Source organism: Streptomyces clavifer (assembly GCF_036345975.1).
Taxonomy (GTDB): domain Bacteria; phylum Actinomycetota; class Actinomycetes; order Streptomycetales; family Streptomycetaceae; genus Streptomyces; species Streptomyces clavifer.
The window spans coordinates 4748081-4862309 of sequence record NZ_CP107793.1; the positions used below are offsets into that span (position 1 = coordinate 4748081).

The 114229-nt window shown below is 71.2% G+C and carries 101 protein-coding genes and 3 pseudogenes (2 of these 104 cut by a window edge); 56 read left to right on the forward strand and 48 right to left on the reverse strand.

Annotation, left to right across the window (positions count from 1 at the left end; all coding sequences use genetic code 11):
- Nucleotides 1-1986: the 5' portion of a tetratricopeptide repeat protein gene (locus OG927_RS20895; RefSeq protein WP_330320610.1), read on the reverse strand. The gene continues 1281 nt to the left of window position 1, outside the view; only the first 1986 of its 3267 coding nucleotides appear in the window; it begins with the start codon at nucleotides 1984-1986; the stop codon falls past the left edge of the window.
- A 417-nt stretch (nucleotides 1987-2403) separates the two neighbouring features.
- Between OG927_RS20895 and OG927_RS20900 the strand changes: the two genes are divergently transcribed.
- Complete coding sequence (locus OG927_RS20900) at nucleotides 2404-4422, forward strand: thioredoxin domain-containing protein (RefSeq protein WP_330320611.1); 2019 nt, start codon at nucleotides 2404-2406, stop codon at nucleotides 4420-4422.
- A 72-nt stretch (nucleotides 4423-4494) separates the two neighbouring features.
- Here OG927_RS20900 and trhA read toward each other — a convergent pair whose 3' ends face one another.
- Complete coding sequence (gene trhA / locus OG927_RS20905) at nucleotides 4495-5178, reverse strand: PAQR family membrane homeostasis protein TrhA (protein WP_056794706.1); 684 nt, start codon at nucleotides 5176-5178, stop codon at nucleotides 4495-4497.
- A 209-nt stretch (nucleotides 5179-5387) separates the two neighbouring features.
- On the opposite strand from trhA, the gene OG927_RS20910 reads away from it, so the two are divergent.
- On the forward strand, nucleotides 5388-7214 hold the full coding sequence (locus OG927_RS20910) for a phosphoenolpyruvate carboxykinase (GTP) (RefSeq protein ID WP_330320612.1): 1827 nt from the start codon (nucleotides 5388-5390) through the stop codon (nucleotides 7212-7214).
- 439 nt (nucleotides 7215-7653) lie between these two features.
- Here OG927_RS20910 and OG927_RS20915 read toward each other — a convergent pair whose 3' ends face one another.
- The 3 genes from OG927_RS20915 to OG927_RS20925 all read right to left on the reverse strand — a co-directional run bounded on the left by OG927_RS20915 (nucleotide 7654) and on the right by OG927_RS20925 (nucleotide 10413).
- Nucleotides 7654-8052: an SCO4983 family protein gene (locus tag OG927_RS20915; protein ID WP_124281307.1), complete on the reverse strand. Its 399-nt coding sequence runs from the start codon at nucleotides 8050-8052 to the stop codon at nucleotides 7654-7656.
- A 92-nt stretch (nucleotides 8053-8144) separates the two neighbouring features.
- Nucleotides 8145-9356, reverse strand: a complete 1212-nt coding sequence (locus OG927_RS20920) for a pyridoxal phosphate-dependent aminotransferase (protein WP_124281306.1) — start codon at nucleotides 9354-9356, stop codon at nucleotides 8145-8147.
- Nucleotides 9357-9600: 244 nt separating this feature from the next.
- Nucleotides 9601-10413 carry an arylamine N-acetyltransferase family protein gene (locus tag OG927_RS20925; RefSeq protein WP_056793716.1) on the reverse strand — a complete coding sequence of 271 codons (813 nt, stop codon included), beginning with the start codon at nucleotides 10411-10413 and terminating at the stop codon, nucleotides 9601-9603.
- Between the two features lie 77 nt (nucleotides 10414-10490).
- On the opposite strand from OG927_RS20925, the gene OG927_RS20930 reads away from it, so the two are divergent.
- The gene (locus OG927_RS20930) at nucleotides 10491-10820 is read left to right on the forward strand and encodes a hypothetical protein (RefSeq protein WP_209469833.1); all 330 of its coding nucleotides are present in this window, start codon (nucleotides 10491-10493) and stop codon (nucleotides 10818-10820) included.
- Nucleotides 10821-11191: 371 nt separating this feature from the next.
- Nucleotides 11192-12031: a S1 family peptidase gene (locus OG927_RS20935; protein ID WP_124281304.1), complete on the forward strand. Its 840-nt coding sequence runs from the start codon at nucleotides 11192-11194 to the stop codon at nucleotides 12029-12031.
- A 46-nt stretch (nucleotides 12032-12077) separates the two neighbouring features.
- On the opposite strand, the gene OG927_RS20940 is transcribed toward OG927_RS20935, so the two are convergent.
- Both OG927_RS20940 and OG927_RS20945 read right to left on the reverse strand, forming a co-directional pair.
- Complete coding sequence (locus tag OG927_RS20940; RefSeq protein ID WP_330321337.1) at nucleotides 12078-13730, reverse strand: N-acyl-D-amino-acid deacylase family protein; 1653 nt, start codon at nucleotides 13728-13730, stop codon at nucleotides 12078-12080.
- Between the two features lie 64 nt (nucleotides 13731-13794).
- Nucleotides 13795-15177, reverse strand: a complete 1383-nt coding sequence (locus tag OG927_RS20945) for a type III PLP-dependent enzyme domain-containing protein (protein ID WP_206431749.1) — start codon at nucleotides 15175-15177, stop codon at nucleotides 13795-13797.
- Between the two features lie 91 nt (nucleotides 15178-15268).
- Between OG927_RS20945 and OG927_RS20950 the strand changes: the two genes are divergently transcribed.
- The 5 genes from OG927_RS20950 to OG927_RS20970 all read left to right on the forward strand — a co-directional run bounded on the left by OG927_RS20950 (nucleotide 15269) and on the right by OG927_RS20970 (nucleotide 20546).
- Nucleotides 15269-16333, forward strand: a complete 1065-nt coding sequence (locus tag OG927_RS20950) for a sugar kinase (protein WP_330320613.1) — start codon at nucleotides 15269-15271, stop codon at nucleotides 16331-16333.
- On the forward strand, nucleotides 16330-17088 hold the full coding sequence (locus OG927_RS20955; RefSeq protein ID WP_056793729.1) for an IclR family transcriptional regulator: 759 nt from the start codon (nucleotides 16330-16332) through the stop codon (nucleotides 17086-17088). The genes OG927_RS20950 and OG927_RS20955 overlap by 4 nt, the downstream gene beginning before the upstream one ends.
- Nucleotides 17089-17094: 6 nt before the next feature.
- Nucleotides 17095-17505, forward strand: coding sequence for a RidA family protein (locus OG927_RS20960; protein WP_056793731.1), 411 nt, complete (start codon nucleotides 17095-17097; stop codon nucleotides 17503-17505).
- 134 nt (nucleotides 17506-17639) lie between these two features.
- Complete coding sequence (locus tag OG927_RS20965) at nucleotides 17640-19115, forward strand: GntP family permease (RefSeq protein WP_056793733.1); 1476 nt, start codon at nucleotides 17640-17642, stop codon at nucleotides 19113-19115.
- 93 nt (nucleotides 19116-19208) lie between these two features.
- The gene (locus OG927_RS20970; RefSeq protein ID WP_056793734.1) at nucleotides 19209-20546 is read left to right on the forward strand and encodes an Nramp family divalent metal transporter; all 1338 of its coding nucleotides are present in this window, start codon (nucleotides 19209-19211) and stop codon (nucleotides 20544-20546) included.
- Between the two features lie 101 nt (nucleotides 20547-20647).
- On the opposite strand, the gene OG927_RS20975 is transcribed toward OG927_RS20970, so the two are convergent.
- A complete protein-coding gene (locus OG927_RS20975; RefSeq protein WP_330320614.1) occupies nucleotides 20648-22369 on the reverse strand; it encodes a chitinase in 1722 nt (573 codons plus the stop codon).
- A gap of 545 nt (nucleotides 22370-22914) precedes the next feature.
- Between OG927_RS20975 and OG927_RS20980 the strand changes: the two genes are divergently transcribed.
- The 14 genes from OG927_RS20980 (at nucleotide 22915) to OG927_RS21045 (ending at nucleotide 35261) form a co-directional block, all read left to right on the forward strand.
- Nucleotides 22915-23784 (forward strand): hypothetical protein, encoded by an 870-nt coding sequence (locus tag OG927_RS20980; protein ID WP_199862815.1) that lies wholly within the window; start codon nucleotides 22915-22917, stop codon nucleotides 23782-23784.
- Between the two features lie 79 nt (nucleotides 23785-23863).
- Nucleotides 23864-24571 carry a Flp pilus assembly protein CpaB gene (cpaB, locus tag OG927_RS20985; RefSeq protein WP_056793738.1) on the forward strand — a complete coding sequence of 236 codons (708 nt, stop codon included), beginning with the start codon at nucleotides 23864-23866 and terminating at the stop codon, nucleotides 24569-24571.
- A gap of 7 nt (nucleotides 24572-24578) precedes the next feature.
- Nucleotides 24579-25865, forward strand: coding sequence for an AAA family ATPase (locus tag OG927_RS20990; protein ID WP_056793740.1), 1287 nt, complete (start codon nucleotides 24579-24581; stop codon nucleotides 25863-25865).
- A gap of 3 nt (nucleotides 25866-25868) precedes the next feature.
- A complete protein-coding gene (locus tag OG927_RS20995; protein ID WP_330320615.1) occupies nucleotides 25869-26522 on the forward strand; it encodes a TadE family protein in 654 nt (217 codons plus the stop codon).
- 3 nt (nucleotides 26523-26525) lie between these two features.
- Nucleotides 26526-26897 carry a TadE/TadG family type IV pilus assembly protein gene (locus tag OG927_RS21000; RefSeq protein ID WP_330320616.1) on the forward strand — a complete coding sequence of 124 codons (372 nt, stop codon included), beginning with the start codon at nucleotides 26526-26528 and terminating at the stop codon, nucleotides 26895-26897.
- Between the two features lie 121 nt (nucleotides 26898-27018).
- Nucleotides 27019-28356 (forward strand): CpaF family protein, encoded by a 1338-nt coding sequence (locus OG927_RS21005; protein WP_056793744.1) that lies wholly within the window; start codon nucleotides 27019-27021, stop codon nucleotides 28354-28356.
- 10 nt (nucleotides 28357-28366) lie between these two features.
- Nucleotides 28367-29305 (forward strand): type II secretion system F family protein, encoded by a 939-nt coding sequence (locus tag OG927_RS21010; protein WP_124281299.1) that lies wholly within the window; start codon nucleotides 28367-28369, stop codon nucleotides 29303-29305.
- A gap of 16 nt (nucleotides 29306-29321) precedes the next feature.
- Complete coding sequence (locus tag OG927_RS21015) at nucleotides 29322-30206, forward strand: DUF5936 domain-containing protein (protein ID WP_056793747.1); 885 nt, start codon at nucleotides 29322-29324, stop codon at nucleotides 30204-30206.
- Nucleotides 30207-30272: 66 nt separating this feature from the next.
- Nucleotides 30273-31628 (forward strand): sensor histidine kinase, encoded by a 1356-nt coding sequence (locus tag OG927_RS21020; protein ID WP_124281298.1) that lies wholly within the window; start codon nucleotides 30273-30275, stop codon nucleotides 31626-31628.
- 134 nt (nucleotides 31629-31762) lie between these two features.
- Entirely contained in the window at nucleotides 31763-32836 is a 1074-nt protein-coding gene (locus OG927_RS21025; protein ID WP_330320617.1) for a response regulator transcription factor, read from the forward strand.
- A 255-nt stretch (nucleotides 32837-33091) separates the two neighbouring features.
- Nucleotides 33092-33325, forward strand: a complete 234-nt coding sequence (locus tag OG927_RS21030; RefSeq protein ID WP_330320618.1) for a hypothetical protein — start codon at nucleotides 33092-33094, stop codon at nucleotides 33323-33325.
- Entirely contained in the window at nucleotides 33322-33972 is a 651-nt protein-coding gene (locus OG927_RS21035; protein ID WP_330320619.1) for a pilus assembly protein TadG-related protein, read from the forward strand. The genes OG927_RS21030 and OG927_RS21035 overlap by 4 nt, the downstream gene beginning before the upstream one ends.
- Before the next feature lie 30 nt (nucleotides 33973-34002).
- Nucleotides 34003-34605, forward strand: a complete 603-nt coding sequence (locus OG927_RS21040) for a hypothetical protein (RefSeq protein WP_330320620.1) — start codon at nucleotides 34003-34005, stop codon at nucleotides 34603-34605.
- Between the two features lie 8 nt (nucleotides 34606-34613).
- A complete protein-coding gene (locus tag OG927_RS21045; protein ID WP_371613387.1) occupies nucleotides 34614-35261 on the forward strand; it encodes an OmpA family protein in 648 nt (215 codons plus the stop codon).
- 331 nt (nucleotides 35262-35592) lie between these two features.
- Here the strand turns inward: OG927_RS21045 and OG927_RS21050 are convergent, their stop codons facing one another.
- A complete protein-coding gene (locus OG927_RS21050) occupies nucleotides 35593-35784 on the reverse strand; it encodes a hypothetical protein (RefSeq protein WP_056793761.1) in 192 nt (63 codons plus the stop codon).
- Nucleotides 35785-35793: 9 nt separating this feature from the next.
- Nucleotides 35794-36378 (reverse strand): annotated as a pseudogene (locus tag OG927_RS21055) (DUF5753 domain-containing protein); the annotation flags it as partial.
- A gap of 28 nt (nucleotides 36379-36406) precedes the next feature.
- Here OG927_RS21055 and OG927_RS21060 point away from each other — a divergent pair.
- From OG927_RS21060 to OG927_RS21075, 4 genes are all read left to right on the forward strand, one after another.
- Entirely contained in the window at nucleotides 36407-36541 is a 135-nt protein-coding gene (locus tag OG927_RS21060) for a hypothetical protein (protein WP_330320622.1), read from the forward strand.
- A 48-nt stretch (nucleotides 36542-36589) separates the two neighbouring features.
- Nucleotides 36590-37072 carry an NlpC/P60 family protein gene (locus OG927_RS21065; protein WP_330320623.1) on the forward strand — a complete coding sequence of 161 codons (483 nt, stop codon included), beginning with the start codon at nucleotides 36590-36592 and terminating at the stop codon, nucleotides 37070-37072.
- A 120-nt stretch (nucleotides 37073-37192) separates the two neighbouring features.
- Nucleotides 37193-39718, forward strand: a complete 2526-nt coding sequence (locus tag OG927_RS21070; protein ID WP_330320624.1) for a Tox-REase-5 domain-containing protein — start codon at nucleotides 37193-37195, stop codon at nucleotides 39716-39718.
- Between the two features lie 32 nt (nucleotides 39719-39750).
- Entirely contained in the window at nucleotides 39751-40464 is a 714-nt protein-coding gene (locus OG927_RS21075) for a hypothetical protein (protein ID WP_330320625.1), read from the forward strand.
- On the opposite strand, the gene OG927_RS21080 is transcribed toward OG927_RS21075, so the two are convergent.
- The 3 genes from OG927_RS21080 to OG927_RS21090 all read right to left on the reverse strand — a co-directional run bounded on the left by OG927_RS21080 (nucleotide 40405) and on the right by OG927_RS21090 (nucleotide 44304).
- On the reverse strand, nucleotides 40405-41451 hold the full coding sequence (locus OG927_RS21080) for an endonuclease domain-containing protein (protein WP_330320626.1): 1047 nt from the start codon (nucleotides 41449-41451) through the stop codon (nucleotides 40405-40407). The genes OG927_RS21075 and OG927_RS21080 overlap by 60 nt on opposite strands.
- Nucleotides 41452-41671: 220 nt before the next feature.
- Nucleotides 41672-42253 carry a hypothetical protein gene (locus tag OG927_RS21085; RefSeq protein WP_124281289.1) on the reverse strand — a complete coding sequence of 194 codons (582 nt, stop codon included), beginning with the start codon at nucleotides 42251-42253 and terminating at the stop codon, nucleotides 41672-41674.
- Nucleotides 42254-42297: 44 nt separating this feature from the next.
- Complete coding sequence (locus OG927_RS21090) at nucleotides 42298-44304, reverse strand: hypothetical protein (protein ID WP_330320627.1); 2007 nt, start codon at nucleotides 44302-44304, stop codon at nucleotides 42298-42300.
- Between the two features lie 253 nt (nucleotides 44305-44557).
- Between OG927_RS21090 and OG927_RS21095 the strand changes: the two genes are divergently transcribed.
- Nucleotides 44558-45160, forward strand: coding sequence for a hypothetical protein (locus OG927_RS21095; RefSeq protein ID WP_124281287.1), 603 nt, complete (start codon nucleotides 44558-44560; stop codon nucleotides 45158-45160).
- 67 nt (nucleotides 45161-45227) lie between these two features.
- On the opposite strand, the gene OG927_RS21100 is transcribed toward OG927_RS21095, so the two are convergent.
- A complete protein-coding gene (locus OG927_RS21100) occupies nucleotides 45228-46517 on the reverse strand; it encodes a benzoate/H(+) symporter BenE family transporter (RefSeq protein WP_330320628.1) in 1290 nt (429 codons plus the stop codon).
- A gap of 317 nt (nucleotides 46518-46834) precedes the next feature.
- On the opposite strand from OG927_RS21100, the gene OG927_RS21105 reads away from it, so the two are divergent.
- Complete coding sequence (locus tag OG927_RS21105) at nucleotides 46835-48016, forward strand: glycosyltransferase family protein (RefSeq protein WP_056793782.1); 1182 nt, start codon at nucleotides 46835-46837, stop codon at nucleotides 48014-48016.
- A gap of 86 nt (nucleotides 48017-48102) precedes the next feature.
- Nucleotides 48103-48249, forward strand: coding sequence for a hypothetical protein (locus tag OG927_RS21110; RefSeq protein WP_330320629.1), 147 nt, complete (start codon nucleotides 48103-48105; stop codon nucleotides 48247-48249).
- Nucleotides 48250-48256: 7 nt separating this feature from the next.
- Here the strand turns inward: OG927_RS21110 and OG927_RS21115 are convergent, their stop codons facing one another.
- On the reverse strand, nucleotides 48257-48622 hold the full coding sequence (locus tag OG927_RS21115; protein WP_056793785.1) for a DUF192 domain-containing protein: 366 nt from the start codon (nucleotides 48620-48622) through the stop codon (nucleotides 48257-48259).
- Nucleotides 48623-48726: 104 nt separating this feature from the next.
- Here OG927_RS21115 and OG927_RS21120 point away from each other — a divergent pair, with 104 nt between their 5' ends.
- The 3 genes from OG927_RS21120 (at nucleotide 48727) to OG927_RS21130 (ending at nucleotide 50992) form a co-directional block, all read left to right on the forward strand.
- Complete coding sequence (locus OG927_RS21120) at nucleotides 48727-49530, forward strand: A24 family peptidase (RefSeq protein ID WP_330320630.1); 804 nt, start codon at nucleotides 48727-48729, stop codon at nucleotides 49528-49530.
- 69 nt (nucleotides 49531-49599) lie between these two features.
- Nucleotides 49600-50397 carry a class I SAM-dependent methyltransferase gene (locus OG927_RS21125; RefSeq protein WP_209469815.1) on the forward strand — a complete coding sequence of 266 codons (798 nt, stop codon included), beginning with the start codon at nucleotides 49600-49602 and terminating at the stop codon, nucleotides 50395-50397.
- A 151-nt stretch (nucleotides 50398-50548) separates the two neighbouring features.
- Nucleotides 50549-50992, forward strand: a complete 444-nt coding sequence (locus tag OG927_RS21130) for a hypothetical protein (RefSeq protein WP_056793790.1) — start codon at nucleotides 50549-50551, stop codon at nucleotides 50990-50992.
- A gap of 287 nt (nucleotides 50993-51279) precedes the next feature.
- Here OG927_RS21130 and mgrA read toward each other — a convergent pair whose 3' ends face one another.
- On the reverse strand, nucleotides 51280-52317 hold the full coding sequence (mgrA, locus tag OG927_RS21135; protein WP_056793792.1) for an L-glyceraldehyde 3-phosphate reductase: 1038 nt from the start codon (nucleotides 52315-52317) through the stop codon (nucleotides 51280-51282).
- A 209-nt stretch (nucleotides 52318-52526) separates the two neighbouring features.
- On the opposite strand from mgrA, the gene OG927_RS21140 reads away from it, so the two are divergent.
- From OG927_RS21140 to OG927_RS21155, 4 genes are all read left to right on the forward strand, one after another.
- Nucleotides 52527-53288 (forward strand): isoprenyl transferase, encoded by a 762-nt coding sequence (locus OG927_RS21140; RefSeq protein WP_056793794.1) that lies wholly within the window; start codon nucleotides 52527-52529, stop codon nucleotides 53286-53288.
- A 345-nt stretch (nucleotides 53289-53633) separates the two neighbouring features.
- Nucleotides 53634-54956, forward strand: coding sequence for a PhoH family protein (locus OG927_RS21145; RefSeq protein WP_056793796.1), 1323 nt, complete (start codon nucleotides 53634-53636; stop codon nucleotides 54954-54956).
- Between the two features lie 390 nt (nucleotides 54957-55346).
- Nucleotides 55347-56060: an aggregation-promoting factor C-terminal-like domain-containing protein gene (locus OG927_RS21150; protein WP_056793798.1), complete on the forward strand. Its 714-nt coding sequence runs from the start codon at nucleotides 55347-55349 to the stop codon at nucleotides 56058-56060.
- A gap of 133 nt (nucleotides 56061-56193) precedes the next feature.
- The gene (locus tag OG927_RS21155) at nucleotides 56194-57591 is read left to right on the forward strand and encodes an AI-2E family transporter (protein ID WP_330320631.1); all 1398 of its coding nucleotides are present in this window, start codon (nucleotides 56194-56196) and stop codon (nucleotides 57589-57591) included.
- 103 nt (nucleotides 57592-57694) lie between these two features.
- Here the strand turns inward: OG927_RS21155 and OG927_RS21160 are convergent, their stop codons facing one another.
- Together OG927_RS21160 and OG927_RS21165 are read right to left on the reverse strand one after the other, a co-directional pair.
- Nucleotides 57695-58228, reverse strand: a complete 534-nt coding sequence (locus tag OG927_RS21160; protein WP_056793801.1) for an alkyl hydroperoxide reductase — start codon at nucleotides 58226-58228, stop codon at nucleotides 57695-57697.
- Between the two features lie 12 nt (nucleotides 58229-58240).
- Entirely contained in the window at nucleotides 58241-58795 is a 555-nt protein-coding gene (locus OG927_RS21165) for a peroxiredoxin (protein WP_056793803.1), read from the reverse strand.
- Nucleotides 58796-58927: 132 nt separating this feature from the next.
- On the opposite strand from OG927_RS21165, the gene OG927_RS21170 reads away from it, so the two are divergent.
- Complete coding sequence (locus OG927_RS21170; protein WP_079099463.1) at nucleotides 58928-59887, forward strand: hydrogen peroxide-inducible genes activator; 960 nt, start codon at nucleotides 58928-58930, stop codon at nucleotides 59885-59887.
- Nucleotides 59888-59922: 35 nt separating this feature from the next.
- On the opposite strand, the gene OG927_RS21175 is transcribed toward OG927_RS21170, so the two are convergent.
- The 5 genes from OG927_RS21175 to OG927_RS21195 form a co-directional block, all read right to left on the reverse strand.
- Entirely contained in the window at nucleotides 59923-62262 is a 2340-nt protein-coding gene (locus tag OG927_RS21175) for an ABC transporter permease (RefSeq protein ID WP_330320632.1), read from the reverse strand.
- Entirely contained in the window at nucleotides 62259-62945 is a 687-nt protein-coding gene (locus OG927_RS21180; protein ID WP_056793809.1) for an ABC transporter ATP-binding protein, read from the reverse strand. The genes OG927_RS21175 and OG927_RS21180 overlap by 4 nt, the downstream gene beginning before the upstream one ends.
- Nucleotides 62942-63466, reverse strand: coding sequence for a PadR family transcriptional regulator (locus OG927_RS21185; protein WP_056793811.1), 525 nt, complete (start codon nucleotides 63464-63466; stop codon nucleotides 62942-62944). The genes OG927_RS21180 and OG927_RS21185 overlap by 4 nt, the downstream gene beginning before the upstream one ends.
- Nucleotides 63467-63605: 139 nt before the next feature.
- Entirely contained in the window at nucleotides 63606-63842 is a 237-nt protein-coding gene (locus tag OG927_RS21190) for a hypothetical protein (RefSeq protein WP_245377181.1), read from the reverse strand.
- Nucleotides 63843-63886: 44 nt separating this feature from the next.
- Nucleotides 63887-64858 (reverse strand): SPFH domain-containing protein, encoded by a 972-nt coding sequence (locus tag OG927_RS21195; protein WP_056793815.1) that lies wholly within the window; start codon nucleotides 64856-64858, stop codon nucleotides 63887-63889.
- Between the two features lie 223 nt (nucleotides 64859-65081).
- Between OG927_RS21195 and OG927_RS21200 the strand changes: the two genes are divergently transcribed.
- Nucleotides 65082-67307, forward strand: coding sequence for a transglycosylase domain-containing protein (locus OG927_RS21200; RefSeq protein WP_056793817.1), 2226 nt, complete (start codon nucleotides 65082-65084; stop codon nucleotides 67305-67307).
- A 119-nt stretch (nucleotides 67308-67426) separates the two neighbouring features.
- Here OG927_RS21200 and OG927_RS21205 read toward each other — a convergent pair whose 3' ends face one another.
- From OG927_RS21205 to OG927_RS21220, 4 genes are all read right to left on the reverse strand, one after another.
- Nucleotides 67427-69340: an ATP-binding SpoIIE family protein phosphatase gene (locus OG927_RS21205; protein ID WP_124281276.1), complete on the reverse strand. Its 1914-nt coding sequence runs from the start codon at nucleotides 69338-69340 to the stop codon at nucleotides 67427-67429.
- Nucleotides 69341-69721: 381 nt separating this feature from the next.
- Nucleotides 69722-70426: a cytidylyl-2-hydroxypropylphosphonate hydrolase gene (fomD, locus tag OG927_RS21210; protein WP_056793821.1), complete on the reverse strand. Its 705-nt coding sequence runs from the start codon at nucleotides 70424-70426 to the stop codon at nucleotides 69722-69724.
- A gap of 44 nt (nucleotides 70427-70470) precedes the next feature.
- Complete coding sequence (locus tag OG927_RS21215) at nucleotides 70471-71874, reverse strand: class II fumarate hydratase (RefSeq protein ID WP_330320633.1); 1404 nt, start codon at nucleotides 71872-71874, stop codon at nucleotides 70471-70473.
- A gap of 267 nt (nucleotides 71875-72141) precedes the next feature.
- Nucleotides 72142-73818: a fumarate hydratase gene (locus OG927_RS21220; protein ID WP_056793824.1), complete on the reverse strand. Its 1677-nt coding sequence runs from the start codon at nucleotides 73816-73818 to the stop codon at nucleotides 72142-72144.
- Nucleotides 73819-73998: 180 nt separating this feature from the next.
- Between OG927_RS21220 and OG927_RS21225 the strand changes: the two genes are divergently transcribed.
- Together OG927_RS21225 and OG927_RS21230 are read left to right on the forward strand one after the other, a co-directional pair.
- Nucleotides 73999-74670: a DUF1707 SHOCT-like domain-containing protein gene (locus OG927_RS21225; RefSeq protein WP_056793826.1), complete on the forward strand. Its 672-nt coding sequence runs from the start codon at nucleotides 73999-74001 to the stop codon at nucleotides 74668-74670.
- Between the two features lie 163 nt (nucleotides 74671-74833).
- Complete coding sequence (locus tag OG927_RS21230; protein ID WP_056793828.1) at nucleotides 74834-75202, forward strand: WhiB family transcriptional regulator; 369 nt, start codon at nucleotides 74834-74836, stop codon at nucleotides 75200-75202.
- A gap of 54 nt (nucleotides 75203-75256) precedes the next feature.
- On the opposite strand, the gene glpX is transcribed toward OG927_RS21230, so the two are convergent.
- A complete protein-coding gene (glpX, locus tag OG927_RS21235; RefSeq protein ID WP_056793830.1) occupies nucleotides 75257-76288 on the reverse strand; it encodes a class II fructose-bisphosphatase in 1032 nt (343 codons plus the stop codon).
- Nucleotides 76289-76432: 144 nt separating this feature from the next.
- Between glpX and OG927_RS21240 the strand changes: the two genes are divergently transcribed.
- Nucleotides 76433-76954 (forward strand): DUF4245 domain-containing protein, encoded by a 522-nt coding sequence (locus OG927_RS21240; RefSeq protein ID WP_056793832.1) that lies wholly within the window; start codon nucleotides 76433-76435, stop codon nucleotides 76952-76954.
- 88 nt (nucleotides 76955-77042) lie between these two features.
- Here the strand turns inward: OG927_RS21240 and OG927_RS21245 are convergent, their stop codons facing one another.
- The 4 genes from OG927_RS21245 to OG927_RS21260 form a co-directional block, all read right to left on the reverse strand.
- Nucleotides 77043-77633, reverse strand: a complete 591-nt coding sequence (locus tag OG927_RS21245; RefSeq protein WP_056793835.1) for a malonic semialdehyde reductase — start codon at nucleotides 77631-77633, stop codon at nucleotides 77043-77045.
- A 152-nt stretch (nucleotides 77634-77785) separates the two neighbouring features.
- Nucleotides 77786-78037 carry an exodeoxyribonuclease VII small subunit gene (locus tag OG927_RS21250; protein WP_056793837.1) on the reverse strand — a complete coding sequence of 84 codons (252 nt, stop codon included), beginning with the start codon at nucleotides 78035-78037 and terminating at the stop codon, nucleotides 77786-77788.
- Nucleotides 78038-78088: 51 nt separating this feature from the next.
- Nucleotides 78089-79300: an exodeoxyribonuclease VII large subunit gene (xseA, locus tag OG927_RS21255; RefSeq protein WP_056793839.1), complete on the reverse strand. Its 1212-nt coding sequence runs from the start codon at nucleotides 79298-79300 to the stop codon at nucleotides 78089-78091.
- 218 nt (nucleotides 79301-79518) lie between these two features.
- Nucleotides 79519-80862 carry an APC family permease gene (locus OG927_RS21260; RefSeq protein ID WP_124281272.1) on the reverse strand — a complete coding sequence of 448 codons (1344 nt, stop codon included), beginning with the start codon at nucleotides 80860-80862 and terminating at the stop codon, nucleotides 79519-79521.
- Between the two features lie 86 nt (nucleotides 80863-80948).
- Between OG927_RS21260 and OG927_RS21265 the strand changes: the two genes are divergently transcribed.
- Complete coding sequence (locus OG927_RS21265) at nucleotides 80949-81947, forward strand: 4-hydroxy-3-methylbut-2-enyl diphosphate reductase (RefSeq protein WP_124281271.1); 999 nt, start codon at nucleotides 80949-80951, stop codon at nucleotides 81945-81947.
- A 29-nt stretch (nucleotides 81948-81976) separates the two neighbouring features.
- Nucleotides 81977-82714: a polyphosphate--glucose phosphotransferase gene (ppgK, locus tag OG927_RS21270; RefSeq protein WP_330320634.1), complete on the forward strand. Its 738-nt coding sequence runs from the start codon at nucleotides 81977-81979 to the stop codon at nucleotides 82712-82714.
- A 59-nt stretch (nucleotides 82715-82773) separates the two neighbouring features.
- Here the strand turns inward: ppgK and OG927_RS21275 are convergent, their stop codons facing one another.
- Nucleotides 82774-83400, reverse strand: a complete 627-nt coding sequence (locus tag OG927_RS21275; RefSeq protein ID WP_124281270.1) for a DUF6542 domain-containing protein — start codon at nucleotides 83398-83400, stop codon at nucleotides 82774-82776.
- A gap of 230 nt (nucleotides 83401-83630) precedes the next feature.
- Here OG927_RS21275 and ychF point away from each other — a divergent pair, with 230 nt between their 5' ends.
- Entirely contained in the window at nucleotides 83631-84719 is a 1089-nt protein-coding gene (gene ychF, locus OG927_RS21280; protein WP_056793849.1) for a redox-regulated ATPase YchF, read from the forward strand.
- 74 nt (nucleotides 84720-84793) lie between these two features.
- Here the strand turns inward: ychF and OG927_RS21285 are convergent, their stop codons facing one another.
- The 4 genes and pseudogenes from OG927_RS21285 to OG927_RS21300 form a co-directional block, all read right to left on the reverse strand.
- A complete protein-coding gene (locus tag OG927_RS21285; RefSeq protein ID WP_124281269.1) occupies nucleotides 84794-85186 on the reverse strand; it encodes a cupin domain-containing protein in 393 nt (130 codons plus the stop codon).
- Nucleotides 85186-85437 carry a hypothetical protein gene (locus OG927_RS21290; RefSeq protein WP_056793853.1) on the reverse strand — a complete coding sequence of 84 codons (252 nt, stop codon included), beginning with the start codon at nucleotides 85435-85437 and terminating at the stop codon, nucleotides 85186-85188. Before OG927_RS21290 ends, OG927_RS21285 begins: the two co-directional genes overlap by 1 nt.
- A gap of 328 nt (nucleotides 85438-85765) precedes the next feature.
- Entirely contained in the window at nucleotides 85766-86347 is a 582-nt protein-coding gene (locus OG927_RS21295) for a Uma2 family endonuclease (protein ID WP_124281268.1), read from the reverse strand.
- A 106-nt stretch (nucleotides 86348-86453) separates the two neighbouring features.
- Nucleotides 86454-86552 (reverse strand): annotated as a pseudogene (locus OG927_RS21300) (Uma2 family endonuclease); the annotation flags it as partial.
- A 38-nt stretch (nucleotides 86553-86590) separates the two neighbouring features.
- On the opposite strand from OG927_RS21300, the gene OG927_RS21305 reads away from it, so the two are divergent.
- From OG927_RS21305 to OG927_RS21315, 3 genes are read left to right on the forward strand one after another with little or no spacing between them, the layout of a single operon-like run.
- Nucleotides 86591-87394, forward strand: a complete 804-nt coding sequence (locus OG927_RS21305; protein WP_124281267.1) for an alpha/beta fold hydrolase — start codon at nucleotides 86591-86593, stop codon at nucleotides 87392-87394.
- A complete protein-coding gene (locus tag OG927_RS21310) occupies nucleotides 87394-88677 on the forward strand; it encodes a PP2C family protein-serine/threonine phosphatase (RefSeq protein WP_319103674.1) in 1284 nt (427 codons plus the stop codon). Before OG927_RS21305 ends, OG927_RS21310 begins: the two co-directional genes overlap by 1 nt.
- Entirely contained in the window at nucleotides 88674-89021 is a 348-nt protein-coding gene (locus tag OG927_RS21315) for an STAS domain-containing protein (RefSeq protein WP_124281266.1), read from the forward strand. The genes OG927_RS21310 and OG927_RS21315 overlap by 4 nt, the downstream gene beginning before the upstream one ends.
- Before the next feature lie 141 nt (nucleotides 89022-89162).
- On the opposite strand, the gene OG927_RS21320 is transcribed toward OG927_RS21315, so the two are convergent.
- The 6 genes from OG927_RS21320 to OG927_RS21345 form a co-directional block, all read right to left on the reverse strand.
- On the reverse strand, nucleotides 89163-89753 hold the full coding sequence (locus OG927_RS21320; protein ID WP_056793864.1) for a hypothetical protein: 591 nt from the start codon (nucleotides 89751-89753) through the stop codon (nucleotides 89163-89165).
- 343 nt (nucleotides 89754-90096) lie between these two features.
- The gene (locus OG927_RS21325; protein WP_056793866.1) at nucleotides 90097-90750 is read right to left on the reverse strand and encodes a hypothetical protein; all 654 of its coding nucleotides are present in this window, start codon (nucleotides 90748-90750) and stop codon (nucleotides 90097-90099) included.
- Between the two features lie 16 nt (nucleotides 90751-90766).
- Nucleotides 90767-91204 (reverse strand): hypothetical protein, encoded by a 438-nt coding sequence (locus tag OG927_RS21330; RefSeq protein ID WP_319103671.1) that lies wholly within the window; start codon nucleotides 91202-91204, stop codon nucleotides 90767-90769.
- 19 nt (nucleotides 91205-91223) lie between these two features.
- Entirely contained in the window at nucleotides 91224-93641 is a 2418-nt protein-coding gene (locus OG927_RS21335; RefSeq protein WP_206431746.1) for a glycoside hydrolase domain-containing protein, read from the reverse strand.
- Nucleotides 93642-93795: 154 nt separating this feature from the next.
- Nucleotides 93796-95214, reverse strand: a complete 1419-nt coding sequence (locus OG927_RS21340) for a PepSY-associated TM helix domain-containing protein (protein WP_330320635.1) — start codon at nucleotides 95212-95214, stop codon at nucleotides 93796-93798.
- A 91-nt stretch (nucleotides 95215-95305) separates the two neighbouring features.
- Nucleotides 95306-97861 carry a discoidin domain-containing protein gene (locus OG927_RS21345; protein ID WP_330321338.1) on the reverse strand — a complete coding sequence of 852 codons (2556 nt, stop codon included), beginning with the start codon at nucleotides 97859-97861 and terminating at the stop codon, nucleotides 95306-95308.
- 129 nt (nucleotides 97862-97990) lie between these two features.
- Here OG927_RS21345 and OG927_RS21350 point away from each other — a divergent pair, with 129 nt between their 5' ends.
- Nucleotides 97991-98473 (forward strand): cupin domain-containing protein, encoded by a 483-nt coding sequence (locus OG927_RS21350; RefSeq protein WP_056793874.1) that lies wholly within the window; start codon nucleotides 97991-97993, stop codon nucleotides 98471-98473.
- 10 nt (nucleotides 98474-98483) lie between these two features.
- Here the strand turns inward: OG927_RS21350 and OG927_RS21355 are convergent, their stop codons facing one another.
- Nucleotides 98484-99602 carry a threonine synthase gene (locus OG927_RS21355; RefSeq protein WP_408058079.1) on the reverse strand — a complete coding sequence of 373 codons (1119 nt, stop codon included), beginning with the start codon at nucleotides 99600-99602 and terminating at the stop codon, nucleotides 98484-98486.
- Nucleotides 99603-99837: 235 nt separating this feature from the next.
- On the opposite strand from OG927_RS21355, the gene OG927_RS21360 reads away from it, so the two are divergent.
- Nucleotides 99838-101424 carry a S8 family peptidase gene (locus OG927_RS21360; protein ID WP_124281262.1) on the forward strand — a complete coding sequence of 529 codons (1587 nt, stop codon included), beginning with the start codon at nucleotides 99838-99840 and terminating at the stop codon, nucleotides 101422-101424.
- Nucleotides 101425-101560: 136 nt separating this feature from the next.
- Here OG927_RS21360 and OG927_RS21365 read toward each other — a convergent pair whose 3' ends face one another.
- Complete coding sequence (locus OG927_RS21365; RefSeq protein WP_330320636.1) at nucleotides 101561-102943, reverse strand: glycoside hydrolase family 18 protein; 1383 nt, start codon at nucleotides 102941-102943, stop codon at nucleotides 101561-101563.
- Nucleotides 102944-103178: 235 nt separating this feature from the next.
- On the opposite strand from OG927_RS21365, the gene OG927_RS21370 reads away from it, so the two are divergent.
- The 5 genes from OG927_RS21370 to OG927_RS21390 all read left to right on the forward strand — a co-directional run bounded on the left by OG927_RS21370 (nucleotide 103179) and on the right by OG927_RS21390 (nucleotide 108921).
- The gene (locus tag OG927_RS21370) at nucleotides 103179-103931 is read left to right on the forward strand and encodes a GntR family transcriptional regulator (protein ID WP_056793880.1); all 753 of its coding nucleotides are present in this window, start codon (nucleotides 103179-103181) and stop codon (nucleotides 103929-103931) included.
- Between the two features lie 406 nt (nucleotides 103932-104337).
- Complete coding sequence (locus tag OG927_RS21375) at nucleotides 104338-104520, forward strand: SPOR domain-containing protein (protein WP_056793882.1); 183 nt, start codon at nucleotides 104338-104340, stop codon at nucleotides 104518-104520.
- Between the two features lie 666 nt (nucleotides 104521-105186).
- A complete protein-coding gene (locus OG927_RS21380) occupies nucleotides 105187-105588 on the forward strand; it encodes an NUDIX hydrolase (RefSeq protein WP_330320637.1) in 402 nt (133 codons plus the stop codon).
- Nucleotides 105589-105709: 121 nt separating this feature from the next.
- The gene (locus tag OG927_RS21385) at nucleotides 105710-106147 is read left to right on the forward strand and encodes an ATP-binding protein (RefSeq protein WP_056793888.1); all 438 of its coding nucleotides are present in this window, start codon (nucleotides 105710-105712) and stop codon (nucleotides 106145-106147) included.
- A gap of 191 nt (nucleotides 106148-106338) precedes the next feature.
- Entirely contained in the window at nucleotides 106339-108921 is a 2583-nt protein-coding gene (locus OG927_RS21390; protein ID WP_330321340.1) for a SpoIIE family protein phosphatase, read from the forward strand.
- Between the two features lie 200 nt (nucleotides 108922-109121).
- Here the strand turns inward: OG927_RS21390 and OG927_RS21395 are convergent, their stop codons facing one another.
- From OG927_RS21395 to OG927_RS21405, 3 genes and pseudogenes are all read right to left on the reverse strand, one after another.
- Nucleotides 109122-109835 carry a PspA/IM30 family protein gene (locus OG927_RS21395; RefSeq protein ID WP_056793891.1) on the reverse strand — a complete coding sequence of 238 codons (714 nt, stop codon included), beginning with the start codon at nucleotides 109833-109835 and terminating at the stop codon, nucleotides 109122-109124.
- A gap of 164 nt (nucleotides 109836-109999) precedes the next feature.
- Entirely contained in the window at nucleotides 110000-112123 is a 2124-nt protein-coding gene (locus tag OG927_RS21400; protein ID WP_330321341.1) for a TPM domain-containing protein, read from the reverse strand.
- A gap of 84 nt (nucleotides 112124-112207) precedes the next feature.
- A pseudogene (locus tag OG927_RS21405) lies at nucleotides 112208-112413 on the reverse strand (glucoamylase family protein); the annotation flags it as partial.
- Nucleotides 112414-112756: 343 nt separating this feature from the next.
- On the opposite strand from OG927_RS21405, the gene OG927_RS21410 reads away from it, so the two are divergent.
- Nucleotides 112757-114229: the 5' portion of an ABC transporter family substrate-binding protein gene (locus tag OG927_RS21410; protein ID WP_330320638.1), read on the forward strand. The gene runs 912 nt beyond the window's last position; only the first 1473 of its 2385 coding nucleotides appear in the window; its start codon is at nucleotides 112757-112759; its stop codon lies beyond the right edge, outside the window.

Here is a 114229-nt window from a genome sequence, read left to right on the forward strand (position 1 = left end):
CTGGTCGACGGCCTGCGTCAGCTCGCTGATCTCGCCGAGCCGGTAGAGGTCACCGCGCAGCAGGCAGTAGTCGCACAGGGCACCCAGCAGATGCAGCACGGCCCGCTGGTCGACGCCCTCCGAGTGCCGCAGCGCCGACGTGATGAAGCTCGACTCGTCGTCCAGCCAGCGAAGCGCCGCGTCCAGCGAGCTGAAGCCGTGCGAGCCGAAGTGCCCGGCGCGGGTGGACATCTTCCCGTCCACCATCCGGATCACCGCGTCGGCGAGCTCCGCGTAGTTCCGGACGAGGCGTTCCTGCGCGGCGGTGCGGTCCGCCGCGTCCTCCTCGTCCAGCAGCCTGGCCAGGGCGAAGGCCCGTACGAGGTCGTGCAGCCGGTAGCGCGAGCCCCGCACATGGGTGAGCAGCCCGGCCCGGCACAGGGCGTCCAGCAGCTGTCCGGCCTCCTGCTCGTCGGCGGCCAGCAGGGACGCGGCCGCCGCGGCACCGAGGCTCGCGCGCCCCGCCAGGGCGAGCCGGCGCAGCAGCCGCCGGGCCTGCTCGGACTGGTCGGTGTAGCGCAGCCACAGGGCCCGCTCGACGGGCGGGACCGGGCCGTAGGCGCCGAGGTCCGCCGCGAGCTCACCGCGGGTGCGCGTGCCGAGCGAGGAGCCCGCGACGCGCAGGGCGAGCGGAAGCCCGCCGCACAGCTCGACGACGGCGTCGGTGGACGCGTGGTCGTACGGTCCGCCCTCCGCCGGGGCCTCCCCGGCCTGCGCGGTGCCGAGAGCCCGGAGGGCTTCGGCCGACTCGCGCAGCAGCTCCTCGGCGCCCGCCGCGTCCAGTCCGGCGACCGGCAGCAGGTGCACCCGGGCCGGGATGTCCGCGGGCAGCTCGAGCGGCTCGCGGGCCGTGACGAGGACCAGGCTGTCGGAGCGCTCGGGGAGGAGGGTGCGGACCTGGGCGGCGTCGGTGGCGTCGTCCAGGATGATCGTGACGGGGGTGCCCGTGAGGTGCTGGTGGTAGAGCTCGCTCAGGCGCCGCACCTGCTGGCCCGCGGACGACCTGTCCCGGAAGAGCAGCTGTTCGCGCGGTGCGCCCAGCCGGTTCAGGAGGTGCAGCAGGGCGTCCCGGGTCGGCAGGGGCGCCTCCCCCGCCACATCGCCGCGCAGATCGACCACGCACGCCCCCCGGAACTGGTCCTTGAGCGCGTGGGCGGCCCGCACGGCGAGGGCGGTGCGCCCGGAGCCCGGCGTGCCGTGCAGCACGACGACGGTGGGCCTGGTCTCCGTGGAGGCGCGAGCGGCGTGCACCCACTGGGCGATCTGCGTCAGTTCGCTCCGGCGCCCCGCGAACGGGCCGTCGGCGGCGGGTAGATGACCGAAGGACTGTTCGAGGACCGACCGGGTGCGGGCGGCCGCGCTGCGGTCCCCGCCGCGCAGCTGCGGCACCACGGAGGCGGTCTTCTTGTTCGGCGTCCGCGAGGAGGCGGTCAACACGCGCTGCTGGTCGAGGTACGGGCGGATGCCCCGTACCTCCAGCGCCGTCAGCCACTCCAGCCGTAGCTGTTCGGGGCCGCCGGGCTGATTCCGCTCGCCCGCGCTGCGATGTGCGGCGGGCCAGTGCGAGGCGGTCGCCCGGGCCACCGTCGCGGTCGTCCCCGCCACGGCGACGACCGCACCCGCCCCGAGGGCGAGACCGGTCGCGGTGCCGAGGACCAGATCCGCGCCGAAGGCCGCAGCGGCCGCAACCCCGGTCACCAGCAGCGGTGTTCCCAGGGCCGCCCTGCTGAACCGTGCCGACAGCGGCTGCGACCCCGCCCCGGCGGCGTCCAACGCCCGGGTGTAGGCGGCGTATTCGTCGGCCGCACCCGCCGCCATGGTGTCGAGTGCGCCCCGCGCACGCGCCATCAGCGCTCCGGAGTCGGTGCGTCCGCCGGTGCGCCGTGCTTCCTCCTCCACGGCGCGTACCACCAGCCGTTCGGCTTCCACCCGATGGCTGTCCCGCATGCGTCCCCCTCGCTTCCGGCTCCAGGCCGGGCCCGCTGTATGGAGCACCCAGTCTGCTGCGCCGAGCGCGTGAGCGACAGGGAGTCCGCGAGACTGCGCGCCGTCCGCCGTACGCGCGGGACGGCCCGCGGCGACCCGGATCCCGGCGGCGACGGGCGTCCGCCGGGCGGGAAGGCGGACGCCGTGCCGCCGGTGCCGGTGCGCGGGGGCGGTGACGGCCGAGGCCGCCGCCCTCGCGCCTGCTGACGGGCGGCGCGGGCACCCCGCCGCCGGCCGCACGGGTCACCGCTTCGCGCTGGCTCCCTCGTGCCGACGCGAGGCCCGGGCGCGCCTGATCCCGTGAGCCCGTCCCGTCCGTCCGGCTGTTCTCCTCGTGGCAGACGGACGGGGCTCGGCGGGATGCGCAAGGATTGGGCAATGGCCAACCGACTTGCGCAGACCACGTCCCCGTACCTCCTCCAGCACGCCGACAACCCCGTCGACTGGTGGCCGTGGTCGCCCGAGGCGTTCGAGGAGGCCCGTCGGCGCGGTGTCCCGGTGCTGCTCAGCGTCGGGTACGCGAGCTGTCACTGGTGCCACGTGATGGCCCACGAGTCGTTCGAGGACGCGGAGGTGGCCGCCTACCTCAACGCCCACTTCGTGCCGGTGAAGGTCGACCGCGAGGAGCGGCCCGACGTCGACGCCGTCTACATGGAGGCCGTCCAGGCCGCGACCGGCCAGGGCGGCTGGCCGATGACCGTCTTCCTCACCGCCGACGCCGAGCCCTTCTACTTCGGCACGTACTTCCCGCCGGAGTCCCGCCACGGCCTGCCCTCCTTCCAGCAGGTGCTCGAAGGCGTCGTGGCCGCCTGGACCGACCGGCGCGAGGAGGTCGCCGAGGTGGCCGGGCGCATCGTCCGGGACCTCGCCGGCCGCTCCCTGTCCCACGGCGGCGAAGGCGTACCCGGGGGTGAGGAGCTGGCCCAGGCGCTGCTGCGGCTGACCCGGGAGTACGACGAGAAGCACGGCGGGTTCGGCGGCGCCCCCAAGTTCCCGCCGTCCATGGTCATCGAGTTCCTGCTGCGCCACCACGCCCGTACGGGGGCCGAGGGCGCCCTGCAGATGGCCGCAGACACCTGCGCGGCGATGGCCCGCGGCGGTATCTACGACCAGTTGGGCGGCGGGTTCGCCCGCTACTCGGTGGACCGGGAGTGGGTCGTCCCGCACTTCGAGAAGATGCTCTACGACAACGCGCTGCTGTGCCGCGTCTACGCCCATCTGTGGCGGACCACGGGCTCGGACCTGGCCCGGCGGGTGGCCCTGGAGACGGCGGACTTCATGGTGCGCGAGCTGCGGACCGCGGAGGGCGGCTTCGCCTCCGCGCTGGACGCCGACAGCGAGGACGCGGAGGGCCGGCACGTCGAGGGCGCGTACTACGTCTGGACGCCCGCGCAGCTGCGCGAGGTGCTGGGCGAGGAGGACGCCGCCTTCGCCGCCGAGCACTTCGGCGTGACCGGTGAGGGCACCTTCGAGGAGGGCTCCTCCGTCCTCAGACTGCCGGGGTCGGGGCCGGTGGACGAGGCGAGGGTCGCCGACGTGCGGGCCCGGCTGCTGGCGGCGCGCGAGCTGCGGGTCGGGCCGGAGCGCGACGAAAAGATCGTCGCCGCCTGGAACGGACTCGCCGTGGCCGCGCTCGCCGAGACCGGTGCCTACTTCGACAGGCCGGACCTGGTCGAGCGGGCCACCGAGGCCGCCGACCTGCTCGTCCGGGTCCACATGGGCGATGCGGCCCGCCTCTGCCGCACCTCGAAGGACGGCCGCGCGGGCGACAACGCCGGGGTCCTGGAGGACTACGCCGACGTCGCGGAGGGCTTCCTCGCGCTGGCCTCCGTCACGGGGGAGGGCGCCTGGCTGGAGTTCGCGGGCTTCCTGCTGGACATCGTGCTGGAACGGTTCACCGGCGAGAACGGGCAGATGTACGACACCGCCGACGACGCCGAGCAGCTGATCCGCCGCCCGCAGGACCCCACGGACAGCGCCACCCCGGCCGGCTGGACCGCCGCAGCCGGAGCACTGCTCTCGTACGCCGCGCACACCGGCTCGGAAGCGCACCGGACGGCGGCCGAGGGGGCGCTCGGGGTGGTGCGGGCGCTCGGCCCGAAGGCTCCCCGGTTCATCGGCTGGGGTCTCGCGGTCGCGGAGGCCCTGCTGGACGGCCCGCGCGAGGTCGCCGTGGCCGGACCGGTCGGCGGGGAGCTGCACCGGACCGCCCTGCTGGGACGGGCGCCCGGCGCCGTGGTCGCCGCAGGTGAAGGGCCGGACGCAGGGTCCGAGTTCCCGCTGCTGGTGGACCGGCCGGAGGTGGGCGGGGCGCCGGCCGCGTACGTCTGCCGGCACTTCGTGTGCGACGCGCCGACCACGGACGCCGGGGAGCTGGCGGAGAAGCTGGGCGGCTGAAGGGCCGGCGGAACGGACGACGGGCACGACCGGGCCCCCGCACAGCTGTGCGGGGGCCCGGTCGTGCTGCGCTCAGCCGCGCCCGTAGGCCACCAGCGAGATGCCGACGTAGTGCACGATGAACGCCGCGAGGGTCAGCGAGTGGAACACCTCGTGGAATCCGAACCAGCGCGGTGAGGGGTTCGGCCGCTTGATGCCGTAGATGATGCCGCCCGCGCTGTAGAGCAGGCCGCCGACGACGACCAGGACCAGCACGGCGATGCCGCCGGTGCGCATGAAGTCCGGCAGGAAGAACACCGCGGCCCAGCCCATGGCGATGTAGCACGGGGTGTAGAGCCAGCGCGGCGCGCCGACCCAGAACACCCGGAAGGCGATGCCGGCCGCCGCCGCGCCCCAGACCGCCCACAGGAGCGGGCGCCCGGTCGACTCGGGCAGCAGGAGCAGCGTCAGCGGCGTGTACGTCCCCGCGATGATCAGGAAGATGTTGGCGTGGTCGAGCCGACGCAGGATCGCTTCGCCGACCGGTCCCCAGGTCCCGCGGTGGTAGACCGCGCTCACACCGAAGAGCAGGCAGGCGCTGAGGACGTAGACGGCGCAGGCGACCCGCGCACGGGTGCTGTCCGCCTGGGCGATGAGGACGATCCCGGCGATCAGCACGGCGGGGAACATTCCGGCGTGCAGCCAGCCGCGCATCCGTGGTTTCACGGGGACGGGGTCGTCGAGCTCGACAGGTCCGGACGCGGCGGCAGAAGTCATGGGCGCCATGCTACCTACGGTTCCGTAGGTAGCCGATCCGAGTGGCGATGCTCACGTGTGCGGCCCTCTGGACATATGGGCGCGATCGTCGGATGATCAAATGAGTGCGGTCGGCACCGGATGAGCGCCAGGGGAATCGAAGGGGTCAGCATCCGGGTCGCAGCCCCCACGGGGCACCAGTAAGCAGACACCCTCGACAAGGAGCGATCGTGGCGCGCGACATCGCGGCTCCCCTCACTGTTCCCACCGACCACCAGGAGCTCGTCTCCTGGGTGGACGAGATCGCAGACCTCACCCAGCCGGACCGTGTGGTCTGGTGCGACGGCTCGGAGGCCGAGTACGAGCGCCTGTGCGAGGAGCTCGTATCCAAGGGCACCTTCACCAGGCTCGACCCGGTCAAGCGTCCGAACTCGTACTACGCCGCGTCCGACCCGAGCGATGTCGCCCGCGTCGAGGACCGCACCTTCATCTGCTCCGAGAAGGAGGAGGACGCGGGCCCGACGAACCACTGGAAGGCGCCCGCCGAGATGCGGGAGGTCTTCACCGGTGCGAAGGGCGTCTTCCGCGGCTCCATGCGCGGCCGCACGATGTACGTCGTCCCGTTCTGCATGGGCCCCGTCGGATCGCCGCTCTCCGCGATCGGCGTCGAGATCACCGACTCCGCGTACGTCGCCGTCTCGATGCGCACCATGACGCGCATGGGCCGGGCGGTCCTGGACGAGCTCGGCACCGACGGGTTCTTCGTCAAGGCGGTCCACACGCTGGGCGCCCCCCTCGCCGAGGGCGAGGCGGACGTCCCGTGGCCGTGCAACTCCACCAAGTACATCTCGCACTTCCCCGAGGACCGCGAGATCTGGTCCTACGGCTCCGGCTACGGCGGCAACGCCCTGCTCGGCAAGAAGTGCTACGCCCTGCGCATCGCCTCCGTCATGGCGCGCGACGAGGGCTGGCTCGCCGAGCACATGCTCATCCTCAAGCTCACGCCGCCGCGCGGTGAGTCGAAGTACGTGGCGGCGGCCTTCCCGAGCGCCTGCGGCAAGACGAACCTCGCCATGCTGGAGCCCACGATCCCCGGCTGGACCGTCGAGACCATCGGCGACGACATCGCCTGGATGCGGTTCGGCGAGGACGGCCAGCTGTACGCGATCAACCCCGAGGCCGGATTCTTCGGCGTCGCGCCCGGCACCGGCGAGCACACCAACGCCAACGCCATGAAGACCATGTGGGGCAACTCCGTCTTCACCAACGTCGCGCTCACCGACGACGGCGACGTGTGGTGGGAGGGCATGACGGAAGAGCCCCCCGCCCACCTCACGGACTGGAAGGGCAACGACTGGACCCCCGAGTCCGGTACGCCGGCGGCCCACCCGAACGCCCGCTTCACCGTCCCGGCCGGGCAGTGCCCGATCATCGCGCCGGAGTGGGAGGACCCGAAGGGCGTGCCGATCTCGGCGATCCTCTTCGGCGGCCGTCGCGCCTCCGCCGTGCCGCTGGTCACCGAGTCCTTCACCTGGCAGCACGGGGTATTCCTCGGCGCCAACGTGGCCTCCGAGAAGACCGCCGCCGCCGAGGGCAAGGTCGGCGAGCTGCGCCGCGACCCGTTCGCCATGCTGCCGTTCTGCGGCTACAACATGGGCGACTACATGAACCACTGGGTCAAGGTCGGTGCCGACAGGGCGGACCAGTCGAAGCTCCCGAAGATCTACTACGTCAACTGGTTCCGCAAGAACGAGGCGGGCACGTTCGTCTGGCCCGGATTCGGTGAGAACAGCCGCGTCCTCAAGTGGATCGTCGAGCGCCTGGAGGGCAGGGCCGAGGGCGTCGAGACCCCCATCGGCATCCTGCCGGCCAAGGGCGCCCTGGACACCGACGGCCTGGACCTCTCCGAGTCCGACCTGGACTTCCTGCTCACGGTCGACAACGAGATCTGGCGCGAGGAGGCCGCCCTGATCCCCGAGCACCTCAACACCTTCGGCGACCACACGCCGAAGGAGCTGTGGGACGAGTACCGCGCGCTGGTGCAGCGCCTGGGCTGACCCCACTCCTGATCCCCGCGGCCGGGCTTCCCGACATCCGCCCTGACCTGTGGGGTCAGCGGCCCGCCGCGGTGGGGTCGTGCACGAACACGCCCCGGGCACCCGGAGTCCCCTCGGACTCCGGGTGCCGCTCCTTGTCCGACGGGGGTCCGCTTCGGAGCCGGCCGGGTGCGGCCGGCGGCGGTTCCCCGTCGGTGAGCTCGCGCAGCGGTTCCGGCAGGGGCCGAGGCCTCGGGGGCGGGCGCGCGCCGGAAGGCGATCGACGCTCCCGCGCCGGACGATCAGCGGCGCAGCGGCCGGACCGCTCTCGGAGCCTCCGCGTTTCGGGCGCGGCCGGACGGGCGGCGGGTGACGCACCGCTCCCGTGCCAACAGGGCCTTGGCCCCCGAGTGTCGTGGCACCCGGTCCGCGCGCCTTCTCGGCCCGCGGACCGGGGCCGTCAGTGGGCGCCGACCAGCGTGGTCGCGCTCTGCGGTGCGGCGAGCGCCGCGGTGTGCGCATCCATGGCCTCGGCCGCGAGGATCGCGACGGCCGTGTCCGCGCGGGACGCGGCCACCACGAGGACCCGGCCCGCGAGGTCGTGGGCGCGGCGGTGCAGCGCGGCCACGGGTGCGTCGGTCCGTCCGGCGTGCCGGGCGGGCGGCGTGCCGCGGAGGCGGGCGACCTGTGCGGCGATGCGGTCGCCGGTGGCGCCGAGCCCCAGCTCGTCGGTGACGGCGAGGAGCGCGGAGAGGTGGCCGGCGAGCTGGATGTCCAGCTCCTCCTCACGGGTGCGGTGCGGGAAGCCGGCGTCGGCGGCCGGTGTGTGGACCGACTTGGTGCGGATCGGCTCGTACATGGATGGCCTCCTGGCGTTGCAGTGTCACCATCCTATCCTGGAATCAGTCTAAAGTTGTGAAGAGTCCGGGAGAACGGTCCGCGCGGCCGGTGTCACGGCTGGCTGTAGCCGTCCAGGAACTTCCCGATGCGCGTCACGGCGTCGATCAGGTCCTTGGCCGGCGGCAGGGTGACCACCCGGAAGTGATCGGGTTCCGGCCAGTTGAAGCCCGTGCCCTGCACGACCATGATCTTCTCGGCGCGCAGCAGGTCGAGCACCATCTGCCGGTCGTCCTTGATCTTGAAGACCTTGGGGTCGAGCCTCGGGAAGAGGTACAGCGCCCCCTTGGGCTTCACGCACGTCACTCCGGGGATCTGGGTCAGCAGGTCGTACGCGATGTCCCGCTGTTCCAGGATCCGCCCGCCCGGAAGAACCAGGTCGTTGATCGACTGCCGCCCGCCTAGCGCGGTGGCCACCGCGTGCTGCGCGGGCATGTTCGCGCACAGCCGCATGTTCGCCAGGATGGTCAGACCCTCGATGTACGAGGTGGCGTGCGCCTTCGGGCCGCAGACCGCCATCCAGCCGGAGCGGTAGCCCGCGATCCGGTAGTTCTTCGAGAGCCCGTTGAAGGTGAGCACCATCAGGTCGGGGGCGATCGCCGCGGTGGGCGTGTGGGTCGCGCCGTCGTAGAGGATCCGGTCGTAGATCTCGTCGGAGCAGACGACCAGGTTGTGGCGCCGGGCGATCTCCGTCAGCCCGCGCAGCATCTCGTCGTCGTAGACCGCGCCCGTCGGGTTGTTCGGGTTGATGATCACCAACGCCTTGGTGCGGTCGGTGATCTTCCGTTCGATGTCGGCGAGGTCGGGCATCCAGTCGGCCTGCTCGTCGCACCGGTAGTGCACGGCCGTACCGCCGGCCAGCGAGACCGACGCCGTCCACAGCGGGTAGTCCGGAGCGGGTACGAGCACCTCGTCGCCGTCGTCGAGCAGTGCCTGCATCGACATCTGGATCAGCTCGGAGACGCCGTTGCCCAGGTAGACGTCCTCGACGTCGAGGTCGATGCCCTTGGTCTGGTAGTGCTGCATCACCGCCCGGCGCGCGGACAGCAGGCCCTTCGCGTCGCCGTAGCCGTGCGCCCCCGAGAGGTTGCGCAGGATGTCCTCGAGGATCTCGGGCGGGCACTCGAAGCCGAAGGCGGCCGGGTTGCCCGTGTTGAGCTTGAGGATGCGATGACCTGCGGCTTCCAGCCGCATGGCCTCCTCCAGCACGGGGCCGCGGATTTCGTAACAGACGCCGGAGAGCTTGGTGGACTGGATGACCTGCATGTCTGCGAGCTTACGGCCGTGTTTCGCGCGGTGCGCCCGGTTCACGCACCGGTTGCTCCCTACGGGGGCGCCCGGAAACCCGTCCGGTCTTCCATCGCCATGCGGCCCCGGCCGCCCACCGTGGGAACGGGCGGTCGGGGCGGCGCCGCGGCTTGGAATCCGGGCGTGACGCACGGGGGTGGGTGAGATGCGCCACGCGGCGCGGGTCCGGCGGGCCGCTCCGGCACCGGGGCCGGACCGCAACTCACCCGGGCAGTACGGTCCCCTCCGGGAGCCGTACGCCGAAGTCCTCGGCCAGCACGCGCAGCACCTCGGCGGTGCCGCCCAGCTCCCGCTCCGTGACGGTGCCGTCGTCGGCCGTCTCCACGAGGGTGCGGCCCGACAGGGCCCGGTGCAGGCCCGGCAGGGTGCGCTGGGCGTACACGGCCTGCTGGAAGGGCGAACGGGGGTTCGTCGCGACGTGCCAGTTGATGACGTCGTAGTCCGGGGTCTCGAACGGCTCCAGCGTGAACTCGTACTGCGGCTCCCAGACGCCGCCCTTCTCCGTCTGGAGCTCCCACAGCTCCAGCGGTCCGTCGTGCGGGGCGTGCACCAGCCGGTGGTGGCGGGGGGTGTCGAGCAGCTCGGCGTCGACGACCAGCGGGATCGGTTCCAGCAGCGCGCCGCTCGCGCCGAAGCCGACGTCGGCCACGTACGCCGTGGGGTCGTCCTCCGTCTCCACCTTCAGCAGCATGTGCGTCCGTGGCCTGATGTCACCGGGCGCGGCGCCCAGCACCACCCGCGCGGTCAGCAGCGTGACCCGGAAGCCGAGCCGGGTCAGGACGGCCGCGAGGAGGGTGTTGTGCTCGTAGCAGTAGCCGCCGCGCCCGCCGCGGACGAGCTTCGCCTCCAGGTCGGGGAGTGCGAGGGAGGGGGCGCTGCCGAGGACGGGGTCCAGATTCTCGAACGGGATGCCCAGCATGTGGGCGCGGTGCACGGACCGCAGCACCTCCACGGTGGGGCGGCGCTCCCCGGACCAGCCGATGCGGGCGAAGTAGGCGTCGAGGTCGAGTGTCATGCCCCGACACTACGCAGACCGCTCAGATGTTCCTCAATTCCTGTGCGGGCCAAGGGGGTCCGGGGCAGGCTGCCCGCATGATCGGATTCGAGAAGCGGATGAAGCAGGACATGGCCGTGCTCGTGCTGCGTGACGCGCAGGGGATCACCGAACTGCTCCGCGAGGCGCTCGACGCGGCGCCGGCCGCCGAGCGCCCCGGCCTGGAACGCGCCCTCGCGCTCGTCGCCGAGGCCGGCGCGGTATCGGACGCGGAGCTGCGCGCCCGCTGGGTGCGGCAGCGGCTCGCGGCGGCCGGGCACGAGGGGCCGGTCGACTCCGTCGCCGCGATCAAGGCGCTCCGCCGGGCTGAGCCTGGCCTGTCCCTCCTCCAGGCCACGACGTACGCGCGCGAGGCCGCTGCGGCGTAGCGCGTCGCCCCCGGCGCGCCGCCGGCCCGCGCGGGCGTCCCGGGCGGGGGAGTCGTGCTCCCGGCCCGCGCGGGCACGGACCCGGTGGCGCCGGGCGGTGTGCCCGCCTCCGCCACCGCCGTGTCCCTGCCCTCCCCGGGGTGCGTCCTGGCCGAGCGGTGGGGCGTCGAGGTGGACGTAGTCGCTCCCACGTCACGGGGGGTTGGCCGCCGACGGCCTCCCGCTCCTGCCGTTCGCGGGCGCGTCGAAGGCGGCGATCCGCCGGGCGGCTTGTTTTCACCCCTTGTTGCAGATCCCTTCCGTGCGCCAACATGCGCATGTCAAAAACCGGAAGAACTCCGGTGACAGACGCATCTGGAGGGGACCCCCACATGAAGAAGCCTCTCGTCGGCGCCTTTCTTTCCGCCCTGCTCCTGGGCGCGGGCGTCGCACCCGCGGCCGCGGCCACGAGCCCGGACGCACCCGAAGTCCGTGCCAAGGCGGTCACCTTCGCCGGCACGGTCGCACTCAGCAACTGTTCCGGCTCGGTCGTCCGGGCGCCCTCGTCGCTGCCCGGCGACCCTGCTCTGGTCCTGTCGAACGGCCACTGCCTGGAGACCGGCTTCCCGGCCCCGGGCCAGGTCCTGCTCAACCGGGCGTCGACCCGCAGCTTCACCCTGCTGAACGCCGCGGGCAGCGGCGTCGGCACCCTGCGGGCCAGCAAGATCGCGTACGGGACGATGACGGACACCGACGTCTCGCTGTACCAGCTCACCCGTACCTACGCCCAGATCGAGAGCTCGTACGGCATCAAGGCCCTGGAGCTCGACTCCGCGCGCCCGGTGCAGGGCACCGCCGTCACGGTCGCGTCCGGCTACTGGAAGCGCACGTACAGCTGCGCGGTCGACGGATTCGCCTACCGCCTCAAGGAGGGCGCCTGGACCTGGAAGGACTCGGTCCGCTACACCTCCGCCTGCCAGACCATCGGCGGCACGTCCGGGTCCCCGGTGATCAACGACGCGACGGGCAAGGTCGTCGCCGTCAACAACACCGGGAACGAGGACGGGCAGCGGTGCACGGACAACAACCCGTGCGAGGTGGACCAGAACGGCACCGTGACGGTCCGCAAGGGCATCAACTACGCCCAGCAGACCTACGGCATCGTGCCGTGCATCGGCACCGGCAACCAGATCGACCTGAACCGGACGGGCTGCGCGCTGCCCAAGCCGTAGCGCGTGGGCGGGGCGCCGGGCCCGCACCCGGTGCCCCGCCGGCCGGTCAGGCCGGTGCGCGCCGCCCCGCGCCCCGTACCGCCCGGCCCGCCAGGTGCGTCGTCCGCCTGCCGTCCTCGATGACGAACCGGCCGTCGATCAGGACGTGCGGGATGCCCACCGGCAGGGTGCGCGGCTCGTCGAACGTCGAGCCGGCCGCCACCGTGGCCGGGTCGAAGAGGACCAGGTCCGCGCGGTAGCCCTCGTGGACCCTGCCCCGGTCCGGCAGCCGCAGACGGGCCGCCGGGCGCGAGGTGAGGTGGGCGACGCACTCCTCGAGGCTGAGGATGCCCAGCTCCCGTACGTACCGGCCGAGGTACTGCGGGAACGTGCCGTAGGCGCGCGGGTGCGGCTTCTCGCCCTGGAGGATGCCGTCGCTGCCGCCGGTGTGCACCCGGTGGCGCATGATCTGCCGGACGTTCTCCTCGTGGCCGACGTGCTGGAGGATCGTCGTGCCGAGCCGGTCCTCCACGAGCAGCCGGCGGGCGGTCACCCAGGGGGCCTCGCCGCGCAGTCGGGCCGACTCGGCCACCGTACGGCCGACGTGGCCGGCCAGGCCCGGTGCGCCGACCCCCGAGATCTCGATCGTGTCCCACTCGATCGGGACGCCGTGGCAGCCGTCCGAGCCGACGACCTCCAGGTGGTGGCGGATCCGTTCCGCCGTGGCGTCGTCCGCGAGCCGGGTCAGGACCGATTCCGGGCCGCCCTCGCCCGCCCAGCTCGGCAGCATCGCGACGAGGGTCGTGCAGCCAGGGGTGTACGGGTAGGTGTCGAGGGAGATGTCCGCGCCCGAGGCGAGTGCGTCGTCCAGCAGGGCGAGGAGGTCGGGGGCCCTGCCCTTGTTCACGCCGAAGTTCATCGTGGCGTGGGCGAGATGGAGGGCGCAGCCCGCGTTCCGGGTGAGCTGCACCATCTCCTCGTAGGCGGCGAGTGCCCCCGCGCCGTACGAGCGGTGGTGCGGGCAGTAGTAGCCGCCGTGTCCGGCCACCACCCGGCACAGCTCGGTGAGTTCGGCGTCGTTCGCGTACATCCCGGGGGTGTAGGTGAGGCCGGAGGACATGCCGACGGCGCCCTCGGCCATGCCCTGGTCGACGAGCTCCTTCATCCGGGTCAGCTCGGCGGCGGTGGCGGGCCGGTCGTCCCAGCCGACCGCGAGCATCCGGACGGTGCCCTGCGGGATGAGGTAGGCGGCGTTGACGGCGATGCCCCGGCCGTCGAAGTTGCGGTCGAGACGGTCCAGGTACTCGCCGACGGTGCGCCAGTCGAAGTCGATGTCCGACCCGTCGCCGTTCCAGCCGGAGATGGAGCGGCGGACCTCGGCGAGGGTGCGGTCGTCGGCGGGGGCGTAGGACAGGCCGTCCTGGCCGAGGACCTCCAGGGTGATGCCCTGGGCGGCCTTCGCACTGTGGTCGGGGTCGCGCAGCAGGGCCAGATCGCTGTGGGCGTGCATGTCGACGAAACCGGGGGAGAGGGCCAGGCCGTCGGCGTCCACGGTGCGGGCGCCGGTCGGGCGCGGGCCGTCGCCCTCCCTGCGGATCTCGGCGATGCGGCCGTCCGTGATGCCCACGTCGGCGCGGTAGGAGGGGGCGCCGGTGCCGTCGACGACTCGCGCGTCGCGTATGACCAGGTCCATGGCGTGCTGCCTTTCAGCGGTTGCTATGGCTCCGCGCCGCCCGGAGCCCCGGGCGGCCGGGGGGACGGGGGCGCGGCGGCCCCCGCGGGGATCAGAAGAAGGTGCGGATGTAGTCGGTGACCGTGCCGTCCGCCTCGGTCAGCGGGATCAGCTGCCACTTGTCGAAGGACGTGCAGGGGTGCGACAGGCCCATGCCGATCCAGTCGCCCACCTCCAGCCCGGTGTCCGGTTCCGTGCGGACCCAGCCGTGCTGGTCGGAGAGACCGGTCACGGTGATCCCGGTGGCGGGCCGCACGGAGCCGTCGCGCGCCGAGCGGACGACCTGCGCCTGCGGGAGGTCCAGGTCGTACGCCGCGTCCCGCTTGCCCGCGTTGACGAAGGCCTGCTCGGGGGAGGGCCGCGAGACGACCTGGGCCCAGAGCCGGAAGGCGGGCTGCAGGGCGCCCTCCTCGGGGATCCGGTTGAAGGGGGTGAGGTGGCGGTAGTGGCCGTCGTCGTGGCTGACGTACGCGCCCGAGCGCAGCAGCCTGCAGACCGGGCGGCTCAGCTCCGGGATCTCCGCGAAGACGTCGGCCACCGCGTCGAACCACGCGCTGCCGCCCGCACTGACCAGGATCTCCTCGGCCGCCGGCAGCCCGTCGAAGCGGCCGGCCGCGTCGAAGTCCGCCGCCAGGCCGACGAGCCGGCGCAGCCACGCCCGTACCCGCTCGGGGGAGGCGTCCGGCACCTCGCCCTCGTATCCGGCGACACCCACCAGACGCAGTGTGGACACGGAGGCGACGGCGTCGGCGACCGCCGCGCAGTCGGCCTCCGTGCGGGCACCGGTGCGCGCGCCCTCTCCCGCGCCCAGCTCCACCACGACGTCGACGGGGCGTGAGGCGCCGGCGGCGCGCAGTGCCTCGTCCATCAGCTCGACTCCGCGCACGGAGTCGGCGTAGCAGACGAACGTGAAGTCCGGGTCGGCGTCCAGCTCACCGGCCAGCCGGCGCAGCGCGACCGCGTCGACGAGTTCGTTCGCCAGGAAGATCCGCCGGATGCCGTACGCCCGGTAGACCCGCACCTGGTGGGGGACGGCGGCGGTGATGCCCCAGGCGCCGTGCTCCAGCTGGCGGGCGAAGAGCTGCGGGGACATCGACGTCTTGCCGTGCGGGGCGAAGGCGAGGCCGTGCCGTTCCGCGTAGGTCTCCAGGAGCGCGAGGTTGGCCTCGACCGACTCGGCGGACAGGGCGAGCACCGGGGTGGTGAACCCGCCGGTGAAGAGGTTGCGGCGCTGGGCCGCCAGGGCGCCGACCGTCAGGCCGTCCGCATCGGGCGGCAGGGCCTTGAAGCGGTGGTCGACCCGCTCGTCGGCGAGTGCCCGTACGGCCTGCCCGGCGTACGGGCCCGCGGACGCGCCGGCGGACTGCTCGGCGGATTGGTCGGCGGCCAAGGGAGCCTCCTCGGGAAGAGTCGTTGCATCATGTGCAACAGTCATTGCGCATATCGCTTGACGCTGTCTAACATCCGAGCCGACGCCGGGTCAATGGTGAGCACCGGCGCCGACGCCCGACCACGAGGAGCCCAGAGTGCCCGGACCCGCAGCCAGGACAGCCACCGCGGACGTCGTCTGCCTCGGCGAGTCCATGGTGACGTTCCTGCCCTCGCAGCCCGGCCGCCTCGCCGACGTCCCCACCTTCGGCCGCGGAATCGGCGGTGCCGAATCCAACGTCGCCTGCGCCCTCGCCGCCGCCGGCCACCCGGCGAAATGGGTCAGCCGGGTCGGCGCCGACGGCTTCGGCGACCACCTCGTCGACGCCGTCGGCCGCTACGGGGTCGACACCTCCGCCGTGCGCCGCGACCCGGACCGCCCCACCGGGATCTACTTCCGCACGGCGACGGACCGGGCCACCGACACCCACGAGGTGGCGTACTACCGGGCGGGATCGGCCGCCTCCGCGATGTCCTCGCACAACGTCCCCCACGAGGACCTCCTCGCGTGCCGCATCCTGCACCTGTCCGGCATCACGGCCGCACTCTCCGGCGACTGCCGGGCCCTGCTCCACGACCTGACCGCCCCCCGGGACGGCCGCCCGCTGCTCTCCTTCGACGTCAACCACCGCCCCGGCCTCTGGCGCGACGGCGCCGCGGGTGACGTCCTGCTCGGCCTCGCCCGCCGCTGCGACCTCGTCTTCGTCGGCGAGGACGAGGCGGAGGAGGCCTGGGGCGTCCGCGGGACCACCGCGATCCGTGCGGCGCTGCCGGAACCGGCGGTGCTGGTCGTCAAGCGCGGCAGCGAGGGCGCCACCGTGTTCTCGCGGGACCCCTCCGCGCCCGGAGCGCCCGCAGCCGACACCGTCACCGACGTCCCCGCCCTGCGCGTCGACGTCGTCGCGCCCGTCGGCGCCGGGGACGCCTTCGCCGCCGGATTCCTCTCCGCGACGCTCCGCGGCCTCCCCGTACGGGACCGGGCCCGGCACGGCCACCTGATGGCCGCCGCCGTCCTCACCGTCCCCGGCGACCTCACCGACCCCCCGGCCCGCGCACACGCCGACCGTCTCGCAGCCTTGGACGACGCAGCCTGGGGCACACTTCGTCTCGGCCCCGGCTGGACAGCAGCCGAAGGGGCGAACGAGGAGGTACGAGTCACATGAGCCAGACCGTCGACCGCGCGCTCAGCATCCTGCCGCTGCTCGCCCAGGGCCCCGCCGACCTCGGTCAGGTCGCCGAACGGCTCGGCGTCCACAAGTCCACGGCCCTGCGCCTGCTCCGCACGCTCCACGAGCACGGACTCGTCTACCGCCAGCAGGACCAGCGCTACCGCCTCGGCGCCCGGCTCTTCGCGCTCGCGCAGGAAGCCGTCGAGAACCTCGACGTGCGCGAGATCGCCCACTCCCACCTCATCGAGCTGAACGAACAGTGCGGGCACACCGTCCACCTCGCGGTGTACGAGGAGAACGAGGTCCTCTACATCGACAAGGTCGAGAGCCGCTACCCGGTGCGGATGTACTCGCGGATCGGCAAACCCGTCGCGATCACCGTCGCCGCGGTCGCCAAACTGCTCCTCGCCGACCTGACCGAGCCGGAACGGCGCGTGATCGCCGAACGGCTCGACTACCCCATGTACACGTCCCGTTCGACCCCGAACGCCGGCGCCTTCCTCAGGGAACTCGCCGTCGTCCGCGAACAGGGCTGGGCCACCGACCTCGGCGGCCACGAGGAGTCCATCAACTGCGTCGGCGCCCCCATCCGGGGCGCGGACGGCAGGGTTGTCGCCGCCATGTCGGTGTCCGCACCGAACGTCGTCGTCACGGCCGAGGAACTCCTCACCCTGCTTCCCCTGGTGCGCCGCACCGCCGACGCCATCAGCCGGGAGTACTCCGGCACCACCCCCGTCAAGAAAGCCTGAACCGTCATGACCGAGAAGACCGCCCTCACCCCCGGCACCCACACCACCCCGCCCGCCAAGTTCTCCCACGGCGTGAAGAAGGGGAACATCCTCCAGGTCGCCGGGCAGGTCGGCTTCCTGCCCGCCGTCGAGGGCCAGGCACCCACCCCGGCCGGTCCCACGCTGCGCGAGCAGACCCTGCAGACCTTCGCCAACGTCAAGGCGATCCTGGAGGAGGGCGGCGCGAGCTGGGACGACGTCATGATGATGCGCGTCTACCTCACCGACGTCGACCACTTCGCCGAGATGAACGCGATCTACAACGCGTACTTCGAGGAGCAGGGGCTCAAGGCGCCCGCCTCCGCCCGCACGACGGTCTACGTCGGCCTCCCCGCCGGACTGCTCATCGAGATCGACGCCCTCGCGGTCCTGGGCTGACCCCCTGACCCGCTCCCCCACCCACCGCCCCACCCCGCATCACGGCACGGCACCCCGTCCCCCTCGCACGGGGGCGCCGTGCCGCGCTCCCCCCTGCCCAGAAGGACCCTGTCACCCCCCGGAGTTGACCGAACATGCTGCTTGCCGCTCCACCGGCGCCGGCCGAGACACCCCCGCACACCGGCGGCCTGCTCCTGCTGATCGACGGCACCGCCGGTCTGCTGACCGTCGCCGTCCTCGGCATCGCGCTGCTCCTCTTCCTGATCATCAAGGTGCGGCTCCAGCCGTTCGTCGCGCTGCTCGCCGTCTCCATAGCCGTCGGCCTCGGTGCCGGTCTCTCCGTCACCGAACTCTTCGGCACGGTCCAGAAGTCCGCCGCGGTGTCCGTCATCGAATCCGGCATGGGCGGCATCCTCGGCCATGTCGCGATCATCATCGGGCTCGGCACCATGCTCGGCGCCATCCTGGAGGTGTCCGGCGGTGCCGAGGTGCTGAGCACCCGCCTCCTGAACCTCTTCGGCGAGAAGCGCGCCCCCCTCGCCATGGGTCTCACCGGCCTGATCTTCGGCATCCCGGTCTTCTTCGACGTCGGCATCTTCGTCCTCGCGCCGATCGTCTACGCCGCCGCGAAGCGCTCCGGAAAATCGATCCTGCTGTATGCGATGCCGCTGCTGGCCGGCCTCTCCATGACCCACGCCTTCCTGCCTCCGCACCCCGGACCGGTCGCCGCGGCGGGCCTCTTCAACGTCTCCCTCGGCTGGGTCATCCTGATGGGCGCCGTCGTCGGCATTCCGTCCGTGCTCGCCGCCTGGGCCTACGCCGCCTGGATCGGCAAGCGCCTCTTCGTCGACGTCCCCCAGGACATGGTCGAGGCCGCCGCCGAGGCCAAGGCCGCCGTCGCCGCCGAGCAGCGCGCCTCCGGGGTCACCCCGCGCGAGAAGCCCGTCGCGCTCGGCACCGTACTCGCGATCATCGGCACCCCGCTGGCGCTGATCCTCGCCGCGACGTTCTCCTCCATCGCGCTGGACCCCTCCACCCCGCGTTCCGTCATCGAGTTCTTCGGCAACCCCTTCGTCGCCCTGACCATCGCCCTGCTCCTGGCGTACTACCTGCTGGGCATCCGGCGCGGCTGGTCCCGCAAGTCGCTGGAATCGGTCTCCACGTCCTCGCTCAAGCCCGTCGGCAACATCCTGCTCGTCGTGGGCGCGGGCGGGATCTTCGGAGCCGTCCTCAAGGGCAGCGGCATCGCGGACGCGCTCGCCGACACGTTCAACGACGTCGGCCTGCCCGTCATCCTGCTCGCCTGGCTGATCTCCGTGGTGCTGCGCGTCGCGCAGGGCTCGGCGACGGTCGCGATCGTCACCACCGCCGGCATCGTCGTCCCGCTCGTCGAGGGCCAGGACATGTCCCAGGCCCACCTCGCGCTGATCATCATGGCGATCTCGGCGGGGTCCATCTTCGCCTCGCACGTCAACGACGGCGGCTTCTGGATGGTCTCGAAGTACTTCGGCATCTCGGAGCGCGACACCCTGAAGTCCTGGACGGTCCTCGAAACCGTCCTCTCGGTGGCCGGTTTCGTGGTCGCCGCGGCTCTCAGCCTGGTGATCTGACCCCGCCCGGCCGCACCGGAATCCGGTGCGGCCGGGCAGCCGGGTGTGCGCGCCCCCTTGTCCGACGGCCCACTTTGCGCTTCGTTGATCGACATGGTCGAGACGAGCGGAACCACAGAGTCAGGACCCGGGGCAGGACGGACCGGGACCGGGACCGGGGAGCCAGGATCCGGTCCCCGCAAGTCCAGTTGGAAGTACATCGGCCCCGGCATCGTCGTCGCCGCGACCGGCGTGGGCGCCGGGGACCTGGTCGCGACACTCATCGCGGGAAGCAAGTTCGGTTACACCCTCATGTGGGCGGCCGTGATCGGCTGCCTCGTCAAGATCTCCCTCGCCGAGGCGGTCGGCCGCTGGCACCTCGCCACCGGCCGCACCCTCTTCGACGGCTGGCGCAGCATCGGCGGGTGGACCACGGGCTACTTCGCGGTCTACGTCGTCGTCTGGGGCTTCGTGTACGGCGCGACGGCCATGTCCTCCAGCGCCCTGCCCATCGTGGCGCTCTTCCCCGACGGGCCGGGGCTGAAGACCTGGGCGATCATCACCGGGCTCGTCGGCCTGGTCTTCGTCTGGTTCAACCAGTACGCCGTCTTCGAGAAGGTCATGACGGTCCTGATCGGCGTCATGTTCGTCGTGGTGGTCTACGTCGCGATCCGGGTCGTGCCGGACGCCGGCGCCTCCTTCGCGGGGCTGCTCCCGGTGCTCCCGGACGGTTCGCTGATCTACACGCTCGGGCTGATCGGCGGGGTCGGCGGCACCATCACCATGGCGGCGTACGGGTACTGGGTGAACGCCAAGGGATGGTCCGACACCTCCTGGATGAAGGTGATGCGCCTCGACAACCGGGCCGCCTACATCACCACCGGAATCTTCGTCGTCGCCATGCTGATCGTCGGGGCCGAGCTGCTGCACTCCTCGCAGATCGCCCTGACGAAGGGTGACCGGGGGCTGATCGACCTCGGCCAGGTCCTGGAGGACCGCTTCGGGGCGGGTACCGCGAAGCTGTTCCTGGTCGGCTTCTTCGCGACCTCGTTCTCGTCGCTCATCGGTGTCTGGCACGGCGTGAGCCTGATGTTCGCCGACTTCGTCGAGCGGATCCGGGCGGCCCGCGGTGACGCGAACGCGGGGAAGGCGGGCAGCGAGACCATCGGCCGGCAGGAGCGGTCCACGGCCTTCCGCGCCTATCTGCTCTGGCTGACCTTCCCGCCGATGACCCTGCTCTGGCTGGACGAGCCGTTCGGCCTGGTCATCGGATACGGGGTGCTCGGCGCCTTCTTCATGCCGTTCCTGGCCCTGACCCTGCTCTGGCTGCTGAACTCCGAGCGCACGCCCAGGGAATGGCGCAACGGCTGGCTGAGCAACGGGATGCTCGCCTCCGCCGGGCTGCTGTTCGTCGTGCTGTGCGTCCAGCAGGTGCGCGAACTGCCCTGGTGAACCACCACCGGGCACGTCCCCGTACGTGTGACGCGGGCGCACCGGGAACCGCCGCAGCGCCGCCGGGGGAGCGGCGGCGCTGCGGGGCCCCGGGGCCGGGGCTACGGAAGCCCGTGGACGTGCGGGCCCACCGCGTTCGACCAGGCGTTGCCCGCCGTGGCGTCCCAGTTCGTCGACCAGGTCATCGCACCGCGCAGGTCCGGGTACGTCCTGGACGGCTTGAACGAGCCGCAGGAGGTGCCCTTCGTCAGGCAGTCCAGGGCCGCGTTCACGACGGACGGGGCGACGTAGCCGCTGCCCGCGCCGCGGGTGGAGGCGGGGACGCCGAGCCCGACCTGGGACGGGGCGAGGCCCCCTTCCAGCTGGATGCAGGCGAGCGCGGTCAGGAAGTCCACCGAGCCCTGCGAGTAGACCTTGCCGTCGCAGCCGAGCATCGAGCCGCTGTTGTAGTACTGCATGTTGACGACGGTCAGGATGTCCTTGATGTTGAGCGCCGTCCTGAAGTACTCGCCCGACGTCGACTGCATGTCGATGGTCTGCGGCGCCATCGTGATGACGAGGCCGGAGCCCGCCTTCGACGACAGGGAGCGCAGCGCCTTCGTCATGTAGGTGGAGTTGAGGCCGTTCTCGAGGTCGATGTCCACCCCGTTGAAGCCGTACTCCTGGATGAGGGCGTACACCGAGTCGGCGAACGCGGTCGCGGACGCGTCGCTGTTCACCGCGACGGACCCCTTCTCACCGCCGACGGAGATGATCACGTTCTTGCCCGCGGCCTGCTTGGCCTTGATGTCGGCCTTGAACTGGGCGACGGTGTAGCCGTTCAGGCCGGCCGAGTCCAGGTTGAAGGTGACGGCGCCGGGCGTCGCCGTGGCGTCCGCGAAGGAGACGGCGATGATGTCGTAGTTCGCGGGTACGTCGCTGAGCTTCTGGACGGCCGCGCCGTTGTTGAAGTTCTGCCAGTAGCCGGTCACCGCGTGCTTGGGCACGGACGTCACGGGGCCCGTGTCGCCGGCCTTGGCCGTACGGCCGCCGACCACGGCGGACCTGACCGACTCACCGGCCGCGTTGGTGGCGCTCACCGAGAACTGGTATGCCGTGTCGGCTGCCAGCCCGGTCACCGTGGCCGAGGTGCCGGTGGAGGTGGTCGCCTTCGTGCCGCCCCGGTAGACGGTGTAGCCGGTGGCCCCGGAGACGGCGTTCCAGGACAGGGCGACCGACGAGGACGTGGTGGCGCCGACGGCCAGACCGGCGGGGGTGGCGGGGATCACCGGTCCGGGGTCCGTGCCGCCACCGCCGTCGGGGCCGGTCACCTGGACGTCGTCCGCGAAGTAGGCGGCCTGGCCGTACCAGCCGTGGGTGTAGACGGTCACGGAGGTGGTGGACGGGCCCGTGGTGAAGCTGGTCCTCAGCTGCGTCCAGCTTCCTGAGGCGGGCGTCCAGGTGGACACGTCCGTCGTGCCGGTGCCGCTCGCACCGAGGTAGGCGTAGCCGCCCTGCACCCAGGAGTTGAGCGTGTAGGTGGAGCCGGGCTTCACGGCCACGGTCTGGGTGCACTTGGCGTTGTCCTGGCCGGCCGGGGTGGCCCTGAGCGCGGAGGCGCCGCCGTGCACGGGGGAGGAGACGGTGGCGCCGCTGCCGCCGGAACAGGTCCAGTTGGCGAGGCCGGACTCGAATCCGGCGTTCTTGGCGACGTTGACATCGGCCGCCGACGCGTTGCCGGCGAGCCCGGTGAGGGTCAGGGCCCCGGCGGCGAGCACGGCGACGGCTCCGCCGAGGAGGTGGGGGGAACGGCGTCGTCTGGATCTGGCTGCGGAGCGTGCCACTTGCTGCCTCCGGTGGGGGAGTTGGGGGTGCTGGCGGGACGGTGGCCACCGTTGGCCGATAAACTGGTCCAGACCAATCAAGTTGTCAAGACCTCTGGCGGAGTGGATGCGTGGGGATGCGTCGAACACGGGGCCGATCCGTCACGGAGTCGCGGTACCGCGTGTTCGGGACGCACTCGCACGGGTGAGCCGGCCGGGACGGCCCGAGGCGTGACGGAGTGCATTTCCGCATAGGGCGCGAAAGCCGGCGGGAACACGTCCTGACGTGCACGGATGAATTCCCGGTGACCCGAAACCCGAGGGGCGCGGTAACCCTCCGAAGTGGTACAGGAGTTGACCGGACTTGTTTTCGTCCCCTGTCGTGCAGGGGATGATACGAACGTGTGTGTCGACTGTTGTTGTACTGCGTCCCGCTATCTGTTCTCTGCCTGGTAGGACGTGGCTAAAGTGCTGGGGAAGAAGCACGGAGCAGGAGCGATTGCGGCCGGAGTCACGACGACGACGGCCGGAGCCGAACGGGGAAGAGCGTGCCGACCGCAATAGCAGTGACCAGCGCTGATCTGGTGCTACCGCCGACCGATCAGCAGACACCGACCGCGGTGTTGCTGCAGGCTCCCGAAGCCCAGACCCTCGAGCTCGCGATCGGCGACATGCATCTGCTCCTCGAGCAGCACGGCTATGTGATCGCGGTCTACCCGACGGGGATCAGCCCCGCCCACGAGCGCCGCCTGCACGCCATCCGCTCGGTACTGGAGAGCGACCGCATCGCCCTGCTCAAGGTGGACCTGCCGCCGCTGGGTGTGGCCGTACTGGTGCGGCAGTTGCGCCAGCTGTCCATCTGCGACTTCAGCCCCGGAGTGGTGGCGTCGGCCGCCCGGCTGCTCGCCCACTACATCCACGCGGGCGCCCTGCTGAACTCGGTGACCGGACTCGACCGGGTGCCCGTCAGCCTCAGGACGCACGCCAGGTCCTGGGTGCCGGGCTCCCAGTTCGCCGTACTCGCCGGACCCCACCCGCGGCTCGTGAAGATCGGCCCCGACACCGAACCCCCGCCGGGCCCGGAGTTCGGCACCCACCTGCTCATCGCGAAGGGCCGGCTGACGTCCGACTGGGTGCAGCAGACCCTGGCCCCCGCCTGGAACGTCCAGGCCATCCAGGAGTGCCCCCTGCCGTCCGGCTCCCCGCGCTGGTGGGGCACCGGGAAGATGGTGGAGTTCGCCTCCTACCTCCCGGACATCTCGGTCATCTACCAACTCGTCTCCTCCGTCCGCCGGGAGAACTGCCACTGGTGCGGAATGGAGCTCATCGGAGACCGCTGCGGCTTCTGCTCGTCACCGCTCAGCCCGTCCGAGAACCGAACGCACGCCCAAGGTGTCCTGACCCACGGAACGCCGGCACCACCGGGCACCCAGTGACCGCACCCCCGCACAGCCACCGCGCCCCTCCCTCCGTCCGCTGCCCCACGCATCCGAATCGAACGAGGTTGTCCGGCCCATGAACTCCCGCCAGCGCCGCGGCGTGATACTCCTGCTCCTGTCGGTCCTGTGCGCCTTCGGCGCCTTCGCCGGTGTGCTCTCGGTGATCAGTGACGTCAACTCGAAGGTCGGCCCGGAGATCACGGCCTATCAGGTCAAGTCCGACGTTGCGCCCTACACCCCGCTCAGCAGCCGGCAGTTCGAAAAGATCAAGATGCCCGAGCGCTGGCTCTCGGAGAACGCCGTGACCGACGTCTCCGAGGTCGACGGCAAGATCGCCGTCACGGAACTGCGCAAGGGGTCGCTGCTCCAGTCCGACATGATCGAGAAGCGCCCCGCGCTGCGCCCCGGGGAACAGGAGATCGCCATCATGATCGACGCGGCGACGGGTGTCGCGGGCAAGATCACCCCCGGTGCGACGGTCAACATCTACGCCACCTTCGCCGGTGAGAACGACGGGGAGCCGGCCCAGTCCAAGGTCATCGTCTCCAACGCCAGGGTGCTGGACGTGGGGAAGCTGACGGCACTGGACCCGGGCAACGACAACAAGGCCGACCGGGCCACCGAGGCGGTGCCGATCACCTTCGCGCTGAACACGCTCGACACCCAGCGGATCGCCTACGCCGAGTCGTTCGCCCAGCACGTACGCCTCGCGCTCCTCGCCTCGGGCAGCGACGGCACGATCCGTCCGGGCGACCGGACCTACACGCTCGACAAGGACAAGTGAGGATGGGATGACCACCAGGATCCTCCCGGCCGTGGGTGACGCAGACGCGGCCAGGTCCGTCACCACCCTGCTCAGCCAGCTCCCCGACGCGGAGCCGGCGGCTCCGGTCGGTGACTCGACCCAGCTCATCGACATGCTCGCCCGCCTCGCGGGCGAGTCGCTCGACGAACTGCCCGAGGTCGTACTGGTCCACGAGCGGATCGGCCCGGTGCCGGCCCTGGAGCTGATCCGGGAGGTCTCCCTGCGCTTCCCCGCCATCGGGGTCGTGCTGATCACGGTGGACGCGAGCCCGGGCCTGTTCTCCGCCGCCATGGACTCCGGCGCACGAGGGCTCGCCACCCTCCCGCTGAGCTACGAGGAACTGGCCAACCGGGTCCAGGCGGCGGCCCAGTGGTCCGTCGGCGTGCGCCGCCACCTCGGGTCGGGCGGCGACGTCTTCACCGGCCCCGGCGGCACCGTCGTCACCGTCACCGGGGCGAAGGGCGGGGTGGGCACGACCGTCGCGGCCGTCCAGCTCGCCCTGGCCGCCCAGGCGTCCGGCCACAACGTGGCACTGGTCGACCTCGACCTGCAGAACGGGGACATCGCCTCCTACCTCGACGTCCAGTTCCGCCGCTCCATCGTCGACCTCGCCGCGATCACCGACATCTCCCCCCGCGTCCTGTCCGACGCCGTCTACTCGCACTCCACCGGGATGTCCCTGCTGCTGGCACCCGGCGAGGGCGAGCGTGGCGAGGAGGTCAGCGACCGCTCGGCCCGCCAGATCGTCAGCGCACTGCGCTCACGGTACGAGGTCGTGGTGATCGACTGCGGCAGCCAGATGCAGGGCGCCAACGCGGCGGCCGTCGAGATGGCCGACATCGCGCTGCTGGTGACGACCCCGGACGTGGTCGCGGTGCGCGGGGCCAAACGCATCGTACGGATGTGGGACCGCCTCCAGATCCGCAAGGCGGAGGAGACGGTCACGCTCGTCAACCGCTTCAACCGCAACACCGAGATCCAGCCGCCGCTGATCCAGAAGATCACCGGTACGCGCATGGCGGGCACGGCCGTTCCCGCCGCCTTCAAGGAGCTGCAGGGAGCCGTCGACTCGGGACGGATGCACGAACTCGACGCGAAGAGCACCGTCAAGCAGGCGCTGTGGGCCCTGGCCGGCGAGCTGGGCCTGGTGAAGGCCGCGGCGGGCGCCGAAGGCGGTGGCACGTTCCGAAACGACCGGGGCTCGATCGGGCGCGCGCGCCGACGGCGCGACGGCGACGCCCGGGGCCGCGGGACGACCGAGGGGGCACGCTGACCGATGGCAGTCACCGATACGAGCAGCCCGGAGATACGGGCGGGGCGGGAGCACGTCCGCCCGACGGACCGGGGCCCCTCCGACCGGCTCAGCCCGTCGGAGCGGCGCCCACAGCCTGACGGCGGGCACCCGTCGGAGGGGACTCGGCACCCCGACGACTCCCGGCCGGCGGACCAGGTCCGACGACCGGCCCGACGACCCGAAGGGCTCCGCCCGTCGCAGCGCGGCCGGCAGCCCGACCGCTCCCGGCCGTCGGAGCGGAGCCCGCTCTCCGTCCGCCTCCGGCCCGGGCCCTCCCGACGCGACCGCGGCCAGACCGCGATCGAGTTCGTGGGCGTCACCCCGTTCATCATCCTGCTGCTGGTCGCGCTCTGGCAGTGCGCACTCATCGGCTACACCTTCAGCCTCGCGGGCAACGCCGCCGACGTGGGCGCCCGGGCCGGTACGGGAGCGGAGTGGGGCCGGAGCGAGGCATGCGCGCAGGCCGCCACGGAGGACCTGCCGGGCGCCTGGTCCTCCGCGGCGGACGTGAGCTGCTCGACGGAGCCCGGCCTCTACCGGGCAGAGGTCCGACTCAAGGTCCCCGTCCTCGTGCCGGGCGTCCTGGACTTCCCCCTGACGGTCACCGGCGACGCCGCCGCCGTGAAGGAGGGCTGAGACATGACGCGCACACGGACCTCACACCGTGACCGCGGCCAGGTCGCCATCGAGTACCTGGGCTTCATCCCGCTCCTGCTCATCGTCGGCCTCTGCGCCATCCAGCTGGGCGTGGCGGCCTACGCGGCCAACCAGGCCGGGACCGCCGCCCGCGCGGCAGCTCGTACGGCCAGTCACGACCGGCCCGAGACGGACCCGGCGGCGGCCGGCCGCGGGGCCATCAGCGACTGGCTCGCCGACGAGTCCACGTTCACCCCGAGCTGGGGCGGCGACCAGGTCACGTACACGGCCAGGGTCAAGGTCCCGTCCGTCATCCCGGGGATGGAGAACGCCTTCGGCTGGGCCGAGCGCAGTTCCACGATGCCCCGGGACTGACCGGGGTGTGAGTACGGGCTTGCCCCGGGGGGCCGACCGGGGCAAGGGCCCGCCCCGCGGACCGGGGCGGGCAGGCACAGGGCACGGCACCACCGGCACGTCTGACCGAGGAGTCTGGGACATGAGCCTGCGGGCACGCATCACCGCCCCCGAGGAGCACGCCGGGGGGCGGGAGGACGGCCACATGGTCGCCACCTACCGGGCCAAACTGCTCGAGGAGATCGACCTCGCGGAGATGTCCTCGCTGGCCGCCGCCGACCGGCGAGCGCGGCTGGAACGCGTGCTCGGCCACATCATCAGCCGCGAGGGGCCGGTCCTCTCGACCGTCGAACGCTCCCAGCTGATCCGCCGCGTCGTCGACGAGGCCCTCGGCCTCGGCATCCTGGAACCCCTGCTCGAAGACGCCTCCATCACCGAGATCATGGTGAACGGGCCGGACCAGATCTTCGTCGAGCGCAGTGGCAGGGTCGAGCAGCTCCCGATGCGCTTCGGCTCGCACGAACAGCTCATGCAGACCATCGAGCGCATCGTCTCGACGGTGAACCGGCGGGTGGACGAGGCCAATCCCATGGTCGACGCCCGCCTGCCCAGCGGCGAACGCGTCAACGTGATCATCCCCCCGCTGTCGCTGACCGGGGCCACGCTCACCATCCGGCGCTTCCCCCGGGCCTTCACCCTCCAGGAGATGATCGGCTTCGGCTCGCTGGACGAGCAGATGCTGGTCCTGCTCTCCGGCCTGGTCCAGGCGAAACTCAACGTGATCGTCTCCGGAGCCACCGGCACCGGGAAGACGACCCTGCTCAACGCGCTCTCGGGACTGATCCCGGACCACGAACGCATCGTGACCATCGAGGACTCCGCCGAGCTCCAGCTCCAGCAGAACCACGTGATCAGGCTGGAGTCCCGGCCGGCGAACGTCGAGGGCAAGGGCCAGATCACCATCCGCGACCTCGTCCGCAACTCCCTGCGCATGCGCCCCGACCGGATCGTCGTCGGAGAGGTCCGGGGCGGCGAGTCGCTCGACATGCTCCAGGCGATGTCGACCGGTCACGACGGCTCACTGGCCACCGTGCACGCGAACAGCGCCGAGGACGCGCTGATGCGTCTGCAGACCCTGGCCTCGATGTCCGAGATCAAGATCCCCTTCGAGGCGCTGCACGACCAGATCAACAGTGCCGTCGACGTCATCGTCCAGCTCACCCGGTTCGCCGACGGCGGCCGCAAGGTCACGGAGATCGCGGTCCTCGACTCGCACGGCCGGGAGAACTACCGCATCGTGACCGTCGCCCGGTTCAACCCGCAGCCGATGGCGGCCGACGGGCGGATCTACGGACAGTTCCAGTATCTCCCGCTCCCGCGAAAGGTCGCCGAGCGCCTCTACATGGCCAGCCAGCCCATCCCGCAGGCCTTCGGGGTCGCCTCGTCCGACGAACAGCTCGCCACCCGAGAGGCCAAGTAGGTACTGCGCCATGGACAATCTCCCCCTGCTCACCATCGGCGTCACCCTGCTGTGCTGCGTGCTCGGCGTGACGGGCCTCCACGCGTACTCCGGCGGGAAGGCCGACCGCGAAGCGCTCGTCGACCGGCTCTCGCACACCGGGCAGATCCCCGTGGCCGGCCGCCACCGCCGCTTCCAGGGGGTCGACCGCAAGCTGCGCACCACCGGTCTCGGCCGGAGGCTCGAGCTCAAACTCGCCGCCACCGGACTCGACATCACCCCGGGGGAGTTCTTCGTCTACGCGCTCGTGGCCATGGCCGGGCTGTGGATGGTCGCCTCGTCCCTGCTGGCCAGCTTCTTCGGCCCGGTCGCCGCCCTCATCGGCCTCTGGGGCACCAACGCCTTCCTGGAGTGGCAGCGGACCAAACGCACCGACCGCTTCATCAACCAGCTGCCCGAGCTCTCCCGCATCCTGGCCAACGCCACCCAGGCCGGCCTCGCCCTGCGTACCGCCATCGGCATGGCGGCCGAGGAGCTCGAGAACCCGGCAGGCGAGGAGCTGGCCCGGGTCGCCCGCAGGCTCTCCGTCGGGGAGTCCCTCGACGACGCCCTCAGCGAGCTGACCGAACGGCTGCCCTCACGCGAGCTCGTCGTCCTGGTGACCACCCTCGTCCTGTCCAACCGCGCCGGCGGTACGGTCGTCAGCTCGCTGCGCAACCTCACGGAGACGCTGGAGGAGCGCAAGGAGACCCGGCGCGAGGTCAAGACCCAGCTGTCACAGGTGACGGTCACGGCCTACGCCGTACCGGGCTTCGGCTTCGGCGCGATGCTCCTGATGAACGCCGTGATGCCCGGCGCGCTCGACCGCATGACCGGCGCCTTCATCGGCCAGGCCGCCGTCATCGTCGCCCTCGTCCTGTACGCGATCGGATTCATCGTGATCCGCCGCCTGTCCCGCATCGACGTCTGAGAGGGAGGCAACGGACATGGATCTTCTGCTCGCACTCGTCTTCGGCCTCGCGGTGTACGGAGCCATCGCCGGCATCCGGATGTACCGCGCCGACGCCAAACTCCCCAGTGACCTCGCCATCGCGCTGGAGATCGGCTCCAGCCGCACCAGCGCCGTGGGATCCGGCATCGACCGGATGGGCATGCGCTGGGCGCCGATGGTGCTCCGCATGATGGGCCCCAAGGCCGTGAACAAGAAGCGCCGCCAGATCGACATGGCGGGCAACCCCGGCGGACTCACCATCGACCGGTACGCCGCCCGCCGCGCCGTCTACGGCGCGCTCGGGCTGTTCGGCGCCTTCACCACCATCGTCAGGGGCCAGGTCTTCATCTCGCTCCTCCTGATCGCCTTCGGGCTGTTCTGGGTCGAGGTCGGCATCTGGTCCGCGATCCGTGTCCGCAAGGAGCACATCGAGCGGACCCTCCCGGACTTCCTCGACGTCCTCGCCGTCGTCGTCTCGGCGGGCCTCGGCTTCCGCCAGGCACTGGAGCGCGTCGCGGAGAAGTACGAAGGCCCGTGGGCCGACGAACTACGCATCACCCTGCGCCAGATGGACATGGGCGTGAGCCGCCGCCAGGCCTTCGAGGAACTGCGCAGACGCAACGACTCGGAACAGGTCGCGATGTTCGTGACGACGCTCCAGCAGGGCGAGGAGCTGGGCGCCCCCATCGTCGAGACCCTGATCCAGATCGCCAACGACATGCGGCGCACCGACGCCCAGAACGCCCGCCGCAAGGCGGCCAAGGCCGTACCGAAGGCGACCTTCGCCGTCACGTCCTTCCTGTTGCCCGGGACCCTCCTGCTCCTGACGGTCGGATTCGTCTACGGAGCCAATGTCGACTTCGGCTTCCTCTCGGGCTGATGGCCTGCGTGACGGGCGGGAGATGGAGATGATGGGCATGACAAGCAGGGGGAGGTGACGGGGGAGATGCCGTTCCAGCTCGGCACCGCGCACACAGGGCTGACCGGTGAGGTACGCCAGGCGATGGCGCACCCCGGGGCCGCCCCGGCGTTCGCCCTCCAGCTGAACGCCCTGCAGGCCATGTGCCGACAAGTGTTCGGATTCCGCCTCGCGATGATCGGAATCGCCACCCCGTTCGCGATCGACCGTACGGCACCCGGCCTCGCCACCTGGCTGATCGGCTCGGCCGTCCTGGTGACCTTCATGGGCTCCTACGTCCTCTTCCGGGACTGGGAGCGCTTCGGCCCGCTCTTCCTGCGCCACCCGTGGCTGCTCGGCGTCGACGCGCTCTTCGGCGCGCTGCTCCTCGTCACCGCCACCCCGGAATCCACCCTCGCCTACGTCACGGTCTGCACCCCGCTCCTGGCCGGCCTCGTCTACGGCTGGCGCGGCGCGGCCGTCTTCGCCGTACTCCAGGCGCTCATCATCTCCGGTGTGTACGCCACCGACGTCGAGCTGGAGGCGAGCGACGCGACCTCGCTCCTCCTCCCCGGCTTCTGCGTGATCGCCGGAGCGGTGGGGGTCACCCTGCGCAATCTGCTCCTCCGCTTCGGGACGGCCAGCCAGGCCCTCACCGAGACCCGGGCCCGGCTCGCGGTGAACGAAGCGGTGGAGGGCGAGCGCACCCGGCTCGCCCGCGAGATGCACGACTCGGTCGCCAAGACCCTGCACGGCCTCGCCCTCGCCGCCGACGGCCTCGCCACCTCCTCGGACCGCATGGACCCGCTCACCGTGAAACACCAGGCGGAACTGGTCGCCCGGTCCGCACGCCGGGCCGCCGCCGAGTCCCGCGAACTGCTCTCCGACCTGCGCCGCGACTCCGGACTCGACGGCGGCATCGACGTCATCGGCGAACTGAGGTCCCGCGCCGCCGACTTCACACGCCGCCACGGCCTGGCCGCCACCTTCCGGCTGCTCAGCGACACCCCCGTACCGCCCGTACCGCAGATCGTCGCCCGCCAACTGCTCACGGTGGCCTCCGAGGCGATGGAGAACGCCCACCGGCACGCCCACCCCACCTACCTCGTCGTGCTCGCCGGCGTGAAGGGCGACGTCCTGCGCATCACGGTGTACGACGACGGGCGCGGCCTCCCGGCGGGCACGACGCTCGACGACCTCAGACGGGCCGGCCACTTCGGGCTCGTCGGCATGGTCGAGAGGGCGGCATCCATCGGCGCCCGCATCCGCATCGGCAAGGGGAAGGCGGCGAAGGGCACCGAGGTGCGCCTCGAACTGCCACTGGCGGCACTCGGCACCGGCCCCGCACCGGAAGCCACCGGCTCCCTCGACAGCAACGGGCTTCGGGCGGGGGCCGCGCATTGAACGAACACGTACGGGTGCCCGCGCAGGCTCGCTTACCTACGTGCTGTCTCCGGCCCGGGCCGGTCCGCCCGCGCTGGACGGCTGCACACCACCACAGTCCCCGTAGACACAGAATCCTGAGAGGAGGTCGCAGAATGCCGGACGACGTCTGCGCGTCGGGCCAGGACCGGGCGGCACAGCACCACGTCTCCCAGCACACGTCCTCGCACGCCGACCCGTTCTCCTCGGAGCTCAGCCCCTCCGGGTTCCCCGCTCCCCAGCAGCCCGCGGCATCCGAGGCGATGCCCCCCTTCCCCGCGCCCCGCGAAACCCCCGGCCCGCTCCGGGTCGTCGTCGCCGACGACAACCCCGTGGTCCGGGCCGGTCTGGGCGTCCTGCTCCACGGACGCGAGGACATCGACGTCGTCGCCGAGGCCGCGGACGGCCGCCAGGCCTACGAGATGGCCGTCCGGCACCGTCCCGACGTCGTCCTGCTCGACGTCCGTATGCCGGGGGTCGACGGCATCTCGGCCCTTCCCCACCTGGTGCAGGTGGCCCCCGTGATGATGCTGACGTACAGCCGCGAGAGCGAGATCGTCCACGAGGCGCTGCGGCTGGGGGCCGGGGGATATCTGGTGCACGGCGAGTTCACCGCCGACCAGCTGGTCCAGGCGGTACGCGACACCAGGAGCGGGCGGGCCCACTTCACGGCCACCGCCGCGAACGCCCTGCTCGCCCACATGCGCCAGGGCTCAGCCCCACAGACCGGCCCCCTCCCGGACGGCCTGGGAGCCGCCCTCACGCCAGGGCCCCCGCACCCCGCGACCAGCGGGCACGCCGCCCCGGGTGACCACGCGCCGCAGCACGGTGCGCATGCACATGCCCCGGCCCGGGAAACGCCCCCACCTGCGACGCGACCCGACCCGTTCGCGCAGGGTCTTTCGCATCTGCAACCACCTGTGGGACAGTCATCGGAAGTGGGTGTCCCGGCGGAGCGCCCCAACTCACCGCGGCACGACCTGAGTTCCCGGGAGGTGGAGGTCATGGAGCTGATCGCGTCCGGCATGAGCAATCAGCAGATCGCCGCCACCTGCTTCATCAGCGAGAAGACGGTCAAGAACCACATCAACCGGATCTTCACCAAGCTGCACAGCAGCAGCCGCAGCGAGGCGATCGCCCGATGGCTCGGCACGGCACCGGGCGGCGAGACCGGACTGGGAGGCAGGTAACGATGGCCGAACGGGGAGCGGGCCGCAGGCAAGCCACAACACCGACCGCTGGGGCCCAGAGCGAGGCCCGAAGGACCCAACTGGCTTATTGGGCCCGATTTTGGGCCCTGGGGCCCTCTGGCGGAACCAGCGTTCCGACGTACATTTCTCCTGTCGCGAACGGCACCGGCCAGGAGGAAGCCGGTAACGGGAGCGACACCCGAGAAACGTGTGCGTCGGCCGGCAGTCGGTCGGCCGAACCTGGAGGGGAACACCATGTCGAACATCACCCTGAAGACCGCCGTCCGCGTCAACGGCTGGGCCAACACCGCGGTCAGCGCCATCCAGAAGCGTTACGAGGCGAAGGACCGGGGCCAGACGGCGTTCGAGTACCTGGGCATCATCCTGGTGGTCGTGGCGATCATCGGTGGCATGGTGGCCTCGGGCATCGGCGGCGCGATCACGACTCGCATCACGGGTCTGGTGAACTCCATCACCGCGGGCTCGTGATCGGGCGTCACCGAAGCGACCAAGGGCAGGCCTTCCCCATCTACATCGCGATGGTGGCGGGTCTGCTCTTTCTCGCGTTCGCTTTCTTTGCGGTCGGAAAGGCGTCTGTCACGCGAAATGGTGCCCAGGGTGCTGCTGACGCGGCGGCCCTCGCTGCGGCGCAGCAGGCCCGTGACGAGATTGGGCCAGCGTTCCTCGGGGTGCTCCTGCTGCCGGGGGGTCTGAACGACTTCTTCGGTGATCACTACATCAGCGGCGAGCCGTGCAATCAGGCCCAGCGCTTCGCCGCGAATAATCGTGCGGACGTGGTCGGCGGATGCGCGTGGAGTTCCGGATTTCAGCGCGACGAGGTCACCGTGAGGGTCAAGACGCGCAACACGGTGGGTGACACGGTGATTCCCGGCACCGAGACGAAGCACGCTACAGCCACGGCGACCGCCGTGATCGAGTTCCGGTGCATCTGGAAGCCTGCGGAGGAGCCTGAGGGCGGTACGACTCCGCAGCCGGACGAGGACGAGGAGGTGACTCCGGCCCCAATCACCTTCGACTGTGACGGCAGGAATCACTTCGATATTGATCCTCTTGATCCTGACCCGTGGTCCGAGCTGGGCAAAGCACTCTTCGCCGTGCACCTGATCGACGACTGACAGCGAACGACGAGTAAAGGAATCAGAGCCATGAGTATTCGGCGCACCACGAAGCCTCGACGGGTAGTGGCGGCTGTATCGATGACGACAGTAATGACCCTTGCTGTCATGGGCTGTGGCGGTGAGAGCGGGGAATCGGCAAAGAGCCCCGCATCGTCGTCGTCCACCAAGTCTCCCGAGGGGGATAAGGGGGCAACGGATGATACTGCTGCCGGGGAGAATGTGGACCAGAATGCGAAGCTCGCGCAACTCAATGGGCGAGATGGGCTCGTTCTCGTTGTCAATGAGGCGAAGCGCGACAGCGGTGGATTCGTCACCGTTAGCGGTGTAATTAAGAACGAAGGTGACGGAGTCCGCAGTGCGGGGCAATGGTCCGGTACTGAGAGCATCATCGTGCCCCAGAACCCCAACTCCGTGGCAGGTGCCACCCTTATCGACAAGGTCGGCAAGAAGCGTTACTACATTCTCCGGGACACTGATGGACGCTGCCTCTGCACTACCGGGCTCTCGGCGATTCAGCCCGATAAGTCGGTCTCTGTCTTCATGCAGTTCCCGGCGCCGCCCAGCACGACCACGGAAGTCGACTTCACTCTGCCTACCTTCGCTACCGCCTCGCTGAAGATCTCTGGGTGATGGCAGACATGAACAACACCTGCTCGCGCCGAAGGGCTGCCCGTTCTGCGGGCCGTACCCTTGTGGCCACCATGTTCATGGTGAGCGTCACTGCTTTGGGGGCTGCAACGGCCTTCGCTGACGACGGCCCAAGCGTGCCGCCCGGCACGGAGGCCTCGGCAGAGCCGCCGGTCAAGACGGACGGCAACGACCCCGACCTCAAGATGCCCGAGGGTGGAACCCTTGCCCCCGGCAAGGTCCTCGACATCATTCAGGTAGTCGAGGACCTGGGTGGCGAGGAGCGCCGCGAGGACACCAACGCGGACATCAAGTTCGCGCTCCAGGCCGAGGTGCTCTTCGGTAAGGACAGTGCCAAGCTGAGCTCCGAGGCCAATGCACGCATCATCGCCATCGCCGCCGAGATCGAGAAGCAGAACGCGTCGAAGGTCCGCATCTTCGGCTTCACCGACGACCTCGGTTCGTCGGCCCACGGCGATGTGCTGTCCAAGGAGCGCGCCGAAGCGGTGAACGGCGTGCTGTCCAAGGAGCTCGGAACCACGATCACGTTCGAGATCCGTGGATACGGCGAGCAGTACCCGATCGCCGACAACAGCACCGAAGAGGGCCGGAAGAAGAACCGGCGTGTGGAGGTCTCCTTCCCGCGCACGACGAACTGAATGCGCGCTCACGGAAGGGTCGGAGGCACAAGAAGAAGTTGCCCCGGCCCTTCTGCTGCCCGTGCACACTCGCACTCGACGGGTGCGCGGTCGCCGCATAACGTGCGCCTGCCGTCGAGTCCGGGGTGAGAATGATTCCTGGCCGTCCGTACCGCAATGCGTCCGCGGCCATCACCGTGTCGATCGTGTACGTGTGTCCGTGCACGTCGGCGTTGCGCGGCACGTCGATAGCTCACCCACAATCGCTTCAATTTCACGGGTGCTCTCTGGAAAGCAGTGCCAGGTCGCTCACCACGGCCAGCCTCCGGACGACCTCGCGTGCCGAGACCGCCTACAGCAGGTGGTCGGCCTTGCCGGCCTTGATGTCCCGGATCATCTGTTGAAGTGCTTCCTGGGTGTCGGTGAGGAAGGTGTCCTCGGCGCCGGCCAGGGCTATGTAGCTGTTGCCCTGGTCATCCGTGCCGACTCGGTAGCAGCTGGCTCCTTCGCCGCAGAACGGCTCTTCCCAATCGACGTTCGGCATGGTGACCCCTCAGAGGCTGTGTGCGGCGGTGTGGATGAAGTCCCGCGAACGGGCAGGTGTCAGAGCGATCCGCTCCATCCAGTCCAGATGTGCACGGTACTTTGCCAACTGGGCTTCCTCGTAGAGGAATTCTGGCCCGTGGGCGCTGTCCACCTGCACGGTGTCCAGTCCCGCTACCGGGCCCTCGGCGTAGTTGACCGTTTGGCCCGCCCCAGGAAACGCTCCCGCTTCGAACGGGATGACGCGCAAGGTGATGTGGGGCCGTTCGGACACCGAGAGGAGGTGTTCCAACTGCTGACGTGCCACCTTCCGGCCTCCGAACTGCATGCGGAGTGCGGCTTCATGCACAATGCCGACGGACTTCTGCGGCGTTGAGCCGTCAAGCATCTGCTGGCGCTCCATGCGGTGGGCCAGCCGGAGGGCCACTTCGTGCTCCGGGAGGGCTGGGACCACGACGCGGAAGACAGCGAGGGCGTGGTCGCTCGTCTGGAGAACCCCGGGAATGTGTACGGAGTGCGCCGTGCGCATCCGCAGCGCGTGTGCCTCGATCTCCGAGATGTCGAGGAGGCCTGCGGGAAGCGTGTCGCGATAGCGGCGCGACGGCGAGATACGAGACGTCGACGTGCGCTGCACCGCCTCGTTCGGCAGAACCCCGACGGGCGAAGCCTGTTCGTTCGCTCTGTCCTTCGGCTACCAGGACACCCACAACAACTACCGGGCCCGGCGCCAGGTCCTGGGCGAGGCGGGCTACGGATAGCTCGATGCCCAGGGCAATCGGCTCGAGGGCGCCGACTTCCACGAGTACATGGGCATCGGCTGGACCTTCGAGGACGGCGGGTACACGGGGCCCTCCTCCCGGCAGGCCGGCAACCTGGACTGTTCCGGATACACGCGGATGGTCTACGGCCACCACCTGGGCGTACCGATGGCCGCCGGCCAGAACACCTCGGGGACCTTCCTGCCTCGCAGGTCACGGGAGATGGCTGAGCACTCGCCCGGTGTGCGCGTCGACCGCACCGACGGCACGAACCCGCCCGCTGCGGCGCAGCTCCACCCCGGCGACCTGGTGCTGTTCAACGCCGACTCGGGCGACGACGGTGACGACGCGGCCAGCCCCACCGTCGATCACGTCGGCATGCACCTGGGCACGGACTCCGAGGGCAGGCGCAGGTTCCTCTCCAGCCGCAAGTCGGTCAACGGGCCCACCATGGCCGATCTGTCCGGCGCGTCCGTACTCGACGGGACCGGCGTGTACGCGCGCACCCTGCACACGGTGCACCGAGTCTGACTGGCTCACCCAGGGCTGCTTCAGGCTCGGATTGGGCCCGTGGGCCCACGCGCCCAACAGGCTCGGCATCGTACGGTTATCAGCCAAATACCGTCACGATGAGACGAGTTGAGGCCGGCCATGTCCACCGTGGGGTCCACACCCGACTTCGGCGGGTCCTCCTGGCAGCAGCCCGCTGCCGGGCGCCATGAGATGCCGCAGCTGCTCAGGGTGGCGCGCATCCTCGTCCAGGTGCTGTTCGCCATCACGGTGTTCGGCGGCGTGGGCCTGCTGCTCACGGCGGCGAGCGTCGACGCCCTGGACGGCACCATGCTCGCGCTCGCCGCGTACGGCGCGGCGCCCGGAGTCACTGGCTGGGTGCTGGCGCGCAGGGCCTGGACCGGGGGTGCGTGGATCTGGCGCGGTCTCGTCGCCGTACAGGCGTGGCTGATCCTCGGCGGCCTGTCGAGCCTCCGGGACGGCTCGCTGCGCGGGTTCACCCAGATGTTCCTGCCGCTGGTGATCCTGGTGTTCCTGAGCCGCGCGGAGAGCCGACGGTGGTTCCGGCTGGACGCACGGGACAGGGAACGCCACGAGCCGCCCGGGTTCTCCCTGTCACGCATGATCACGTGGCGGCGGGACCGGGGCCAGTCGACGTTGGAGTACGTCGGCCTGATCACGGTGGTCGCGGCGATCATCCTGGCGATGACGCTGGGAGGTGTCGGCGGCCAGATAACCAACGGTCTGCAGGCGGCGATCTGCTCCCTTACGGGCAGCTCATGCCCTGCACCGGGGGCGGGGACGGTGGAGGCCGGAGGAGAGGGCTCCGACGCCGGCGGGTCCGATGGTGGGGGCTCCGACGGTGGCGGTTCGGATGGTGGCGGGTCGGACAGCGGCGGCTCCGATGGTGGCCGGTCGGACAGCGGTGGCGGGTCGGACGGCGGTGGTTCGGTCACCGGCGGCTCAGCGACGGGTGGGTCGGACGGCGGAGCCTCCGACGGCGGAGCCTCCGGCAGCACGGGCGGTACGGGCAGCACGGGCAGCACGGGCGGGACCGGCGGGACCGGCGGGACCGGCGGGACCGAAGGTGCCAGCGGATCAAGTAGCACGGGCGGCACGGGCGGGTCCGGCAGCACGGGCGGACCCGGCAATACAGGTGGCACGGGCGGGCCCGGAGGAACAGGCGGATCCGCTGGAACCGGCGGAACAGGAGGATCCGGCAGCGCCGACGGCACCGTCACCGACCCCGTCATGGTCCATCCGGACGAGAGCGACGAGGACAAGAACGACGCCGCGGAGGACGAGCCCGGCTGGGAGGGCGACGAGGAAGAGGGCGACGAGGGGGACGACGAGGGGTGCTTCTCCGGTTTCGGTGCGTTCTTCTCCTGCGCCGGCGACCAGATCTCCCAGGTCGGCGGCGGTCTGTTCGTCGACGGAATCTGGGGCGACCTCACCGGGATCTGGGACACCGTCACAGACCTCCCCGGAACCTGGGAAGGGCTGAAGGACTACGGGAGTTCGCTGGGCGACGAGTGGTCGAAGGCGACCGAGGGCGCTGGTGACAAGTGGTCGAAGGGCGACTACTGGGACGCGCTGACCGACTGGGGCGGAGCCTCGGTGGACACCGGGGTGACCGTCCTCGACGACATGTTCGTCGGCGACGAGATCAAGGACCAGTGGAACAACGGCCAGAAGACCCGGGCCGTCACCGGCACCATCTGGAACATCGGCTCCCTCTTCATCCCCGGCTACGGCGAAGCGAAGGTGGCTCAGAAGCTCGGCAAACTGGGCAAACTGGGGAAGCTCGGCAAGCTCGGCGAGGCCGCCCAGAAGGCGGGCAAAGCAGCCGAACGGGCGCGCAAGGCCGCGGACAAGGGCGACGTCGAGGGTGCCAGGAAGGCTGCCGACGAGGCCCAGGAGCATGCCGACGACGCCGCTGACAAGCTCGCGGAGAAGGGCTGCCTGATCAGCTCCGGGCCACTCGGCCGCGGCGTACCGAAGCAGCCCGCCTACGCGGGCGGGGTGAACGCGGCGGCGCACGCTCCGGTGGCGTACCGCCTCAACGGCATCCCGGTGGGCCTCTTCGCCGAGAAGAAGTGCGAGGGGGTCAGTCAGGAGGAGATCGACGCCGCCGAGCAGGCGCAGAAGGACGCGGACGCGGCCAAGGAGGCGGCGAAGGAGGCCAGCCGCAAGAAGGTCGCCACGTGGGCGAAGCCCTCCTGGTACGGCGACCTGAAGAACCCGCGCAAGGGATCGAAGGACCTGGGCGACGGCACGTGGAAGGCCAAGAAGTCCGTGGCGTACTGGCCCGGCATGGAGCGCTGGATGCGTTACCAGGAGCAGGTCTCCGGGGTGAAACGCGGCAAGGAGTACGCCGTGAAGGACCCGCGGACCGGTCGCGACGTCGACTTCGACGGCTGGGACTCCGCCTCCCAGACGTACAAGGAGGCGAAATTCGGGTACGGCAAGAAGGTGCGCCCCGACGGGACCCTCGAACCCGCTCAGGCGGCGAAGTTCGTGGAACAGGCGCAGCGGCAGCTGCGTGCGGCGGGGGACAAGCCGGTCGAATGGAACTTCTCCAACGAGAAGGTGGCGGACGCCGCGCAGAAGGCGTTCGACGACGCCGGAGTGGACGTGATCGTGAAGCACACTCAGGTGAAGAACTGACGGCAGCCGAAGCACGAAGACGAGGAAGCGCGATGGCGAGCGAAGTCGTGGTGAAGGTGTCCTGGGGTCCGCGGCCGGAATCGCCCGGGGAGCTGGCGGACCGGTGGCTGACGATGCTCGGCGGACTGGCGGAGTTGTCGGGCGGTACGCCGGTGGACTGGCGCTGGGACAGGGACGGCGACCGTCCGGGCGAGCCCGTACCGGCGGACGCCGGAAGGTTCGCCGCCGTCCTGGAGGCGGGAGGTCCCGAGGAGGACGCCGACATCATCGGGTGGACGGCAGCCGTCGTCGGCACCTGGAAGGACCGCGGTTACGCTCGCCTGCGCGTGCAGGGAGGCGGCTCCGACGAGTACACCCCCTTCACGGCGGTGCTCCAGCTGTTCCCGGCGCCCGACGGGACGACCGCCCCGCCCGTGGACCGGCTGCCCGAGAGCCTGGCGGTGCTGGCTGACGCCTGGGACGCAGATACGGGGCTGACGTACGACAGGAAGCTGTTCAACGCGGTCAAGTCCGCTTTCGGACTGCGCAACTCGCACCCCCGCTGCGGCTGGGCGGTGTACCTCTCCGAGAACCGCGCCGCGCTCGTCCCCGCCGATCTCTCCGCAGGCCGCCTCCGGGCCGGTCACGGCGGCATCGTCCTGGACCTCGGCGACTCCACCGAGGCAGTACTGACCGCCCAACAAGCCCTAACAGATGCCGGCGCCCTCAACCCCATCCCCCCCACCTCCCCCCGCCCCACATGGTGACCCCGTCGTTGGGATGTCAGGGACACATGGACGGCCTATATGTCCGAAATTGGCGTCCGTGCGCTCCCGCCGACCGGACGGCCCCGCCAGGGCTGTGCGGATGTCCTGGATCATGCGGTCAGGGGTCCGGAAGACCGTCGTGGCGGGGAAGCGGAGGACGGTCCGCACCCCGGGGCAGGTGCTCAGCGCGTTGAAGCGGTCCAGGTCGCGGCGGTGCGCCTCACGGGTGCCGTGGTAGGCGTAACCCTCGATCTCCACCACCACCCCCTCGCGGAGGAAGAGGAAGTCGGCCCGGATCGTGCGGCCTGCCGGTGCCAGCAACTGCGCCTGGCTGAGCGGTCGCAGGCCGGCGTCGTGCATCCGCAACCGGGCCACGGTCTCAGCCGGGGAGCCGCTCTGCGGATCGGCCAGCGCGAGCCATCCCGCCGCCCGTGGCGCACGGTGCCTGCGGGTGGGGTGCGAAGCGCAAGCGGCGGTCAGCAGGTCGGTGGTGACCAGGCGCGGGCGGCGGACTCCACCCACCACGCGCGCGCCCAGGGCGGAGTCCACGGCGACCAGGGCCTCGTCCCTCGGGCCGCACAGGAGCAGGTCGCGCAGGGTGCGCAGCGGGGTGGTGGCCCGCAGCCCATGACGTGCGCACATCTCCTCCGGGGCGACGGGCGTACGGTGCACCGCGAAGCCGTGGCGGCTGCCTGTGGGGCTCTCCGGATCGCTGAATTCCACGGCCTCCCGCAGGAGTTCGATCAGGTGCAGCGACGCGGCGCCGCGATGGCTGAAGGTCAGCCCCGGGTGCAGTATCTGTACGGCGCGGGCCTTCACCCACGGCGTCAGCTCACACCCCGGCGCGGCCCAGGCGCCGCGTACGACCCGGTTCCAGCCCTGGGCGTTCAGCGCCCGGCCCAGCTGCCGCAACGGCGCGCCCGCCGCTACGGCCTCCCGGGTGAGCAGAATGTCCCACCTGGCGAATTGCTTCAGATCCCCCGTCATGCCCAAAGAATGCCCCGCGCCCCACCGAGCCGCCGGACCCTGTGGATAACTCGGGTCGTTGGGAGGGGAGGGGCGGGATTGTGTCCGAGTTGGGGGGTTTTGGGGGTCTGTACGCTCCCGGCGACCCGCTCCCGGCGACCCGCTCCCGGCGACCCGCTCCCGGCGACCCGCTCCCGGCGACCCGCTCCCGGCGACCGGCGACCGCCCCCCCCGCCCCGGGTTACTTCGCTGTGATCGAGGTCGTGAAGGTGTTCAGGTCCGCGGGGGTGAGGGTGCCTTTCACCGCGTTGATGCGGATGGCGAAGGGGACGCCCTCGGAGTCGACGCCGGCCACCAGGACTCCCGTCATCCGGGTCCCCTTCCTCGGGGTCCCCTTCTCGCCCGTCGAGGTGAACTCGTAGTCGATCCTGCGGACGTCCCGGGCGCCCTCCTCGCCCGCGACCCGCACGTCCGCCGTGTCCGTGCGGGTCGTACCGAGGCCGATGCCCGCGCCCGCCGCCGCGGCGGCCTCCCCGGCGTCGGTCACACCCGTCGCGAAGTCCAGCTGGACCGAGACCATGCCGGTCCGCAGTCCGCCCTCCTCCTTGAGGGCGACGGCGGCGTTGGCCTTGCTGCGCTCGGCGGCCGGCTGCGGGGCGTACCCCCGGTCCTCGGGGTAGCCGACGGAGACGCTCTCCGTGTCGAGGGTGCCCCAGCCCTCCGGGACCGTCGCGGCGTCGGTCCCGCCGCAGCCGGTGAGCAGGGTCAGACCGAGTGCGGCGGCGGCCGCCGCACCGAGCGTCTGGGACTTCGTCAACGTCATCGCCTCTTCGTGGTGCCCGTGGTGCCGGCGGTGCCGGTGCGTGTTCACTGCGCGCAGTAGCTGTAGGGGAGATACGTGCGCCTGTCACCCTGCGGAGCCCCGAGGAACCGGGCGTCGGTCAGCGTCTCCTCCTTGTGCGAGTCGGAGAGGGAGAAGCCGAGGCTCATCCCGAGCGAGATCTCGAAGCCGAAGTTCTGGGCGTCCGTCTCGCCCTCGTAGTGCATCGTGCTGGACAGGCCGTCCTGGAACATCAGCTGCTCGAAGGGGTCGCTGCCCGCGGGCCGCTCCTGCAGGGAGTGGTCGCCGAACATGTATTCGAACGGGGCGGTGTTGTTGCCGGAACCGTCCAGCCACTGCTCGGCGATGGCGCGCTTGTCCTCGGTGGCCTGGTCCGTCTCCTTGCCGAAGACGATCGAGTTCGTGACGATCTCGATGCCGGTGTCACCGGAGGAGTCGGTGGTGTTGCCCTTGCCGCCGCGCTTGTCCTGGTCCTTCTTGCCGTTGTCACCGCCGACCTCGACCTTGCCGGACGCCGAACCCGACTCGACCGTCTGCGTCATGTTGATCTGGACGATCTTCCCGGTCTTCTGGTCACGGGTGACGGTGATGGCCCCCGTGCGGTCGTGCTTCCCGCCCACGGTGCCGCTCACCGGCCCCGCACTGCCCCCGACCTTGCCCTCGAGTTCGAGCTTGGCGGTGTACGTGTAGGACTCGTTGCCGTTCACGTCGTCGTTGGTGATGGTCACCTCGGGCGAGAACGTCGCCTTGCCGCCCAGCTTGGCGCCGAGCTCGGAGTCGTCGCCGTCCTTGATGGAGAGGCCGCCGTCCGCGTAGGCGTTGAGGCCGACGGTCGAGTAGGAGATCTTCTTGTCGCCGATCTTCTTCTCGATGTCCTCCATCTTCTCCGCCCACTTCATGCCGGAGTACCAGTTGCCGCCGTAGCCGCCGCTGTGCGTCATCGAGGTCTCCCACATCTTCATTTCCTCGATGTCGTCCCGCATCTTCTGGGCGTCCTCCTCGCTCTTGAACACCCACGTGTCACCATTGGTGATCTTGATGCCGCCGCCGATGTCGACGTCCGCCTTCCCCAGTTTGCCGAGTTTGACGCCCGGGGTGCCGGCGGTCGCGCCCGCGGAGGCGGCGTCGGTGAACGTCATGTGGACGAGCTTGTCGTTCTCGTCGACCTTGCCGTCCCCGTTCACATCGGTCCTCGCCTGCGACACCTTCTGCTGGAATCCGTACTCCTCGCCCCACTCGAACCAGCCGATCTTGACCTTGCCGCCCGCGGTGTCGGAGATGCTGGAGACCTGGCACATTGTCGGCTCGTAGTCGGCGTCCGTCCTGGGCTTCGCCGTGTCGTCCCCGCCCGACGCGCAGCCGCCGCCGTCGCCGGCGAGTGAGGTGATCGCGCACCGGATGCGGTCGCCGATCCTCCCGCCGACGCCCGCCATGGCGAGCGCACCGACCAGTGCGACGACCAGGAGGACGACACCCAGGTACTCCAGGGCGGTGGCCCCGTCGTCGCGCCAGTTGTACGAGCGTGTGTGCGGCGACGGGACCGGGGAGTCCGTTCCGCGATCCTCCAGCAGCCGGTCCGCGGCCAGCCCCACGGCGCTGCCCGTGACCATGGCGACGACCGGCATGAGCATGCCCTCGGTGCCCACGACGTCCCACGACACGACGTAGCCGTGGGCGAGCCCGGCCACCGGGACGGTCAGCGCGCCGAGGAGGTACAGGGCCCGGGAGCCGCGCTGCTCGTCGGGGAGGACGCGCGCGGCGGCCAGGACCGTCAGTACGGTGACGAGGACGCCCGGCAGGTGCAGGAGGGCCAGCCGCCAGCCGAAGAGCTCGAAGCGTTCCTCGGTCGCGAGCGTCTCGACGAGGGCGCGGCTCACGAGGAACCCGGCGGCGATGTAGACGAGGGCGCCGGCGGCCCAGCTGCGGGTCACCGGGAAGAACCACCCTCCCCGGTCACCGGCAACCCGCCGGGAGTCTCGCCCCGGCGGTATGTGGCCCGCGCCCCTGTCTCCCCAGCCGCCGCCACCGCTCACGTTTCAACCTCTCTCCGACGCGGGCCCGTTGCCCCGACCGGCGTGAGCGTACGGCCGGATTCCGCCGGTCACCTGGGCCCCCGGCCCCAACTCCGGGCCCAATGGCGACCGGTGTCCGCAGGGAGTCGGGCGGGGGCCCGAGGTGGGTCCGTGGACCCACGCGCCGGGGCACGTCGGCTGCGTACTCTCGCTGCTGAGCCGGTCGGCCGGCGCCGGAGCGAAGAGTTCACGCAGTGATGGGGTGAGGTGTTCCATGGGTGCCGGCTTCTTCCACTCGTACCACCTGGGCTGGACCCGTGTGGATGCGCGGAACCTGCTCGGTGATCTCGAAGCAGCGGGCCTCCGGCTCACGCATCCGGTCACCGGGCGCATCGTCCTCGACAGCCGGGACCCCGGCTCACCGGGTGCCGGTGGGACACGGTCGCCGGTGAGCCGGGACCAACTGCTGTCCATCGCGGGACTGGAGCGGCTGGACGGAATCGGTGTACGGCTCTGGGTGAGCCACGACCTGGACGTCCTGATGCGGATACGCCGGGCGGGCCGCCGGGTGGTCGCCGTCGAGTTCGGGCTCGCCGGACTGCCGCCGGAGGAGCGTGAGACGGCCGTACGCGCCATCAGGGAGACCGTCGGGCGGGCGTCCGTGCTGTGCATCGGGTTCGTCGTCGACCGCGAGGGCGTGACGGCGGGCACGGACTGGGACGGGGTGGTCGTCACGGGGACGGCCTACCTCGACGGGTGGCCCGACGCCGTCGCCGTACAGGAGGACATCGCGTCGCGGCACCCGCAGCTGGCGGTCATGGAGTCCGTCGGGCAGTCGCCGTGGAGGGTGTTCGGGAGCGCTGTCCTCAGCGTGTGAGGGGAACCTGGGGAGGGGGACCCCTCCCTCCGGGCGCGCGTCCAGCGGGCCGCGGGCCGGCAGGGCCTCAGGACACGGGCCGCCGTGTCGGCCGGTCGGCGGGGGAGGGACCAGCCCCGCGCCGCAGTCGGCCGTTGAGCGCGACATGGGCGGCGACGCCGAGGACGAGTCCCCAGAACGCGGAGCCGATGCCGAACAGGGTCACGCCCGACGCGGTGGCCAGGAAGGTGATCAGGGCGGCCTCCCGGTCCTTGTCCTCCCGCACGGCGCCGGTCAGGCCGGCGGCCAGCGCACCGAAGAGGGCGACGCCCGCGAGCGCGGCGACGAGCTCCTTCGGGAGGCCCGCGAAGAACGCCACGAGGGTCGAGCCGAACGCGCCGACCAGCAGGTACACGGCACCGCAGGCGACCCCCGCGACATAGCGGCGGCGGGGATCGCGATGCGCCTCGGGCCCCGTACAGATCGCAGCCGTGATCGCCGCGAGGTTCACGGCGTGGGAGCCGAAGGGGGCGAGCGCGGCGGAGACCAGGCCGGTGGAGCCGACCAGCAGCCGGTCGTCCGGGCGGTAGCCGGAGGCGGAGAGCACGGCGACCCCCGGGGCGTTCTGCGAGGCCAGCGTGGCCAGGGTCAGCGGGACCGCGATGCCCACGAGCGAGGCGACGGAGAAGGCCGGTGTCGTGAACACCGGCTGCACCAGACCGACGTGGTCCAGCCGTACGTGCAGCCGCGAGGCGGCGGCGCTGCACAGCACACCGACGACGAGGGCGACGAGCACGGCGTACCGGGGGAGCCACCGCCGGCCCAGCAGATAGGCGACGAGCACGGACCCGGCGATCACCGGAGTGCCCTCCAGCGCGGTGAACACCCCCGTACCGAAGGAGAAGAGGATGCCCGCGAGCATGGCGGAGACGACCGCCCCCGGTACCAGGCGCATCAGCCGCCCGAAGATCCCGGTCAGCCCGATCAGGGCGATCACCGCGCCGGACACCACGAACGCGCCGATCACCTCGTCGTACGCGTACGAGCCGATGCTGGTGACCAGGAGCGCGGCACCCGGTGTGGACCAGGCGGTGATGACCGGCATGCGGGTACGCAGGCTGAGGGCGATACAGGTCAGGCCGCTGCCGATGGAGACGGCCCAGATCCAGGAATCGGTCTGCGCGGCGTCGAGGTGCCCGGCGCGGGCGGCGGCGAGGACGATGACCAGCGGGCCGGAGTAGGAGACCACGACCGCGACGACGCCCGCGAGGACCGCGGAGAGCGACAGGTCACGGATGAGCCGCGGCCTTCGGCCGGGCCCGTCGGGCAGGACCTCCTCGGCCCGTTCCTCCGCAGCCGGTGTGGATGGACCGGGCATCGCTGTGCCGCCCTTCGTTCCGCGTGCTCCCGCCGCACGACCGTACGGACGCACGAACCCTTCCACGGACCGGTGGGCCCGGTCCGCGGGGTCCGGCACACGAGACGGTCCCGTTCGTGTGCTTCGGGCACGGCATGGGTCCCCGGGCCCAAGACGGATCACCGCGCGCGAATTAACGTCGTTGCAGCAAGTGATCGACGCCCGTCCCGGCACACCCCCCACGGTGCCGGGCCGGGCCGCAATCGGATGGTGCCGACCGGCATGCCCACGGCCGGCACCGGCGGGAGGAGCGCGGGGACGGGCACATAATCGTCCGTATGCCCGCTCTGCAGACCCGGCCCCGCCCGGCGGACCCCGCGCCCCGCCGCCGGAACCGTGCCGCCGCGGCGCTCGCCGCCGCGGCACCCGCGCTCGCGGCCTACGCCGCCGTCCGGCTCGTCGGGCTCGTCGTCCTCCAGATGTGGGCCTCCGCCGAGGGGAAGGACGCCCTGCACCTTCTGGGCGGTCGCTGGGACTCCGTCTGGTACCAGCGGATCGCGGAGAACGGCTACGGGTACACCGTCACCCTTCCCAACGGCGGCATCCACCCCGACCTGGCCTTCTTCCCGCTCCTGCCCGCACTGGAACGCGCGCTCGCCGCGCTGACCCCGCTCACCGTCCAGGGCGCGGGTGTCACCGTCGCCTGGGTGGCCGGACTCGCCGCCGCCTGGGGGATCTTCGCCGTCGGGGCACGGTTGCACGGGCGGCGGGCCGGGGTGGTGCTGGCCGTGCTGTGGGGCGTGTACCCGACGGCGTTCGTGCAGTCGATGGCGTACACCGAGACCCTGTTCACGGCCCTCGCCGCCTGGGCGCTGTACGCCGTGCTCAGGGACCGCTGGATCGTGGCGGGCACGCTGTGCGTCCTGGCGGGGCTGACGCGCCCCTCGGCCGCCGCGCTCATCGCCGCGCTGGCGGTCACGGCCGCCGCCACCCTGGTGCGGGAGTACCGGGCGGGCGACCGGGAAGATCTGCTGCGCCGGAACGCGCGCATGCTGTCCGGCGTCTGCCTCGCCCCGCTGGGCTGGCTCGCCCACGTGGTGTTCGTCGCCGTGCGGCAGGGCAGCCCCTTCGCCTACTTCGAGGTCCAGGCCCAGTGGGGCAACAGCATCGACGGGGGCCGGGCGCTGGCCGCGTTCGTCCTCGGGCTCCCGCTTCCCGCCGCGCTCGGACTGTGCACGGCCCTGGGACTGCTGGGATGGCTGGTGTTCCTGTGCGTACGCCTGCGGCAGCCGCTGCCCCTCCTGGCGTACGGCATCGCGATCGTCGTCGTCTCGCTCATCGGGTCCGGGTACTTCGGGTCCCGCCCGCGCCTGATGATGCCCGCCTTCCCCCTGCTCCTGCCGCCGGCCCTCGCACTGCTGCGGCTGCGGACGGCCGGCACGGCAGCGGCCGTCACCGTGCTGGCCCTCGCCTCCGCCGGGTACGGGGCGTGGACACTGCTGGGGACGGGACCTCCGTGAGTTGGGCCCACGGGCCCACGCGCCGGGAGCGGCCCGGTTGTTGGCGTGCGGGTCCGGTGCGTTGCGGGTGGCGGGAGCTGCGAACGATGAAGGTACGTACGACTGCCAGGGCGGCGACCGCGGCCGTCCTCTGCCTCGCGGCCGTCGCCTGCGGTCCCGACGGCGAGGGCGGCGGGACGGCCCCGGAGGTCCCGGCCGCGCTCGTCACCGCCCAGGCGGCGAAGCTGCCGTAGGGCAGCCTCAGGCGTCTTCGGACACCTGTATCCGAGCGCCCGGCCGCAGACCCCACATCTCCATCGCCCCGGCCTCCGACTCCACCACGTGGCGGGCGCGCAGCCTGGGCAGGCCGAGCCGGCCGGGCCTCATCGTGCGGACCGCCAGAACGTTGAACTTCCGGTCCAGGTACGCCACATCGATGGCGAACCGCATCCGGAACGTGTGCACACTCGCGCACGGCGTGATCAGCAGCGCCCCGACGACCCCGTCCACCCCGAGCAGCCCTCGCGACCGCGCCCCGTACGAGGCCGCGATCCGCAGCGGCACCTCCCGCTCCCCCGTGTCCGTGCCGACCGTCAGTGTGCCGTTGCCATCGCGCCGTCTCCCCATGGGCACCGACCGTAGTCCCCCGTGGGCCCGTGCCGGGTCACGAACGGACCGCGGTGGGCCCCAGGGCCCAAGACCCCGGCACGCGACCGGAATAGGGTCGGCCCGTGGACGCCACACTGATTGCGGTCGCCGCGCTCTGGGGCGCCGTCACCGGACTGCTGCTCCCGCGCGCCGCGTACCGCTTCTCCGTCGAGCCGGAGGAGCCCTGGCGCGACGCGTGCCCGGCCGGGCACGCGCTCACCGGGCCCGGCCGCGGCTGGCTCGGCTCCACCCGCTGCGCGGCCTGCGCGGCGGACGTACCCGCGTTGCGGGGGAGCGGCGGTCCCGGGCCGGCCGCGGACGGCCCCCCGGAGACCGGCCGGCCCCGCTACGCCCCCGCCGTGCTCGCTCCCGTCACGACCGTGCTCGCCTGCGTGGCCCTCGCCGCCGCCACCGGCCTCCGGCCCGAGCTCGCCGTCTGGCTGCTGCTGGCCCCCGTCGCCGTGCTCCTCGCCGTCATCGACCGCCGCGTCCACCGGCTGCCCGACCGGCTGACGCTGCCCCTGGCCGCCGCCGCCGTCCTCCTGCTGGGGGGTGCGGCCCTGCTGCCCGAACCCGGTGGCTCCTGGACCTCCGCGCTGCTCGGCGGAGCCGCGCTCGGCGGCTTCTACCTCCTGCTCTTCCTGATCAACCCGAACGGCATGGGGTTCGGCGACGTGAAGCTGGCCCTGGCCCTGGGCGTGGCACTGGGCTGGTACGGATGGGCGGTGCTGTCCGCCGGCGGCTTCGCCGGCTTCCTGTTCGGTGCCCTGTACGGCTTCGGACTGATCCTGCTGCGCCGTGCCGGACGCCGGACGGGCATCCCGTTCGGGCCGTTCATGATCGCGGGCGCGCTGGTCGGCCTTCTGTTCGGCGGCCTCGCCGCCTGATCTTCACCGGGAGCACTGACGTACGGATATACGGTCGCGGGCGCCGCGGACGGCTGGCACGATCCCCGTATGACCGGACCGTCCGCACCGTCCCCGTCCGACGCCTCCGACGCACGCTTCGACGCCCTCGTCGCGGAGGCCGCAGCCGTCTCCGTCGACGGCTGGGACTTCTCCTGGCTCGACGGCCGTGCCACCGAGCAGCGCCCGTCGTGGGGCTACGCGCGCGCCATGGCGGGCCGGATGGCGGACGCACGGGCGGCCCTCGACATCCAGACCGGCGGCGGCGAGGTCCTCGCGTCCGCCCCGGTGCTGCCGCCGCTGACCGCGGCCACCGAGTCCTGGCCCCCCAACATCGCCCGCGCCACCGCCCTGCTGCACCCGCGCGGTGCCGTCGTCGTCGCGGACTCCGACGAGCCGCCGCTGCCCTTCGGGGACCACGCCTTCGACCTGGTGGTCAGCAGGCATCCGGTGGCCACCTGGTGGGCGGAGATCGCCCGGGTGCTGGCCCCCGGAGGCACGTACCTCTCCCAGGAGGTGGGCCCGGAGAGCGTGTTCGAGCTCATCGAGCACTTCCTCGGACCGCGGCCCGGCACGGCACGCGCCGCCCGGGACCCGCAGCACGCGCGGGCCGCCGCCGAGGCGGCCGGACTCGACGTCGTCGACCTGCGGGCGGAGCGGCTGCGTGTCGAATTCCTCGACATCGGTGCCGTCGTGTACTTCCTGCGCAAGGTCGTCTGGATGGTCCCGGGCTTCACCGTCGAGGCGTATCTGCCCCAACTCCGCACCCTGCACCGGAAGATCGAGTCAGAGGGGCCGTTCGTCGCGCACAGCGCCCGCTTCCTGATCGAGGCCCGCAAGCCGGGGTAGCGCCAACGGGCGTACGCCGGAAGCGGCTTCGGCCCAGCGGTACGGTTCGGCCCCCCCAGGGGCCGCCGGATGCAACGGGAACCCCTGGTCCTCCGTCCTACCTCGGGGTAGTGCGACCCTGGTGGTTGAGCGCGCAACGAAGGAGCGGGTCATGACGGTGGGAAGGGAAACGTCCGGCGAGGAGATCAGCCGGCCGCGCCACGGCAGGTCCGGCTGGCTCACCGGGGAGCGGATCACCGCCGTCCACGGACTGTTCTACCGGCCCGAAGGCCGGGCGGGGGAGCCGGAGGCGGTCGAGTTCGTGCTCTCCACGGGACAGTCGGTCCTCCTGACGTGCGCCTCCGGCCGGACGCTGCGCATCACCTCCGGCAGCTGGCCCGGGCTGCCCGCCTGGTGCGTGCCCGCGGGGCAGTGGCAGTTCGCACCGCTGAGCCGGATGCCCCCACCGCCCTACGGAGGGGCGTGGACCGTCATCGGCACGCAGGAGAGCCGGGACGAGCACGGCGAGGTGCGCGAGGCGGTCATCCGCTGCGAGAACGGCGACTTCGTGGTCACCGGCGGGGACACGGTCGCGATCTGCTTCGCCCCCCGCTGAGCCGTCCGCCGCCGCCCCGGCTGCCCGCCCGCAGCCCCCGCGGCCGCCCGCACCGACGGCGGGCGCGGTCGCCGGTATGTGCTCGCAACGCAGTCCGGCGAACCCGGAGAGTAATTATTTCGTGGCGTGGCACGCAGCATCACTTACGAAGGGTTATGGTGGAAACCCCCCCTCGGGCCGGTCCGTAACCCCCCCCACGGACCGGCCCGTTTTTTCATGGCCCCGCGGTGAGGCCCCCGGCCCGCCCCGAACGCAGGCGGAACGGGCCCCGTACCGGGCGGGGAACATCAGCCCCGGTTGGCCCAGATGTTCGTCCGTGCCGTGTCCACCGCGTAGGTGTCGATCTCCTTCAGCTCGTCCGCGGTCAGCACCGGAGCGGCGAGCGCGGCCACGTTCTGCTCCAGCTGCTTCACACTCGAGGCCCCGATCAGGGCGGACGTCATACGGCTGTCCCGCAGCACCCAGTTGAGCGCCAGCTGGGCGAGGGACTGCCCGCGGTCCCGGGCGATCCCGTTCAGCCCTCGCAGCCGGCGGAGCATCTCCTCGGAGAGCAGATCCGGGTCGAGGGACTTGCCCTGGCTGGCACGCGACCCCTCGGGGATGCCCGCGAGGTACTTGTCCGTCAGCAGTCCCTGGGCGAGCGGCGCGAACGAGATGCAGCCCATACCGGCCGTCTCCAGCGTGTCCAGCAGCCCGTCGGCCTCCAGCCACCGGTTGACCATGGAATAGGAAGGCTGGTGGATCAGGGCCGGCACACCCATCTCCGCGAGCAGCCGGGCCGCCTCGGCGGTCTGCTCGGCGTTGTACGAGGACACGCCCGCGTACAGCGCCTTGCCCTGGCGTACGGCCGTGGCCAGCGCCCCCATCGTCTCCTCGAGCGGGGTGCCGGGGTCGAAACGGTGGGAGTAGAAGATGTCGACGTGATCGAGCCCCATCCGCTTCAGTGAGGCGTCGAGCGAGGACAGCAGGTACTTGCGGGAGCCCCACTCCCCGTACGGGCCGGGGTGCATCTGGTATCCGGCCTTGGTGGAGATGATCAGTTCGTCCCGGTACGGGGCGAAGTCCTGCTGGAAGAGCTTGCCGAAGTTCAGCTCGGCCGAGCCGGGCGGCGGGCCGTAGTTGTTGGCCAGATCGAAGTGGGTCACACCGAGGTCGAAGGCGCGACGGAGGATGGCCCGCTGGGAGCCCAGGCTGCGGTCGTCGCCGAAGTTGTGCCACAGGCCGAGCGAGATGGCGGGGAGCTTGAGACCGCTGCGGCCGGTGCGGCGGTACTCCATGGAGTCGTAGCGCGAGTCGGCGGCGCGATGGGGGAGGTAATCAGTCACGTTTCACTCCTTATCACGGACTTGTGACAGGCCGGGGTGGGCCCCCGTGACCCGGCGGCAGTAATGTGGCGCCTTCGGGACTTGCCGATCTGCGGCGCGTGAGCGTGGTGTGCGGACTGCGCGGCGATCCCCCGGGGACGGCCCCGGACCCCCGGCGACGGGGAGGGCGGGCCCGCGTCGGCCCGTACGGAACCGAGAGGGTGAACTCAGTGAATCTGCGCGACCTGGTGTACGGGCTCTACGCGCGCCGGGTGGAGGGACGCCTGGACCACTCCCAGGTGCCCAAGCACATCGGAGTCATCCTCGACGGGAACCGGCGGTGGGCGAAGGCCTCCGGCGGCTCGGCGGTGCAGGGGCACCAGGCCGGGGCGGACAAGATCTCCGAGCTGCTCGGCTGGTGCAGCGAGACCGAGGTCGAGGTCGTCACCCTCTGGCTGCTGTCCACGGACAACTTCGACCGGCCCGAGGCGGAGCTCGTCCCGCTGCTCGGCATCATCGAGAACACCGTGCGCCGGCTGGCGGCCGACGGGCGGTGGCGCGTCCACCACGTCGGCACGCTCGACCTGCTCCCCGCGCGGACCCAGACCGTCCTCAAGGAGGCGGAGGAGGCCACGGCGGGTACCGAGGGGATAATCGTCAACGTCGCCGTCGGCTACGGAGGCCGCCAGGAGATCGCGGACGCGGTGCGGTCCCTGCTGCTGGAGCACTCCTCCAGGGGCACGACCTTCGAGGAGCTCGCCGAGGTCGTCTCCACCGACCTCATCTCCGAGCACCTCTACACCCGTGGGCAGCCCGATCCGGACCTGGTGATCCGCACCAGCGGCGAGCAGCGGCTGTCGGGCTTCATGCTCTGGCAGAGCGCCCATTCGGAGTACTACTTCTGCGAGGTGTTCTGGCCGGCCTTCCGCAAGGTCGACTTCCTCCGCGCCCTGCGCGACTACGCGGCCCGCCACCGCCGCTACGGCACCTGAGGCCCCGTCCTCATCCACGGAGGGCGCGGCGGACGGTAAAGGCCCGCGCCACCCGGGTGCGCCGCTGGTCCACGCCGCGCGCATGGCTTCGCGTGTTCGAGGGAATACCCCTGTCAGGTCGATGTCCGGTCACCAACCAGGCGGACGTCGCAGCCAAGTGAGCGGCACCCAGCCCGCTCGCCCGGGAGGCCCTTTGCACACGAAGGACCGCACACCGTGCGGCCGACGCGGAGGGCCGGCGTTCGGCCCGCGCACGGGGTCCGAACCCGGTCCGTCCTCTCCCTTCGGGAAGTTCCGCGACCTCCGTCGCACTCCCCGACCTCGTCCGAGGGGGTACGTCCTTCCGTGGTGACCAGCACTAAGCGCCGCATGCCCGACAGGCGCACCTATGTTCTCGACACCAGCGTCCTGCTGGCCGACCCCAACGCCATGGCCCGCTTCGACGAGCACGAGGTGGTGCTCCCGATCGTCGTCGTCACGGAGCTGGAAGCCAAACGGCACCATCCCGAGCTCGGGTACTTCGCCCGGCAGGCCCTGCGCCTGCTGGACGACTTCCGGGTCCGGTACGGCCGGCTGGACGCCCCGATCCCGCTCGGGGATCTGGGCGGGACGCTCCGTGTCGAACTCAACCACTCCGACCCCGGCGTCCTGCCGGCCGGCTACCGGTTGGGGGACAACGACTCACGGATTCTCGCGGTGGCGCGCAATCTGCAGGCCGAGGGGTACGACGTCACGGTCGTCTCCAAGGACCTGCCGCTCAGGATCAAGGCGTCGTCGGTCGGCCTCCTCGCCGAGGAGTACCGCGCCGAACTCGCCATCACCGACTCCGGCTGGACCGGGATGTCGGAGCTGAGCCTCGCCGCCGAGCAGGTCGACCTGCTGTTCAGTGAGGAGACGCTCTTCATCCCCGAGGCGGCCGAATACCCCGTGCACACCGGGCTGGTCCTCCAGTCCGAGCGCGGCAAGGCACTCGGGAGGGTCACGGCCGAAGGCAGTGTGCGTCTCGTGCGCGGCGACCGGGAGGCCTTCGGGATCCACGGCCGCAGCGCCGAGCAGCGCATCGCGCTCGACCTGCTCCTCGACCCGGACGTCGGCATCGTGTCCATGGGGGGCCGGGCGGGCACCGGCAAGTCGGCCCTGGCGCTCTGCGCGGGTCTGGAGGCGGTGCTGGAGCGCCGGCAGCACAAGAAGGTGATGGTCTTCCGTCCGCTGTACGCGGTCGGCGGCCAGGAGCTCGGCTATCTCCCCGGCAGCGAGTCCGAGAAGATGAGCCCCTGGGCGCAGGCGGTCTTCGACACGCTGTCGGCGGTCGCCGGGCGCGAGGTCATCGAAGAGGTGCTGGGGCGCGGGATGCTGGAGATCCTGCCGCTCACCCACATCCGGGGCCGCTCGCTCCACGACGCGTTCGTGATCGTCGACGAGGCGCAGTCGCTCGAGCGGAATGTCCTGCTGACCGTGTTGTCCCGGATCGGGACGAATTCGCGGGTGGTGCTCACCCACGACGTGGCCCAGCGGGACAACCTCAGGGTCGGCCGGTACGACGGAGTCGTCGCCGTGGTCGAGAAGCTGAAGGGGCATCCGCTCTTCGCGCATGTCACGCTCACCCGCTCCGAGCGCTCGCAGATCGCCGCGCTGGTGACCGAAATGCTGGAGGAAGGCCGCATCTGACACGGAAGTTCCCACCCGATGCCGTCCGGCGAGCCAAGGATCCTAGCCGGGCGGCATCGTGCTGCGCCGTCATTTCCAGAAAAGACGTGCCCCAAACGAGGTGTGAGCTTTAACACGCAACACAGAATTGCAACGCGCCGTGTCCTTCCGGCAGAGTCTTGCTTCCGTCAGGCCCCGCATACGGCACTTGGGCACCTCCAGAGGCGCCACGCACCACACAACTCAACACCTGCCGTCCGTATGCCGCCCGCGAGCACCACGCGGCACTTCCGAAAGGGAGTTGCCCACCGGGCCCGTGCCTCCCGTGACCCAAGCAGTAGGGAGGCCAGTGTCAAGGGCACGATTGCGCCCGCGAGGTCACCTAAGCGGGCGATGCTGGAAGGACACCGTGTGAGCCGGATCTCGGTCCGGGGGTTCGCCGTGGCATCTGCCACCGCCGTAACCACCGTAGGCGCCGTTGTAGGCGTTGCGTCGGGCAGCACTCCCGCTGTCGACGACAACAACTTCGAGGCGGCCGCAGCCGACACCACGCTGCTCGCAGACATCCCCGCGGGTCAGCAGGCCCAGGTGCAGACCGCTTCGCTGACACAGCAGGCCGACGCGCAGGCCTCCGCGGCGGACGCGGCAGCCAAGAAGTCCGCCGAGGAGACTGCCCGCGTCCAGGCTGCCAAGGACGCCAAGTCGAAGAAGCAGGCGGCCGAGGACAAGCTGGAGGCCGAGCGCGAGGCCAAGGCGAAGGCCAAGGACGACGCCGAGCGTGCGAGCCGGTCCTCCGTCCGTGACGCCTCCTCGTTCTCCGCCAAGGGCTCCTACACGGTGGCCGAAGTCCAGGCGATGGCCCGGCAGATGGTTCCTGCCGACCAGTTCCAGTGCTTCAGCAACATCGTGAACCACGAGTCGACGTGGAACTACCGGGCGAGCAACCCGTCGTCCGGGGCGTACGGCCTGATGCAGGCGCTCCCCGCCTCGAAGATGGTCTCCGCCGGCGCCGACTGGCAGACCAACCCGGCCACCCAGATCAAGTGGGGCCTCAGCTACATGGACGGCCGCTACGGCAGCCCGTGCGGCGCCTGGTCGTTCTGGCAGGCCAACAACTGGTACTAGGGAACCCCCGGGTCCCCGCGCTCGACCTCCGTGATGCCCCGCACCGTCCTACGGTGCGGGGCATCACGCTGTACGGTCGATCCGAGCAGCTCCGGGGGGAGTGAGGAGAGCTGACGGGGGAAAGGGAAAAATCATGTCCAAACTTCCGGGATGGCTCGGTCGGCTGGGTGCTGAACTGACCGCGGTCGGGGCGCGCCTGGAAGAACGGCGCGCCGAGGGTGCCCGCCGCGACGACGCGGACGCCGACGCCGCGGAGACGTCCTCGTCGACGCTCTCGACCGTTGCCGCCGAACAGGTGCCCGCTCCACCCTCCTACGCCCCCTCCGTCGCCGCCAGGCCCGACCCGGTCGCCGCCATCCCGTGGGGGATGCGCGTCGCCGCCGAGGCGGGCTGGCGGCTGCTGGTCCTGGCGGGCACGCTCTGGGTGCTGATGCGCGTCGTCAGCGCCGTCCAGCTGGTCGTCCTCGCCTTCGTCGCCGCACTGCTGGTGACCGCGATGCTCCAGCCCACCGTCGTACGGCTGAGGCGGCTCGGGCTGCCGCGCGGTCTCGCCACCGCCGTCACCGCCGTGCTCGGCTTCGTCGTCATGGGCCTGGTCGGCTGGTTCGTCGTGTGGCAGGTGATGGACAATCTGGACACGCTCTCCGACAAGGTGCGCGACGGCATCGACGAGCTGAAGCGCTGGCTGCTCGACAGCCCGTTCCACGTCACCGAGTCGCAGATCAACGACATCGCGAAGAACCTCAGCGACACCATCGGGACCAACACCGAGGAGATCACCTCCGCAGGGCTGCAGGGCGTCACCGTGATGGTGGAGGTCCTCACCGGGATACTGCTGGCGATGTTCTCGACGCTCTTCCTGCTCTACGACGGGAAGCGCATCTGGCAGTGGGTGCTCAAGCTGGTCCCCTCCCAGGCCCGCCCCGGAGTGGCCGGCGCGGGACCGCGCGCCTGGCGGACGCTGACCGCCTACGTGCGGGGCACGGTGATCGTCGCCCTGATCGACGCGATCTTCATCGGTCTGGGGATCTACATCCTCGATGTGCCGATGGCGGTGCCGCTCGCCGTCTTCATCTTCCTCTTCGCCTTCATCCCCCTGGTCGGCGCCGTGATCTCCGGGGCGCTCGCCGTGGTCGTCGCGCTCGTCACCCAGGGCGTGTTCACCGCCCTGATGGCGCTCCTCGTGGTGCTCGCGGTGCAGCAGATCGAGGGCCACATCCTGCAGCCCTTCATCCTGGGCCGCGCGGTGCGCGTCCACCCGCTGGCCGTCGTCCTGTCGGTCGCCGCCGGCGGCATGATCGCCGGTATCGGAGGTGCGGTCGTCGCCGTCCCGCTCGTCGCCGTGACGAACACGGTGGTCGGCTACCTGCGGGCGTACGGGCGGGAGACCGCCCTGCGCCACTCGCCCCCGCCGCACGGCGCGACGGCCATCTCGGTGGCGCCGACGCCGGCCCCCGCCCCCCGCGGGGCCGACGACACACCGGAGCCCGCGGGCGCCGAGCCGGGCACGCAGGACGAGTCGCCGAAGTGAGGCCGCAGGACCACGGCCCACAGGAGCGGCACGGAACATGAGAAGGGCCCCGGGGACGGTCGGTCGTCCACGGGGCCCTCCTCGTTCAAGGGGTACTGCGGTCCTACTCGGCGAGAACGGCCTCAGCCTCGAGGGTCACGCCCACCGCCTGGATCACCGATGCGATCTTGACGGCTTCCTGAATGGTCTCACGGTCCACGCCGGCCTTGCGCAGCACCTGCTCGTGGGAGTCCAGGCACTGGCCGCAGCCGTTGATCGCGGAGACGGCGAGCGACCACAGCTCGAAATCGACCTTCTCCACGCCGGGCTTGCCGATGACGTTCATCCGCAGGCCCGCACGGAGGTTCCCGTACTCGGGGTCCGACAGCAGGTGCCGGGTGCGGTAGAAGACGTTGTTCATCGCCATGATGGCGGCGGCCGACTTCGCGGCGGTGTACGCCTCGGCGGAGAGGGCGGCCCTGGCCTCCGGCTCCAGCTCGCGCAGCACCTTCGGCGAGCGCGAGGCGATCGCGCAGGCCAGGACGGTGCCCCACAGCTGCTGCTGGGGGAGCTCGCTGTTCCCGATGACGGAACCGAGGTTCAGCTTCAGGTCCTTGGCGAAGTCCGGTATGGCGGACTTGAGTTCGTCGAGTGCCATGTCGGTATCAGCTCACTCGCCGGAGAGGAGGGCGACCGGGTCGAGGGTGGTCTCGCCCTTGGTCCAGTTGCAGGGGCAGAGCTCGTCGGTCTGCAGGGCGTCGAGGACCCGCAGGACCTCCTTGGGGTTACGGCCCACGGAACCGGCGGTCACCATCGTGAACTGGATCTCGTTGTTCTGGTCGACGATGAAGACGGCGCGCTGGGCGAAGCCGTCCTCGCCCTCGATGCCGAGGTCACGCATGAGCTCGTGCTTCGAGTCGGCCAGCATCGGGAAGGGCAGGTCGGTCAGGTCCGGGTGGTCCTTGCGCCAGGCGTGGTGCACGAACTCGGAGTCGCCGGAGAAGCCGAGGACCTGCGCGTCACGGTCGGCGAACTCGTCGTTCAGCTTGCCGAAGGCGGCAATCTCGGTGGGGCACACGAAGGTGAAGTCCTTCGGCCACGCGAAGACGATCTTCCACTGACCCTCATAGGTCTTGTGGTTGATCTGCTCGAACTCCTTGCCGCTCTCCAGCGACACGCAAGCGGTCAGGTCGAACTCGGGGAACTTGTCACCGACAGTGAGCACGCGCTCTCCTTGCAGCGTAGGAAATCCCTTTTTGGGGGCGTTCCTGGGGGTTGGACGATCACCACCTTGGCACAGAGTGCATTGATCGCGGAAATAGCTACACTCGGTCGTGATGATCGGAGGTGCCTATCAGTGGCGTATGTAAATCATGCCAATAGGTCCAAGCAGCCCAGCCTCTCGCAGCTGCGCGCTTTCGCGGCCGTCGCGGAACATCTGCACTTCCGGGACGCGGCGGCATCTATCGGGATGAGTCAGCCCGCACTCTCCGGCGCCGTGTCGGCACTGGAGACGGCACTCGGTGTCCAACTCATCGAGCGTACGACGCGCAAGGTGCTGCTCTCGCCCGCGGGGGAGCGGCTCGCGGTGCGGACCAGGGCGGTGCTGGAGGCGGTCGGCGAGCTGATGGAGGAGGCCGAGGCGGTGCGGGCGCCGTTCACCGGGGTGCTCCGGCTCGGGGTGATTCCCACGGTCGCGCCGTACCTGCTGCCGACCGTGCTCAGGCTGGTCCACGAGCGCTACCCGGAGCTGGACCTCCAGGTGCACGAGGAGCAGACCTCCTCGCTGCTGGACGGCCTGGCGGCGGGCCGGCTGGACCTGCTGCTGCTCGCCGTGCCGCTAGGCGTGCCGGGAGTCACCGAACTGCCCCTCTTCGACGAGGACTTCGTCCTGGTCATGGAGCAGGAGCACGAGCTGGGCGGACGTACGGACATCCCGCGTGAGGCACTGCGGGGCCTGCCCCTGCTCCTGCTCGACGAGGGGCACTGCCTGCGTGACCAGGCGCTGGACATCTGCCGCGAGGCGGGACGCACGGAGGGGGCGCCGGTGACGACGACCGCGGCCGGTCTCTCCACCCTGGTGCAGCTCGTCGCGGGCGGGCTCGGGGTGACGTTGCTGCCGCGTACGGCGGTGACGGTGGAGACCGCGCGGAACGATGCGCTGACCACCGGGTACTTCGCCGAACCGGCGCCCTCGCGGCGGGTGGCGCTCGCGGTGCGGACGGGAACGGCGCGGCACGCGGAGTTCGAGGAGTTCGCGGCGGCGCTGCGCGAAGCCATGGCGGCCCTTCCGGTGCGGGTGCCCGGAGAGGGGTGAGCGCGCCCCCCGACGCGCTCACCCCTCCCGCCGCCTCACTCCGTGCGCAGCCCGTCCGGGCGCATCGCGCGCCACAGCAGGGGGAGCGAGAGAAGGGTCACGGCCACGACGAGGACCGCGCCCGCGCCCGCCATCGGCAGGAACAGCCACCACTGCGTCACGGTCTTGCCCATCATCCACGTCAGCACGGCACCGAGCCCGAGACCGCCCGCGGTCGCGGCCAGAAGGCCGACGGCCACCGGCACGGCGGTCTGCCAGAGCACCGACCAGCCGAGGGTGACGCGCCTGGTGCCGAAGGCGACCAGGACCGACAGCAGCCGCTTGCGCTCCCGGAGCTGTTCCAGCTGGGAGATCAGCATCGAGGCCGCGATCAGGATCAGCATCGCCACCGCGCCCAGCCGCAGGCCCGTCTGCACGCTGGCGTACTGGCGCTCGCGTTCCGTCGAGGCCAGGGTGGCGACCCGCATCCCCGGGTCAATCCGGGCGGCCGTGTTGCGTACGTACTCGGAGACGTCCTCCACGCCCTCGTCGACCTTGATCTGCGCGGTCGTCCGGGCGCTCGGCAGGGTGCGGGGGTCGATGGCCCCGACGGTGGTCATGATGCCCCGGCGCTCCTCGCCGAGCGGGTCGGGAGCGGCTGTCACCGTCCGGGTGTCCGCGGGCAGGATCCAGCGCACCGACTTCGCTCCCGGCAGCCAGTCGCGGGTGGGGTTGAGCTCGATCTCCTCGCCCTTGCGCGCCGTCTCGTCGATCCAGTCGCTCGCCTCCTTGTCGCCCCTGGGATGGACGACGAAGGAGTCTCCCTCCTCACAGGAACCGATCTCGGCGAGTTCCTTCAGGGTGGCGCAATCGCCGACGCTGAGGGTGGTGGTGGGGGCGACCTCGTCCTTCCCGTACTTCCCCGGCCTGGTCACGTACGTCTCGACCGTGCCGATGACGGCCTCCACGCCCCTGGTGGACCGAAACGCCTCGATGGTCCGGGTGGCCGCGTCCCCACTCACCGTCTCGGAGAAGGTGTGGAACTGGGCGCGCGACGGGTCCTGCCCCGTCATCTGCTCGAATTCGTCGCCCACCGCCGCGAACAGCATCTGCAGGGCCACGGCGCCGGCCACCGCGACGGTGATGCCGCTCACCGCGCGGGACGCCGCCCCGCTGTTCAGCTGGAGGCGGCGGACGGCGAGCTGCCAGGGCAGCGGGCCCCCGTGCAGCCTGTCCACGCACGCCCCGACCAGCCAGGGCAGCAGCAGTGCCAGCCCGACCAGGACCAGTACGGCGCCGACCGCGATGGGATAGGGGTCGACCGGTGTGAATTCGTCGACCCTGCCCGTCAGGACCAGTACCGCCAGTCCCACGACCGGCATCGGCAGCCGCCACCACAGCCGGCGCCGGTGGCTTCCGCCGCCGCGTACGACGCCCAGCGGCTCGACGACCACGGCCCGCATGGCGACCAGGGTGACGAGCACCGCGGCCGAGGGAACTCCGACGCCGATCAGCGTCGCCGGCCAGACCGAGGGGGTCAGGTCGGAGGGGAAGGCGCTGTGGCCCCACACCTCGACGCGGCCGACGAACCTGCGGCCCACGAGGAAGAGGACCGCTCCGGTCAGCAGCCCGAGCACGGAACCGAACAGCGCCTCACCGGCCGCGATCCTGCGGGTCGTCCGGATGTCCGCACCGACCAGGCGAAGCGCGGCGAGCCGGCGGTCGCGCCGGTCGCCGCCGAACCGTACGGCGGTGGCGATGAAGATCGCGACGGGTGCCAGCAGCACGACGCAGATCAGGATGACGAGGACGACCAGGACGGGCTGCAGCGGCTCACCCCCGCGTTCGTCCCCGTACCCGGCCAGCCGGTGACCGCCGGTGGCGGGAGTCAGCGAGTCGCTGCCCGCGTAGAAGTACAGCTCACCCGGGGAACGGAGTCCCGCGTCGGCGATCGTCGAGGTGACCCGGTAGGGCAGCCGCTCCCTGAGGAGCGCGCCCTCGGACGAGGCCAGCAGGTCCCGGAGGGCGGGGGAGGCCGCCATCTCCCCGGATTCGGGGAAGGCCGCGACCCCGGGAGGGAGGACCGGGCGGGCACCCTCGGCGCGCATCAGGAAGCCTTCGACGGCGAGGCCGCGGTACTCGGTCGCCGCGTCGACCCGCAGAACCGTGCTGTCCGACTTCGGGACGTCCTCCTTGTTGCGCGACACCGAGGCCTCCTTGCGGGCCCGGTCGCGCTCCGAACGCTGGTCCAGCAGATGCGGCACGGAGGAGGCGACCAGCAGCATCGCCACACCCAGCCCGACGCCGACAGCGGTGAGCGCGGTCCGAGCCCAGCCCTCACGCCCGCCCGCGGCGGCGAAGCGCATGCCGATACCGAGGTCGCGGAGCCAGGTCATACGGCGAACTCCGGATCCCGGACGCGTCCGTCGCGTACGACGATGTCGCGGTCGGAGTACGCGGCCACCCGCGCCTCGTGCGTCACGAGCACGACGGCCGTGCCGGCCGACCGGGCGGACTCGGTGAGCAGCTCCATGACCCGCTCGCCGTTGAGGGAGTCCAGCGCACCCGTGGGCTCGTCCGCGAAGACCACCTTGGGCGACGCGACCAGGGCGCGTGCCACGGCGACCCGCTGGCCCTGCCCGCCGGAGACCTCGCCGGGGCGCTTGGCGGCGGTGTCGTCGACCTCCAGCCGCTCCAGCCACTCCAGGGCGGTGCGCGCGGCCTGCTTGCGCTTGACGCCGTTCAGCCGGAGAGGCAGTGCGACGTTCTCCAGGCAGGTCAGTTCGGGAACGAGCTGGCCGAACTGGAACACGAAGCCGAAATCGCCGCGTCGCAGGGAGCTGCGCTCGGCGTCGGACATCCCGGACAGGTCGCGGCCCGCGTACGTGAGGGTGCCCGAGTCGGGGACGACGATCCCCGCGAGGCAGTGCAGCAGCGTCGACTTGCCCGAGCCGGAGGGGCCCAGCACGGCGACGACCTCGCCCGGATGGACGGAGAACGAGGCGCCGTCGAGCGCGGGCGTCGAGCCGTAGGCCTTGCGCAGGTCGTGGGCGGCGAGCAGGGAGCCGGCAGGGGTCACGGGGCGATCACCTCGGCGAGCTGGTCGAGGCGCGCGCCGGTCAGTTCCAGCCAGCGCAGGTCGGCTTCGAGGTGGAACAGCGCGTAGTCGCAGATGAGCTGGTCGGCGAGGTCGCCCTTGCGTTTGCGGTCGGTGAGGACGCGCATGAGCCGCAGGTGCTCGGAGCGCTGCGCGTCCAGCAGACCGGAGGCGCTGCGCCCGGTGAGCAGGGCCAGGACGACCTTGGCGTAGAGCGTCGACTGGAGGTACGGCTCGGGCTTCTCCGGCCGGCTCAGCCAGGCGCCGACATCGGTGATCCCGGCATCGGTGATGGCGTAGCGCTTGCGCTCGGGGCCGCCGTCCGACTCCACCCCGTCGACCTCGACGAGGCCGTTCTTCAGCAGCCGGGACATGGTCGCGTAGACCTGCCCGTAGTGCAGGGGCCGGTCGTGACCGAACTTCTCGTCGAAGGTGCGCTTGAGGTCGTAGCCGTGGCGGGGGCCGGACTCGAGGAGCCCGAGGAGGGTGTGACCGATTGACATGCGGCGCACTCTACATGTCGTGTATACCTCGCGTGTATACGGGCCACTCCAGGCCGGTCGGGTGGTGCGGCCCGCCCCTCGAGCCCGTCCGGCGACCGGGGGCCGGGGGCTCGGGGGCGGAGCCGCCGGGCCCCCGGCCTCACCCCTCGGTACCGGGCTCCGCGTCCGACTCGTCAAAGGGTGTGGGCTCCGGCCCGGACGCCGGCTTCGGCGGCCGCCCCCGCCGAGGGATCGGCCCCGCACCCCCCGGCAGCCGCCCCGCCTCCGCCAGCGCCCGCCGCAGCAGGAACTCGATCTGCGCGTTCGCGCTGCGCAGTTCGTCCGAGGCCCAGCGGGCCAGCGCGTCGTGCACCGAGGGATCCAGCCGCAGCAGCATCTGCTTGCGCCGCGGCCGCCCGGCAGGGGTGGAGGCGTCGTCCGTCACTGGTAGAGCGTGCCCGTGTTCAGGACCGGCTGCGCCGCCCGGTCACCGCACAGCACCACCATCAGGTTGCTGACCATCGCCGCCTTGCGCTCGGCGTCGAGCTCGACGATGTCCTGCTCGGCGATGCGGGTCAGCGCCATCTCGACCATGCCCACCGCGCCCTCGACGATCTGCTGGCGGGCCGCGACGACGGCGCCCGCCTGCTGCCGCTGGAGCATCGCCGAGGCGATCTCGGGGGCGTACGCCAGGTGACTGAAGCGCGACTCGATGATCAGCACGCCCGCCGCCTGGACCCGTGCGGTGAGCTCGACGGCGAGCTTCTCGGTGATCTCCTCGGCGTTGCCGCGCAGCGAGAGCCCGCCCTCCTCGTGGGCGTCGTACGGGTACTCGATCGCGATGTGCCGGACGGCCGCCTCGGTCTGGGTGGCGACGAACTCCAGGAAGTCGTCGACCTCGAAGAGCGCCTGTGCGGTGTCCTCGACCTTCCAGACGACGATCGCGGCGAGCTCGATCGGGTTGCCGTACGCGTCGTTGACCTTCAGGACCGCCGTCTCGTGGTTGCGGACCCGGGTGGAGATCTTGCGGCTGGAGGTCAGCGGGTTGATCCAGCGCAGGCCGTCCGCGCGGATCGTGCCGACGTACCGGCCGAAGAGCTGGATGACCCGAGCCTCGCCCGGAGCGACCATTTTCACACCGCTCATGCAGAAGAACGAGGCGACGGTGAGCAGCAGTCCGAGGATCAGGAGCGGGACGCCGACGCCGTTGTGCCCGTTGCCGCCGAGGACGCCGCCGCCGATGGCCAGGCCGATGCCGAGGAACACCCCGAGGACGGTCAGCAGCAGTCCGAAGCCGCCGGGGATGGAGTGCGCCGTCGTCTCCCTGACCTGGGGGGCGGGCATCTCGGGTGCGTCCGGAGTCAGGTCGGCGCCGGGGTCGGTGGTGCCGGGACGGTCGTGCGGTGCGGTCATGGGGTCCCCCGTCTCGTGCGGCACGGAGCCGCGCTATCAATGTGATTTCACATTAACCGACTTCGCAACCTTGTGCACCCTTCGTGAGTCGGTTCCTTGGAGAGCGGGTGCTGATTGTCACGTCCGGAAAAGACCGGATCGCTCGCCATTTGTCCGCAGCTTCGGTGTTAGCTGATTGATCTGACCGGAGCGGAACGAGCAGAGGAACAGGAGCACCACAGTCATGGGGCGAGCGGATGCGCGACGGGCTCAGGGGCAGGAAGCGCGCCGGGCCGGGAGGGGCGGCATACGCGGACTCTTCACCTGGCGGAAGATCCTGGGCACGTTCTTCGGGCTCTGCCTGCTGGTGATGGGCGCCTTCGTGGCGCTCTACATGTACGTCGACGTGCCCGCGGCCAACGCCCAGGCCGAGAAGCAGAGCAACGTCTACAAGTACAGCGACGGCACACTCCTGGCCCGGACCGGCTCCGGCGTCAACCGCGAGATCGTGGACCTCGCCGTCGTTCCCAAGGGCGTCCAGCACGCCTTCGTCGCCGCCGAGAACAAGTCCTTCTACCGGGACCAGGGCGTCGACCTCAAGGGCACCGCGCGCGGCCTGCTCAACACGCTCTCGGGCAAGGGCAAGCAGGGCGGCTCCACGATCACCCAGCAGTACGTCAAGAACTACTACCTCACGCAGGACCAGACGGTCAGCCGCAAGCTCAAGGAACTGGTGATCTCGCTCAAGGTCGACCAGAGCACGAAGAAGGACGACATCCTCGCCGGATACCTGAACACCGTGTACTACGGACGCGGTGCGAGCGGCATCCAGGCGGCGGCACAGGCCTACTACGGGGTCGACGCCAAGGACCTCGACGTCTCCCAGGGCGCCTACCTCGCGGCCCTGCTCCAGGCCCCCAGCCAGTACGACTGGGCGGTCGCCTCGCCGACCGGCAAGAAGCTCGTCAAGGAGCGCTGGGGCTACACCCTGGACAACATGGTCGACGAGGGCTGGCTCGACGGGGCGGAACGCGGCAAGCTGACGTTCCCCGTCCCGAAGTCCCCCAAGGCCGCCCCCGGCATGGAGGGCCAGACGGGCTATCTCGTCGAGGCCGCCAACCAGGAGATGGCGCGGCAGGGCGTGACCGAGGAGATGCGCGAGGCCGGCGGCTGGACGGTCACCCTCAACATCGACAAGAAGCGGCAGAAGCAGCTGGAGAAGTCGGTCGACGACCAGCTGGAGAACCAGCTCGACCGCAAGGGCAACAAGATCGACGCGACCGTCCAGGCCGGCGCCACCTCCGTCGACCCGAAGACGGGCAAGGTCGTCGCGCTCTACGGCGGCGTCGGTGCCACCGAGCACTGGATATCCAACGCCACCCGGCAGGACTACCAGCCCGCCTCCACCTTCAAGCCGCTGGTGCTCGCCTCCGCCCTGGAGAACGAGTCGGTGACCCGGAACGGCGACCTGATCGGCCTCGGCACGGTCTACGACGGAACGAGCAAGCGCCCCGTCGTGGGCAGCGACACCCCGTTCGCGCCGCAGAACGAGGACGACATCAGCTACGACAACCCGACCGTCCAGCGGGCGATGGACAAGTCGATCAACGCCGTCTTCGCGCAGATGGTCGTCGACGTCACCCCGAGCGCCGTGAAGAAGACCGCGCTCGCCATGGGCGTACCCGACAAGAACTTCCCCGAGCGCCCCGCCATCACCCTGGGCACCATGAACGCCTCGACGTGGGACATGGCAGGGGTGTACGCCACCCTCGACAACCACGGCAAGAAGGTCACCCCGACCATCGTCAAGTCCGCGGAGCACCGCGACCGCGCCATGGAGCCGGTCGACGGGATCGGCGGCCAGGTGATCAGCCGGAGCTCGGCGGACACCGTGACGCGCGCGCTCACCGAGGTCGTCGACATCGGCTCCGGCCGTGAGGCCAACACCTCGGCCTACGACGCGGCGGGCAAGACGGGTACGTCGGAGAACAACAAGGCGGCCTGGTTCGCGGCCTACACCCCTGAGCTCTCGACGGTCGTGGCCCTGTATGGCGAGTCCACCAAGGAGGGCGGCGGACAGGTCACGCTGACCGGTACGGCCAACTCGGGCCGGGCCAACGGCGGCGGCTTCCCGGCGAAGATCTGGGCGGACTACACCCTCGGTGCCCTCGGTGGCGGCTCGAACGCCAGGTTCGACCTGGAGGGCGTGGAACGCGGGGAGACGGCGGTGACCGAGACCCCCTCGGCCACGCCGTCCGAGACGGAGTCCCCGAGCCCGACGCCGTCCGAGGAGACCGCGACGCCGTCCGAGACGCCGAGCGAGACCCCGAGCGAGGAGACGACGACGAGCCGGCCGCCGAGCGAGTCGCCCTCGGTCACCCCGAGCGAGGACCCCACCGGGACGAAGGACCCCGAGGACGGGGAGCAGCCACCGGGCGAGCGGCCGGGATCCGGCATCCTGGACCAGTGAGCAGACGTGGGGGGCGGTGCCGAGGAACGGCACCGCCCCCCACGCACGCTCCGGGGCGGGCACGCTCACGCCGTCCAGCAGGTGGCACATCGTGAAACGGTCGGACGTGCGGCAAAGGTCTACGGAGCGGGAGTGGCCATCTCGAACCACACCACTTTGCCCGTGGACAGCCGGGTGGCTCCCCACCTCCTGGCCAGCCTGTTGACCAGGAACAGTCCGCGTCCGCCCTCGTCCGTGTCCCGCGCACGGCGCTGCCTGGGCAGCTGCGGTGAGTCGTCGCCGACCTCGCAGCGCAGGATGTCCGTGCGCAGCAGCCGCAGCGTCACCGGGCGCTCCGCGTACCGCACCGCGTTCGTGACCACCTCGCTGACGAGCAGCTCCACCTCGTCCGCGAGATCGTCCAGCCCCCACCGGCTCAGCGCCCTGCGGGCCAGCCTTCGGGCCCGGCCCGGGGCCGCGTCCTCCGGTTCCAGGAACCAGTACGCGACGTCGCTCGGCGCGATCCCGTCGAAACGGGCTGCCAGCAGGGCGATGTCGTCGTCCCGGTCACCCGGGCCGAGCATGTCGAGCACGTCGTCGCAGAGCGCTTCCAGCGGCGGCGAGTGGTCCGGCCCGGTCAGCTGGGCGGTGGCGGCCAGCCGCTCCCGCAGCTGCTCGATCCCGGTCCACACGTCCCGCAGCCGTGACTCGACGAGCCCGTCCGTGTAGAGCAGCAGCGTGGCTCCGGCCGGGGCGTCCAGCTCGACCGCCTCGAAGTCCACCCCGCCGACGCCGATCGGAGCGCCCGGCGGAACCCGGAGCACCTCCGCCCGGCCGCCCAGATGCAGGAGCACGGGCGGCGGGTGGCCGGCGTTGGCGATGGTGATGCGGTGGGCGACGGGGTCGTACACCGCGTACAGGCAGGTCGCCATGCGGTCACTGCCGAGCCGCTGCGCCTGCTCGTCCAGGTGGTGCAGGACCTCCTGCGGCGGCAGGTCGAGACCGGCCAGGGTCTGCGCGGTGGTGCGCAGCTGCCCCATGATCGCCGCGGAGGTCATGGAGTGGCCCATCACGTCGCCGACGACCAGGGCGACCCTGCTGCCGGGCAGCGGGATCGCGTCGTACCAGTCCCCGCCCACCCTGGCGGTCTCCGCCGCCGGGAGGTAGCGGGAGGCCAGGCGCACGCCGGTCGGCTGCGGCAGCGAGTCGGGCAGCATGGTGCGCTGCAGCTCGTCCGCGATGTACGCCTCGCGGCCGTAGAGCACGGCCTTGTCGATGCCGAGCGCGGTGTGCGTGGCCAGCTGAGCCGCGACCAGCAGGTCGTTGGCCTCGAACGGCGGGCGTTCCGTGCCGCGCAGGAAGACGGCAGCACCGATCACCCGGCGCCGCCCGCGCAGCGGTGCCAGGATCGCGCGGTGTCCGGTGGGCACCGTCCGGCCGGCCCCCAGCAGCTCGGGCAGGGCGGCGCGCGCCGCGGCGGAGTCCCCGAAGACGGGCCGCACCCCGCGCAGCACCTCGGCGAGCGCACCGCCCGCCAGGACCTCGCACAGGTCGGCGGCGGGCAGCAGCCCGGCCTGCGGGTCGGAGACGGGCAGCCTCAGCAGCCGCTCGCCCTCCGGCCCGATCTCACTCTCCTCATCGGTTAAACGCAGCCTGTCGGTACGGCGCAGCCGTAGCACGAAAGGGCTGACCGGGCGCTCGTCACCCACCGGGAGCGGGTCGCGGAGATAGACGAGTATGGCGTCGGAGAACGTCGGCACACTGGCCCGGCACAGGCCGAGCACGATCTCGTCCAGGTCTATGCCCCGGGCGATCCGGCGGGTGGCGGCGCCGACGAAGCGCAGCCGGTCACCCTCGCGGCGGGCGACGGCCTGCGTGTCGGCGGGGTCCGCCGCGGCGGACCCGGGGGCCGCACCCGGCGCCGCGGAGGGGCCGGGGACCGCGGCCGTGGCGGCGATTCCCGCTACGGCCTCCGGCTGCCGGGGCCGGGCGCGTTCCTGCGACCGGGCGGCGAGGGGCTGCCGGCCTTCGTGGGAGGTGGGATGCTCCGTCACGCGTGGGATTCCGTCCGTCCGGGCCGGTTGTATGAGGCAATCGCCTTGTGGGGCGCCACTGTGCCCCGGCAAGAGCGGTGAGAACAACGGCTGTCACCGGATGCCCCGGTAAGCGGGGCCGAAACCGAACCGCCCGTCGGTGGGCCGATATCGGTCACTCCGGCGACGGGGCAGCGGGCAGCGAACACGTCTCCACCCCCTCGTAGTGGTTCCTGCGACCGCACGGCCCACCCGGTTCCGTGGCCCCGGTGACTCATGCGGTTCGTACGGTGACTTGTGGTCAGACCCCGTGCTGCGCGCACCGGTTGTGACGAAACATACCGGCCGTGCAGTCCGTGGAAGGCGATCCTACGTTTGCCCCCCTGGGGTGCATCAAGGGTCTCACGGCGATCCGGGAGCGGGGGTGCGGTCCCAGTCATCGGGCAACGGAGGGACCTGCCACCGCGGATCGGGCCGCCAGTGCTCCCACCCGTCCCGGAACGGCGCGCCCCAGCTCCGGACCACGTCGGCCGCCGCCAGACCCGCCTCCCGCACCCGCTGCGCGGTGACGCCGTCCATCAGCCCGACCCGCTGGGCCTGGGCGAACTCGTCCTCGTCGAGCCACTCCCAGCTGCGGTCGGGATGCACGGCGATGTCGAGGAAGTGGTCCTGGGAATCGACCCCTCCGGCCCAGCGCGCACGGGGCTCCTCGAGGTTGACGTACCAGTTGCGGAAGAGCCAGCCGTGGTCCCAGAACAGCCATACCGACCAGGGATCGCCCGGCCGGGCGATCTTCAGCACGCCCGTGCCGAACCACCGGGAACGCACCGTCGTGCGCGGACGCGTGTAGCGGGTGGCGAGCGGCTCGGCATGCACCTGGGTGCCGTCGGCGAGGACCGGTTTCACGCATTCGGTACCGGGGGCCAGCCACACGGCGAGCAGCTCGTCGGTGTCCTGGACCACGGTGACCGGACGGCAGATGTGCACGGGCCGGTCACCGCCGTTGTCCCGGTAGCGCCAGAGGATCCGGTCGCCCGGCGCCCAGCGCCCGCCGTCCCCCGCACCCGCCCCGGTGTCTGCTCCCGTACCCGCTTCCGTGGCTGTCATGAAGAGATCTTAGGTACGGCGCCGCCCGCCCGCTGCGAAATGCTTCACGGCCGGGTCATGCGCAGCACGTCCAGGGCCTCGTCGAGCTGCTCCGCGGTCAGGTCGCCGCGCTCGACGTAGCCCCCGGCCAGCACCGTCTCCCGGATCGTGGTGCCCTCGGCCAGCGACTTCTTGGCGACCTTCGCCGCCTCCTCGTACCCGATGTACTTGTTCAGGGGGGTCACCACCGACGGCGACGACTCCGCGTACAGCCGGGCCCGTTCCACGTTGGCCGTGATGCCGTCGACCGTGCGGTCGGCGAGCAGCCGGGAGGCGTTGGCGAGCAGTCGCACCGACTCCAGCAGGTTCTTCGCCATCACGGGCAGCATCACGTTGAGCTCGAAGTTGCCGGCCGCACCGGCGGTGGCGACGGTGGCGTCGTTCCCCGTCACCTGCGCCGCGACCATCAGCACGGCCTCCGGGATGACCGGATTGACCTTGCCCGGCATGATCGACGAACCCGGCTGCAGGTCGGGCAGACTGATCTCGGCCAGCCCGGTGCGCGGACCGGAGGCCATCCAGCGCAGGTCGTTGGAGATCTTGGTGAGCGAGACGGCGACGGTACGGAGGTGCCCGGACGCCTCGACGAGTCCGTCCCGGGCGCCCTGGGCCTCGAAGTGGTCACGGGCCTCGGTGAGCGGCAGCCCGGTGGTGCGCGCCACCTCGGCGATCACGGCGGCGGAGAAGCCCGGCGGGGTGTTGATCCCGGTGCCCACCGCCGTACCCCCCAGTGGGAGTTCGGCGAGGCGGGGGAGCGCGGAGCGCAGCCGTTCGACGCCGTAGCGGATCTGCGCGGCGTAGCCGCCGAACTCCTGGCCCAGGGTGACGGGCGTGGCGTCCATCAGATGGGTACGGCCCGACTTCACGACATCCGCGAATTCGGCCGATTTCCGCTCCAGGGCGGATGCCAGGTGGTCCAGGGCCGGGATGAGGTCGGCGGTGACGGCGGCGGTCGCGGCGATGTGGATGGAGGACGGGAACACGTCGTTGGAGGACTGGGACGCGTTGACGTGGTCGTTGGGGTGGACCTCGCGCCCGAGCCGCTCGGTGGCGAGCGTGGCCACGACCTCGTTGGTGTTCATGTTGGACGACGTGCCGGAGCCCGTCTGGAACACGTCGATGGGGAAGTGCTCGTCCCAGCGGCCGTCGGCCACCTCGGCGGCGGCCGAGCTGATCGCCTCGGCGACGTTGGGATCCAGCACCTCCAGCTCGGCGTTGACCTTCGCGGCCGCGGCCTTGATCCGGGCCAGGGCCTCGATGTGGGCCCGTTCCAGGCGCTGTCCGGAGATGGGGAAGTTCTCCACGGCGCGCTGCGTCTGAGCCCGCCACTTGGCGTGCGCGGGCACTTTCACCTCGCCCATCGAGTCGTGCTCGACGCGGTACCGCGCTTCCTCGGCCGATCCGTTCATGTGTTCCAACCTCCTGGTGAAGACGAGCGCGTGGCGTGTTCCCCGTATTCCCCCGACGCCACCGGCGGCCAGTAAATACCCGGCGCGGTCCGACGGCGGCGACCGGGCGGCGCGGCGCGCCCGGACCGCGACGGGCGTACGGGGTGCGGGCTCGTCCGTGCGGCTCCCCGGTCCGGGAGCGGGCCGGATCCGCGGGGGCGGGCCTGCGGGGGAACGCGGCAGGGGCGCCCCGGCCGCGGCCGGAACGCCCCTGGAACCGCGTGCGGATCAGCCGAGGCCGGGGCCGCGGACCGGAATGCTGGTGAAGGTCGGTGCCGGGGCGGGCTCCGTGAAGAAGTCGTTGCCCTTGTCGTCGACGACGACGAACGCGGGGAAGTCCTCCACCTCGATCCGCCAGACCGCCTCCATGCCGAGCTCCTCGTACTCGACGACCTCGACCTTCTTGATGCAGTCCTGCGCGAGGCGCGCCGCCGGCCCGCCGATCGAGCCGAGGTAGAAGCCGCCGTGGGCGTCGCACGCGTCGGTGACCTGCCGTGACCGGTTGCCCTTGGCGAGCATCACCTTGGAGCCGCCCGCCGCCTGGAACTGCGCGACGTAGCTGTCCATGCGGCCGGCCGTCGTGGGGCCGAAGGAGCCGGACGCGTAGCCCTCGGGGGTCTTCGCCGGTCCCGCGTAGTACACCGGGTGGTCCTTGAGGTACTGCGGCATCTCCTCGCCCGCGTCGAGCCGCTCCTTGATCTTGGCGTGCGCGATGTCGCGCGCCACGACCAGCGGACCGGTCAGCGAGAGCCGTGTCTTGACCGGGTACTTGGTGAGCTCCGCGAGGATGTCGTCCATCGGCCGGTTCAGGTCGATGCGGACGACGTCGCCGTCGCTTTCGAGGTGCGCGTCGGTGGTGTCCGGCAGGAAGCGCGCGGGGTCCTTCTCCAGCTGCTCCAGGAAGACGCCCTCCGCGGTGATCTTCGCGGTGGCCTGGCGGTCCGCCGAGCAGGAGACGGCGATGGCGACGGGCAGCGAGGCGCCGTGGCGGGGGAGGCGGACGACGCGCACGTCGTGGCAGAAGTACTTGCCGCCGAACTGCGCGCCGATGCCGATCCGCTGCGTCAGCTCGAAGACCTTCTGCTCCAGCTCCTCGTCCCGGAAGCCGTGGCCGGTCGGGGAGCCCTCGGCCGGGAGCTCGTCCAGGTAGTGCGCGGAGGCGTACTTCGCGGTCTTCAGGGCGAATTCGGCCGACGTACCGCCGACGACGATCGCCAGGTGGTACGGCGGGCAGGCGGCCGTCCCCAGCGAGCGGATCTTCTCCTCCAGGAACTTCATCATGGAGGCCTCGTTGAGGACCGCCTTGGTCTCCTGGTAGAGGAACGACTTGTTGGCCGAGCCGCCGCCCTTGGCCATGAAGAGGAACTTGTACGCGCCGCCGTCGGTGGCGTACAGCTCGATCTGGGCCGGGAGGTTCGAGCCCGTGTTCTTCTCGTCCCACATCGTCAGCGGGGCCATCTGCGAGTAGCGCAGGTTGAGCTTGGTGTACGCGTCGAAGATGCCGTGCGACAGGGCCTCCTCGTCACCGCCCTCGGTGAGGACGTTCTGCCCGCGCTTGCCCATGACGATCGCCGTGCCGGTGTCCTGGCACATGGGCAGGACACCCGCCGCGGCGATGTTCGCGTTCTTCAGGAGGTCGAGCGCGACGAACTTGTCGTTCGACGAGGCCTCGGGGTCGTCCACGATGCGCCGCAGCTGCGCCAGGTGGGCGGGCCGCAGGTAGTGCGAGATGTCGTGCATGGCCTCCGCGGCGAGCGTGCGCAGGGCCTCCGGAGCCACCTTGAGGAACGTACGGCCGTCGGCCTCGAAGGTCGAGACGCCCTCGGCGGTCACCAGCCGGTACGGCGTGGTGTCCTCTCCCAGCGGGAGCAGATCGGAGTACGCAAACTCTGGCATTACGGCCATTCCTCACTCGGCGACAGCGGCTGACCTCCCTTGGGCAGCGCATCCACCAGGGTAGAGCGCCGCCGACGCGCCGGGCCTGTGAGGTAAGGCTCACCCGGGCGGCCCGGCAGGGGGCCGGATCGCGACGCCGGGCCGCCGGGGTACTGGTCGCGATCTATCGCGTTTGGGTAGGCTGGTGCGGTGGACCTCGAGAAGCAGCCCCAGCAGCCCGTCGCTCCGGCCGGTCCCGCGCCCGCCGGGATCCGTGCCTCCGACGCGGACCGCGACCGGATCGCGGACATCCTGCGGGAGGCGATGGTCGAGGGCCGGCTGACCGCCGAGGAGCACGCCGAGCGGATCGACCTGGTCTACCGGGCCAAGACCGTGGGCGAGTTGCAGCCGCTGGTGCAGGACCTCCCGGCGCACGGCCCTGCCGAGCGGCGGGCCGAGACGCCCTACGGGTACGGCCCCGAGGGCCCGGCCGGGCCCGCCGAGAACCTCGTGGCGGTCTTCAGCAGCTCCACCCGCAGGGGGCGTTGGCGCGTCGGGGGCCGCACGAACGCCTTCTCCCTCTTCGGTAGCGTCGAGATCGACCTGACCGAGGCTCTTTTCGGTCAGCGTCTGACCGTCATCAACGCGACGTCCCTCTTCGGCAGCGTCGAGATCCGGGTGCCCGAGAACATTTCGCTGCGCGGCAGCGGTACGGGCATTTTCGGCAATTTCGAAGTCGACACACTGGAATCCACCGACCCGGAAGCCCCGGTGGTCGTGGTGAACGGCTATTCCGTCTTCGGGCACGTCGAGGCAAAGCCCAAGCGTGGCAAGCTCATTGCCAACCTCCACGACCAGTTGCGCAAGCATCTCGGCCGCTGAGGCCGGTCGGTCGGCGTCCTGTGAATTCCGGCCAGATAACGCACTCCGGCTGTTCCAGGAGTCGTACGGCAAGGCCACGCAGTGCATAGGCGTGCGTACAGCGGGTAGGGACTGCTGCATCGTCTCTCGCTCGCGAAGCCGAAGCCGTCGTCAGGAGTAGACCGTGCTGCAACTGCCGCATCAGCCCCTGCAGGTCGCCCCCGTGCCGTCCCAGCGCGCCCCCGCGCGGGAGGACCAGGCGGGACCCTGGCATTCGGAGGCGGTGTGCCGCCGGGACGAAGCCGGGCTGTTCTTCGCCCCGTCGAAGGAGCCGACTGCTGCCCGGCTGTCCCGCGAGGTGGCCGCGAAGCAGGTCTGCGCCGGGTGCCCGGTCATGGTCGAGTGCCGCGAACACGCACTCGTGCAGCCCGAGCCCTACGGGGTGTGGGGCGGCCTCACCGCCGCCGAGCGCCGCGTCGTGCTCGCCCGGCGGCGCAGACGCGACATCGAGCTTGCGGCGGCCCCGGCGGAGCACATAGCCGCGGCCGGCTGAGCCCTGCGCGTGCGGGCGAGGGGCCGCCCGGGCGGCCCCTCGGGAGCGCCGGTCCTACTTGGCCCGGTCGAAGTCGATGGCGCTGTAGGCGCGCAGCTTCGAGAGCCGGTGCGTGGAGTCGATCCGCCGGATCGTTCCCGACTTCGAGCGCATCACCAGGGACTCCGTGGTCGCCGTCTCCGCGCGGTACCGCACACCGCGCAGCAGCTCACCGTCGGTGATTCCGGTGGCGACGAAGAACACGTTGTCGCCGCTGACGAGGTCGTCCGTCGAGAGCACCCGGTCCAGGTCGTGCCCGGCGTCCAGTGCGCGCCGCCGCTCGGCCTCGTCCTTGGGCCAGAGCTTGCCCTGGATGACACCGCCGAGGCACTTTATGGCGCACGCCGAGATGATGCCCTCCGGGGTGCCGCCGATGCCCATGAGCAGGTCGACGCCGGTCCCTTCGCGGGCGGCCATGATCGAGCCGGCCACGTCCCCGTCGGAGATGAACTTGATCCGGGCGCCCGTCTCCCGGATCTCCCGGACGATGCCGTCGTGCCGGGGGCGGTCGAGGATGACGACGGTGACGTCCTCGGGCGTCGAGCTCTTGGCCTTGGCGACGCGCCGGATGTTCACGGAGACCGGTGCGTTGATGTCCACGAAGTCGGCGGCCTCGGGGCCGGTGACCAGCTTGTCCATGTAGAAGACGGCGGACGGGTCGAACATGGCGCCCCGGTCCGCGGCGGCGAGCACGGCGATCGCGTTGGGCATGCCCTTGGCGTTGAGCGTGGTGCCGTCGATCGGGTCGACGGCGATGTCGACCTCGGCACCGGTGCCGTCACCGACCCGCTCGCCGTTGTACAGCATGGGGGCTTCGTCCTTCTCGCCTTCACCGATGACGACGATGCCGTTCATCGACACGGTGGAGACGAGGGTCCGCATGGCGTTGACGGCGGCGCCGTCGGCGCCGATCTTGTCGCCGCGGCCGACCCAGCGCCCGGCGGCCATGGCGGCGGCTTCGGTGACCCGGACCAGCTCCAGGGCCAGGTTGCGGTCGGGGGCCTCCGGGGAGACCTCCAGGGGGGACGGCAGATGATGCTCGGACATCGGAGCGCACCTTTCTGTACGGCGACGACCGGAAATGAGGGTGCTGTGACTCTATCGGTAGGTCGATAAAATGAGCAGGGCGGGTCACGGATGAGCGGATGCCCCCCGGTCGGGCGTGGGAGGCCCCATGCCACCATTGACCCCGTGGCAAGCAAGCGAGGCAAGCAGACCGTCCGGGACATGTTCCTGTCGATGACGGTGATCACCGCATTGGCGGGGGTCATCTACCTCTTCATCCCGCACGACGACACGGCTGATCCGATCAAGGCCGTGGACTACCGGGTCGAGCTCGCGACGGCGCGCCGCGCCGCGCCGTACCCGGTTGCCGCCCCGGCGGGGCTGTCGGAGAAGTGGAAGCCGACCTCGGTCTCGTACGAGGGCCGGAACGGTGCGGGCTGGCACCTGGGCTTCCTCGATCCGGACGGCAGGTACGTAGCGGTGGAGCAGTCCACGGTCCCGGCCGGGAAGTACGTGCCGGAGGTGAGCCGGCAGGCCAAGGACACCGGGCGCACGTACGACGTGGCCGGTGAGGCGTGGCAGCACTGGGAGGGCCCGAAGTACGACGCCCTCGTGCTGCAGGCCGAGGGCGTGACCACGGTGGTCACCGGATCGGCCCCGACGGAGAGCCTCGCGGAGATGGCCGCCGCGCTGGAGACGTCTTCCTGACCCGGGAGTCCTCCTGGACGTCCGTGGACATGGAGAAGCCCCGCGAACGCTCGGCGTTCGCGGGGCTTCTCCATGCGGGTGGTCCGGATCAGACGGTGGTGACGACCTCGTCGTAGGACAGGCGCGGCAGGCGGGGGAGCCAGGCGGCCTCGCCCGGCTTGCCGATGTTGACGGCCATGAGCAGCTTGTGGTCGCCGTCCAGGAACTCCTTCTCGATGCCCGCGGCGTCGAAGCCGGTCATCGGGCCGGCCGCCAGGCCGGCGGCGCGGACGCCGATGATGAAGTAGGCGGCCTGCAGCGCGGCGTTCAGCGTGGCGGACTGCTCGCGGACCGGGCGCTCGGAGAAGAACGCGTCCTTGGCCTGCGGGAAGTGCGGCAGGAGCGCCGGGAGCTCGTCGTGGAACTCGTTGTCCGCGACGAGGAGCGCGACCAGCGGGGCCGTGGAGGTCTTGGGCCGGTTGCCCTCGGCCATGTGCTTCACGAGGCGCTCGCGGCCCTCGGCCGAGCGGACCAGGACGACGCGCAGCGGCGACTGGTTGAAGGCGGTGGGGCCGTACTTGACCAGGTCGTAGATCGCCTGGACCTGCTCGTCGGTCACCGGCTCGTCGGTGAACGTGTTGGCGGTGCGGGCCTCACGGAAGAGGAGGTCCTGGGCGGCGGGGTCAAGGACGAGGGACATCTGTGGGGGTGCCTTCCGGACGGACGGGTGTCGAGCGAGTCGTCACCGTAGCCCGAATGTTGATTAACATTCAACTAAATCGAGGTCGACGTGACCGACCGCACAGCGCCCGGCAGGTCCCTTTCGTGTCCCGCCCCCGTCGCCGTCCGCGCTCAGTCCGTGTCCGTGCCCTCCCCGGGCTCCTCGGGACGTGCCAGCGCCGCGTCCAGGCGGGCCCGCGCCCCCTCCAGCCAGCGCCGGCAGACCTTCGCCAGCTCCTCGCCGCGCTCCCACAGGGCCAGCGACTCCTCCAGCGTCGTGCCGCCCGCCTCGAGGCGGCGCACGACCTCGATCAGCTCGTCCCGCGCCTGCTCGTACCCGAGCGTGCCGGTCGCGGCAGCCGTCGTCGTCCCGTCGTCCGTCATGTGATCCACCCTAAGCGTGAGGTCCGACAACGGAGTGAGGCCGTGAGCCCGTCATTCGGCGACCCGGACCGTGAACTCGCCCTCGGACACCCGCGCCCGCAGCTCCTCGCCCGGCGCCCCGGCCTCCGCGGGTGAGCGCACCACGTGCCCGTCCTGCCGCTGCAGCACCGCGTACCCGCGCTCCAGCGTCGCGGCGGGCGACAGCGCGACCACCCGGGCCCGGGTGTGCGCGAGCTCCGAGTCGGCGCGGTCCAGCAGATGCCCCAGCACCCGGCGGCTCCGCCCGGTCAGCGCGTCGAGCTCCGCCGCCCGCTCGTCCACCATCCGCTGGGGGCGCTCCATGGAGGACCGGCCCAGTGTGTGCGCCAGCCCCCGCTCCTCCCGGTCCAGGAGCCCCCGTACGGTCCGCAGCGCCCGGTCCCGGAGCTGCTGGACGCGGTCGAGCTCCTCGCCCACGTCCGGCACGACCTTCTTCGCCGCGTCCGTCGGCGTCGACGCCCGCAGGTCGGCCACCAGATCGAGCAGCGGCGAGTCCGGTTCGTGGCCGATGGCGGAGACCACCGGCGTACGGCACGCGGCCACCGCCCGGATCAGCTGCTCGTCGGAGAACGGCAGGAGGTCCTCCACGCTGCCGCCGCCGCGTGCCACGACGATCACGTCGACCTCGGGCAGTCCGTCGAGCTCCTGCACCGCCTGGACCACCTGGTTCACCGCGTGCACCCCCTGCACGGCGGTGTTGCGCACCTCGAAGCGCACCGCCGGCCACCGGCGCCGCGCGTTCTCCAGGACGTCGCGCTCCGCCGCCGACGCCCGCCCGCAGACCAGGCCGATCAGCTGGGGCAGGAACGGCAGCGGCCGCTTGCGCTCCAGGGCGAAGAGCCCCTCGGCGGCCAGCGACTTCTTCAGCTGCTCCAGCCGGACCAGCAGCTCGCCGATTCCCACCGGCCGTATCTCCGTCGCCCGCAGCGACAGCTGCCCGCGGGGTGCGTACCACTCGGGCTTGGCGAGGACGACGACCCGCGCGCCCTCCGTCACCACATCGGCGATCCGGTCGAAGACCTGCCGGAAGCAGGTCACGCTCACCGAGATGTCGTGCGACGGGTCCCGCAGCGTCAGGAAGACCACGCCCGCGCCCGGCCGCCGTGACAGCTGCGTGATCTGCCCCTCGACCCAGACCGCGCCCAGCCTGTCGATCCACCCGCCGATCAGCCGCGACACGTCGCCGACGGGCAGCGGAGCTTCCGGGGACGTAGTGAGAGCCATACGGGCGAGCGTATCGGCCGTCACCGACAACCATCCGCCGATCCGCCGTCCCCGGCCAGGAAGTCCGAGGCGCCCGCGTCGACGCGCGTATCCGCCACCGGGTCGACGCGCGTATCCGCCACCGGACCGCCGCGTGACCCTCCCGGGCGGGTGTCCGCCGCGCCGGACCCGCGTACATCCGCCGTGCCGGGCCCCGCGCCCGCCCGCCGCGCCGGACCTCAGGCCGCTCGCCGTCCCCACTGGAGCGCGAGCACCACCAGGCCGATCCCCAGCCAGCACACGCCCACCAGCTGGGCGCTCGTCGTCGCCTCCAGGATCACCGCGACCAGTACACCGGCGCCCACCACCGGCATCACGACATGGCGCCACCAGCTCGGCGGTCCCTCCATCCTGCGCACCGCGAACCAGCCGACCACCGACGCGTGCAGCAGCACGAACGCCGTGAGCGCGCCGACGTTCACCACCGACACCAGATGGTCGAGCCCGTCGTCGCGACGGGCGGCCCACACCGCCGCCACCAGCGTCACCACCGCGGCGCACGCGATCGCGACGCGCGGGACCCCGGACCTGCCCTCGACCCGGGAGAGGAACGACGGCAGCCGCTGCTCCCGCGCCATCGCGAACAGCAGCCGGCCCGCCGCCGCCTGCCCGGCCAGCGCGGCGAAGGCGGCCCCGATCGCCTTGCTCACCGCCACCAGGTCGTGCAGCCAGGTCCCGATCGACGCGTCCACCGCGTCGTAGAACGCCGACCCCTGCAAGACCGGATCCGCCGCCAGCTCCGCGGAGCTCACCGGTTCCAGCAGCGCCGCCAGATACGACTGGACCACGAACAGCGTCCCGGCGAGCGCCAGGCAGAACAGCACCGCCCGCGCCACCTTCGCGGAGCCGCCCGTCACCTCCTCCGCGAAGGAGGCGATCGCGTCGAAGCCCAGGTACGAGAGCACCGCGACCGACACCGCACCCAGCACCGCCGTCATCGAGAAGCCGGTGTCCCCGGTGAGCGGCGTCAGCCAGCCCCGCTGCGCCCCGTCCCGGGCCAGAACCACCACCGCCGACACCACGAACACCAGCAGCACCACGATCTCCATGGCGAGCACCGCGAAGCCCACCCGGGCCGCCGCCCGTACGCCCCAGAGGTTGAGCAGGGTGGTCACGACGACCGCGATCGCCGTCCACACCCATCGCGACACCTCGGGGACCAGTGCGTTCATCGCGATCCCGGAGAAGAGGTAGGCGACCGCGGGGATGAGCAGGTAGTCGAGCATCGCCATCCACCCGGCGATGAATCCGGGCCCTTCCCCGAGGCCCTTGCGCGCGTACGCGAAGACCGACCCGGCCTGTGGGGCGACCCGCACCATCTGGGCGTAGCTGAACGCGGTGAAGGCCATCACGGCGGTCGCCACGACGTACACGAGTGCGACGGCGCCGTCGGACTTCGCGTCCAGTGTTCCGAACACGCCGACCGGGGCCATGGGCGCGATGAACAGGAGCCCGTAGACGACCAGGTCCCGGAATCCCAGCGTGCGGCGCAGTCCTCCCCGGTCGGTGCTGCTTCCGGTCATGAACCCTCCGTCGCTGTGGGGCGTACGCATCAGTCTCCCGACCCCGCCGATCCCGCGCCTGTTCGGTACGGCCTTACGATGGGCCCATGACTGCAACTCCTGCCCGCCGTGTCCTGCTCGCCGCACCCCGTGGCTACTGCGCGGGCGTGGACCGTGCCGTGATCGCCGTCGAGAAGGCCCTGGAGCAGTACGGGGCCCCGATCTACGTCCGTCACGAGATCGTGCACAACAAGTACGTCGTCCAGACGCTCGAGAAGAAGGGCGCGATCTTCGTCGACGTCACGGCGGAGGTGCCCGAGGGCTCCATCGTGATGTTCTCCGCCCACGGAGTCGCCCCGACCGTCCACGCGGAGGCCGCGGAGCGCAAGCTCGCCACGATCGACGCGACCTGCCCGCTGGTGACCAAGGTCCACAAGGAGGCCGTCCGGTTCGCCAAGGAGGACTACGACATCCTCCTGATCGGCCACGAGGGGCACGAGGAGGTCATCGGCACGAGCGGTGAGGCACCCGACCACATCACCCTGGTCGACGGCCCCGAGGACGTCGCCGGCGTCTCCGTGCGCGACGAGTCGAAGGTCGTCTGGCTCTCCCAGACCACGCTGTCCGTCGACGAGACGATGGAGACGGTGGACGCCCTCAAGGAGAAGTTCCCCCAGCTGATCTCCCCGCCCAGCGACGACATCTGCTACGCCACGCAGAACCGCCAGATCGCGGTGAAGAAGCTGGCCGAGGACGCGGAACTGGTCATCGTCGTCGGCTCCAAGAACTCGTCCAACTCGATCCGCATGGTCGAGGTCGCCCTGGACGCGGGCGCACCCGCCGCGCACCTGGTGGACTTCGCCGACGAGATCGACGAGGCCTGGCTGGAGGGCGTCACCACGGTCGGCCTCACCTCGGGTGCCTCCGTGCCCGACGTCCTGGTCGACGGCGTGCTGGAGTGGCTCTCGGAGCGGGGTTACGCGGACGTGGAGACGGTGAAGACCGCCGACGAGTCGATCACCTTCTCGCTGCCCAAGGAACTCCGCCGCGATCTGCGGGCCGAGGCGGCGGCACTGTCCGCGGGACAGGGCAGCCCCGGGAAGTGATCCTTGCCACCTGCCCGTACCGTGGATCCATGGAGATCTTCGGTGTGGATATCGGCGGCTCAGGGATCAAGGGCGCTCCCGTGGACCTGGACCGCGGAGAGCTGGCGCAGGAGCGCCACAAAGTACTGACACCGCATCCGGCCACGCCCGAGGGCGTGGCCGGCGGTGTGGCCGAGGTGGTCGGCCACTTCGGCTGGCACGGTCCGGTCGGCATCACCTTCCCCGGTGTCGTCACCGACGGCATCACCCGGACCGCGGCCAACGTCGAGAAGGCATGGATCGACACGGACGCCCGTGCGCTGCTCAGCGACCGGATCGGGCAGCCCGTCACGATCCTCAACGACGCCGACGCGGCCGGGATCGCGGAGATGACCTTCGGTGCGGGACGGGGCCGCAAGGGCACCGTCATCATGCTGACCCTGGGTACGGGAATCGGCAGCGCGGTCTTCACCGACGGCCGGCTCGTCCCCAACACCGAGCTCGGCCACCTGGAGCTGCACGGCCACGACGCGGAGAAGCGCGCCTCCACGAAGGCCAAGGAGGACGAGGACCTGAGCTGGCCGCACTGGGCACACCGGGTGCAGAAGTACCTGGTCCACGTGGAGATGCTGTTCTCGCCCGAGCTCTTCATCATCGGCGGCGGCGTCAGCCGCAAGGCGGAGAAGTTCCTGCCGCTGATCGAACACGTACGGGCCGAGGTCGTCCCGGCAGAGCTGCAGAACAACGCGGGCATCGTCGGCGCGGCCATGGCGGCGGCGGGCAAGTAGCCCGCAGGCCCGGAGCGGCCGGGGGCGGGGCGGGGGCGGTACCGACGGCGCGGGGGCGGTCAGGGGCGGGGGCGGCGAGCGCCCTGGGGGGACCTCAGCACGTGCCGCCGCCGCTCCCGCATCTGCCGCACCTTGCGCACGGTGGCGATCAGCCCGGCGACGAGGGTGCCGCCGTACAGCCAGCCCGCGTGGACGGCGAGCGCGGTGACGACCGCCATCGTCTGCCCCCCGAAGCCGCCCGTGCCCCCGGCGATCGGGATGACACCGACGGCGAACGCGATCGGCACACTGATCGGCGCTGTGACCAGGTCGGCGGGCCGCACCCAGAGAGCGGTGAGTGCGCTGACGGGCAGGAACAGGAGCCCGTACGCGAGCTCCGAACCGTCGAGGAGCAGCCAGTCCAGGCAGGCCAGCAGGAACATGGCCAGGGACGCGAACAGACCCGCGCCGATGCCGGTCAGACGGGGGTTGGGGAATCTGCGGAGCGCGACCACCACGGGCGCGGCCGACCCCCCGCGCGGGCCCGGCCGTGCGCCCGGGGCCGTCCCCAGCGCGACGGGCGAGACCGCCACCGACACCGGATAGGCGCCCGAGCCGTCGCCGATGCCGCTCTGGGCCGACACCGGGGCCTGCTTGGGCGGCGCGGGCTGCCTGCGCTGCGGGGTACGTGTCCTGTGCTGCTCCACCCGGACAACCTAGGTCGCGGGATACGTGCTTTCGGGCGTTGGACACGCGCTTTGGCCGACCTTGGCACTGCGTTCGATATCACGGGGCCGAAACTCGTCCTCCGCCCCCGTGGGGCCACCCCGCCCCGAACCTGTGACCGGCCGCCCCGGCCCGCCCGTAAACTGGAGAATCGGGTCCACTCCAGGCCCGCCCGCACAGCCCCTCCTCCTCACTTCAGGAAGTCGCCAAAGTGTCGCTCACGATCGGAATCGTCGGTCTGCCGAATGTCGGCAAGTCGACCCTGTTCAACGCCCTGACCAAGAACGACGTGCTGGCGGCCAACTACCCGTTCGCCACCATCGAGCCGAACGTCGGCGTGGTGGGCGTCCCGGACCCCCGTCTGAACAAGCTCGCCGAGATCTTCAGCTCGCAGAAGCTGCTCCCCGCCACCGTCGACTTCGTCGACATCGCGGGCATCGTGCGCGGCGCGAGCGAGGGTGAGGGCCTGGGCAACAAGTTCCTCGCGAACATCCGTGAGTCCGACGCGATCTGCCAGGTCATCCGGGCCTTCAAGGACGAGAACGTCGTCCACGTCGACGGCAAGGTCTCGCCGAAGGACGACATCGAGACGATCAACACCGAGCTGATCCTGGCCGACCTCCAGTCCGTCGAGAAGGCCGTCCCGCGCCTGACGAAGGAGTCCCGCCTCCAGAAGGAGAAGGTCGCGGTCCTCGCCGCCGTCGAGGAGGCCCAGAAGATCCTCGAAGCGGGCGACACCCTCTTCTCCCGGGGCATCACCGCCGGCACCGAGAAGGGCCGCCTGCTCCACGAGCTGCATCTGCTCACCACGAAGCCCTTCCTGTACGTGTTCAACGTCGACGAGGACGAGCTGGTCGACGAGGACTTCAAGAACGAGCAGCGCGCCCTGGTCGCCCCGGCCGAGGCCATCTTCCTCAACGCCAAGATCGAGTCCGAGCTGATCGAGCTCGACGACGACGAGGCCCTCGAACTCCTCCAGTCCATGGGCCAGGAAGAGCCCGGTCTGGCCACCCTCGGCCGCGTCGGCTTCGACACCCTCGGCCTGCAGACCTACCTCACGGCAGGTCCGAAGGAAGCCCGCGCCTGGACGATCAAGAAGGGCGCCACGGCCCCGGAGGCGGCCGGTGTGATCCACACCGACTTCCAGAAGGGCTTCATCAAGGCGGAGATCGTCTCCTTCGAGGACCTGGTCGAGACGGGCTCGGTCGCCGAGGCCCGTGCGAAGGGCAAGGCCCGCATGGAGGGCAAGGACTACGTGATGCAGGACGGCGACGTGGTGGAGTTCCGCTTCAACGTATGACGCCCCATCAAGGAATGTGTCCGGCCCATTTGTTGGTGGGCCGGACACGGGTGTTTTACGACTGCGATCGGCGTTCAGACTTTGATGACCTCTACGGTGGAGCCGCACAGGAGTGTCAGGTCCTCGGGATCGGAGGTCAGGGCGGTGACTGGCTGGGGTGCGGTGCGGGCGATGACGGCGAAGGCGGCGTCGATGGCGTACTTGTGGCCGTGGAGGCGGTGGCTGCGCAGGAGGGCTGCGGCCTGATCGGTGATCTCCTTGGTGACGTCGTGAACGTCGACGCGGGAGAGGACCCACTTGATCCGGGCGGGGTGAATGCGCTCGTAGTCGGCCTCGAGGGTGGTCATGGCGCTTGTGGCCACGCGGATGCCTTCCTCCGATGCCGCTTGGATCAGGGCCATGACGGTGCGGTCCTTGCGGTAGAGCTTGGAGAGGCCTTCGCTGTCGAGCAGTAGGGTGCCGGGCATCAGGCTGCGGCCCCGCCGACCTGCCGGTGGTCATGGCGCAGCAGCGTGCGGGCGGCTTCGACCTCCTCGCGGGTGAGCTCGTCATTGTCGGTCGCGAAGTCGGCGACGATCTCCCGGAGCTTGTCCATGGCGACCCGTTGTTCGAGGGCTTCGGCGACGTAGGAGGAGAAACCGCCGGGCCCGACGTGGGCGCGTGCGGCTTCGGCGAGGTCCTCGGGCAGGCTGATCGAGTACTTCTTGCTACCGCTCATGGAGCCCATGCTACCGGTGGTCGTAAGTCTCTGGGTGTAAATGGTCGTGGCCGCGCGGACTGTGCGGACGGGTATCCGTCCGGTCCGCACAGAGTCCGCAGGACACCCGTAAGCGCCCGTCGCAGGCCAACGCGAGCCAACGAAGAAATGGCTGGTCAGGGCCCTGGATGGGGCTCCCTCGCGGGTGGGAGCCCTGCGTCAGGCATTCCGCTTCAACGTGTAGTGAGTTGGTTACTGCAAGCTGGCATTTCTCAAGAAATGCCGGTCAGAGGGGCCGGACTTGGGCAAGTCCGGCCCCACCGCATTTCCGTGCTGACTTGGTGCTCACTCAGGTGCGGCGGGGTGGAGCGAGCTTCTCCAGGTCGAGGTTGATCTCGAAGGGCACCGGACGGTTGAGCGAGCGCCTGAAGATGCCAACGGGTACATAGGTGGCGGTTGGCTCGTCAAGTTCGTAGACGTGGACGATGGGTGCTCCGTCCTCGTCCTCGATGCGCCAGTAGTGCGGGATGCCGGCCTCTGCGTATTTGTGGAGCTTCACCGTGCGGTCCCGGTGTGCGGACTCGGGGGAGACCACCTCGACGGCGAGTCGTACTTCATCCGGTGCGAACCAGGTGCGGTCACCGTCGAAGTCGGCCGTCGTCACCAGCAGATCCGGCTCGGGCCGATTGCGTTGATCGAGTTTGATGGTCATCTCCCGTCCGACCCTTACGCCGGCCGGCGCCTGCTCCATGAGAGCCACGGTGAGCATCGTGACGAGATGGCCGTGCCACCACCGCTGCGGGGACGCCATGAATACGAGGGCTCCGTCGATCAGCTCGGTGTGGCGCGGTGCTTCCGGGAGGCGGTCCAGGTCCTCCGCGAACCAGCCTTCCGCGCGGGGCGGGCGCATCCAGTCAGGCAGCGCGGTCATGGCTCAACCGTAGCGACTCAGCGAGGTCCGGGCACGAGGTCGACGACGACCGAGACGAGAACCGCCCTCGTCACCCAAACGCGGGGTGCTCGTTCAGCCGCGGCGGCAGCTCGGTGTGGCGCGGTGCTTCCGGGAGGCGGTCCAGGTCCTTCGCCAACCCGCCTTCCGCGCGGGGCGGGCGCGTCCGGTCGGGCGGCGCCGAGGGATCAGGGCCGGGCCGGGCCGGAGTGCGAGGATGACCGTATGGACATCAGCAGCAGGAACAACGTCACCGTGTCCGGTCCTGAGGGCGGGCCGGTTCTCCTCCTGGCCCACGGTTTCGGCTGTGACCAGAACATGTGGCGGCTGGTGGCACCGGTCCTGGCCGAGAGCTTCCGCGTGGTGCAGTTCGACTACGTGGGATCGGGGCGCTCGGACCTCACGGCGTGGAGCGAGGAACGCTACGGCGCGCTGGAGGGATACGCCCGCGACGTGGTGGAGATAGTCGAAGCGCTCGACCTGCGCGAGGTCCGGTTCGTGGGACATTCGGTCAGCGCCATGGTCGGCGTACTGGCGGCGGCCGCGGCACCGGACCGGTTCGCCTCGCTGATCATGATCGGCCCCTCCCCGTGCTACATCGACGGCCCCGGATACCGGGGCGGATTCAGTGCCGAGGACATCGACGAGCTCCTCGAATCCCTGGAAGCCAACTACCTCGGCTGGTCGGCGGCCATGGCCCCGGTGATCATGGGTAACCCCGACCGTCCCGAACTGGGTGAGGAACTGACCAACAGCTTCTGCGCCACCGACCCGGCCGTCGCCCGCGTCTTCGCCCGGACCACGTTCCTGTCCGACACCCGCGGGGACCTCGGGACGGTGAGCGTCCCCACGTTGGTCCTGGAGTGCTCGCAGGACGCCATCGCTCCTCGGGAAGTGGGCGCGTACGTCCACGCGGCCATCCCCGGCAGCCGCCTGGTCACCCTGGAGGCGACCGGCCACTGCCCGCAGCTGAGCGCCCCCGAGGCGACCGCGGCCGCCATCGTCGACTTCGCCGGAAACCGCTCGTGATGTGCCCCATCGGTCCGGGCCCCGACCGTCCGGAAGGTGAGGAGGCCACCTCCACCGACGCGGCGTTCACCGCATTGCTGGAGGACAGCGCGGAGGAGCTCTACGAGTCCGCTCCCTGCGGCTACCTGTCCACTCTCATGGACGGAACCATCGCCAAGATCAACACCACGTTGCTCACCTGGCTCGGCCGCTCCCGGGACGAAGTGGTGGGCCGCATGCGCTTCATGGACCTGCTGACCGCCGGCGGCAGGATCTACCACGACACGCACTTCGCCCCCCTCCTCAATATGCAGGGCAGCATCAGCGGCATCGCCCTGGACCTCAGAACGGCCGACGGCGGCCGGCTCCCCGCGCTCGTCAGCTCCGTGACGAAGACCGACAGCGGCGGCCGGCCCCTGCTGATCCGTACGACGGTCTTCGACGCCGGCGCCCGGCGCTCCTACGAACAGGAACTGCTCCGCGAGCGCCGAGTCGCCGAAGAGGCCCGCAGGCAGGCGGAGGAAGACCGCGCGCGGCTCCAGGAAGCGCTCGCGGTACTGCAGAGCAGCCTGCTTCCGGCGGCCCTCCCCCCGGTGCCGGGCATGGAAGCCGCCTCCCACTACCACACCGCCTCACCGGACCGTCTCGGCGGAGACTTCTACGACCTCTTCCCGCTGGACGGCACACGCTGGGCCTTCTTCCTCGGTGATGTCTGCGGCAAGGGCCCCCAGGCCGCCGCCGTGACCTCCCTGACCCGCTACACCCTGCGGGCCGCGGCACTTCACGACCCGGACCCCGTGGCCGCGCTCACCACCCTCAACACCGTGCTCCACGAGCGCTACGCCATGGGCGACCCGCGCTACTGCACCACCGTCTTCGGCGTCCTCGAACCCGTCGGCGACACGGTCGAGGTCGAACTCGCCTCCGGCGGTCACCCCCCGGCGCTCGTGCTGCGCCAGGACGGGCGGGCCGACTACCTGCCCACCCCAGGCGGCCTCCTCGTGGGCATCCTGCCCACAGCTCCCTTCACCTCCGCCAGGACCGTGCTGGCGGCGGGGGACACCCTCCTGCTCTACACGGACGGCCTCACCGAGGCCCGGATCGGCGAGAAACGCGAACTGTTCGGGGACGAGGCGCTGCGCGACTTCGCGAAAGGCCTGCCCCACACCGGTGCCCAGCAGGTCGTCACGGCGCTGACGGGCCTGCTCAACAGCTTCGGTGACGGCCTGGACGACGACACCGCCCTCCTGGCCCTCGGCGTACCCACCAACCGGCCTCACCCTGCGAACGGCACCCCGACATGAGCCCACTGACGACGACCGTCCGAGACACCGGGACCGGCCCTGTGCTGCTGGTCGCGGGAGAGCTCGACTACAGCACCGCCGCAGAACTGCGACGGGTGGTGACAGGAATCGACCTCGGTCCGGGCCGCCTGCTCGTACTCGACCTGGGAGGGCTCGACTTCTGCGACTCGAGTGGCATCACCGCCTTGATCGTCGCCCGCAACCACGCGACCGCCGCCCGAGCAGACATCGCGCTGGTCTCCGTGCCCGGCCCCGTACTCCGCATCCTGCGCGTCACCGGGCTCGACCAGGTGTTCCGGCTCGAACCCGGCGCCGGGACACGGAACCGGGCCGTCGGCGACTGACGTACGCCCCGGGCCCGGACCACCGTGCCCACGCCCCGGCGCGGCCCCGCTCCACGGGGCAGGGCTGAGCCGGCCGGCGCTCCCCGCGGTGGCCGAGCCTCGCGACCGGCCCCGCCACGCACGGTCAGCGTGTGAGCCCGCTCAGCAGTGGTGGCCGAGGTGTGGCACGGGCACGGGGGCGTACGACGCGGCCCTCTGCAGCATGCCGATCTTCTGCTGGAGGGGGCGCTGCTGCTCTCCGTGCAGGGCGTTCAGTACGACGACGGCACCGGTCAGCGCCGGGATGGTCCACTGCATCAGCGTCAGGTGACTGCGGGCCCTGTCCAGGTCGACGGGGTGGTCGACCGCCTTCTGGAGGTCGCTCGGGTCCTCGGAGGTGGCGAGCTCGAGTTTCTTGCCCAGTACCCGGCTGTACGCGGTCGCGGCCAGCGCCGCCCCGGTCAGCGCGGTCTTGACCAGCGTGGAGGCGGCGACGCCCTGCTGGGTCTGGACACGGGCGGCGTTCGCGGCGAGCAGGCCGGTGCCGCCGATCAGGTGTGCACCGATCGCCACGGCGTTCACCGGCGTCCACTTCGCCCAGCCCGCACTGGCGATCCTGGAGGTCTCATCCGCCGTGCGCCCCTCACTCCGGGCTGCGCCGTTCAGACCGACTGCGCCCATCAAGGACCCACCGAACCAGGCCGCCAAACCCAGATCGTGGACACTGCGCAGGACGGTATTGCGTTCCGACATCGCTGCTCCTCACCGCGGGAAGGGCCGCAGGTGCCCACGGCCACCCTCACGCTCGCCGCCGTCGGGCCGGTGCACCACAGGGACGACGCATCCGGGCTACGCACACGGCGGTTCGTCGGGGCGGGAGGAGAGTCCTGTACGCGGCCGGCCGCCGATGCCGATGCCGGGGTGTGGGCGGAGCCTGTGCGCCGAGACGACGCCCGGCACCCGGGCCCGCGGGTGCGCCGACGGTGAGGCCCTCCCGCTCATCGGCCGGGTGTGTCGGCGGACGAGCGGAAGGACCTCACCGTTGGTGGAACTCACCGGCCGGTGGGTCCTCGCCGCCGGTGTCGAGCGTGGACGGCTAGGCCGTCCGGCGGGCGAACGCCCGGGACCTGCTGCGGCGTTCCGGGTCGAAGGCGTCGACGGCGCCCGCCCCCGCACTGCCGGGTCCCGCCTGCCACGCGCGGATCGTGCGTGCCACGCCCTTCACCTTCGGGTGGCCGGGGCCGTACGCGAGCTCGAAGTGGGATTCCTTCGGGGTGGGGAGGTCGCCGCCCCACCCGACCACGCCGTCCAGCTCGGCGAGGATGTCCCGCACGACGACGAGCTCGTGCGGGTACAGGCCGCCCTTGGCGCCGACCGGATAGGCGAGTGGCCGGATCGCCAGGGCCGTACCCGACAGGTAGTTGGACTCGTAGTCCTGGATCGCCCCGCGCGTCGTGGAGTGTCCGGTGACGTCGCCGTCCCGCAGCTGGTCGATCTCGTAGTGGAAGCGGCGGGCCACGTGCAGCAGGATCACCGCCGCGTCGCCGCCGGCGAGACGCACGGACCGGCCGGATCCCTCGATCCGGAAGAGTTCCGCCTCCTCCAGTACGGGCCAGCCGTTCGCCGACTTCGCGCCCGACCAGCGCCGGCTCCCGGGTGTCCCTTCTGCCGACGGCGCGCCCGGGGCGGCGTACGCGGTGCCGGGGAGCGCGGCCAGGGCCGTGGTGGCCCCGAGTGCGGCGCCCGCCATGAGGACGCCGCGTCGGTCAATCTTGTTTCTCACTCTGCTTCCTTCCGATGACCGCCGTCGCCACGGCACCCGCGGCACAGCCGACGAGCATCACTGCGAAGACGACGAGAGAGGGGTTGACCCAGGCCGGCACCAGGTCGTGACCGGCGTCGCACTTGTTGCGCAGCGGGAACCACTGGGAGGGCTCGCGCCAGTGCTCCGTCCGGTAGGCGTCGTCGTAGGGAGCACCGACCGCAGCGCAGGCCTCCCTGACGTCGAGGCCGCCGGAGAAGGTCCCGATGAACCAGGCGACGCAGCCCAGGCCGATCAGTACGACCGCGGGGTACGCCCACCACCCGGGGCTTCGCCACCGGCGGGTGGGCAGTCCACGTGCGGTTTTCCAGACGCTCAGCACGAACACGGCCAGGACGAGCGGGGGGAGTGCGATGGCGGCCAGTGCCGAGACTGCGTTCACTTACGGGTGGTCCCTTCGTTCACTTACGGGCCGCACGGTTCCTGGCGGCCTTCATGTACTTCTCGTGGTTCGCCTCGTACGTGGCGCGGAGGCGCTGCTCGGTCCCGGTGCGAGCCAGCAGCACATCGACGAACCCCTGCTCGAACGGCTCCAGTTCGTCGTACCCGAGCATGGCCGGAAGCGTCTTGATCCCGCCCCGGACGGTCACCAGGCCGACCTGGGCGGCCACGACCTCCTTGTCGTCCGCGGCGGTAAGAATATTGTGTGCGAGGAACTTGGCGTCCTCCGCCTTACCGCTGAAACGGCCGGTCCAGTAGCGGCTGAACCGCGTCAGACCACCGCCCCCGTTGTAGAGGTCGCGGACGGCCTGGACGATCGTCTTGCCGTCGCGCACCGCCTTGGCCAGCAGCCACGCGTCGGCGTCCTCGATCAGGTCGTTGTAGCCGAAGCTGGAGGCCACTCCGACCTTCGCCATCTTCAGCTGCACGAAGTTGCGGCCGTTGGGGTACTCGCCCGTCGCACGGCGCCAGTCGACGTAGAGGGTGAGCAGGTCGCCGCCCCAGCCCGCGACGTCACCCTCGTTCACCGAACGCGGGTTGGACGGCATCCAGGCGACGAAGTGCCCGTTGGCGGACGCCATGAGGTGCTCGGCGTTCAGCTCGTACGCGGTGTAGGGGTCGGTGAAGTCCGCCATGACCGACATGCCCTTGCCGTCGGCGTACGCGACGAAGGCCTTGTCGTAGGAGCCGATCAGGAAGTCCCAGTCGCCGCCGCCGTACGCCTTGTGCCGGATGTACTCCATCACCAGCTGGTTCGGGTTCCGGTCGCCGGTGTAGGCGACCGCGTGGTCGTACAGGCGCTGGACGTAGTTGATGAAGTCGTCCGCCGGACCGGACGGCTTCTTCACGCTGCTCTGACCGAGGTCGACCCCGGAGATCACGTCGCGGTCGAGGTCGAAGGTGTCCGACCCGTTCGTGACCTTGAACTCCTTGATCTGGTTGAAGGACCAGTTCGCGGGGATCGGGAAACCGAGGTTGCCGGAGAAGCCCCAGGACATGCCCGAGACGAACGAGAAGCGGGCACCGGTCTGCCGGCTGACCACGGTGCACACGTTCCGCGACCCGTAGACACCGTGCACGTAGCGCTTGCCGTTGTAGGAGAGCCCGGCGGCTATCCCGTGGAAGTACGGCACGATCGCCGCGTCGATCTCCTCGCGGGTGGCGTCGTAGTCCACCGCGAAGTAGATGACGGTGCCACGGTTGAAGCCGTAGTCCGAGGCCAGTTTGTGGGCGTTGAGCGCGTGCTGGTAGCCCTGGCTGTAGGTGAAGTCGCCGAACTCGCGGGCGTTGTCCTGGTAGATCGGGAACACGTTCAGCCCGTTGCTGAAGATCGTGTCGAGCTCGCCCGGCTTGATCTCCTTGTCCAGGGTGGAGCCCGGCGGGTCGTAGATGTACCGGCCGACCACCTCGTACTTGTTGTTGCGCAGCCACTGGGCCCGGGAGGCGGTGATCTCGAAACGGGTGTCCGAGCCCGTCGCGGGCCGGTCCGGGTCGCCCATCGAGACCAGGAGCTGCGCCCACGTCCGGTAGTCGGAGCGACCGGTGTCCTCTAGCTTGCAGAACCTCTGGAAGACCTGGACCCATTCGCGGAGCTTGCCGTCGTAGGTGCTGCGCCAGGTGGTGGGGGTGCCGGCGTCACTGGTGCCCGTCGGGACCGGGGAGTTGAACACGCACGCCGCGGAGAACAGCTCGACCCAGAGGCCGGAGGCGCCTTCGCCGAACTCCTTGGTCTTCAGCCCGGCCTGGGTGGCGGGACCGAAGCTGCCGTTGGGTGCGGCGATGCCGAGTTCGTACTGGATGGCGATCATCATGGCCTTCTGCACGTCGCGGGAGTAGATCCCGTCGCAGGGGCCGATGGTGTAGGCGTCCCTCGTCCAGTAGCGGCTGTTGAGCCAGCGCTGGATCGTGCGGACCTCGTCCGAACCGCCGTTGACCTTGGTGTAGGCGTCCATGTTCAGGATGCACTTGAAGATCTTCGGGGTGGTGACGCCGCCCGCCGTGCCGGTGCCTCCGTCGGGCAGGCCCATGTCGAGGAGGAGGCTCTTGACCGCCTCGGTGGTCACGGCGCCGTAGCCGCCGTAGCCGTTGGCTCCCCAGTAGCCCTTGCAGAACAGGCCGTGCTGGATGATGCGGACGATGTTGGTGTTCTTGTCCCAGCCGAAGCCGATGTCGCCGAGGGCCTGGAGCTTGGACATCGTGGTCGGGCCGAAGCTGGCGACCACCGGGCTGATGCCCAGTTCGTGCTGGAGGCCCATCACGAGGGCGTTCATGGTGGACCAGCCGGTGCGGCCGTCCTCGGGACTTCGTGCGTAACCGGAGACGCCGCCATAGGTCGCGTTGACCCACTTCTGAGCGTCGAGGACCTTCTCGTCCAACATCGATCCCTTCTCGGCGTGACACGGCACGGACCCCGGCCCTGTGCCGCGAAGAACCCGCGGCACGCCGAAGGCGTGCTCCTGTGACGTGGACGGTAGTGATCGGCAGTCTCCGTCCGGTCTTTCACCTCCGGGCGCCCTCGCGCGAGGCCTCCCCTCAGACCGGGGGAGCCACCGGCCGGCGTCCCCTCCGGTACTCGATCTCTCCCCACACGACGTCGACGAGCAGGAAGGCCGCCAGCGGGATGCCGAGCAGTGGTACGAAGTAGCCGAGCACCGCGATCGCGGCCATCAGCGGCACCAGGACGTACGGCGGCACGTGCTGCCACGCCCCGCGCGGCAGCGGGCGGCCGAAGGAGGAACCGCGGCCGCGCTGCCACCACATGCGGTAGCCGAGCACGATCAGCACGATCAGGGACAGGGCCAGCGCGGCGAGCACGATCTGGTTGGCCAGGCCGAACAGGCTCCCCGTGTGCAGGTCGACACCCCACCGGGAGAGCTTGGCGAGCACCGGGTAGTCGGCCCACCGCTGTACGTCGGTGACCTGGCCGGACGTGGGCTCGATCGCCACGGCGTCCTGCTTCTCCGGCCAGCTGCGCTGGATCTGCCGCACGACGTACGCGGACGAGGCGTCGGCCGGCGGCACGATCTCCACCGGGTTCGAGAGCCCCTCGGCGCGGGCGGCCGCCAGGACGGCGTCCAGTCCCACGCCCTCGGGCCCGCCCGTGGCCGCGCCACCCGCACCCGTGTGCTCGGCGTGCTCGCCGACCGTGGCGGTGACCGTCGGTGTCGTCTGGTCGAGCGCCGTACGCAGGTCGCCGATGCTCGCACCGGCGTACGTCGACCAGGTGAGCCCCGTCGCCGACAGCATGAACAGTCCGATCGCGGCCCACACCCCGACCGTGCCGTGCAGCGACAGCGTGCGCCGCCGGCCCTTCGACCCGCGCAGCGCGCGCTGTGCCCTGCGGCGGCCGAACCACAGCACCAGACCGCCGGCCGCTATCACCCAGAGCCAGCTGGCGGCGAGTTCGCTGTAGAGGCGGCCCGGCTGGCCCAGATGCAGATCGCGGTGCAGCTCGTCGATCCAGGTCCGCAGGGGGAGGGCACCGGTCGATCCGTACTGCTCGAGGTCGCCTCGCACCTCGGCCGTGTACGGGTCCACGAACACCGCCAGGGTGTGCCCGGCGCCGACGCCCGGTACCCCGCTCAGCAGCACCCGTGTCGTCACCCCCTTCTCCGGTGAGGGGCGCACCGCGCTGATCTCGCCCCGGGGATGGGCCTTGCGGGCCGCCTCCACCTGCTGTGACACGGGCAGTTCGCGGTCGCCCGCGGGGACCCGCAGCTCATCGGCGTACAGGAACCTCTCGGCCTGGAACGACCCCGCGTACAGCAGCCCCGTCGTGGCGGCGACCAGCAGGAACGGGGCGATCAGCAGGCCTGCGTAGAAGTGCAGTCGGAGGACCAGCGGGCGCAGGGTGGACCAGGCGGACCGTTCGCCGCGGACGGGGCCGGGTCGCTGCGGCCCGGCCTCCTGGTCCCCGTCGTCGGGGGCCAGGACTGCTGGTTCGACTGGCATGGGGGACTCCTGGGTCGCGTGGGGGGCATCGGCCGCAGCCGTGGCGAACCAGTAGTCGTCCGCGAGGGCCCGGGAGTTCCCGGACCGGCTCCTATTCCTGTGTTCCGACGGTCAGCTCGGTCACGCCCGTCGGCTTCTCGGGGTCCGGGGAGGTCACCGTCACCCGTACCTTCCTGGCCGCGTGGCCGGTCCGGAAGGGCTGCCAGGTCCGACCGTTCAGCGAGGTCTCCAGGGCGTGGGAGGCCGGAGCGACGTCGGTCCAGCGCGGGGTGAGGGAGGAGATCCGGCGCACCCCGCGCAGGTCCACCGTCAGCGTGCCCGTCGCACCGTCCGGGGACCAGGCCGTCGACGGACTGCCGTCCACCGCCGCCTCGGCGTACAGGCCGGGGGACTCCGAGGTGGCCGTCGCCGCGCGGCAGCGCGCGGCGTCGGACGTCGGCGTGAGGTCGGGCCGCCGGGTGGGGAGCGTGAGGGTGGTGGAGAGCAGACGGGGGCCGGCGGGGGTGTGGACCGTGAAGGGGGCGCCGTCCGTGAGCCGGACCGTGGTGCTCCGGGCGCCGATGGAGATGTCGTACGTGCGACCGCGGAAGCGGAGTCCGGTGAGCTCCACGCCCTCGCGGAGCTGCGGCGGCAGGAGCGGGTCCAGCCGCACCCCGTCCTCGCGCAGCCGGAGCCCGGTCAGACCGTGGGTGAACACCTGGAGGAAGCCGCCCTTGCCGGTGACGAAGTCCTCGGCCGGAAAGCCGGAGAGCGGGTCCGACGCCCCGGACTTCTCGCCGCGTGCCTCGGAGAACAGGCTGTACGGCCCGCGGACGAACGGGCGTACGGCGCGCTGGAGGTAGGTGTACGTGGCGCAGCCGGGTTCCCCGATCGCCGCAGCGTCGATCGCGTGCACCGAATCCGTCATCGCGGGACCGTCCGGATCGGTGCGCGCCGCGTAGTAGTCGAGCGTCGCGGCGGCGGCGCCGTTCTCCATGGGCCATTCCAGCGGGTGGACGAGCAGGACGGTGTCGGCCTGTTTGATCGTCGAGCCGTTGTACCCGGCGTACTGGAGGAACAGCTTCCGCTCGGCGTCGTACGGGATCCGGAGCCCGTCGGCCACGCGGGTCCACCCGGCGGGTGCGGGATGTCCGAGGAGCTCGGCTGCGCGGGTGGCGTTGCGCAGCGCGGTGGCGGCGACCGCGTTGGTGAAGACGCCGTCGGTGACGCCGTTGCTGTACTCGTCGGGGCCCGCGACGTTCTCCACCGAGTAGCTGCCGTCGCTGTTGGCGGTGGCCCGGGACTGCCAGAAGTCCGCGATGCCCTTCAGGAGCGGCCAGCCCCGGCCGGCGAGCCAGGCGCGGTCACCGGTGGCGAGGTAGTACTGCCAGACGGCGAGCGCGACATCGCCCTGGAGGTGGTTCTGGGTGAGGCAGTGCGGCGGGTCCCAGCTCTGGCACTCGGAGTCGAGCCGGCCTCTGCTCGCGCTCGTCCACGGGTAGAACAGGCCCTCGTGGCCGAGCTGCTCGGCGTTCGCGCGGGCGGCGCCCCGGGTGCGGTAGCGGTATTCGACGACCGAGCGGGCCAGCTCGGGGCGGGTGGCGAGCAGCCCGGGGAACATCCAGGTCTCGGCGTCCCAGAACACCATGCCCGCGTAGTTGTCGCTGGTCAGCCCGGCCGGGGCGATGCTGTCCGAGGATCCGGGCCGGGTGTTCGCGAGCAGCCCGTACTGCGCGGCCCGCAGCCAGGCCTGCAGGTCCGGACTGCCCGGCACGGCGATGTCGGACGCCCAGGCCGTCCGCCAGGCCGCCGCGTTGTCGGCGAGGACCCCGGTCCAGCCGCGCCGGGCGGCGCGCCGCGAGGCGTCGCGCGCCGAGGCGAGCGGGGTGTGGGAGGTGAGCGCGGTGTCGACGCCCACGTACTTCTCGAAGGTGTACGAGCGGCCCGCCTCGACGCGGGTGGGGTGGATGCCCTTGCCGGAGCCCGTCTGGACGATCGCCCCCTCGGTGCCCGTACCGAGCGTGCGGAACGTCCCGTCCCCGGCGACCGTGACCCGGCGCGCCCCGCGCTCGTCCAGTCGGCCCGTCACGGTCGCCGTGCCGCTCCAGTGCGGGGTCATCCGCAGGCGCACGGCCCCGGCGTGCACGTCGGAGCGGTCGGCCAGCACCTCGTAGGTGAGGTCGGTCGCACGGCCGTCGGCGGTGGTCCAGCGCAGGGAGGTGACCACGACGCCGCAGCGCAGGAACAGGGTCTGGCGGTAGCGCGAGACGCGTCCCGCCGGGGTGGAGGTGCCGTACGTCTCCGAGCCGACGCGTACGTCGAGGGTGGTCCAGCTCGGCAGCGCGGCGATCACCTCCCGGCCCGCGGCGAGGTCCTTGTCGCGGGCGTAGAGCCCCGCGACGAAGGCGCCGTCGTAGCGCGGGGTGTAGAGGGGCCAGCCGGTCTTCCCGCCCGTCGCCGCGTATCCGGCACCCGTGGCGGGCACCCGGTGCCCCAGGTAGCCGTTCCCGACATAGGGGTCGTATCCCTCGGCCTCACCGAAGACGGTGGACGTCGGCGCCCAGGAGGCGTCGGGGGAGGGGGCGCCGGGTGTCCTCGGCTGTCCGCAGACAGGGGCGGACGGCGGCGGCGCGGCGGCGTACGAGAGCGGCGGCAGGGGCGCGATCATTGCGCAGGCGGCCAGGGACGCGAGGAGGGGGAAGCGCTTGGGGCTCACCGTACGAAGGTAGGGAAGACGACGGCGCCGGTGCGGTTACGGCGCGCGGACCGGTGCAGGGACCAGGACTGGGAGAGTGGGATGTCGTATCCGGAAGCGACGTACAGGGACGGCCGGGGCGAGATCAGTGCGCGGTACCGGCCCGCGGAGACCGCGCCGAATCTGCTGACGCGCGGCGGCGGCTCCACGCACTACCTGGCGACGACGGAGCAGACGCACGGCGAGTTCGGCCTGTACCGGATCGACATGGCGCCCAGGGCCGGCGGCCCCGCGACGCACTTCCACCGGACGATCTCGGAGTCCTTCTTCATCCTCGGCGGGACGGTGCGGATCTTCAACGGGGAGCTCTGGGTGGACGCGACCGAGGGCGACTTCCTCCAGGTGCCGCAGGGCGGGCTGCACGCCTTCCGCAACGACGCCGACGCACCCGCCTCCATGCTGCTGCTGTTCACCCCCGGCGCGCCGCGCGAGGAGTACTTCGAGAAGGTGGCGCAGGTCGCCGACTGGCCGGAGGAGGAGCGGGCGGAGTTCTTCCTCAGGCACGACACGTACTGGACGGACTGAGAGCGGCCGGTCACGGTGGGGCGAGACCCGTCTTGAGACCCGCCCCGCACAGGGGCACGACGACGCTGCGGTCGGTCCAGTCGCCCACGGCCGCCCAGCAGACGACTCCGGTCGTCTCCACGAAGAAGCCGCGGGCCGCCAGGTCCAGTTGCGCCGCACGGATCCGGTCCTCGGACACGGTGAGGAAGGTGCCGCCCGACTCCCTGACGGCCGCCAGGATCTGCCGGGCGCGCGGCGGGCGGGGGATGGCGATGCCCTCGGCGAGGGTGGACGACGCGGTGTCCGGGGCGTCGAGCAGCCCGTCCGAGCCGGCCCGGAAGGCCGTCGCGAGCGGTGACACGGCCTCGGCCTGCACGGCGATCAGGGCCGGGCGGCGGTCGATCAGGCCCTGGGCGAGGAGCTCCGAAGTGGCGAGGGCGGCGCCGAGCAGCAGGGTGCCGTTGCCCACGGGTACGGCGATCGCGTCCGGCAGCGTGCCGCCCAGGTCCTCCCACATCTCGTACACGTAGGTCTTGGTGCCGTGCAGGAAGTACGGGTTGTGGACGTGCGAGGCGTAGAACGTGCCCGGGGAGCCGGCCGCCGCCCGGGCGGCCCGGGCCGTCGCCTCGCGGTCGCCCGGGACGATCTCCAGCCGGGCGCCGTGGGCCCGGATCTGCTCGGTCTTCTTCGGTGACGTTCCCTCGGGCACGTAGACCGTGCACGGCAGTCCCGCGCGGGCGCAGTACGCTGCGAGGGCCGTCCCCGCGTTGCCGCTGCTGTCCGCGACCACCCGCTCCGGGGCGAGGCGGCGGGCCAGTTCGGCCAGCATCACCGCGCCCCGGTCCTTGAAGGAGAGCGTGGGCATCAGGAAGTCGAGCTTGGCCGAGACGCTCGCGGTGAGGGGGACCAGAGGGGTCCGTCCTTCACCGAGGGAGACGGCCGGATCGGCGAGCGGGAGTGCCTCTTCGTAACGCCAGAGTGAATTGACGCGACCGGTGAGCGAGTTGAGGGGCGCCGACGACAGAACGCCGGCGTCCAGGTCCCACGGTCCACCGCAGACCGGACAGCACCAGGTCGGCGTGTCCGTCCGGGCGCGGGTCCCGTCCTGCGGGCAGAGGTAGGTGGCCACGCCCGCCAGCATGTCAGGCATGTGACCCGTGCATTGCGGCGGAGAAGACACTCTTGTGCGATTCCTATGGATCCGCCAATCTTTCGCTGGCAGCAGGGCATGCCGCTCACATGAACCCTCGTGGAGCGCGGAACCCCCACGTCCGGATTGTCATGAGCATGCCTTTCCACCCCTTGCGCCCCCATGCACAGCGATGCAGGACATGCACCCCCATGCATTCCCCACCAGCGCACCGCAACCGAGGAGGACCCCTCACATGGCAGTACAGAAGAGGAACCGCTACGCGCGAAGACTGACCGCGACGAGCGTCATGACGGGCGCCGCCCTGGCCCTCTCGACCGCAGCGGCCTTTCCGGCCCTGGCGTCGGGCAGCGCACCGGAAGGCGTGATCGAGAACGCCGGCGCCCCGGGCGTCATCAGCGGCAGCTACATCGTCACGCTCGACGAGTCCGCCGCCGAAGCGGACTCGGCCGAAGGCAGGGCGCTCGCCGCGGAGTACGGCGCGAAGATCAGGAAGACGTACCGCGCGGCCGTCAACGGATACGCCGTCGAGCTCTCCGCCGCCCAGGCGAAGAAGTTCGCCGCGGACCCGGCCGTCGAGTCCGTCGTGCAGAACCGGACGTTCACCATCTCCGGCACCCAGCCGTCACCGCCCTCCTGGGGCCTGGACCGGATCGACCAGACGGCGCTCCCGCTGAACCAGAGCTACACCTACCCCGACAAGGCGGGCGAGGGCGTCACCGCATACGTCATCGACACCGGTGTGCGCATCAGCCACAGCGACTTCGGCGGGCGGGCATCGAACGGCTACGACGCGATCGACAACGACAACGTCGCGCAGGACGGCAACGGCCACGGCACCCACGTGGCGGGCACCGTCGCCGGAACCGCGTACGGCGTGGCCAAGAAGGCGAAGATCGTAGGCGTCCGGGTCCTCAACAACAGCGGCTCCGGCACGACCGCACAGGTCGTCGCGGGCATCGACTGGGTGACGGCCAACGCCGTCAAGCCGGCCGTCGCCAACATGAGCCTTGGCGGCGGTGCGGACTCCGTCCTGGACGCCGCCGTGCAGAGCGCCGTCAACTCGGGGATCACCTTCGCCGTCGCGGCGGGCAACGAGTCGACCAACGCCTCGACCAAGTCGCCCGCACGCGTCGCCGACGCGATCACGGTCGGCTCCACGACCAGCACCGACGCCCGTTCGAGCTTCTCGAACTACGGCAGTGTCGTGGACATCTTCGCCCCGGGTTCCTCGATCACCTCGGCCTGGAACACCGGCGACAGCGCCACCAACACCATCTCCGGCACGTCGATGGCGAGCCCGCACGTCGCCGGCGCGGCCGCCCTGTACCTCGCCGACAACCCCGGCAAGACGCCGGCACAGGTCTCCGCCGGGCTCGTCGCCGCCGCCACGAGCGGTGTGGTGACGAACCCGGGCACCGGCTCACCCAACAAGCTGCTGAACGTCGGCACCGGCGGCACCACGCCGCCGCCCACCGGGGCCAGGTTCGAGAACACCACCGCCTACGCGATCGCCGACAACGCCACGGTCGAGTCGCCGGTCACCGTCTCCGGTGTCAGCGGCAACGCGCCGTCCGCGCTCAGTGTCCCCGTCAACATCACCCACACCTACTCCGGTGACCTGAAGATCGACCTGGTCGCACCCGACGGTTCGGTCTACAACCTCAAGGCCTACGGGACCGGCGGCAGCACCGACAACGTGATCACCACCTACACGGTGAACGCCTCGTCGGAGGTCGCCAACGGCGTCTGGAAGCTCCGGGTCAGCGACAACTACGCGGCCGACACCGGGAGGATCAACTCCTGGGCCCTGCAGTTCTGACGCGCACCGCTCCATGAGCCGGTGAACGCGAGCGGGGCGGCTGCCGACGGCAGCCGCCCCGCGATCCCGTCCCCGAGGTGTGCTCCCGGCGCCGTGGCCGGCCCGCGGCAGACGGCGGGCCGGGGCGTGCGTCCCCCTAGCGCCGGCCCAGCCCGCGGTCGACGGCGGCCATCAGCTCGCCGTCGTCCGTGTCGCCGTCCAGCGACCAGAACATCGCCCCGCCGAGACCGCGGTCCCGGATGTACGAGGTCTTGGTGCGCAGCACCTGGGGATCGTCGTACGTCCACAGGGTCGTGCCGTCGAACAGCCAGGCGTGGCCGTTGCGGGTGTCCCGGTGCACCGTGTACTGCCCGGAGTCGGCCAGCTTCTTGAGAGCCTTGTAGTCCTCGTAGCCGGCCGCGTAGGTGGCAGGTGCCGGGGCCGTGGCCGGTTGTCCGAGACCGTCACCGCCACCGGTGACCCCCGTCCAGCCCTGGCCGTAGAACGGCATCCCCACCACCAGCTTGCGGGCCGGTGCTCCGCGCCTGATCCAGTCGCGGACGGTCTGGTCGACGCTGAAGTCGCCCTTGGCGAACAGCGCGGACTGCTGGGCGGTCGTCTTCTCGCCGGAGACGTGGAAGTCGTAGCCCTGGAGGTTGACGAAGTCGAAGTCCTTCATGATGCGGGGGACGTCGAAGCCCGCGTCGATCTTCTCGGGGGCGGTGGGGACGAAGGCGGAGAGCTCGTAGTGCTTCGCCTTCCCTTTCCCCTTCCCCTGCTGCGCCTTCGTCTGCTGCTTCTTCGCGTGGGCGTCGAGCTGGGTGCGGAACTCGTGCACGAGGGCGGTGAAGTTCCGCCTGTCCTCGGGACGGTGGACGGTGTCCGTGTCGCCGGCGGAGCCGGGCCACTCCCAGTCGAGGTCGATGCCGTCGAAGAGTCCGGCCGCGGCGCCGGCGCCCCCGCGCGCGCCGTCCTGCGGCAGGTTTCCCTTGATGTACAGGTCGATGCAGGACGAGACGAGCGCCTTGCGGGAGGCGGCCGTGCGGGCGGCGTCCGAGAAGTGGGTGGACCAGCTCCAGCCGCCGAGGGAGATCATCACCTTGAGGCCGGGGTGCGCGGCCTTGAGCTCGCGCAGCTGGTTGAAGTTGCCCGCGAGGGGCTGGGTGTCGGTGTCGGCGACTCCGTCCACCGATCCGGCGGCGTCCAGTGGGCGGGCGTAGTCCGCCCAGGCGTCGGCCTCGCCGGGCACGTTGCCGGTGAAGCACCTGCCTTCGGCGCTGACGTTGCCGAAGGCGTAGTTGATGTGGGTGAGCCGGGCCGCGGTCCCGCTCGTCTCCAGGTCCTTGACCTGGAAGTCGCGTCCGTAGACGCCCCACTGGGTGAAGTAGCCGACGGTCTTGTACGCGCGGTCGTGGTGTCCGCGGTCACCCGGGGCGGCGCCGCGGCCGGCCCCGTCCGCCGTGGCGGCGGGGGCGATGCCGGCCAGCAGCGTGAAGGCGCAGGCCGCAATGGTCAGTCTGGACAGGCTTCTTCGGCGCATGGGGCTCGTTCCTGTGCGTGTTCCGTGGCTGGAGGGACAGCTGGAGCCGTGCTGTGCTGTGCACAGGAAGGTATTGGTCTGGACCAAAAGCGGTCAAGGGTTTGACGGCGCCCGCACGAGGTATGCGCTGGTCGGCGCGGAATCATCACTTCGGGTGAAACTTTGGCCCGTGCTTGCGGGAATCAACCCACGGTTGCCACGCTGTTGCTGTCTGTCAACCTGTTGGGAGTGGCCTGTGCCTTTCGGTGAGCAGCCCGCCTATCTGCGCGTGGCGAGCGATCTCAGGGAGAAGATCGTCAACGGCGCGCTGCCGCCCCACACCCGTCTGCCGTCGCAGGCACGCATCCGCGAGGAGTACGGGGTCTCGGACACCGTCGCGCTGGAGGCGCGCAAGGTGCTGATGGCCGAAGGTCTCGTCGAGGGGCGGTCCGGCTCGGGCACGTACGTGAGGGAGCGGCCGGTTCCGCGCCGGATCGCCCGTTCCGGCTACCGGCCGGGCGCGGGAGCGAGTCCGTTCCGCCAGGAGCAGACGGCGGACGGAGCGCGCGGAACCTGGGAGTCCCGCAGCGAGCAGGAGGATGCGGGCCCGGAGGTCGCCGAGCGCCTCGGCATCGAGCCGGGCGACCGCGTGATGCGTACGAGGTACCTCTTCCGGGAGGGGGGCGAGCCGATGATGATCTCCACGTCGTGGGAGCCCCTGGCCGTCACGGGGCGCACGCCGGTGATGCTGCCCGAGGAGGGCCCGTTGGGCGGCTGCGGGGTGGTCGACCGGATGGCCGCCATCGACGTCGTCGTGGACAACGTGGCGGAGGAGGTCGGCGCCCGCCCGGGGCTCGCGGAGGAGCTCCTGGCGCTCGGGGGTGTGCCCGGCCATGTGGTGATCGTGATCGGGCGGACCTACTACGCGTCGGGGCGGGCCGTGGAGACGGCCGATGTGGTCGTCCCCGCCGACCGCTACCGCATCGCCTACCATCTGCCGGTCAGATGAGGGGCGTTCGCCGTGGCCGCGGCCACCGCTGCGGAGGGCGGCCCGGCGGCCTTCGGTGAGGGAGCCGGTGCGCCGTCGGGGCACCGGTCCGGCAGGGCTGTCGTGTGTCGGGCGACGCGTCGTGCCTGGGTAGGGGTGCCGGAGGGCGCCGAGGGCGAGGAGTGTGTGGACGAGGGCGGCTGAGGCGGGCGGTGCCCGCAGCCGCCCCGGATCTCGGTGTTCGGGGGCGCATCCGGCAGGATGCGCCCCCTTTGGTTTGGCCGGATGCGTATCTCTTTGTGCAAACACGCATCCGCTGAGTAAAGGTCAGGCGTACGCTCGGGCATATGCGCACCGCGGTTTCCTGGGGATCCTTAGAGACGTGCACGGCAGTAGGGGGAGGGGCGACATGCCGGGGAGGAACACGATGACCGACAGCGGTGCCGTGCTCCCCTGGCTGGTGATCAGGCAGGACGACAACGGCAACAGGTACCGCGTCGGCCGCTATGCGACGCAGGACGAGGCGCAGAAGATCGCGGACGGCCTGCACCGCCACGGCCACGAGCAGCTCTACTGGGTGGAGCGCGCGGGCCAGAGCGCGCGCCCCTGACGTCTGCGGGCCCCGGGGCGCCGACTGCCCGTCCGTGGTCCTCTGTGCGGGACACGGCGGGCTCCCGGGGGGCTTTCCGGAGGGGCGGGGCGGGGGCGGGGCTTTCCGGAGGGGCGGGGCGGGGGCGGGGCTTGTCCGTCACCGTGGACGGTCACGGCTACCGCCCGTCGTCCGGGCTGCCACGCCTGCCCTCTCCGCGCACGTGCTGATCGCCGGCAGTCCTTTTCCGCGCCCTGTCCGACGGCGCGTCGGCCACGCCGTCGCCGCGCGGTGCCATCGGGTGCGCCTTCGATGCCGTCCGGGCCCTCTCCCGGCGGAGTGATCCGTGGCATGGCGCAGTGGTGGCGGCTGACCCCTCCCGCCGGTCGAGAGGTACGCGGGCGAAGGGCTGCCCCGCCCGGACGGGAGACCGCGTCGGCGCCTCGAGCAGGCGCCCCGCATCACTGGCCGGCTCGTCCGGTTGGGTCCCGGAGTGCACTCCCGGGGAGGCCGAGCAGGAGTGGACGGGCCGTCAGGCGACTCTCCCGGTCCCGATCCGCGCCGCACCGTCGGCTTCCCGGTGGGATTGATCCGCTCCGGAGACGCTCCGGCACCCGGGGAACCGGCGGCCGAGCCGTGCGCCACCATGGTCCCGTGCGGCGAACGCCGACGGATGAGGACGGAACGATGACGGTGCTGATCGACACGGTGGCCTGGGTCCGGGTGGAGAACGGGAGGATTCTCTGCGCGCGACCGAGAGGGAAGGGCGTCTTCTACATCCCCGGGGGTAAGCGGGAGGCGGGTGAGTCCGATCTGCAGACGCTGCTGCGCGAGGTCGAGGAGGAGCTGACCGTGGCCATCGTCCCGTCGAGCGTCAGCCATGCGGGCACCTACGAGGCGCAGGCGCACGGCCATCCGGACGGTGTGGTGGTGCGCATGAGCTGCTACTACGGCGACTACAGCGGCACGCTGACCGTCAGTGGTGAGATCGACGAGATGACCTGGTTCTCCTTCGCGGACCGCCCTCTCGTCCCTCCCGTCGACCAGTTGCTCTTCGACGATCTCCGGGCGTCGGGCGAGCTGCGCTGAGCCGGGTCTCCACCACCCGTACGCCCACCCGGGACGTCACGCGATAGCTGCCCCAAATATCGGGTATGTGCTGATTAGCCCCTCGGGACGGGGGCTGAGACCCCGCTGTCGGCCCTGGGAAGTGATCGGCGTGACCGATACCGAAGGCGACTGTGCCGAGTGGAGATTCCCGGCGGTGCCGGGCTCCGTGCGCAGCGCCCGGCACGCGGTCCGTGACGCACTGCACAGCTGGGGCCTCGATGGGGCCACGGGCGACGTCGCCGTACTGCTCGTCAGTGAACTCGTGACCAATTCGCTCTGCTACGCGTCCGGTCCCATCGGCGTCCGGCTGGTGTGGCAGGACCCCGGGGGTGCCGGGGCCGACAAGGGGCAGGGCGGGCAGGGGTTGCTCGTAGAAGTCTCCGATCCGCTTCCGGATCCGCCCACCGAACGCACTGCCGGACCCGAGGACGAGGGCGGGCGGGGACTGCAGCTCGTGGCTTGTTCCGCACGCCGCTGGGGGACTCGGCGCGGAAAAAGCGGCAAGACGGTGTGGTTCGAGCTCGCTCTCCCTGGTTAGGAGTGGGAGAGAAGCAAAGCGATCACAGAAGTCGGGCAGAACCTGGCTGAAAGGGACTGAGACCGTGCTGTGATCGTGAACGCCGTGCCTGTATGGCCCGTAGTGCTGAATACTGCGGGCAGGACCGGTCCGGTGCGTGAGCTGGAGGGGACGGTCGCGTGAGCGAAATACCTGGGACAGCGGGCGACGTCGTGTGGCAGAGCAGCCCGCCTGGCTCGATCTATGACCACATCAGGGTCGCCTCCTTCTCGATCGGGGCCGACGGGCTGATCGAGCAGTGGAGCCGGCGGGCCGCCGGTCTCTTCGGCATGGCCTCCCACGAGGTGGTGGGCAAGGATCCGGTCGAGGCCTTCATGCCCGACGAGCTGCGCTCCGGTGCCCGTCGGAGGGTCGGTGAGATCCTCGACGGCAAGGAGTGGACGGGCCTCGTCCCGTTCCGCATACCGGGCGAGAACGGCCTTCGGGGCCTTGCCGAGATCTACGTCATGCCGAGTGAGACGGCGAGCGGTGAACGGGCCGCTCTCTGCATCGTCGTCGACGTCCGGGCCCTGCGGCGCATCGAAACCGACCTGGCGGCTTCGCAGGCGATATTCGGCCAATCTCCTTTCGGCTTCGTGCTCTTCGGTACGGACTTCGCCGTCGTGCGCGCCAACCAGCGGTTCGCCACCGTCTTCGGCGGTGCGGCCGAGGACCACCGCGGCCGCACGGTGGGCGACTATCTGGCCCGCCCGGAGGCCGACCGGCTCACCCTCACGCTCAAGCGCGTCCTGGAGACGGGCGAAGCCGTCACCGACCTCCAACTCGTCGGTACGACGCCCGGCTCCAGCGACCGGCGCCACTGGTCGATGAACCTCTACCGGGTGCACAGCGGCTCCGGGCGGCCCGTCGGCATCGCCGGACTGGCCACCGACGTCACCCAACGGCACATCGCCGCCCGGGAGGCGGCCAGTGCCCGGCGCAACCTCGCCCTGCTCAACGAGGCCAGTGCCCGCATCGGCAACTCCCTGGACCTGGAGACCACCGCCCGCGAACTGCTCGACGTCGCCGTGCCCGGTTTCTGCGACCTCGCCTCCGTCGACCTGTACCAGGGGCTCCTCACCGGCGAGGAGGCCTCGCCCGGCAGTTGGGGCCGGCACCACCAGGAGTCCGGCAGCGGCTCCGCGGAGCTGCGTCGGGTCGCCCAGGCCAGTGCCGTGTCCGACGCCGTGCCGAGCGTCCGGCGCGGCGCGGGACCGGGCGGCGGCACGGGTACCGAGGGGGACACGGGTCCGCCCGCGCTCGGCTCGGTGCACCGCTATCCGTTCCACTCGCCCGGTGCCGTCGCCCTGCGCACCAGCCGTGTCGAGGACGTACCCGGCGACGAACGAGGCCTCGTCCACTCCACCCTCGCCGTACCGATGGTCGCGCACGACATCGTCGTCGGCCTCGTCCAGTTCTCGCGCACGAAGGGCAGTGAGCCCTTCGGCGAGCGCGACCGGGCCCTGGCCACCGAACTCGCCGCCCGCGCCGCCGTCTGTATCGACAACGCCCGCCTCTACCGCCGGGAGCACGAGCGCGCGCTGATACTGCAGCGCAGCCTCCTGCCGCCGGGCGACCCCGAGGCGGCGGGCCTCGACATCGCCTGCCGCTACCTTCCCGGCAACACGGCCACCGAGGTCGGCGGGGACTGGTTCGACGTGATCGAGCTCCCCGGGCACCGCACGGCCCTGGTCGTCGGCGACGTCATGGGCCGCGGACTGCGGGCCGCCGTCGCCATGGGCGAACTGCGCACCGCGGTACGCACGCTGGCCCTCCTGGACCTCGAACCCGCCGAGGTGCTCTCCGCCCTCGACGAGGTCGCCCGCGGGCTCGGCACCCCCGGCGGCGGCGAGCGGAGTGCCGGATTCGGCGGGGGCGGTGGCGCGCAGTGGCCCTCGCGGGCCGCCCACAAGTCACGCGAGGCAGACCTCTCGGAGGTCTATCTGGCGACCTGCGTCTACGCGGTGTACGACCCCGTCACCCGGCGCTGCACCTTCGCCAACGCCGGTCACCTCCCTCCCGTGGTGGTCGAGCCGGGCGAAGCCGCGCTGCTGCTCGACGTACCGCCGGGCATGCCGCTCGGTGTCGGCGGCGAGCCCTTCGAGGAGGTCGAGGTGGAGCTCAAGGAGGGCGCCCTCCTGGCCCTGTACACCGACGGGCTCGTCGAATCCCGCGACCACCCGCTCGACGAGGGCCTCGAAGCCTTCCGGCAGGCCCTCGCCACCCTCGCCGAGCCGCTGGAGGACGTCTGCGACCACGTGCTCGCCACCCTCGACACGCGTCACGGCGAGGACGACATCGCCCTGCTCATGGCCCGTATCCAGGGACTCCCGGTGGACGCGGTGGGCGACTGGCGGCTGCCCCGCGAGCTACGGTCCGTCGGCCGTGCCCGTGAGCTGGCCCGGGTCCAGCTCACCGCCTGGGGTCTGGACGACCTGGTGGACACCACCGAACTCCTCGTCAGTGAACTCGTCACCAACGCCCTGCGCTACGGCGAGGGGGAGATCAGGCTCAGACTGCTGCGCGACCGCACGCTCGTGTGCGAGGTGTGGGACGCCGGACTCGTCCAGCCGCGGCGGCGACGCGCGCGTGACACCGACGAGGGCGGGCGCGGCCTGCAACTGGTCGGGCTGCTGAGCGCCGCCTGGGGGTCGCGGCGCACGCCGCGCGGCAAGACGGTGTGGTTCGAGCTGGCACTGCCCGACGGCGAGCCTGCCCCCGAGCTCTCGGTCGAAGAGCTGCTGAGCATGTACTGACTCGGTGGATGCTCCGGGGCCGGGACCCGTCGGGGTCGGTCCGGGCGGGCCCCGGGTCGGTCCGGGGCGGGGTCGGGCCCCGGGTCGGGTGTACTCGAACCCGATGGGCGCCGCGGCCGGGACGGCCGCACCTGCCGGGCGGAGGTGCCGGTGCCGGTGGGTGCGCGGCCGTATCGCCGACGGGCGGGTGCGCGGCCGTGTCAGGTGCCTGATTTCAGGGCGGAGAGCCGCGCCTCGATCTCCGCGCTGTCCCCGAGGCTGTCCAGCTGTTCGAACTGTGCGTCCAGGGACGATGCGGCCAGTTCCTGCTTGCCCACCGCCCGCGCCTCCTCGCGCCGCACCTTGTCCTCGAAGCGGCCGAGCTCACTGGTCGGGTCCATGACGTCGATGCTCTTGACGGCGTCCATCATCCGGTTCTGCGCCTGTGCCGACTTCGCGCGTGCGACGAGCTCGTCGCGCTTGGACGTGAGCTGCGTCAGCTTGGCCTTCATCTGCTCCAGGCCGGCCTTCAGCTTGTCGACCACCACCGTCTGCGAGGCGATGGTCGGTTCGGCCGTCTTCGCCTCCTGCTCCGACTGCAGCTGCCGGCCCAGCGCCACCTTGGCGAGGTTGTCGAACGTGTCGGCGTCCGTCGACGACCCCTCCGCGCGCAGCGCATCCGCCTTCCTGCTGGCCGCCAGGGCCTTCTGGCCCCATTCCCGGGCCGCGTCGACGTCCTCGCGGTGGTCCTGCTCCATCAGCCTGAGGTTGCCGATGGTGGCGGCCACCGCCTGCTCGGCCTCCGCGATGTTGCCGGTGTACTCGCGGATCAGCTGGTCCAGCATCTTCTGCGGGTCCTCGGCCTGGTCGAGCAGGGCGTTGATGTTGGCACGCGCCAGCTGAGTGACGCGGCCGAGGACGGTCTGCTTGGTCATGGCACCTCTCCTTGTGCGACATGCGACATGCGACGCGGGGCGTTCTGCGGGGGGATGGGACGGACGCTGGGCACGGGCCGTGGGTACGGGACGAAGGGTCGCGGTGGGCAGCGGGCGGAAGGTGGCGGGCGGCGGTCGGAAGGTGCTTCCCGTGGTGGGGTGAGTCAGAAACGGCCGCCGCCACCCCTTCGGCCACGGGTGCCCCCGCCGCCGAAGCTGCCCGGTCCGCCGAATCCGCCGCCGCCCGGCCCGCCGCCGAAGCCGCCCCCCATTCCGCCGACCCGGCCGCCCCCGCCGAAGAGCCCGCCGAGGATGATGCCGCCCAGAACGGCGCCTCCCATCCCGCCGCCCCCTCCCTGCGGCCCGCCGGGGCCCTGCCGGTCGAGGTACTCCCGCACGTCCTGTTCGGCCAGGCTCCGCGCCTGCGCGGCCAGCGCGTCCGCCTGCTGTGCCTCGGCCAGGGCGCCCTGGGGATCGTTCGCGTCTGCCAGCTCCCGGGCCTGCTCCCAGCGGCGCCGGGCCTCCGCCAGCCGGGTACGGGCCCCGCCGCCGACCGCGCCGCGGTGGGTCGTGATGAAGTCCGAGGCAGCTCCGATCGCCGAGCGCGCGGTGAGCATCGACTGACCGAGGAGCGACTGCGCCCGCCGGTTGCCGTGCTCCTGTTCGCGGGCCCCGGCAAGGGCCTCGTCCAGTGCCGCGTCGGCTTCCTCCACCCTGCGCAGCGCGTCGACGGGGTCGTACGGACCGGCCCGCAGAGCACTGCTCACATCGCGGAGCACCGACTCGGCCCGCGCGATCCGGCCCCGCAGGTCGGCGGTCGGCACGCCCTCCGCCGTACCTTCGAGCAGCCCCCCGGCATCGGCCAGGTCCGTCTCCGTCTCCGTGAGAGCGCCCGGCAGCTTCCCGGCCGCCTCGGCCAGTTCCATGGCCCGCCGGTCCACGGCGTCGACGAGGGTGGACGCCTGGCCGACCGCCCCCTCGACCGCGCGCACGTACACCGCGGCCTCGGCGTTGTCGCCGCTGTCCACGGCCTGCCGTGCCTTGGTGAGACCGGTGGCCGCGAAGACCAGCCGGTCCTCGGCCTGGTCGACGTCGCCGGCCACGGCCGCGGCGGCCGACTCCGCGTACCTGCTCCGCAGACCGGCGAGGGTGGCCTGCGCCGTGGAGACGCGGGAGGTGAGATCGCGGAACGTGGTCTCGGCGGTGGCCACGGCCTCGGGGGCCGTACGTTCGAGGGCGCGCAGCCGGTCGAAGTCCTCGGACACCCCGTCCAGCCGCTCGTTGGCGTCCGCGCAGCGCCGGACGATCTCGTCGAGCATGCTGCGCTTCGTCGTGTCGTCCTCCGGGAAGGCGTCGTCGAGCTGTTGCCGCAGCCGGAACGCGGCCGTCAGCTCCGCCCTGGCGTACTCGACGGCCTCGGCGAACGGTGCCGCGGCCTCCTCGCCGAACTGGGCGGTGGCGAAGCCGAGCTCCTCCTCGCTGGTGCGCACGGCGTCGTCCGTGTCCACCAGGTCCGCCTCGGACCTGGCATCGAGCTCGGGCAGTGGAACGGGCGGCTCCGCTCCCTCGCCGCTGCCGCCCCAGCCGCCCGCCGCAGGGGTCGTACGGGTCGCCGCACGCCGCTTGCGGCGGGTGTACGCGAAGGCCGCGACGGCGCCCGCCGCGGCGAGGACCGCCAGGGGCACGATGAGGTTGCCGGCGCCGCCACTGCCGGAGTCACTGCCCGTCCCCGGGTCGGCGGGGCCCGGCGTGATCGCGGGTGCCGGTACGGGATCGCCGCCCAGCACCGCCGTGTAGCCGTCGGCGGCGCCGATCGCGGCGCCCGCCCAGTCGTTCTCCCTGAGGGCCGGCTCGATCGCCGTGTTCGCCACGTCCTGGAGCTGTCCGTCGGTGAGTCGCGAGCCCCGGTCGGCCGAGTAGGCGTACTGCCGGTCCTGCGTGGCGACGGCCAGCAGCACGTCCTCCTGCCCGAGACCGTTGCGGTTCGCGGTCTCGTCGGTCCAGGTCTGCGCGGCGCGGCCGGAGAAATCGCGTACGTACGCCACGAACAGCTGGACCCGACGCTCTTCGAACAAGCGGTCGAGCGCGGCGTCGACCTGCGGTTCGCGGTCTCCCAGCGCCCCCACCTTGTCGGTGATCTGCCCGTCCCGGGACAGGGCGACGGGGTCCTCGGCCCGTGCGTCCGGCTCCGCCGGAAGGGCGACCCAGCACAGCACGGTCAGTGCGGCGAGGAGTGCCCTGCCGGTTGTCGACGGCCGGGAATCCCGGGTGCGGCGCGCAAGGGGCATCACATGGGGGAGGTTATGTCCGCCCCTTGCCGCCCGCGACCCGGAGTGCGGGAGCGGGCGGCCAAGGACGCCGTGCTGTGGTGGTCAGATGCCGAAGCGTTCCTTCGCGAGCAGCGGACGCACCCGCGACCTGAAGCCACCCGGAACGGCCGCTGCAGCAACCCCGGCCGGATCGTCTGCGCCAAAGCCGCGGTGATCATGCCCTGGTGGAGCGCGAGCATGCAGTCACTGACCCGCCCGGTGCCGACGTTGACGGAGTCACGGAAGCCGAAGCCCTCGTGGTATGCGCCGCGGGCGGGGAGCCGTGTCCGGGGGCCCGGCCGCCGAAGCGCGCGCCCACCGCGACAGCCCCGGGACGACATCCCGAGGGCCCGGCGGGACCGGCACGACCGCGGCACCCGTCGAGCCGCTGGGCTCGTCGAGCGGCCCCTGCCGGGCGCCGCCGGGGGCGCAGGGACAGGGGCCGCACGGGTGACATCGGCGGCCCCGGCGGCCGCGCCTGCGCGCTCTCGCGCGGGGAGGTGCGTTCAGTGGATCAGCGAACCAGTGTGATCAACTGCAAATGCCACCAATAAGCATATTCCGGTCCATTCCGGTACGGGGTGGTCCGGGCCGGCCCCGGAGGTATCAGCCATGGCCCACGTCGGAGTCCCGCGCGGGACAGCCCGAAAGCGCCGCTCGGTCACGCTCCTGGCGACGGGTGTGCTCACGATCCCGGTGCTGGCGGGGTGCAGTTCGGGCGGCGGGGGCCCCGTCGCGGTGGCCGTCCCGCAGGACATCGCCGCGACCTCCCGGGACGGAGTCACCGAGGGGTCGACACTCACCTGGGCGATCGACGCGGTGCCCGCCACCCTCAACACGTTCCAGGCGGACGCCGACAGCGCGACCACGCGCATCGCCGGCGCCCTGCTGCCCTCGCTCTTCCCGATGGACGCGAAGGGGGAGCCGCGGCTCAATCCCGACTACCTGGAGTCGGCGAAGGTCATCGAGCAGGAGCCGAAGCAGATCGTCCTCTACAAGCTCAACCAGCAGGCGGTGTGGAGCGACGGCCGCGAGATCGGGGCCCCCGACTTCGTCGCCCAGTGGCGCGCGCTCAGCGGCAAGGACTCCGCGTTCTGGACCGCTCGCAACGCGGGCTACGAGCGGATCGAGAAGATCGAACGCGGAAAGGACGACCTGCAGGTCAGGGTCACCTTCTCCAAGCCGTACGCGGACTGGCGCGCGCTCTTCTCACCGCTCTACCCGAAGGAGGTCACCGGCACCCCCGGCACCTTCAACGACGGGGCGAGGGCCACGCTCAAGAACACCGCGGGACCGTTTCGGCTGCGCGGTGTGAGCAAGGACAAGGGGACGGTCACGCTCGACCGGAACCCGCGCTGGTGGGGTGAGGAGGCCAAACTCGAATCGCTCGTCTTCCGGGCCGTGAAGCCCGAGGACCGCGCCGAGGCGCTCACCGGGGGCACGGTGCACGTCGCCGACATCGACCCGGCCACGGCGAACCGCATCGCACGCGCGGCCCGCTACCGGAGCGGCAACGGACAGCCACCCGCCCACGGTCCCGGGGCCGATATCACCCCCGCCGCCGCACTGCGCTCCTGGGCGCTGGCCCACGGGTCGGACGAGGAGGCGGCCGAGACCGCACAGGCCACCCGCGCGAAGACGAGGGAGGCCGTCGCGGCGTACGCGGCCGAGCAGAAGTCGCTGAAGGGCTTCGCCGTACGCAAGTCCCTGGAACCCGCCTACACGCAGCTCGCGATGAACGGCGGGTCCGGGCCCCTCTCCGACGACCGCGTCCGCCGCGCGATCGCCCGCGCCCTGAACCGCCAGGAGCTCGCCGACGCCGTGCTCAAGCCGCTGGGTCTGCCCGCGAAACCGCCGGGCAGCCACCTGGCACTGGCCGGTCAGCCCGCGTACAAGGACGGCAGCGGTGCGCTGGGCGAGCAGGACACCGAGGAGGCGCAGGCACTCCTGGCCGACGCGGGCTGGACCCTCGACGGGGCCGTCCAGAAGCCGAAGGACACCAAGGCGGGCAGCGAAGCCGACCACACAGACGCCGGCAAGAAGAAGACCGACGCCGAGAAGAAGACCGACGCGGAGACGAAGAAG

Bases quoted from the DNA above. Each gene is read 5' to 3' on its own strand.
- glpX (WP_056793830.1), bottom strand. From the start codon at position 76,288: ATGTCCGAGCATCATCTGCCGTCCCCCCTGGAGGTCTCCCCGGAGGCC.
- OG927_RS21030 (WP_330320618.1), top strand. From the start codon at position 33,092: ATGTCGAACATCACCCTGAAGACCGCCGTCCGCGTCAACGGCTGGGCC.
- OG927_RS21265 (WP_124281271.1), top strand. From the start codon at position 80,949: ATGACTGCAACTCCTGCCCGCCGTGTCCTGCTCGCCGCACCCCGTGGC.
- OG927_RS20970 (WP_056793734.1), top strand. From the start codon at position 19,209: ATGGTCGAGACGAGCGGAACCACAGAGTCAGGACCCGGGGCAGGACGG.
- OG927_RS21125 (WP_209469815.1), top strand. From the start codon at position 49,600: ATGACCGGACCGTCCGCACCGTCCCCGTCCGACGCCTCCGACGCACGC.
- ppgK (WP_330320634.1), top strand. From the start codon at position 81,977: ATGGAGATCTTCGGTGTGGATATCGGCGGCTCAGGGATCAAGGGCGCT.
- OG927_RS21080 (WP_330320626.1), bottom strand. From the start codon at position 41,451: ATGACGGGGGATCTGAAGCAATTCGCCAGGTGGGACATTCTGCTCACC.
- OG927_RS20955 (WP_056793729.1), top strand. From the start codon at position 16,330: ATGAGCCAGACCGTCGACCGCGCGCTCAGCATCCTGCCGCTGCTCGCC.
- OG927_RS21220 (WP_056793824.1), bottom strand. From the start codon at position 73,818: ATGGCCGTAATGCCAGAGTTTGCGTACTCCGATCTGCTCCCGCTGGGA.
- OG927_RS21400 (WP_330321341.1), bottom strand. From the start codon at position 112,123: ATGCCCCTTGCGCGCCGCACCCGGGATTCCCGGCCGTCGACAACCGGC.
- OG927_RS21155 (WP_330320631.1), top strand. From the start codon at position 56,194: ATGTCCAAACTTCCGGGATGGCTCGGTCGGCTGGGTGCTGAACTGACC.
- fomD (WP_056793821.1), bottom strand. From the start codon at position 70,426: ATGACAGCCACGGAAGCGGGTACGGGAGCAGACACCGGGGCGGGTGCG.
- OG927_RS20920 (WP_124281306.1), bottom strand. From the start codon at position 9,356: ATGCAGGTCATCCAGTCCACCAAGCTCTCCGGCGTCTGTTACGAAATC.
- OG927_RS20925 (WP_056793716.1), bottom strand. From the start codon at position 10,413: ATGACACTCGACCTCGACGCCTACTTCGCCCGCATCGGCTGGTCCGGG.
- OG927_RS21325 (WP_056793866.1), bottom strand. From the start codon at position 90,750: ATGGCGGGCGCCGCACTCGGGGCCACCACGGCCCTGGCCGCGCTCCCC.
- OG927_RS21020 (WP_124281298.1), top strand. From the start codon at position 30,273: ATGCCGTTCCAGCTCGGCACCGCGCACACAGGGCTGACCGGTGAGGTA.
- OG927_RS21295 (WP_124281268.1), bottom strand. From the start codon at position 86,347: ATGACCGCGCTGCCTGACTGGATGCGCCCGCCCCGCGCGGAAGGCTGG.
- OG927_RS21195 (WP_056793815.1), bottom strand. From the start codon at position 64,858: ATGACCGCACCGCACGACCGTCCCGGCACCACCGACCCCGGCGCCGAC.
- OG927_RS21095 (WP_124281287.1), top strand. From the start codon at position 44,558: ATGGGTGCCGGCTTCTTCCACTCGTACCACCTGGGCTGGACCCGTGTG.
- OG927_RS21105 (WP_056793782.1), top strand. From the start codon at position 46,835: ATGCCCGCTCTGCAGACCCGGCCCCGCCCGGCGGACCCCGCGCCCCGC.
- OG927_RS21130 (WP_056793790.1), top strand. From the start codon at position 50,549: ATGACGGTGGGAAGGGAAACGTCCGGCGAGGAGATCAGCCGGCCGCGC.
- OG927_RS21305 (WP_124281267.1), top strand. From the start codon at position 86,591: ATGGACATCAGCAGCAGGAACAACGTCACCGTGTCCGGTCCTGAGGGC.
- OG927_RS21190 (WP_245377181.1), bottom strand. From the start codon at position 63,842: ATGCTGCTGCGGCTGGATCCCTCGGTGCACGACGCGCTGGCCCGCTGG.
- OG927_RS21075 (WP_330320625.1), top strand. From the start codon at position 39,751: ATGGCGAGCGAAGTCGTGGTGAAGGTGTCCTGGGGTCCGCGGCCGGAA.
- OG927_RS21005 (WP_056793744.1), top strand. From the start codon at position 27,019: ATGAGCCTGCGGGCACGCATCACCGCCCCCGAGGAGCACGCCGGGGGG.
- cpaB (WP_056793738.1), top strand. From the start codon at position 23,864: ATGAACTCCCGCCAGCGCCGCGGCGTGATACTCCTGCTCCTGTCGGTC.
- OG927_RS21070 (WP_330320624.1), top strand. From the start codon at position 37,193: ATGTCCACCGTGGGGTCCACACCCGACTTCGGCGGGTCCTCCTGGCAG.
- OG927_RS21045 (WP_371613387.1), top strand. From the start codon at position 34,614: ATGAACAACACCTGCTCGCGCCGAAGGGCTGCCCGTTCTGCGGGCCGT.
- OG927_RS21285 (WP_124281269.1), bottom strand. From the start codon at position 85,186: ATGCCCGGCACCCTACTGCTCGACAGCGAAGGCCTCTCCAAGCTCTAC.
- OG927_RS21340 (WP_330320635.1), bottom strand. From the start codon at position 95,214: ATGCCAGTCGAACCAGCAGTCCTGGCCCCCGACGACGGGGACCAGGAG.
- OG927_RS20935 (WP_124281304.1), top strand. From the start codon at position 11,192: ATGAAGAAGCCTCTCGTCGGCGCCTTTCTTTCCGCCCTGCTCCTGGGC.
- OG927_RS21115 (WP_056793785.1), bottom strand. From the start codon at position 48,622: ATGGGGAGACGGCGCGATGGCAACGGCACACTGACGGTCGGCACGGAC.
- OG927_RS21345 (WP_330321338.1), bottom strand. From the start codon at position 97,861: ATGATCGCGCCCCTGCCGCCGCTCTCGTACGCCGCCGCGCCGCCGCCG.
- OG927_RS21215 (WP_330320633.1), bottom strand. From the start codon at position 71,874: ATGAACGGATCGGCCGAGGAAGCGCGGTACCGCGTCGAGCACGACTCG.
- OG927_RS21360 (WP_124281262.1), top strand. From the start codon at position 99,838: ATGGCAGTACAGAAGAGGAACCGCTACGCGCGAAGACTGACCGCGACG.
- OG927_RS21000 (WP_330320616.1), top strand. From the start codon at position 26,526: ATGACGCGCACACGGACCTCACACCGTGACCGCGGCCAGGTCGCCATC.
- OG927_RS21320 (WP_056793864.1), bottom strand. From the start codon at position 89,753: ATGTCGGAACGCAATACCGTCCTGCGCAGTGTCCACGATCTGGGTTTG.
- OG927_RS21355 (WP_408058079.1), bottom strand. From the start codon at position 99,602: ATGCCTGACATGCTGGCGGGCGTGGCCACCTACCTCTGCCCGCAGGAC.
- OG927_RS21200 (WP_056793817.1), top strand. From the start codon at position 65,082: ATGGGGCGAGCGGATGCGCGACGGGCTCAGGGGCAGGAAGCGCGCCGG.
- OG927_RS20965 (WP_056793733.1), top strand. From the start codon at position 17,640: ATGCTGCTTGCCGCTCCACCGGCGCCGGCCGAGACACCCCCGCACACC.
- OG927_RS21040 (WP_330320620.1), top strand. From the start codon at position 34,003: ATGAGTATTCGGCGCACCACGAAGCCTCGACGGGTAGTGGCGGCTGTA.
- OG927_RS20990 (WP_056793740.1), top strand. From the start codon at position 24,579: ATGACCACCAGGATCCTCCCGGCCGTGGGTGACGCAGACGCGGCCAGG.
- OG927_RS21050 (WP_056793761.1), bottom strand. From the start codon at position 35,784: ATGCCGAACGTCGATTGGGAAGAGCCGTTCTGCGGCGAAGGAGCCAGC.
- OG927_RS21245 (WP_056793835.1), bottom strand. From the start codon at position 77,633: ATGTCCCTCGTCCTTGACCCCGCCGCCCAGGACCTCCTCTTCCGTGAG.
- OG927_RS21175 (WP_330320632.1), bottom strand. From the start codon at position 62,262: ATGACCTGGCTCCGCGACCTCGGTATCGGCATGCGCTTCGCCGCCGCG.
- OG927_RS21335 (WP_206431746.1), bottom strand. From the start codon at position 93,641: ATGTTGGACGAGAAGGTCCTCGACGCTCAGAAGTGGGTCAACGCGACC.
- OG927_RS21010 (WP_124281299.1), top strand. From the start codon at position 28,367: ATGGACAATCTCCCCCTGCTCACCATCGGCGTCACCCTGCTGTGCTGC.
- OG927_RS21025 (WP_330320617.1), top strand. From the start codon at position 31,763: ATGCCGGACGACGTCTGCGCGTCGGGCCAGGACCGGGCGGCACAGCAC.
- OG927_RS20960 (WP_056793731.1), top strand. From the start codon at position 17,095: ATGACCGAGAAGACCGCCCTCACCCCCGGCACCCACACCACCCCGCCC.
- OG927_RS21110 (WP_330320629.1), top strand. From the start codon at position 48,103: ATGAAGGTACGTACGACTGCCAGGGCGGCGACCGCGGCCGTCCTCTGC.
- OG927_RS21085 (WP_124281289.1), bottom strand. From the start codon at position 42,253: ATGACGTTGACGAAGTCCCAGACGCTCGGTGCGGCGGCCGCCGCCGCA.
- OG927_RS20915 (WP_124281307.1), bottom strand. From the start codon at position 8,052: ATGTACGAGCCGATCCGCACCAAGTCGGTCCACACACCGGCCGCCGAC.
- OG927_RS21160 (WP_056793801.1), bottom strand. From the start codon at position 58,228: ATGGCACTCGACGAACTCAAGTCCGCCATACCGGACTTCGCCAAGGAC.
- OG927_RS20945 (WP_206431749.1), bottom strand. From the start codon at position 15,177: ATGACTGTTGCACATGATGCAACGACTCTTCCCGAGGAGGCTCCCTTG.
- OG927_RS20900 (WP_330320611.1), top strand. From the start codon at position 2,404: ATGGCCAACCGACTTGCGCAGACCACGTCCCCGTACCTCCTCCAGCAC.
- xseA (WP_056793839.1), bottom strand. From the start codon at position 79,300: ATGGCTCTCACTACGTCCCCGGAAGCTCCGCTGCCCGTCGGCGACGTG.
- OG927_RS21375 (WP_056793882.1), top strand. From the start codon at position 104,338: ATGACCGACAGCGGTGCCGTGCTCCCCTGGCTGGTGATCAGGCAGGAC.
- OG927_RS21380 (WP_330320637.1), top strand. From the start codon at position 105,187: ATGACGGTGCTGATCGACACGGTGGCCTGGGTCCGGGTGGAGAACGGG.
- OG927_RS21310 (WP_319103674.1), top strand. From the start codon at position 87,394: ATGTGCCCCATCGGTCCGGGCCCCGACCGTCCGGAAGGTGAGGAGGCC.
- OG927_RS20930 (WP_209469833.1), top strand. From the start codon at position 10,491: ATGATCGGATTCGAGAAGCGGATGAAGCAGGACATGGCCGTGCTCGTG.
- OG927_RS21015 (WP_056793747.1), top strand. From the start codon at position 29,322: ATGGATCTTCTGCTCGCACTCGTCTTCGGCCTCGCGGTGTACGGAGCC.
- OG927_RS21315 (WP_124281266.1), top strand. From the start codon at position 88,674: ATGAGCCCACTGACGACGACCGTCCGAGACACCGGGACCGGCCCTGTG.
- OG927_RS21260 (WP_124281272.1), bottom strand. From the start codon at position 80,862: ATGACCGGAAGCAGCACCGACCGGGGAGGACTGCGCCGCACGCTGGGA.
- OG927_RS21350 (WP_056793874.1), top strand. From the start codon at position 97,991: ATGTCGTATCCGGAAGCGACGTACAGGGACGGCCGGGGCGAGATCAGT.
- trhA (WP_056794706.1), bottom strand. From the start codon at position 5,178: ATGACTTCTGCCGCCGCGTCCGGACCTGTCGAGCTCGACGACCCCGTC.
- OG927_RS21065 (WP_330320623.1), top strand. From the start codon at position 36,590: ATGGGCATCGGCTGGACCTTCGAGGACGGCGGGTACACGGGGCCCTCC.
- OG927_RS21185 (WP_056793811.1), bottom strand. From the start codon at position 63,466: ATGTCAATCGGTCACACCCTCCTCGGGCTCCTCGAGTCCGGCCCCCGC.
- OG927_RS20995 (WP_330320615.1), top strand. From the start codon at position 25,869: ATGGCAGTCACCGATACGAGCAGCCCGGAGATACGGGCGGGGCGGGAG.
- OG927_RS21100 (WP_330320628.1), bottom strand. From the start codon at position 46,517: ATGCCCGGTCCATCCACACCGGCTGCGGAGGAACGGGCCGAGGAGGTC.
- OG927_RS21365 (WP_330320636.1), bottom strand. From the start codon at position 102,943: ATGCGCCGAAGAAGCCTGTCCAGACTGACCATTGCGGCCTGCGCCTTC.
- OG927_RS21290 (WP_056793853.1), bottom strand. From the start codon at position 85,437: ATGAGCGGTAGCAAGAAGTACTCGATCAGCCTGCCCGAGGACCTCGCC.
- OG927_RS21250 (WP_056793837.1), bottom strand. From the start codon at position 78,037: ATGACGGACGACGGGACGACGACGGCTGCCGCGACCGGCACGCTCGGG.
- OG927_RS21395 (WP_056793891.1), bottom strand. From the start codon at position 109,835: ATGACCAAGCAGACCGTCCTCGGCCGCGTCACTCAGCTGGCGCGTGCC.